Genomic DNA, 115,343 nt, shown 5'->3' with positions numbered 1-115,343 from the left:
AAACATGAAGATGCCGTCGCCAGTTGGAGCGAGCTAAATACACAGTTTCATACCTGTTTATACCAAGCCGCCAATCGCCCACATACGCTAGAGGTCGTACATGGCCTCAATACCAACTGCGATAGATATATTCGTTTGCAATTACTGCTCGCAGGAGGCATTCCCGCAGCAGAGCACGAGCACCGCGAACTGCTCAATTATTGTAAGCAAAGAGAAACAGAGAAAGCCACGGCGTTACTGCGACATCATATTTTGCATGCCGCAATGACAATTCGGGATCTGGTCGCCAAACAGGTGGTATAGATCACGGACTGTCATTCGTTATACCGATAAGCTTTGTTGTCGATTTGAGGCAGCACTAAAGGTTCTGCCTTTTTTATTTGAGAGAAAACACCATGCAGTACGCCACAATCACTGGCTGGGGAAAATGTGTTCCACCCGCCACTTTGACTAACGATGATCTTGCCACTTTTATCGAAACGTCCGATGAATGGATTAAATCACGCACAGGGATCAGTCAACGTCATATCAGCCATGTGAACACCTCGGAATTAGCCTCAGTTGCCGCCAAGCGTGCGCTTGCAGCGGCTGGGATTGAGGGCAGCGAAATTGATATGATCATTTTAGCCAGCGCTAGCCCAGATACTTTGATCCCCAATATAGCCTCAACAGTGCAGGCCAATATTGGTGCAAGCTGCGCAGCCTTTGATATCAACGCCGCCTGCAGTGGTTTTTTGTACGGCTTAGGTTTAGCTAGCTCACAGATCAAGAGTGGTCAATGCAAGAAAGTCCTCGTTGTGGGCGCCGAACGCTTATCTTTCTACCTCGATTGGTCTCGCCGTGAAACCGCCGTATTGTTTGGTGATGGCGCGGGCGCAGTTGTCGTGGAAGCGACCGATATCCCTGGTGGCGTATTAGGCTATGAGCTGAATAATGATCCCGATGGCCGAGACATCCTCAAAGCGGGTTTCGGTACCGCGATGGATCGATTCTCCGCCGAATCATTAGACTTTTACATCCAATTTGATGGCCAAGAAATTTTTAAACGCGCCATTAATGGTATGAATAAGCTAAGCACTCAAGTGCTTGAAAAATGCGGCGTCGATAAGGATGAAGTTGATTTAGTGATCCCACATCAAGCGAACGAGCGCATTATTGATACCCTCGTTAGCCGCATGAAGATCCCTAAAGAAAAAGCCTTTGTGAATATTGCTAACTATGGCAATACATCGGCGGCAACGATTCCAATCGCGATTTGTGATGCACTCGAAAAAGGGTTAATTAAACCGAACCAAACCATTCTTTCTTGCGCCTTTGGTGCGGGATTAACCTCTGCTGCATTGCTATTGCAATGGGGTGAACGTGTCACGCCAGTGCAAATCAGTGATGCCCAATTACCGCCTTGCGATCAAAGTGGAATCGAGTTGGTAAAACGCGCTGTAGACTATTTCTGTAAGTAAGTTTATGCATATAAAGGCCATCATTGGATGGCCTTTATATATCTGTAAGCGCTGATGCAAAATGCATTTCATCCCAGTAAATCCCCTGCCCAAAATAAGCTGCGAGTTTTTGATTTAACTCATTAAAGCTTTTAATCGCTCGTTCTTCACCGCACAGACATGACCACACAAATCGGTGGCAATTATTGTCAAACAGGTCATATTCACGGTACTGATAAATCGTCCGCTCGGCTCGATTAACAATGGTATTGGCGATAAGCGGTTGATGTTGATGATTACAGGCAATAAAAATTTGGCTACCTGTTCGGCCCGCTAAAAATCGCTTTACCGATACGGCTCGAACAAGCCCTGAGCCATGTAACTCCACGATGCAATCATCCGCTAACCAAATCCCAGTATGCTCAATCACCCCAAACACATAACAACAAACGATACTCCCAGGTTGTGGCGTGACTTGCTTAAAACCCTTTTGCCATTGGCTCGGCGCAGTAATCATCGCCTGCTTTGTGCTTACTTGGCGAGGAACGCTGCCTAATAGTCGGTTGCGTTCAAGCTGTTGTCGCTTTTCGCGTTCATCGGCGAGCATCAATGCGCCCATCGCTGCACCGCCAATCCATAGTAACGGTAGTGGCATGATCTTCTCCTATTCGCTTAACACTCTATACAACGCAGTAATACTCGCGTGCACCACTTGCTCAACACAACTTGGCAATAGCAACCAATCATCGTATAAGCTAAGCAATCGCAAATGCCTCACTCGTAGTGAGTGTAGTCAATGAGCCATTAATCAAATATGAAAAGCCTTCTGTTCCAGAAAAGATTGCGAATGAAGTGGCTTAACGTGATTAGGTCAGTAAATCCCCGACCGAAATATCTGCACCTCCCCCCATGGCCGCCACTTGTGCTAATAATAACTCCGCACAGGCTAATGCATCGGTTAATGCACTATGGGCACCGTAAATCGGTAAGTGATAACGCTCTCGACAGGCTCCAAGCCTTAGACTTCCTTCTTTAAGTACCGAATGCTCACGTAATAACCGCTGTTTCTCAAGTACTAAGGTATCTATAGCGGGGAGTAAAACGGCTTGATGGTAGATAGCCAATATATCTTGTTGTAAAAAACGACAATCCAGTGGGGAGTGATGGGCAACTAATACTCGGCCACGGGTTTGAGCAATAAACCATGCCATAGCCTCCTCAATGCTCACCGCTTGGATTAAATGGTTGTCGAGAATCCCATGAATCGTCGCACTTTGGCCGACACTGCCCTTAATTTGCACTAATTTTTGCTGCGCCTCACCAAGGGGGATCACTCCATTTTCAATGGGGACTAAGCCAATGCTTAAGATTTGATCCTGAAGGGGATCTAACCCTGTCATCTCCAAATCCATCGCCATCAAGGGAGCACGATTGATGGGCAGCGCCATCAGCGGGATTAAGGACTGATAATAATCCTTAAATAATTGATGCTGACAGCGCAGTGCTCGCCATTGCAACTTAGCATTAATCAACCAAGCGCCCATTAAAAGCTCCGCATAAATTTCATCTTCATGCCCGACTGGGCGTCATGAACCACCTTGAAGGCATCCCGTAATTGATGCCGAACTAAAGAAGATAAATGTGCGGGTAACAGATAGTTACTAATCTCAAGTCCCTGCGTATGTTGATAACCTTGGTTTGATAACCGCATATGGGCGATAAACTCATGGGCATCGGCTAAGTTAAGCGCATCCTTACGATTAAGAATATTAGCGTCCATCAGTGCCCGAATGCGTTTGGCGGTATTCACTTCTTTAATGCCCGCAGACAGGGCATATACGCGAGCAATATCATTGATCAAAGCATTCCCCTTATGCTTTAAATCAATGCCTTTTACCTCACTGCCATCGCGCTCTAACACAAATTTTCGAAAGAATCCTAAGGGCGGAGACTCGATTAAGGAATTGCCAGTCAAACCCGCGAGAAAAATATCGTTGTCTTTGGTCTGTGCCAACACCTTATCCTGCAATGCATCAAATAATGATAATGGGCCAAATACCGAACGCATATCGAAGAAAATACTTGCATGCATCAATGCCTTAGGCTCTGGCGTGACAACCCACTTTTCAAAAACCTGCTGCCATTCTTTGAGCGACATACGCCACTTGGGATTTTGCGCCATGATATTACCAGGGCAAAAGGCATAGCCACACTGATCAAGCCCTGCACAAACCGCATGGGTTAACGCATCAAAGTAGCCCTTTGCAAAATCATCCATTTCCTCGGCCACCAGCAAGCCGTTATCTTGATCCGAACAGGCGGCTTGGTCTTGCCGCCCCTGCGAGCCAAAGGCTAACCAACAAAACGCCATCGGTGCCTCACCGAGAATTTGCTGATTTAACACAATCAATCGCCGGGTTAAGGCATCGGTGACCGAGGTCAGCACGCGACCAATCTCCTCAGCCCGTGCATCAGCACTGATTAAATTTTGCAATAACAAGGGGATTTGTTTACTAACGCTAATGAGACTAGCGAGATCACGTTGGCGCTCGATTTCACCAATGAGGAGTAATGGCTGCGAACCTTGACCGCGTAAAATATCGGTACTAGTCACCATGCCAATGGCTTTCACTTCCTCGCTATTTTGCTCATCAATAATCGGCAGATGGTGAATATTATGTTCACTCATCAATAGCATAGCTTCAAAGATCAAGGCATTCGATGAAATCGAAATCGGTGAAGTCGTCATGGCTTGATGCACGGCAATTCGGCCATCAAGCCCAGCGGCGAGCACTCGATTGCGTAAATCTTTATCGGTTAAAATCCCCACCAGCTTACGATTATCGGTGACGAGTAAAGACGATACCCGCGAGTTACGCATCAAAAGGGCTGCTTGCGTTACACTTGCGTGGGCGTCGATCATAATCGGTGAAGATGACATTAAGGTACTAATACGACTGGTGGTCGTCAGATCTTTAGCCTTAAAACGCGCTTCATGGCGTAACCGTTTGGCAAAAGCACGGGTAAAAAATTTATCAAAGTGCCGACTCTCACTTCGTAGCTGATCGAATAATGCCTGTGGTAAGTGGTATACCAAACTGTCTTCAAGAATGGCGACCCGATTGACTACCTTTTCCCCTGACAATAGCGTCGAAAAACCAAAAAACTCCCCTTCGGCGACTCTATCCACTAATACCCCTTCGGGATCGCGCACCTCAAAGGCACCGCTGCGGACCAAATACAATTTCGGCGCATCGGCATCAAAGGTCACAAACCCTGAGGCTTTACTGTAATACCCGACGATGACTGACTTAGCACAATGACGAATGGTTTCGTCAGGCAAAGTATCAAAGGGAGCTGTAGACGTTAAAAACTGCACAACGGGTTGTAATTCGCTGGTGTTCATAGCAACACCTTATTTTAGGTGAATTTTATCCCACTATAACGCGCTCGATTGTTGGGCCATATACGACTAAAGTCAGGCTCAAACTCTGCACTGACACCACCAAAAACAAAAGGACGCAAACGCGTCCTTTTCTCTTAATCTAGGTGAAAGTTAGTGGCCGCTGGCCTCACCCGCCCCTTTAGGGAAACGGATAGACTCAACCATTTCCTGCACATGAGCTGGTGCCGCTGCGGTCAGTTTGCAGACAATAGCTGCTACCACAAAGTTCACTAGCATACCCACCATACCGATACCTTCAGGCGAAATACCAAGGAACCAGTTCGCAGGCACGTTTGCAGTCGGATCAACAAACTTGAAGTAGATGATATAACCAGCGGTGAAGAATAAGCCAAGCACCATACCTGAAATAGCACCTTCTTTATTCATGGTCTTAGAGAAGATCCCCATGATGATTGCAGGAAACAGAGATGACGCAGCCAAACCGAAGGCGAATGCCACCACCGCCGCCACGAATCCTGGAGGGTTAACCCCGAAGTAACCCGCAATTACAATACCGATACCAGCTGCAAGTCGAGCGTACATTAACTCTTTCTTGTCAGAAATATTTGGCATCAGGTTTTTCTTCATTAAATCGTGTGACACTGATGTAGAGATAACCAACAACAAACCCGCAGAGGTAGATAGCGCCGCAGCGAGACCACCCGCAGCCACCAGCGCAATCACCCAAGCTGGCAGATTCGCGATTTCTGGCGTTGCTAATACAATGATGTCGTTGTCGATTTTCATTTCGTTAGGGCTAGCAGCATCTTCCATTTTGCCTTTGGCATAGTAGATTTTGCCATCACCATTTTTGTCATCCCATTTGATCAGACCGGTTTTTTCCCAGTTTTTGATCCAATCAGGCGCAGTTTCATAGGCAACACCCTTTTGATCTGGGCCGTTAATGGTTTCGATCATATTGACGCGAGAGAATGCCGCTAATGCAGGAACTGTGGTGTACATGATGGCGATAAACACCAATGCCCAACCCGCTGATATACGTGCATCTTTCACTTTCGGTACGGTGAAGAAACGCACAATAACATGGGGTAAACCCGCTGTACCGACCATCAAAGCACCAGTAATACAGAACACGTCGATCATGCTCTTAGAACCATCGGTGTAAGGGGCCAAGCCTAAATCCACAGAGAGATTATTCAGTTTCTCTAACAGATAAACGCCAGAATTATTCCCCGCAGCATCGAGTAACTCAGCACCAAAACCAATTTGAGGAATGATATGACCCGTCATCATCACAGACAGGAAGATTGCAGGCACCATAAAGGCGAAGATCAGTACGCAATATTGGGCAACCTGAGTATAGGTAATCCCTTTCATACCACCGAGTACCGCATAGAAAAACACCACGGCCATACCAATATATACGCCGGTATCTACCTCTACCTCAAGGAAGCGCGAGAATACCACGCCCACTCCGCGCATTTGGCCAGCAATGTAAGTAAAGCAGATGAAGATGGCGCAAATAACTGCTACCGTGCGCGCCGCTTGGGAGTAATAACGCTCACCCACGAAATCAGGCACGGTAAACTTACCAAATTTACGTAAGTATGGTGCCATACACAGGGCTAATAAAACGTAACCGCCGGTCCACCCCATCAAGTACACACTGCCGTCATAACCGACGAAAGAAACAATACCCGCCAACGAAATGAAAGATGCCGCAGACATCCAGTCGGCGGCGGTTGCCATGCCGTTTACAACAGGATGAACACCACCACCCGCTACATAAAACTCTTTAGTTGAACCTGCACGGGACCAAATTGCAATCCCAATATAGAGGGCAAACGACAGCCCTACAATCAGATAAGTTAATCCTTGTACACCCATCTCTGTGCTCCTTAGTCTTCTTGTACGTTATATTTTTTATCTAAGGCGTTGGCTTTTGCCGCGTAGACAAAAATAAGCGCAACAAAGACATACATCGATCCCTGTTGAGCAAACCAGAAACCTAATTTGAATCCCATAAAATGGATTTCATTGAGTACATCAACCAATAGAATGCCGCATCCAAACGAAACTGCGGCCCAAATAGCTAATAGGCCCAAAACCAGACGTAAATTCTCGTTCCAGTAACCTTTTGCTTTATCATTATTTTCAAACGCCATAGCGACTCCCCTGTGCTGTTTTATTTTTAAGTCTCGTTAAATCTAGCAACAGCTGGAGTGACCACAATCAAGACCTTAGTCTAATTTGCGAAATACCTCACATAGCAAAAAATAAAATATCATTTAAAACCATAAACTTAACAATGATTTTACATTTTGTTGCAAAAGTCGTTTTTTGAGCAACTTAGACCAATGTCGAAGAACCTAAGACTAGAAAGAGACAAATTAGCGTGATAAGTGGAACAACTAGAAAGTAGTAATAGCCTGTCATATAAACAAAATATCGTATTACTTCGAGTGTAATACGAGAGCTATCATCTCAACCTATACCACTTAGATTTGTCAGCAGACAGGCAAAAAATAACCCAGCATGGCTGGGTTATGGGAAACTGGTAAATTGGCGCCAGCATAGACGCCAGTATCAACGTTATTATTTAGCGGCTAAGTACTTCACTAACTCAGCCAGTTCTTCAGGAGTATGAACCTGAGACGTGACTAAATAACGGCCATTTACCAATAATGATGGCACACCTTTAATCCCGGCCAATTCCGCTTGCGAATCGTAACTCATCAGTGAAAATTTAGCGTCAACAGAATTCATCGCCGCATCCACATCATCAGCTTTAGCACCTTGAGCCACAAAAAAGGCTTTCACTTGCTCAGGGCGGGTAAATTGCTCACCCTTGTCATGAATTTGTTTAAAAATCGCCTCATGGACTTGCTTGGTCATATTGAGCTTTTGCGCGATATAATAAGCCAATTGGCTCAGTTCCCAAGCAGGACGCCCCGCCCCCACAGGCGTACGCTCAAAGGCTACATCCTTGCCCAAGAGTTTTACCGTGGAAGCCACAAAGGGTTCCTGTTTGTAGCAATGTGGGCAGTTATAGGAAAAAAACTCTCGCAGCACAGGCTTTTGCGCCTCGCTCATACCTGCGACAGTGACATAATCCTTCCCTTCTTCAAAACTGGCCGCTTGCAGCGCAAAACTGGCGCTTAAGACCAATCCACAGGCCAAAGCAGCCAAAGGTCGAACAAGATTAGTTAGGGTTTTCATATATTCTCTTCTTATTAGTGAATGATTAACACGCATCATTGAATCGTAAGTCGTTTGCAACAGGCACAGGCCATTAAGATACCTCAAAATATGGCTATTGTTCTTAAACATTTGTTAACAATAGGTGGTAAATCCGCCGCTAACAGGCCGCTAGCATCGTAATTGGGGAGGTAAACTGATACATAAATCCCAGATCGCGGACGATTTTATCCCCCAGAATCACTTTGCTGGGTTGCAGCTGGGTATTAAATTGCGGTTCAGCCAATCCCAGTGACAGAGCCGCAGCACCGTAAAATTCGCTTCTCGATGGATGCTCTGGCGCGCATAGATTATAGATAGAGGCGATCTTCTCTCCCTTTAGCTTAGTGTCAATAATTAAACTCACTGCCGCGACGCAATCCTGTAAATGCACGAGATTGACTGCAACATTACCACCAGCCACATCGGTTTTGCCTGCAAAAAAACGCCCCGGATGACGCTTTGGTCCAACGAGTCCAGCAAAACGCACCACGCAAGTATTAGATTGGTGAGCAAATAAAGCTTCAGCATCCAGTAACACCTGCGCTGAAGGTGACTCGGCCTGGGCATCGGCTTCGGTCATGGATTTATCAAGAGAGGGATAAACGCCCGTGGTGCTAATAAACACTATGCCTTGATATTGCCAGCCTTGGGTTAAGTCGATGAGTTGTTTCAGTTCGTTAAGATAAGCTGTATTACCATGCTTTAGACGAGGAGGAATATTAACAACAAGAAAGTCTGTCTGAAATAAGTCTTGCAACAGCTGTGCATCGGGAACAATATCAGCCTCATCACCAAGTTGTAGTTGGAATGCCTCAATACCCGCGTGTGTTAACGCCGGAAGATCCTCACACTGGCGCTTAGCCCCAGTCACGCGATAACCGGCTTGAACAAGTTGTTTTGCGAGCGCAAAACCGAACCACCCACAGCCTACAACCGCAACACTCTTTTTCTCCACCACAGTGTGTTCCATTATCTCTGACCTACTTACTGCTAATAATATATTTTGGCCAATAGCATACGGAACTCTGGTAAAGGGATTCAAGCTTGTAAGGAACTAAAATAAAAACTAATCCCCTTATCGACCTGCAATGTTCGCCTTGCGCCCTCAGTTAAATCTTCAACTCGCAAAGACTTTTGCACTGTCACGCCCTCATCACTTAAAAAGCGTAACGAGGCTTCACTACCATCTTCTTTACAGGCCCACACCTGAGGCTGACTCACTTCTTTCGTGGTCATAATGACTTTTGCAACGCTATCATCCGATAGCTTAACTAAGGTCCCTGGTGGATAAATACCTAATATCTTGACTAAGACAGAAATCAACGATTCCGAATGTTTACTGGCTCTATTTTTAAATAAGTAACCGAGGGCAACTTGAGGAGAAGAAGCTTGCTGACCACTCAGTTGCTGATCGTAATCATTTGCTAGACTAACGATTTGAGTCACGATGGGAATTTTATGACCTGTGAGCCCATCAGGGAAACCCGAACCATCAACAAACTCATGGTGATGTAACACGATATTTAATACTTCTTTGGGGAACAGCCCTGAACGATTAAGCATGTCATAGCCAAAATTAGGATGCATCTGTAAGTAATTGGCTTCATGGGGAGTCAGAGCACCACGCTTTCGACGGATCACATCGGGCACTTTTAGCTTACCAATATCATGGAATAAACTGCCAAGGGCAATATCGCGCAAATCCCTCGCTGGTAAATCCAGTGCATGACCTATCATCATGGCGAGCACCGCCACTGATACACCATGCTGGGTCACACTCACATCCTTTTCGTCCATCCCAACTAAGGTCAAGAAGGGTTTTTCCACCTCTTGTAAATGACTGAGTAAATCTTCAACTAACGCTGCAGACAGGCGATATGCTCCTTCAGGATCGCTCACTATCTTGCCATACATATTCCGGCACTGATTAACACTCTCTAAAAAACGTTTTTGACTTAAACGCATCGATTTACGGGTATCTGCTTTTAAATCTCGCTCTGGTGGCGCGGCTTCAATATCTTCAATGTCTTCCTCTTCTTCAGCAGTATCAATCTCATCATTACTGCCAGAAATGAGGTAAACATAGGGAACACCAAGCCCCCGGATCATCTCAATCTGAGCCGCACTATTGATATCAACTCGGTTAAATAAGAATGGGTGATTTGTCCACGACAAAGGCAACTTAACCCGCATACCGGGCTGAAGTTCTGAGAGTAGTAATTTTTTATGAGCTGCTTTTGCCACGCAATATGACTCCTTTCATGCACGCAAGAATGCAATATGACTTCTTGGCGCGTACATTTAAGCTAAGTACATATAACTATAGATGATTCAGCAAAATCAGTAAGCTGTTGGTGAAAAAATGCTTATCAAACTGAGGGATAGAACACATAAATTATGCTAACTTCATCGAATAAGACATAAAAAACAGTAATAACAAAGAGATGTAGACTACTATGTTATTTAAGTTTTTATTTCCTTCGGCCAATCCGTGAGGTAATAACGCAGTCGTTTTGACTGATAGACATAAAGACAGGACCAAAACAACACCAAGGCATCGAGTGCCAAACTCCAATGGAATAAAAACTGTCCGTGAATTAACCGCTGAGACAGTAAAACCGCATCAACTAATAACAATAACCACAGTCCCCATTTGAGATGGACAAACAACGGCCGAATCCATGAGGGCGAGCGGCGCCGCTCCGCGAGTACGACAAAATAAAGCACTACAGCACCAAGACCTGCCGCAAGTGCAAGTAAAAAGTCTGATTTTTCAGGATAAAAGAGCCTTACCAATTCAGCTCTATCACTGGCTTGAGTCAAGGAGGCGATAAAAATACACCAGCCTCGCGCGAGGAATGCCAAAATCACATATAAAAAAATCGGCGGTTTAATATGGCCTTTATCATCAAGCCAAGTGATGTGACTAAAATTCAACGGCAATCCATTAAGTAAAAACTTAAGCAATAAATATTAAATGGTGCCTATTGGCGTAATTTCAATGGGAGGGATAAACAAATCAAGCACACTCAACGGTTAGGTCAACATTTCCGCCGTGTGCGCTACCCCATACTCCCCGCGATATGTAGATTTAACCATTTGAACTTAATAAGAATAAGGTCGAAGGATTAGCCCCATCGACCTGAACATGACAACCAGCCATAAAATTTCAAAAAGGCACATTAATTTACCGTCATATATGGCCAAATAATTGCCGCGGCGATGCTCCACATAGTCAACCAAATAAAGCGATCTAAGTATCGCCACGCCGCTGGACGACTAAATATCGGCGCCAATAAACGCGCACCAAAACTTAAGCTAAAGAACCAAATAAACGAAGCCAGTACCGCGCCCGCACCAAACCAAGGACGATGGGCATCTTCGAACTGAGTACTAATGCTCCCCAGCAGCACCACTGTATCTAAATAAAGGTGTGGATTAAGCAGGCTGATCCCAAGTGTGGTCAGCATGGCCTTACGCAAAGTGTCGGCATTTTGCGCATTATCCATCTCCATCCCTTTAGCGACAAACGAGGCTTTAAGTGCATTCGCACCATACCAAATCAAAAAGGCGGCACCACCAAAACTAGCCACATGTTTGATAGTCGGAAAGGCTTCAATAATATGCCCAAGCCCAGCAACCCCCGCAGTGATCATTAAGGCATCGATGATTGAACAAAGCAGCGCAATCGGCAAAGGATAAGCTCGCTTAATCCCCTGCTTTAGCACAAATGCATTTTGCGCCCCTACGGCAATGATCAAACTACCACCAATGCCCATACCTTGTATAAACGCCGTTTGCATAACTACCTCTCATGTCTGAAGAAGGCGCTAGCATAGACAAAACAACAAAATTAATATAACTAATGTTTTTTATGTATCATAAGTAAAATTAATAACCTTAAGGACGGCAATCATGTTGGAATACGCCAATCTTAAAGCGCTTGCGGTCGTCGTCTCCGAAGGCGGCTTCGAGCGCGCCGCAAAAGTGCTGCACATTACCCAATCAGCAGTGTCACAACGCGTTAGGCAATTAGAAGAACGAGTCGGCCAATCCTTACTTATCCGCTCAACACCTGTGGTGGCGACCCCAACAGGGAAGCGTTTATTGCGCCACTATTCACAGGTGCAACTACTCGAGAGTGAATTGAGAGCCGAGTTAGATGCCGATGACCCAAATCATCCAACGACGGTGCGAATTGCAGTCAATGCCGACAGTTTAGCGACATGGTTTTTGCCCGCATTGGCCGATATGTTCAGCCGACATGCTTGGCTGCTCGAATTGATTGTCGATGATGAGTCCTACACCCATCACCTACTGAAAAACGGTGAGGCCGTCGGTTGCGTGACCACGACAGTCAACCCCATGGCCGGTTGTAGCAGCGAGTTTTTAGGAACCATGGAATATATGTGCGTCGCCACCCCAGCATTTGCGGCGCGTTATTTCGAATGGGCAAAAAATAGCGATAATGTCGGCGCTCAAATAACCCAAGCGCAGCTTGCGAAAGCCCCGGCTGTGGTGTTTTCGACCAAAGATAAAATGCATGAAAAGTATCTCGCCCAGTATTTTCAAATGTTGCCAGGTCAATGGTGGCAACACAGCATTCCCTCATCGGAGAGTTTTTTAGAGGCGATTAACTTAAGTCTGGGTTACGGTTTAGTGGGTCACTTACAGGCAAAACCCTTGATAGACAAAGGCATATTAATTGAGCTCACCCCAGAAAAACGCATTCGGGTGCCCCTCTATTGGCAGCATTGGAATATCAAAGCGAAACAAACCACTTTGGTTTATCGGGCGCTTGCCGCCACCGCACAGCATCTATTACAGCAATAATGAATGCAGCAAGAGTGAGTAAAACAATTGTTAGTACAAATCATTAGCGTATAAAAAAACTGAGCACTCGTGCCCAGTTTTTATCTATTAGTTTTTAATCTATTGCCAGCGGCTTAGGCTTCTGCCGAATCCGCCTTCACCTGCGCTATCGCCACAGGTTCAATCTCGGTTTTAGGCCAAGCATTGATCACCGCTTTCACTAAGGAAGCTAATGGAATGGCAAAGAACACACCCCAAACGCCCCATAAACCACCGAAAACTAATACAGCAGCAATAATGATCACCGGATGCAAATCCACCGCATCGGAAAACAGGATAGGTACAAGTACGTTACCATCCAAGGCCTGAATAATGCCGTAACCTAGCATTAAATAACCAAACTCAGAGCTAAAACCCCACTGGAAAAAGGCCACCAGCATAATGGGTAGAGTCACTAAGGTCGCGCCCACATAGGGAATCAACACCGACAACCCGGTCAACACCCCCAGTAAGGCCGAGTATCTCAGCCCCATAAAGGCAAAGAAGATGTAGCTCGCCACCCCGACAATCACAATCTCAATCACTTTGCCGCGAATATAGTTAAAGATCTGTTGGTGCATTTCAAACCACACTTTTCGAGCCAACTGGCGATTGGTGGGGAAAAAACGCTTACTACCGCGGATCAGTTGATCTTTATCCTTAAGAAAAAAGAACACCAACAATGGCACTAAAATAGCGTACACCATCAGCACCAATAATGACGCAGAGTAACCAATCAGCTGTTTCGCAATGTCGAGCACATGTTGTGTATCAAGTAATTTCTTCAACTCGGAGACCATTAAATCGAGCTGTTCAGTACTTATAAATTTAGGATACTGGGTCGCTAACCCCTGCAAGGTCAGTAGCCCTTTATCTATCATATTCGGTAAATCCGTCATCAGACTTACCCCTTGACGCCACACGCTGGGGATTAGCCCAAAGGTCAGCAACACCACTATCCCTAAAAACAGCACTAGCACTAAGGAAGCCCCCGTCGTGCGATTAATCCCCAATTTCAGCATTTGCGCCACGGGCCATTCGAGTAAAAAAGCCAACACCAGAGCAACAAGTAGCGGGGCTAACAAACCACCAGCAAAATAAAGTACTAACGCTAAACCCACTAGAATGGCCAATAAGGTGACGGCCTGTGGATCACTAAATCGCTCTTGATACCAACGAGAAAAAAAACTAAACATGCATTCATTCCAATGGGGGTTGGCTTTCCCAACAGGCAGGAAAGTGACTTATGAGTTAACCTTATCGCAGTAGATTAACTGTGTATATGCTTGAAAATCAGTTAACTGCTAACTATGACTGACAAGCCTAGGTTAAGTTGCAGTCAGCTAGCTAACTCGCCATTTTGACTGCGGCATTGAATCATGCTTTGTGTATGATTATCCCTGCGATAAATCAACTTTTGTAATTAATAGGCCTAACTGGCTCGCATCATCGTGTAACGTCACGACCTGATGCCCCTGTTTTTTTAAAAAAGTGGGAACATCTCGGCGGGAACCTGGGTCTGAGAGTAGGATATGTAAGCTGTCACCAGCAGACACAGACTTCAACGCAAGTTTGACCTTAACCAAGGGAACGGGGCAGCGCAATGATGTTAAATCAATAAAAATCATAATGAACTTGCTATGAACGAACTTGGGCTATTATCCTAAGTTGCAATTCAAACTACAAGCTAAGGGCTACCTAAGCCTTAGTTGAGACACTTAAAAGAAATAAAGGATCCACTTGCGTAATTTGACGTTTTTGACCCGATGTAAACCCCTTGCGGCGAGTGTGCTTTCATTAATGTTACTCGGTGGAGCCGCAAAGAGTTTTGCCAACAACGACTTGCCCGATCTGGGTACCGCCGCCGTCAATACCTTCAGCCTAGAAAAAGAAATGGTCTATGGCGATGCCTATATGCGCGTTATTCGCTCATCGGCGCCCATGCTGAACGATCCGGTATTGAGCCAATATTTAACTGAACTGGGCAACAAATTGGTCGCCCACGCCACGGGAGTCAAAACGCCCTTTTATTTCTTCTTGCTGCAAAATGATGAAATCAACGCCTTTGCCTTCTTTGGCGGCCACGTTGCGGTGCACACAGGGCTATTTCTTAATGCTGATAACGAAAGTGAACTGGCCTCAGTATTAGGCCATGAAATAACCCACGTGACCCAGCGTCACTTAGCACGCTCCCTCGAAGCGCAGCAAAAAACCGGACCAGCGACCGTAGCTGGTTTACTCGGCGCCATTTTATTAACGATCGCAGTTCCTCAAGCAGGGATGGCCGCGTTGGCAACCACCCAAGCCATGGCGACACAATCAAAAATCAACTATACCCGCCTGCATGAAAAAGAAGCCGATCGTATCGGCATGCAAATTTTAGTCGATGCGGGATTTGATCCTAATGCCTCCGCCGATTTCTTTGGCAAACTCGCCAGTCGTTACCGTTTTACCACCACGCCGCCGCAAATGTTATTGACTCACCCTTTGCCTGAGTCACGGATCTCTGAAGCGCGGGATCGTGCCCAGCAATATCCCCACCGCTATGTACCGGATAATCTGAACTTCCAGCTCGCTAAAGCCCGTATTCAGGTGCGTTTTTCCAGTTACAGTGATGATGCCGTGTTAAGCATGTTTGAAAAACAACTTAACAAGCAAACCTATGGCTTTAAAGAGGCGGCCCTCTACGGCAAAGCATTAGCACTGTTTAGATTGAAGAAGTTTGATGAATCCGAAAAAATTGTCGATGAACTATTAAAAATCGATGATAACAACTTGTTTTATCTCGATACTAAGACGGATTTGCTTAACGAACGTAAGGATTATGCCCAGGCAACTCAGTTACTCGAAACTCAGCGGAAGATGAAACCCACTTCGCAGGTGATCAACGCTAACTTAGCCAATATCTATATCGAGGCTGGTGACCCCGCTAAAGCGATTCCGCTGCTCGAAGATATGATTTTCCTCGATAAGCAGAATCAACTGCCCTATCAGTTGTTAAATCTTGCCTACAAGAAACTTGGTAACCAAGGGATGGAGTATTTCTCCAATGCCGAGTTAATGGCGCTAGGCGCTAACTATAAGGGCGCTATCGATCAGCTTAACTTTGCTTACCGCGCCTCGGAAGGTAATCCATTACAACTGGCGCGAATCGAAGCACGTATCCGCCAATTTAAACAGGCAGATAAAGAAATGGATGCCCTAAAGTAAAATCAGCCATTTTATCTCTACAGCCTATAATCGCGCCCCGAACACCCTGACGGGGCGCTGTTTTTTCTGCTATCATCCGCGCCATTGTTTTAGCCGATTGAGCATGAGTACTATGACCCAAGCAACGATTTACCATAACCCACGTTGTTCAAAGAGCCGCGAAACCTTAGCCCTACTCGAGGAGCAAGGCTGCGAAATCACAATAGTGGAATACCTTAAGAATCCTCCAAGCGCCGCTGATATTCGTGGAATTTTAGCCACGCTCAAACTCAGCGCCCGTGAGTTAATGCGCACTAAGGAAGACGAGTATCAAGCACTAGGTCTTGCCAATCCGGCTTTAACCGAAGAACAACTTATCGACGCCATGGTCAAGACGCCAAAATTGATTGAACGCCCAATCGTACTGGCCAATCAACAGGCAGCCATTGGTCGTCCACCGGAAAATGTACTGAATATTCTCTAAGTTGTTCAGGCTATTTCACCACTGTTCCAGGATGTTTAGATTAGGAAAATCATGACCTCAAGCTCTCTACTGACACTTAGCCGCTTAGGCTACCTTGCCCTTGTTCTGCTGCTGGGCGGCTGGTTTATTGGTCAAGGCATAAATGGGGAATATACATTATTATTCAGCCTATTATGGATATTGCCTTTATTGCTTCCCATCAAAGGCATTTTAAAAGGTAATCCTTACACCTACGCATGGGCGAGCTTTATTTTATGCTTATATATGCTGCACGCCCTCACCTTGTTGTATGTCACGACCGATGCATTGGCCTTTGCCATTATTGAGGTCCTGCTCATTGGCGCGCTGTTAGTCGCGTTCCCGTTTTATGCTCGTATCCGTGGACGTGAACTCGGCCTAGGTCTGAAGAAAAAATCCGATAAGCAAGACTAATATTCCGAATATAGTAAAGCGCGGTTGATTTACACCGCGCTTTTTATTGCCCGACACACTCTCTGCGTCAGTCCATCCATTTTTAGTCAAAATGATCAATGCCCCGCCTATCTCCAATAATCACTACAAACAATCCATAACATTTAAGCTACCTTCGATCGCTTTTTGTAACTAAAAGAGCGTGCTATAGTCATTTTTTGTGCCAATAAATGACGGTGAATCGTGCCTGTCAAACAACAAAAACAAACAATAACAGCGAATTAATTGGAGTGAGTCATGATGGAAATATGGGGCCCAATTCGTCGATTCAGTATCATAGCCGCAGCAGCAACATTGAGCGCCTGTGGCGGCGGAGGTGATAGCAACAGCGATGGCGGCACAGTTACGCCTCCCACAACCAATGTGCCACGTTGTACCTCAGTCACACCATTAGTGACCACAGATACTGGTGCAATTCGGTTTAAGACGGAATCTCAATATGGTGTAGGACAATCCGGTGCCATTATTGCCAGCCTAGGTAATCGCGATTCGCAGGATCTCACCTTCCGTTGGCAACAACTCGAAGGCCCCAGCATTGAACTCGTTAGTCAAAATAGTCCTGTATTAGCGATGGAGCTCCCGGCCGTGGGCAGCTACCGCTTTCGCTTACAAATCACCGGCGCCAATACCAATGTGACGGGTGACATCAGCATTAATGCCGATAACAACACGGGCGGATTGCTGAATATTCGTCAAGACCATCAAGCCGTTGAGGGTAACGATGTAAGCTTGCGAATTGGTCAGCAAGCCGGCCTCAGTGCCGCCAATGTCAATTGGTGTATCGCCGAAGGCCCCGATGTCAGCCTTGACATAAGCGATCCCTTTAGACCCCTCTTTACCGCACCCGCTGTTGCTCAAGATACCTTAACCCGTCTTAGGGCATCAGCCACGATTAACGGTAATGTAGTGACAGATGAAGCCTTTGTATTAACCACGGCAGCGCCCACGATAAGCTCCAGTTACTTTGATACGCCACTTGCGCGTACTCATGCTTATCATCCAACCTCACCTTATGCCAGTGCGTTAACGAGCTGTGTGTACTCGAATCAGTTAAAAGAGGCTTGTACAATCAATCAATTGCCACTCATAGGCCAAGTTTCAGATAACCTTGATGTCGATACGATTCTTGATCGGGTATTAGTGTCCCACGATTGGATGGGGGACAATTTTGCCGCATTTTTACGGCAGATGGATCCTAATAGTGACTTTGCCCGCCTGCTACAATCGGTCACCGCAGTGGTGATTAGTTATGATGTGCGCCCATCTTTCTATTGGGTTGTTACAGGGGCGATTTATCTCGACCCCAACGACCTTTGGCTGACACCTATGCAGCGCGATACCATCAACGAAGCGCCAGATTATCGCAGTAGCTTTGGCAATGAGCTGAATTTCATCATGCCATGGCGTTACGTTAAAAATAATCAATATGCTTCACAGGGCTTCCCAATCACTACGCGCGCCACACGGACTCTGGCTCAAATTAACCCTGACCTCGCCTCACTCTTATACCATGAGCTCGCCCACGCTAATGACTTCTTCCCAAGAAGCGTGCACGCATCACTTACAGGTCCAAGACTATTGGATGACTATAGTCGCCGAAATGCCAGTAAGAGTTTGATTTCAGATCAAGTAAGCCGCAGTTATCCCCTCACGAGTACCGAAATGACTGGGCTTGCTGGAGTGAGCTTCTTGGGTGCGAAAGCCACTGCCACCCAAAAAGCCTACCAACCTTCGGATGTCAGTACGTTTTTCTCCAGTGATATCGCCAATGATTTTTACAATTATTCCAGCACCCGCGAAGACACTGCAATGCTATTTGAAGAAGCGATGATGAGCTATCGCTATCAGATCCTGCGGGATGTAGCAGTGACAAATGCACCCGATGTAATCACCGCGGATACGATTATCGTCAACTGGGGACAAAGAGGCCGCATTGGCGCCGATAATTTGCTCAACCGTGCCGCCTTAGTGATCGATGGTATGTTACCCGAGTTAGATGGTATTACCTTGCTAGCAAGCCTGCCCGAGCCCATCCCGATGACCCAAGGGCAAAGCTGGCGTCAAACATTAGGGATATCGCCCAATGCAGCCATTGTGAAAGGACAACAAAGTAGTACCGCAGCCAGTCGCGATAGCATAGCCGAGCCAGAGCTGCGCTTCAGTGGCGATCGTCATCGCCATCCGCAGCAGTAGTCACTTGATCTAAGCGAGCAGATAGACAAGATTTCAGTATTTCAGCTCATTTGAAGATATAAAAAAGCCCGTCGTAATTATGCGACGGGCTTTTTGCTAATACGGTATCAGCTCAGAGGTGCAGCATTTCTTTTGCAAAAGGAATGGTGAGTTTGCGCTGATGCACTAAAGATGCTTTATCAAGTTTATCTAACACATCAAACAGAGTACGAAGGTCTCTTGCCATTCGATTGAGCAAAAAACGCCCAACGTCTTCAGGTAATTGTAGCCCACGCATGGCAGCACGGCGTTGCAATGCTGCGAGTTTTTCATCATCAGCCATTGGCTGGAGTTGATAATTGAGTCCCCACTGCATTCTTGAGACTAAATCGGGTAATAAAAATCCGGCATCCGCAGGCGCAGACCGACCACTCACCACCAGCGCGCAATGTTTATTTTCAGCAACACGATTATACAGATCAAAAATCGCCTCTTCCCAAACTGGGTGGCCTGCGATGTCGTCCACATCATCAATGCAAATCAAATCAAGTTGTTCCAAACCTTCTAATAGCGCCGTCGAAATACTCGCATGGATCCCAAGTGGCAGATAAAAGCTGCGGCGGTCGAGTTCATTAGCATGGGCACAGGCGGCATGCATTAAGTGAGTACGTCCCGATTTTACGGGTCCCCAAACATAGATAGCCGCTTCACCATGCCCCTCAGCATTAGCGCGCAGCTTTTGAATAAGTTCATCATTACCCGCTGCAGGATAATAACTATTAAAAGTTTCATCGTCTGGCAGATAAACCGGCAATGAAAGTTGTAGCGGTGAGTTTAATGGCACTCGTACGTCTCAATATCAATAAATTATCAACCCCACGCGACTGGGTAGAGTATTTCCCAGCCTCTACGAGGGAAGTTTAAGGTAACCGCCATTGATAGACAGTTTTACCTGCAGGGCTCGCACTGGCGGAAAACTCTCCAGGAGCGACCACCGAAATTCTCGGCTCTAAACTTAATAAACGCTCAAAGTCTGTCTGTGAGCCAAATAGATCTAACGAAAAGGTCACAGTGTTACCTTGAATGCGCGACAAAGTCGCATTCTTAACCGCACTCAGTTGTTTTAAATACTTTTCTACCTCGACAACTTGTGCCATTTTATCAATGTTCACAAAGGTCACACTGGCGCCAACCTGCTCACCAGAATCTGCAATAGCATACTTAGTAAAATAGTAATCCCCTAGGGCAGCCATCATCGCTGTGATTGCCTGCGCACTATTTTCAGCACTGCCATTAAAACTAAACAATGGTGGCGTTAATGAATCAATCGTAGTTTTAGAATACAGATTTAAGCGATAACGCACCAGGTTCCCTGCTGGCTCAATGGCAACAAGCGCTAAGAAATCAGCTTGATAACGTCCAGAGACACTGGCCACGATATCTGCAAACATGCCTTTGACATCGTTCGGGTTAATCCCCATGAGTTCATCAAGATCGAGGATAGGCAATAGCACAGGTATCCCACGTTCATCAGAGAAGGAGCTAAACGCCTGACGCTCGGTCGATGTGGAAGAATCACTTAATAAAATGGTGTCACCTTCACCGGGCATCGCCACCCAAAACAGGGTCAATGGACGCTGGGTGCCCCATACAGGGAGTTGTGCTTGACGCAACAAGGACACAATTCGTCTATGCTCGAAATTTGCTTTCAGCAGCAATTGACCATTTTGTTCAACATAACCAAATTGACTTAGCAAGGCATCAGGATTGGCTAACTGCGATTGGATCACGCTATTGTCCAAAGAACGGGCCGTCCCCGTGTTTTTAATGATCACTTTTTCTAAAGCGGTTTTCAGCGCACTATTACGCTCTGGAACCGCACGGGAAGTGACCGGTACATCGGCCTCATCTAATTTACTCACTTCAACAGCTTGCAGGCTATTAACGGTAAACAGGCAGTATAAAAACGCGACTAAGCTTGGCTTTAATAGAAATTTCAGCATCTTTGGGTAGTTGAAGTAACATCAGATAGTGCAAATTGTACCATAGTTCGCGCCTTTAGCGAGTCTTAGCCTTATTCGATACTCTGAATAAGGATCGCTACTCTGACAAGCCATAAAACAGTGATCGCCACCCGCAAATACATCATTTAATAAAGATCATATTGCAACAAACTGTTATCATCTCGCGGTTTACCCTAAATTTACGAGAATAATAAATGAGACGACTTGCTATTCCATTGCAGGGCGCACAAATGCTGTTTGTCGCATTTGGCGCCCTAGTACTGATGCCACTGTTAACCGGGCTCGACACCAGTGTTGCACTCTTTACCGCAGGTATTGGTACCCTACTATTTCAATTAATCACTAAACGCCAAGTGCCTATTTTTCTGGCTTCCTCCTTCGCTTTTATCGCCCCGATTCTTTACGGAGTACAAACTTGGGGGATCCCATCAACCATGGGCGGTATCATGGCCGCAGGCGCGGTCTATGTATGCCTAGGCGCCTTAGTTAAAGTACGCGGCACTGACTTTATTCATCGGCTGTTACCACCTGTAGTTGTAGGACCCGTCATCATTATCATTGGCCTGGGCTTAGCACCTGTTGCCGTGAATATGGCGCTGGGCAAAAGTGGCGACGGCAGTCTAACCTTAGTCGCAACCAATACGGCATTAATCATTTCGCTTGTATCCCTTTGTACCACCATTGCCGTAGCGATTTTTGCTAAAGGGTTACTCAAGGTGATGCCCATTCTTGCTGGCATTATCGTTGGCTACAGCCTGAGTCTAGCATTTGGTATCGTCGATTTTGCGGTAGTCACTGCAGCAAGTTGGATCGCCATTCCAAAATTTGTAGCCCCCGAATTTAACTGGCATGCGATTGCGTTTATGATCCCTGTTGCCATTGCTCCTGCGGTTGAACATATCGGTGACATCTTGGCTATTTCCAATGTCACTGGTAAGGATTTTATGAAAAAACCTGGCCTGCACCGCACCTTAACGGGTGACGGCGTAGCAACAATCGCCGCAGCAGCCTTCGGTGGTCCACCAAACACCACCTATTCAGAAGTCACAGGTGCAGTCACCTTAACCCGTAACTTCGACCCAAGGATCATGACATGGACAGCCATCACTGCCATTACCTTAGCGTTTATAGGTAAATTAGGGGCACTGATGCAAACTATCCCCGTTCCAGTTATGGGCGGCATTATGTGTTTGTTATTTGGTTCAATTGCCGCTGTAGGATTAAATACCTTAATCCGTAATCACGTGGACTTATCCGAGCCGCGTAACTTAAGCATTGTCGGTGTCACCTTAGTCTTCGGTATTGGCGGTATGGCCTTTGGTATTGGTTCTTTTAGCCTTACAGGCATTAGTCTTTGCGGGATTGTCGCCATTACCATGAATCTGCTATTACCTGCGAGCAAACACCACGATAGAGATGCGGCATCACACTAAGTGTTGCCCTTCAATTCCTCATTCAGTAGGAATATGGCAATAAAAAAGCCGCTAAGTTATTCACTTAGCGGCTTTTTGTTATTCTTCATCGCTCTGTGACGAGTAATTACTCTGCGGTTTTGTACTTTTCTGCGGTCGCTTTGATTAATGGCTGTAATTCGCCTTTTTGGTACATATCAACCACGATATCACAGCCACCAATCAGCTCGCCTTCAATCCACAGTTGTGGGAAGGTTGGCCAGTTTGCATACTTAGGTAATTCAGCACGAATATCTGGGTGCTGGAGAATATCCACAAACGCAAACTGCTCGCCGCAGTTAATCATGATTTGGGCTACCTGAGATGAAAAACCACAGCTAGGTAATTTAGGAGAACCCTTCATGTATACAATGATTGGGTTTTCAGCGATCTGCTGTTTAATTTTCTCTACTGTTTCCATTTTAATTCCTAAGTATGATGACATTGACTCAATGCTGGCTATTGTACGACAGCTAAGCACAGAACAAAATCCCACAGTTTGTAAGGTTATGGCCTGCAATTAGTTTTTCGATGACGCCTATCTAATCAATTAGCCAAACAATGATTCACATCACAAATTTTATCGGTACAATAGTGTCCAGTGAGCACGTTTAAAAAACGATAACCTAAGACCATGGAGAGATACTAATGGCTTTCGAATTACCCGCATTACCATATGCAAAGAACGCACTAGAACCACACATTTCTCAAGAAACCATTGAATACCACTACGGCAAGCATCACAACACCTACGTTGTTAAGCTAAACGGTTTAATCGAAGGAACCGATTTCGCAGGCAAATCTTTAGAAGAAATCATCAAAACTTCTACTGGTGGCGTATTTAACAACGCAGCTCAAGTTTGGAACCACACTTTCTACTGGAACTGCTTAGCGCCTAACGCTGGCGGTGAGCCAACTGGCCCTGTGGCTGATGCCATCAACGCGGCTTTCGGCTCATTCGACGCATTCAAAGCCCAGTTTACCGATTCTGCGGTAAACAACTTTGGTAGTGCTTGGACTTGGTTAGTGAAAAAAGCCGATGGCACTGTTGCTATCGTCAACACTAGCAATGCTGCAACTCCTCTGACTGACAGCACTGTGACACCAATCCTGACTGTTGACGTGTGGGAACACGCTTACTACATCGATTACCGCAACGTACGTCCTGACTACTTGGCCCACTTCTGGCAATTAGTTAACTGGGACTTCGTGAACCAAAACTTCGCGGGTTAATCGTCTCTCAGCGATCCTTAAAAAGAGCCCAAGTGGCTCTTTTTTATTACCTCAAAAATCATTCATCTTCGACTTCCCGTTAAACTTCACCTGATAACTACAAGTGCAATAATTGCAATTGCAATCATTTGTTATTGTTTTTATTTGATATTTTTTTGACACAGCAAGCAAGTTTGTGTCTAAGATTAGTGTAGGAAGCTGAAAAATCAGTTATCCCTTCCATAACATCACTGGCGTTTCAGGGGGTTTATATGGGCATTTTCGAGCATTACCAAAAGCGCTACGAACAAAAACTCGATGAAGAATACACTTTGCAGGAATTTCTGGATATCTGTAAAGAAGATCGCAGTGCTTATATGTCAGCATCTGAGCGATTACTGCTCGCCATCGGTGATGCTGAAATTATCGATACAGCTAAAAATCCAACCCTAAGCCGTATCTTTTCGAATCGTCTCATCTCACGCTATCCCGCATTTAAAGACTTTTACGGTATGGAAGATGCGATTGAGCAAATCGTTGCCTACCTAAAACACTCAGCCCAAGGCTTAGAAGAATCTAAGCAAATTTTATACTTACTCGGCCCAGTGGGTGGCGGTAAGTCATCACTGGCAGAAAAACTTAAATCATTGATGCAAAAAGTGCCCATTTATATTCTGAGCGCTAATGGGGTAAGAAGCCCAGTGAATGATCATCCCTTCTGTCTCTTCGATGTGGACGAAGATGGTCAACTATTGCGGGATGAATTCAATATTCCCAGCCGTTATCTCAAAACCATCATGTCACCTTGGGCGGTGAAACGTCTGCACGAGTTTGGTGGCGATATTTCTAAATTCCGCGTGGTCAAAGTCTATCCCTCTATTCTCGATCAATTGGCGATTGCCAAAACCGAGCCTGGGGATGAGAACAACCAAGATATTTCCTCTTTGGTGGGTAAGGTTGACATTCGTCAACTGGAACATTACTCCCAAGATGATGCCGATGCCTATGCCTACTCCGGCGCATTATGTCGCGCTAACCAAGGGATAATGGAGTTTGTGGAAATGTTTAAGGCGCCGATTAAGGTGCTACATCCACTGCTGACCGCGACGCAAGAAGGTAACTATAACGGCACGGAAGGCTTGTCTGCCCTGCCCTATAGCGGGATTATTTTGGCACACTCTAACGAGTCAGAATGGTCAACCTTTAAAAATAACAAGAACAACGAAGCATTCCTCGACAGGGTTTATATTGTCAAAGTGCCTTATTGTTTACGGGTATCGGAAGAACTGCAGATTTACAAAAAGCTCATACAAAATTCTGAGCTATCTCAAGCACCTTGCGCCCCCGGAACCATAGAAACCCTAGCGCAATTTAGCGTACTATCAAGGCTCAAAGTCCCAGAAAACTCTTCTATCTACTCGAAAATGCGAGTTTATGATGGTGAGAGCTTAAAAGATACTGATCCTAAAGCAAAATCCTACCAAGAATATCGCGATTATGCAGGCGTCGATGAGGGAATGAACGGCCTTTCTACTCGTTTTGCCTTTAAGATCCTGTCACGGGTATTTAACTTTGACCATTCCGAAATTGCCGCTAATCCAGTGCATTTATTCTATGTGCTTGAACGGCAAATTGAGCAGGAGCAATTTCCTAGCGATACCGCAGAACGTTATCTGGAGTTTTTAAAAGGCTACTTAATTCCTAAATATGTCGAATTTATCGGTAAAGAAATCCAAACCGCCTATTTAGAGTCCTACTCTGAATACGGCCAAAATATCTTCGACCGTTATGTCACCTATGCCGATTTTTGGATTCAGGATCAAGAATATCGCGATCCAGAAACGGGCCAGTTGTTTGACCGCGCCGCACTGAATGCCGAACTTGAAAAAATCGAAAAACCTGCGGGCATCAGTAATCCAAAAGATTTCCGTAACGAAATTGTCAACTTTGTCCTGCGCGCTCGCGCAAGTCATGAGGGCCATAACCCACTGTGGACCAGCTATGAAAAACTACGCACTGTGATCGAGAAGAAAATGTTCTCGAATACAGAGGACTTACTGCCAGTTATTTCCTTTAACGCCAAAACCTCGACTGACGATCAACGTAAACACGATGATTTTGTCAATCGAATGATGGAGAAAGGCTATACCAAAAAACAAGTCAGACTCCTGTCTGAGTGGTATTTACGGGTTCGTAAATCCTCTTAACTTGCGCTCACTAAAAACGAGGCTTTGGTGTTGCCAAAGCCTTCGCTGGGGTTTGGGAGGTGCGTATGGCGAACTTTATCGATAGACGGTTGAATGCGAAAGGAAAAAGCACAGTCAACCGCCAACGCTTTATCAACCGATATAAGCAACAAATCAAAAAAGCCGTCAGCGATGCCGTCACGCGTCGCAGTGTAACGGATGTAGATAAAGGTGAAAAAATCAGTATTCCAACACGGGATATCAGTGAACCTATGTTCCATCAAGGTAAAGGAGGCGTAAGAGACAGAGTTCACCCAGGGAATGACCAATTTACCCGTGGCGATAAAATTGACAGACCACCGGGAGGTGCTGGCGGCGGAGCGGGTAAAGGTGATGCCTCCGATTCAGGTGAAGGTAATGATGACTTTGCATTTGAAATCTCAAAGGATGAATACCTTGAGTTGTTATTTGAAGATTTAGAGCTCCCGAATCTACAAAAAAATCGTCTCAACAAGCTCGTTGAGTATCAAATCTACCGTGCGGGATTCACCAATGATGGGGTGCCTGCCAATATCAATATTGTGCGCTCACTGCGTTCATCCTTGGCGCGCCGTATTGCCATGTCGGCGAGTAAAAAGAAATTGCTCAAAGAGTTGGAACAGGAACTGGCAGAGCTTGAAAATATACCTGGAACAAAAGCTGAGCTGATTTTGGATTTAAAAGCACAAATTGAGGAGTTAAAGCAGAAGATTGCTAAAGTGCCGTTTATCGATACCTTTGACTTACGCTTCAACAACTTTGCAAGGCGCGAGGTGCCCTCAAGCCAAGCGGTCATGTTCTGCTTAATGGATGTGTCGGGCTCGATGGATCAAGCGACAAAAGATATGGCGAAACGTTTCTATATCTTGCTGTACTTGTTCCTCACTCGTACCTACAAAAACCTCGAGGTGGTCTATATCCGTCACCATACCCAAGCGAAGGAAGTAGACGAACATGAATTCTTCTATTCCCAGGAAACTGGCGGCACCATAGTGTCGAGCGCCTTGAAATTAATGCACGAAATTCAACAGGCGCGTTACCCTGCCAATGAGTGGAATATTTACGCCGCGCAAGCATCCGACGGCGACAATTGGGCCGACGATTCACCAACCTGTAGGCAATGGTTAGAACAAAAAATATTGCCACTGGTGCGCTATTACAGCTACATCGAAATCACCAATCGTGCCCATCAAACCCTGTGGCGTGAATACGAATCCCTAAAACAACACTACGACAACATAGCGGTACAACATATTCGTCAAGCCGAAGATATCTACCCTGTCTTTAGAGAATTATTTAAAAAACAGGCGGTTTAAGGGGGCTCTATGGGGATTAAAGAAGCAAAAACACGTACAGCCTTAAGCGATGGTCCAGACTGGAGCTTTGAGCTGCTACAAAGTTATTTAAAGGAAATTGAACGGGTGGCAGCAATTTACAAATTAAACGCCTATCCGAATCAAATCGAAATCATCACCGCAGAGCAGATGATGGATGCCTATGCCGGTATTGGGATGCCCATAGGCTATACCCATTGGTCTTTCGGCAAACGCTTTATCGAGACCGAACAAGGCTACAAACGTGGGCAAATGGGGCTCGCCTATGAAATAGTGATCAACTCCAACCCTTGCATCGCCTATCTCATGGAAGAAAACACCATCACAATGCAAGCATTAGTCATGGCGCACGCCTGTTTTGGACATAATAGTTTTTTTAAAAACAATTACCTATTTAAAACCTGGACCGATGCGAGTTCGATTATCGACTATTTGGTGTTCGCTAAAAACTATATCAGCGATTGCGAGCAAAAATACGGTGTCGAGCAAGTTGAAAGCGTGATTGACTCCTGCCACGCCTTAATGAACTATGGCGTTGATAGATATAAACGCCCTGCTGAAATCTCTTTTAGGGAAGAACAAGCGAGGCAAAAAGACCGCGAAGCCTATCTGCAAAGCCAAGTGAACGATTTGTGGCGCACTATTCCCACCCATCAACAGCAGCAACCGTCGACCACTAAGCGCCGTTTTCCCGCCGAGCCGCAGGAAAACATTCTGTATTTTATTGAAAAAAATGCGCCATTGCTGGAGTCATGGCAGCGGGAAATTATCCGGATCGTACGCAAAATGGCGCAGTATTTTTATCCGCAAAAACAAACACAAGTCATGAATGAGGGGTGGGCAACCTTTTGGCACTACACCATTTTGAATCATTTATACGATGATGGTGTTGTCACTGACCGCTTTATGATGGAGTTTTTGCAAAGCCATACGGGCGTCGTAGCGCAGCCTGAATATAACAGCCGATACTACAGCGGTATCAATCCCTATGCCCTAGGGTTTGCGATGTTTACCGATATTCGGCGCATCTGTGAGGCTCCGACTGATGAAGACAAAGCCTGGTTTCCGGATATTGCGGGGAGTGATTGGCTCGAAACCCTACACTTTGCGATGCAGAACTTTAAGGATGAGAGTTTTATCAGCCAATACCTGTCACCAAGAGTGATCCGTCAATTCAAACTGTTTGGCATCCATGATGATGAAAAACGTAACTATTTATCCGTATCCGCCATCCACGATGAACAGGGCTATCAAGATATTCGTAATTTATTATCGCAGCAGTACAATTTGTCTAATATTGAACCCAATATTCAAGTGCATAATGTTGAAATAAACGGCGACAGATCCCTTACGCTAAGGTACGTTCCCAACAAAGATATCCCGCTTGCTAATAGCTACAAAGAAGTGCTCAAGCATCTACACCGTCTTTGGGGTTTTAGTGTTAGCCTTGAACAAGCCAACGCTGATAATAGTATTACATTATTAGCTACATGCCCTGAGCAGCCCAAAGCGGACTGATAATCCGTGGTAAGACAACATACAAAAAAGCCGTTTTAGCGAAAACGGCTTTCATATTTTATTTGACCTGATGTTAACAAGCACCCAGATAGTGAATGCTCAGCGTCAGCTACGAATGCGAATCCTGTTGAGCAATTGAAGACGGCATATCATCACGCAATTGCAGCCACATTTTGCCACTATTGATCCCATAGGTACGCATTAATGCAGGCACATCGAGATAGTTTTTCGCTTTCGCTAACAGTTCTAACTCTTTATAAAAATTAAGTGCCAACTGACGAGCCTCTGGACTACTAAAATAGTAACGCCCAACTCGACTATATAGTCCCTTAAAGCCATTCAAGATTAATACATAAAGCGGATTACCCGATGAGAAAGCTAAGGTATGATGTAACAGATAATCATACTCAGCAAAGGATTCAGCGGTATCCTCTAACTGATGGATTTTAGCCAATACTTCCATCGCAGTATCAGGGCTGTTGCGCAGTGCGCCACGGAAATAAATTGCACTCACATTGGTACGAGCAGAGAGTAATTGGTCCACTAGTACAGGGAAGCCCTCAGGGTTGAGATCTGCAATCGTCTCGAGAATATTCAGACCCGAAGTTTCCCAAAAATTATTGACACGAGTCGGCTTGCCATGTTGAATTTTCAACCAACCATCACGTGCTAAACGCTGTAACACCTCACGCAACGTCGTCCGGGTCACGCCGATCAATTCAGAAAGCTCACGTTCAGCCGGTAAAATGGACCCTGGAGGAAACTTATTTTCCCAAATCGATCTTACAATATACTTCTCTGCAAAACTTGCAGGTCCTTTGGCATTGATAATCATCAGCCCACTTATCCAGTTGTTGTGCTTTAATAATGGTCACTGATCATACCAGAGCGGTAAAAAATGGAAACCATTGACTGAAACTCCCCGCTTCATCAGCGTACAATTGTCACAAAAATGTTTAATAAATCGACACAAATCAATAGCAATTGTACCAATTTTGCCGATTAGCTCCGCTTTTTGAAATCTGGGTTTGAGTAACTCGTTACATTAGCATTCTCTTTAGGCTAGACTGAATCCTAAAACATATGTCACTAACAATAACTTGTGAAATTTAAAACATAATTAGAAGAGAGGATGCCATGCCGATGACAATGAGTCAGGCGTTTATTGGAAACTTCTTAGGTAACTCACCTAAGTGGTACAAGATCGCAATACTGTCGTTTTTAATAATCAATCCAATACTCTTTTTCTATGTCAGTCCCTTTGTGGCTGGTTGGGTATTAGTGCTTGAATTTATTTTCACCCTAGCAATGGCGTTAAAATGCTATCCATTACAACCCGGCGGTTTGTTAGCCATCGAAGCGGTTGCAATTGGCATGACTTCAGCCAGTCAAGTGCTACACGAAATTGAAGCTAACCTTGAAGTGTTATTATTGCTAGTGTTCATGGTGGCTGGCATTTACTTCATGAAGCAACTGCTGCTATTCGTGTTTACTAAGATGATCACCAAAGTCCGATCTAAAATCTTAGTGTCTTTAATGTTTTGTTTAGCTTCAGCATTCCTATCCGCCTTTTTAGATGCTTTAACCGTTATTGCAGTAATTATTACCGTTGCAGTGGGCTTTTACTCTATTTACCACAAAGTTGCCTCGGGTAAAGATTTCTCTGCCGATCATGACCATACTTCAGAAGATAAAAACGAGGAAGGTGATGCCCAACTCAACGAAGCTGAGCTGGAGTCCTTCCGTGGCTTCTTACGTAACCTATTGATGCACGCAGGCGTCGGTACCGCATTAGGTGGCGTGTGTACTATGGTTGGCGAACCACAAAACTTAATTATTGCCGCCCAAGCTAACTGGCAGTTTGGTGAGTTTGCAATTCGTATGTCACCAGTTACCGTGCCGGTCCTGATTGCTGGTATCTTAACCTGCTACTTAGTCGAAAAATTCCGTATCTTTGGATACGGTGCGCAATTACCTGATGCTGTTCATAAAATCCTCTGTGACTATGCAGCCTATGAAGATGCACGTCGTACCAATAAAGATAAAATGAAGCTTATTGTTCAAGCCATTATTGGGGTTTGGTTGATTGCAGGTCTTGCGTTACATTTAGCCTCTGTCGGCTTGATTGGTTTATCCGTGATTATTTTAGCCACTGCGTTTAACGGTATTACCGATGAACATGCCCTAGGAAAAGCCTTCGAAGAAGCTCTCCCCTTTACGGCGCTGTTAGCGGTATTCTTTGCCGTGGTCGCAGTGATTATTGATCAACAACTATTTGCTCCCGTGATCCAATGGGCGCTGAACCACGAAGGCAATACCCAATTAGTGATTTTCTATATTGCTAACGGTTTACTCTCTATGGTCAGTGATAACGTGTTTGTGGGGACGGTCTACATTAACGAAGTCAAAGCGGCTTTGATTAATGGTCAAATTACCCGCGATCAATTCGACCTGTTGGCTGTGGCAATTAACACTGGAACTAACTTGCCTTCAGTTGCAACACCCAATGGTCAAGCTGCATTCCTGTTCTTACTGACATCAGCACTTGCACCACTCATCCGCTTGTCCTACGGCAGAATGGTATGGATGGCATTGCCTTACACGATCGTCCTATCGGTTGTGGGTGTAATGGCGATTCAAATGGGTTTCTTAGAGCAAATGACGCAGTATTTCTATGATTCCCATGCAATTTTGCACCACAGTGTTAAGGAAGCCTTAGCGCCTGCGGCAGCTCACTAACATAAATATCAGAGTTGACTGAACTTTATGAGTTCAGTACAGTCAAACAAACGCCCTATCTTCAAGGGCGTTTTTTGTTGATATGGAGTTCACTTTTGACAGCATTCACTCGCTTTGCCCATTCCCGTGCATCTTGGTTTATTCTGACAGGCTCTGCGATTGTCCTTGAAGCGGCCGCTTTATATTTTCAATACGTGATGAAATTAGATCCCTGTGTGATGTGTATCTACCAAAGACTCGCTGTATTCGGTATTTTGGCTGCAGGACTTGTGGGAATGACGGTGCCAAAGTACCGTATCGTTCGAATTTTGGGTGCACTGGGTTGGGCAATAAGCGCAACATGGGGCCTAAAGCTAGCATTAGCCTTAGTGGATATGCAAAACAATCCCTCACCATTTTCTACCTGCTCGTTTTTACCCGAATTTCCAGCCTGGATGCCACTGCATGAATGGTTTCCTGCCATCATGATGCCGACGGGTATGTGTACCGATGTGCCATGGCAATTTATGGGAGTGACAATGGCCGAATGGATGGTCGTTGCCTTTAGTGGTTATCTAGTGATGTTATTACTGTTTATTGTGCCAATTCTCAGCGGCTCAGATAAACCGTCACTCTATAAATAAGTTTCAATAGGCAGACTTAAGGTCTGCCTTATTTTTATGCCTCTCCATTTATAACTTTAGTCAGTGTTATGACTTAACTTTGATTTAAGCCAATGGCAATTAGATCAAAAAAAGCTAAACTGGCTCAATGATCGCGGCATTTGGACCCCGTATAACATGGATAAACGGCCTATCTTTGCGCCACAAGCCTCGTTAACCCAATGGCAAAAAAGCCTGCCGTTTAAGCTCAGCTTGCTCCAACTCATCATCGCCAGCATACTGATTTTCAGTACTGCTTGGGTCATCCTTAATATCCAGACCCAACAAATCAGTGAGCAACAGACGTTGCTTAATCAGAATCACGGTCAAATAATTATTGCTAAACTGCAGGAGATGACCTCACAAGTCGAAAATCAAGTGAATGCGATTAGTCAAATCGCCATGCTCTACCGCCATGAACCTGAACAGCTCAGTAAAAGTATTCCCGTTTTACTTTCGATAGAAAGTCAAAAAGACATCATCTCTGGTGGAGGTATTTGGCCTGAGCCAGGCGCATTTAATCGGCAAAAGTTCCGTGACAGCTTGTTTTGGGCGCACAATATTCGCGGTGAGTTGGTAGCGATAGACAGCTACAACAGTGATAACTTCCCAAGTTATCATACTGAAGAATGGTATCGACCAACCCGTTTTTTCCCCGCGGGTAAAGTCTTTTGGTCTAAATCCTATGTCGATCCCACAACCCATGAACCTATGGTTACCGCATCAAGCGCCATGTGGGTAGATCATCAATTTATCGGTGCAGCTACCACGGATATTAGTCTAGAAAAACTCAACCAGCTGTTACGCAATGCCATGTTGGATGTCAGTGGCTATGTCGTGGCTATTGACCATCAAAATCAAATACTGGCTTTTCCTAATCGTGATAATACACGCCAATCTCAGTCTGATACGACACACCATTTAATGAGCTTTGATGCATTAGCTAAAGTAGAGCACGCTTTTACTCCTATAGCATCAGCGCTTCAGTTGGCAGATCGCAGTTTTATCGACCAAGCAATTGCTGAGCGCGTTTTTACTCAAGAGCAAATGGATAATCTCACTCGATTAAGCAGCGATAATGAGCGAGAAATGCTCTCTGCAATTGTGAATGACAACGCGAAAAACCATTTCACAACACCCCGACGTATCGCTTCAATCGCATTGACAATGGATCCTGTCCTAAAGGCGCCTTCACTCGTTTCTGTTTTTCTTATGCCCCATACTTATTGGAAAATTTTAGTCGTCACACCAGTCGCGCCGTTACAAGACACCGCTAAAAAACTGATTGAAAAGGTGGGGCTTTCTTTAGTCGCAATCCAAATGCTAGGCCTTATATCCTTGTTCATACTGCAACATAGGCTAATCATGGCTCCTATAATGGAAATGGTCAGAGCGCTTAAACGCAATGACTCTGCCTCCATCGAACTCAAAGCCAAAGAGCGCCATGACGAAGTCGGATTACTCGCAAAGACTTTTTTATCGCGTACTCAACAGCTTGAAATCGCTATGGCGAGTTTAGATGCCAGCAATCTCGCACTGGAACAACAGTTACTTAGTCAACAACATGTTCAACAGGAATTGAATCGACATAAGGAACAATTAAGATCTTTATTAGACTTTGCATCTACCATCATTTATATCAAAGACTTAAATGGCAGATACACCTTGGTCAATCATAAATATTGTGAAGTACTCGGTATCGAACGGCGAAAAATTATCGGTGCCATGGATTTTGAACTCTTCCCAGCTCCTCTTGCTCAACTCTACCAACAGAACGATCAACGGGTAAACCATCGCCACGATGCTCTGCATTTTGAAGAGCCAATACCAACTCCCCGTGGTGAAATTATTTACCAGATGACAAAGTTTGATATCCGAGATGATGAAGATAATTCTATCGGCGTTGGTGCAATTGGCTTTAATATGGATCTCAAAAAGCGCCAAGAGAAAGCACAAGAAAAACTGCTAGAACAACAACAGCAACAAATGAAGGAACAGCAACATCAAACTCAGTTAGCCCAGCAAGAACTCGCCTTAATGAGGGAGCAGATAGGTGAGCTCAATCATGAAATTACACAGCAAATCCAACTCAACCTCAATAAACAGCAAAGTCTAAAACTCATGCAGCACTTCCTCGCCGAAGTGATTAATCAAATGATGCAAGAGCAGGATCGCCTCCTCGCTCAAGTATGTCAGATTCGTCAAGATGAATATGTCGACCAGTCTGCTAAAGCGGTGCATCTCATGAGTCAACAGGCCGTAAGATTAAGACAAATATCGCAGCTATTTACTGATCAACATAGTGAAATACGCCCGCTCCATTTAGCGCAGTTTCTCCAGCATTTGCTCAGCCTATTACAGCCACAATTACTCAAAGCACAGGTGAAAGTAAATCTTAACTGCGATGAACTATTAATTATCGATGGTAATGCTTGGCAATATTTGCAGTTTTTCTATCGATTGCTTAATAACACTCTACAACACGCATTTAAAGAGCATCATCAACACCGCGAAATACTGTTGCAACTCGATAAACGAGGTAATGAATTACATATACTGCTACAGGATAATGGTGTGGGGATCTCGACAGCTCATCTTGAGCAACTCAGGCATGACATACATCAAAGACAATGTACAGGAACGCTATCCTGCCTCAATTTGTGGATAAAATATGAGTTAAATGGCGAGCTAATCGTAAACAGCGAACTCAATCTAGGCACTCAAATCGAGTGCTATTGGCCGTTGGCTACGGTGTAACAGCTCTTTGCCGCCCTGCTGTATGCTTTACAAATTAAGCATCAACAATCCGAGCAGTTACTCTCTGTTACAGTGCAATCACTTTGTCGTCTAGCCATTCCTTAGCCAGTACACGCTCATTTTCGCCAAAGACTTTAACCGGACAAGGCAACATAAAAGCTAACGTATTGACCATAGTCCCAAGCATTTGCGTGTCCGCAATCATCACTACCCGCGCGAAATCACTGAAATGGAACACACTGAGTAAAGCATCGTCCCAAAGTGCTCCAACTGTAACACCCATAAAATCAGCACTAAATTCATACCATAAACGAATACAAGCATGATCCAATAACTTGGCTTCAATGGCCGGAAACAAAATGGTTTCAATATCCTGATGCGTTACCTGACCGGAAACAGCAATGGTTAATAAATCATCGGCATAGCTAGGACATATGGTTAGCATCATGCATCTCCCTTCGTATATCACCCAAAAATATCGTTATAGAGTAAAGATATACCCTGTAAGCAAAGATGCTTAAACAACTGGTGATTTTTCTACGACTCGGAAAGCAAAATAAGCAGAGTGATAGCTTATCTCCCCTAACCACATAGGCTTTTGTGCGAATATCGACAGAAAACAGAAAAATGAGCACAAAGGGTTGTTACTAACAACGGCAATCAATCCAGTGTGAAGAGACAAGCCATGATGGAAAAACCAATATGCAATTGCTGAAGGCAAGGAACGGGATTAAAACACGACTCCAATTCCCAAGAGCTAACGACAAGCAATGGGAGTAACCCGATGACTAGACTCAAACATTAAGCATGGGATTGAAATTTTGCGATCTCTTGATCGAATAAATTTTTGATGAGTCCTGAAAATTCAGTGATAAACAGCGTTTGCTCAGGTGTTGCCCTATGATTGGCTACAGAGGCGAGAATTTCCTCGAGATCATACACAATGGCATCGACCTCACGGATAATGGTATTACGCTCACTAAAGGAGAGTGACGGATTTTGACCACAGACCATAATAATCTGCGCGGATAATTGTTCCTCAAACAATTCCATCACAGTATCGTCGGACACATTTTGGGTATCAGGCGTTTCGAACAAGCCAAGATGCTCAGTCAAATACTGGATTAAATGCATGTAACCGTCTTTATCTGTGACCATTTTTAACCCTTAAAACAACTAAATCGAGCGCCATTAAGGACACTGTTAACATCTAAAAAGCCTCAACATCCACCCATTAAGTGGTCAGTATGAGCATTATACGTCAGCCACCTCATAACCTTATCTTAAATACAACAGCTGACGTATTGATCTAAACCAATCTTATTGTTGTTACTGAGTTAAGGTTAGTACAAACGACACCGGAACGGCTTGGCTAATACTAGATAAACCTGCAATATCACGCAACTTATCAACCCCTGCAACCAAGCCAAATTCATTGGCATTGATAATTATCGGCTGAAAACTACTAACCATCAGTTTATTATCAGATACTTTGGTCAAAATTACCGAAAAAGTTTTTGTTTGCTGTTTTCCATGCAGGGCAATTTTGCCCTCGATGTCAACAACCTTTGACTCATCCACTGCAAGCGCTTTGAGCATTTGACTATCGACTTGGGCACTCAAGTTAAGTTCAGGATACAATGACACTTCAAACAATAAGTGCTGCATACGCTCATCACGCACATCAATACCCGTTGCTACGCTTATCAGCGGAATTGTTAGCTCAAATTGGCCAGTATCCTTCAGAGTACCTTTTAGCTGCTTAAAATGATGAACCTCAGCAATATCCCCCTTTTTTACCGACACGAAACTGACCCTAGAATCCTGCTCAATCACTTGCCATTGGGCAACGGAGCTGAAGCTGATCAACGTCGATAATGCCGCGATTCCTATCCATTTATTCATCGTATCCATCCTCAATTGTGAGTTGTAAGACCCAGCAGCAGCTCCTTGTTATGAAGTACAAAGCTGCTCAGCACTTAGCAAACCGTGACAAAGATCACCTAAGCTTCACTAAAGATACTCTTTTTATTGATTAGCGACCAGTGAACTATCATTTTACCCGCACAAGCCATTTGTCTAAACTATTGGCAAAAGCCTGCTTATCGGCCGCAGACAAAGTATCAGGTCCACCTGTATGTACACCCGATGAACGTAAATCTTCCATAAAATCACGCATCGTAAGCTTTTGGCGAATATTGTCAGTGGTGTAGAGTTCACCGCGGGGGTTGAGCGCCAGCGCGCCCTTTTCGATCACTTGCGCCGCCAACGGGATATCGGCAGTGATGACTAAATGTGTGGCCTCAACATGGTCGACAATGTATTGATCCGCCACATCAAAGCCTGAGCCAACACGCACTTGACTGATATACGGTGACGGTGGCACCCGTAGCATTTGGTTCGCCACCAGCACTAGCGGCAGCGCCTTTCGCTCAGCTGCGCGAAATAAAATCTCTTTAATTGGGTTTGGGCAAGCATCGGCATCCACCCAAATCTTATACTGTTCCACATTAAGCTCCTAAAGCCATTAGGGTGCTAAACGGTCAATCATCCATTCATCCGCTTGGCGAGTGTAGAGAAAGCGGTCATGCAAGCGATGCTCTCCACCTTGCCAAAACTCAATACTTGACGGCTTAACTAAGTAACCGCCCCAAAAGCTCGGCAATGGTACATCGCCCTTAGCAAATTTCGCTTTCATTTCAAAGAACTTACCTTCGAGCACTTGTCTGGCACTCAGTTTGCTCGACTGCTGCGAAACCCAAGCGGCAATCTGGCTATCCTTGGGGCGGGTCATAAAGTATTTCAGCACTTCGGCGGTAGAAAGCGGCTGCGCCTCACCGAGAATCGACACTTGGCGTTCAATCGGATGCCAAGGAAAATGTAGACTCACTTTATTATTGGCCGCAATCTGCTGTGCCTTGCGACTGCCCAAGTTAGTGAAGAACACAAAACCTGTTTCATCAAAACGCTTTAACAGTACAATTCGTTGAAAAGGTTGGCCATGTTCATCCACTGTGGCAACACACATCGCGGTAGGATCACTCAGCTGCGCATCTCTGGCTTGTGTCATCCACAATTCAAATAACTGCATCGGGTTTTGGGGTAAATCGGCGCGTCTTAAGCCACCTTTGGTGTATTCACGGCGAATATCACTGAGATCTGTCATAGGTTTTCCTTTTTATAAGCGCACAATGATTGCTATCGGTGCAATCCGCTGATAGATCAAGTTTATCATGGCTCCGCCAGAAAACCGCGCCCAATCAAGATGAACCCTCAACAAAAACGCCTTGCTAAGCAAGGCGTTTTACTCATCAAATCAAACTTAGGTATTGGCAGCGAGCAGCGCGAGCAATTCGTCTTCGCCAATCACCTTCACGCCTAGCTCCTGCGCTTTGGCAAGCTTGGAGCCTGCAGCTTCACCCGCCACTAAGCAATCGGTATTTTTCGACACACTGCCCGCGACTTTGGCGCCTAAGGCCTGTAACTGCGCCTTAGCATCGTTACGGTTGAGTTGATTTAAGGTACCCGTTAACACCCAAGTCTGCCCCTTCAATGGTTGTTCATCGGCACTTGGCGCTGCAATCGCAGGCCAGTTGACACCAGCCGCAATCAAAGCATCGATCACCTCTAGGTTATGGGGCTGAGCAAAGAAATGCGCTACGTGCTGGGCAACCACTTCACCAATATCTTCAACTTGAATGAGTTGCTCAATGGTAGCTACGCGCAGTGCCTCTAGACTACCAAAGTGAGTCGCAAGGTTCGCCGCTGTGGCCTCCCCCACCTCTCGAATGCCTAAGGCATAGAGGAAACGAGGCAAAGTCGTGGTTTTAGCCGCTTCAATCGCCAGCGCGAGATTGGTGGCAGACTTCATTCCCATACGGTCGAGCATGGTCATCATAGAGGCGGTGAGTTTAAATAAGTCCGCCGGGCTTTGAACCAACTCCTTATCAATCAACTGCTCGACGATTTTATCGCCCATGCCGTCGATATCTAATGCCTTACGGGAGGCAAAATGTTTGATCGCCTCTTTACGCTGGGCCTCACAGAATAAGCCGCCGCTACAACGGGCAACGGCCTCACCTTCTAATCGCTCAACCAAACTGCCGCAAACGGGGCAATGTTGCGGGAAGGCAATCGCCTTAGCATCTTCAGGGCGACGCTCTGGCACTATGGCCACAATTTGCGGGATCACATCGCCGGCGCGGCGGATAATCACGGTGTCGCCCATCATCACACCTAAACGCTCGATTTCATCGGCATTGTGCAAAGTGGCGTTCGATACGGTCACGCCGCCAACGAACACAGGTTTTAGGCGCGCAACTGGAGTCACCGCGCCAGTGCGGCCCACTTGAAAATCTACGCCTTCGAGTAGGGTCATTTCTTCCTGCGCGGGGAACTTATAGGCAATCGCCCAACGGGGTGATTTAGCCACAAACCCTAAGGTTTGCTGCTGGGCGATATCGTTCACCTTCATCACCACGCCATCGATCTCAAAGGGTAAATCGCTGCGGCGAGTCAATATATCTTGATAGTAGGCAAACACTTGGCTGAGTTCGTCGCAGACTTTAATCTCGCTACTGACTGGTAGCCCCCAAGATTTAAGTTGCTGTAATTGCTCGTAATGCGTCTTAGCTAACTCGTGGGAAGTCGGCTCCACCACACCTAAGGCGTAGGCATAAAAAGACAGCGCCCGTGACGCGGTAATTTTACTGTCGAGCTGACGTAAGCTGCCCGCTGCCGCATTACGCGGATTCACAAACAGTTTTTCATCCTTTAAGCGTGCACGCTCATTTAGCGCCTCAAATGCCGCCTTGGGCATAAAGGCTTCGCCGCGCACTTCAACCAATTCGGGATAGTTGTCACCACGCAGTTTGAGCGGAATCGACTTAATGGTTTTAACGTTTTCGGTAATATCTTCGCCCACAGTGCCATCGCCCCGGGTCGCGGCGCGCTCAAGCACCCCATTGCGATACAAAATACTCACCGCTAGACCATCGAGCTTAGGCTCACAGCAAAAACTCACTTGCCCCACTCTGTCGCTGACACGCTTATGAAATGCACTAAAGTCCGCCTCATCGAAGGCATTATCAAGACTTAACATAGGTTTAAGGTGAGTAATTTGTTCAAACTTTGCCAGCGCCATGCCGCCCACTCTTTGGGTAGGCGAATCGGCAGCAACAAACTGAGGATACTCGGCCTCAAGCTGTTTCAGCCGCTGCATTAATCTGTCGTATTCTGAGTCAGTAATGCTTGGCGCATCGTCGACATAGTAACGAATATTGTGTTCATTCAGAGATTGGCAGAGCGCCTGCATCAATGGCTGCGCATTTTCCGACGTAACAGCTTGTGAAAGCAGTTCAGATAGGCGTTTATCGAGTTGAATGTCTTGCATATTCATTATCCAGAATTCTTAAGCATCAAAAAGTTGCAAAAAATGAGGCCGCATTTAGCGGCCCCATCTGTCCATCACCGCGGTCTCGCGGCGGTGCATTAAGCGTTTGCGCGAATGCGGTGTAAATAATCTTGCTTAGTAAACTCGCCCCAAGGTTGACGCTGACCATCGAGCACAACCGCGTCGATATCATCCGCCAATTGGCGCGCCGAGTTAAGCATGATAGAGAAATTCATTAGCGCATCACCGTAGCAAGGTAAAGTCATAAAGAATACGACGCCTTGGGTGCTGAATTGCTCCATATTGTCTGGGTCAAAAACACCAGGTTTTACCATATTAGCAATGGAGAACAACACCTTACCATTACCGGCATTATCCACATGACGATGGAAAATATTCATATCGCCATATTTAAAATTAAGGGTTAAAAAGCAAGGTAATAATTCGGCACCATTAAGTTGCTGGCCTTCTTTCGCCACCACGTGCAGTACGAGTACATCACGTGGTTCACCTAAATCATCATCGGCCTGTTCAACGGCTTTAGGTTGCTCTTCTTCATACGCCTCTTCATCATCAAACAACGCGGTTTGGGTAGGCATTTGCACTTGGGAACGTTGCTCTTCAGCCGCCTTTTGCGCCACTATCGCCGCATGGGATTGGCCAACGTGAGCTTGATTTAAATGCGCTGTATGGCTTTGCAATACTGGCTCTTGGCGCGATGCTTTAGGGCCGCGGTGTTGCTCTTTCACACTCGGTGATTGCAAATTAAAGTCGGGCTGCGCCATGCTTGGTTCTTGCTTAAACAGTGGTTTAGGTTCAACTTGAACGGGTTCCACTGGTTGCGGTTGTACTTTGGCTTCTTGCTTTAAATAAGGGTTAAACGCAGGTGCCTCTGGGGTATGAGCTTCATTCGCTTTACGAACTCTGACGGCGCCAATACCATCGGCGTCGAAACCATCGGCATCGATACGCTTGGGGGCAGCCTCGCCACGCTCTGCCTGCTTTTTATAGAAATTGCCCATCGGACTATCTTTCAATGACTTAGGCTGTTGTCTTCTGATAGACCAAAATCCATGCACCAGCACAGCAACTATGGCTATGGCGCCTAAAACGAACAAAACTAGTTGCAAATCTTCCATTGGTTACCCTGTCTTTCTTCTAGTTATCACGCGTCGGCCATCGCCACCGCTTGCTCTAAATCTACTGCGACTATACGGGATACACCCGGCTCATGCATAGTCACACCGATAAGTTGATCAGCCATCTCCATCGTAATTTTGTTATGGCTGATATAGATAAACTGTACGCTCTGCGACATCTCCTTCAATAATCGGCAGAAACGTTCTACGTTGGCATCGTCTAAGGGCGCATCCACTTCGTCTAACATACAGAAGGGAGCTGGATTCAACCTGAAAATCGCGAATACCAATGATAAAGCCGTTAGGGCTTTTTCACCACCGGAAAGAAGATGGATTGTGCTGTTCTTCTTACCTGGCGGCTGGGCCATGATGGTCACGCCCGTTTCTAATAAATCGTCTTCCGTTAGCGCAAGGTAGGCACGCCCGCCACCAAACACCTTGGGGAACAATCGCCCTAAATCCTCGTTGACCGCATCAAATGTGGCTTTAAAGCGGGTGCGGGTCTCCTTATCGATTTTACGAATGGCTTCTTCTAGTGTTGCAAGCCCTTTATTAAGATCTTCATCTTGATGATCCAAATAGGATTTTCGCTCACTTTGTTGCTCAAATTCTTCGATCGCCGCGAGGTTTATCGCACCTAAACGGATAATTTTTTGCCGGATCTGATCCAAATCACGCTGCCACTTATCTGGCTGACCATCGCTAGGCAGCGAATCAATCACCTGAGCAAGCACAATTTGCTGTTCCGCCAGGGCTGCCAACTGGCTGTCAGCCTGCCCTTTTAATCCCTCACGACGTAACTTTAACGTGCTGAGGCTTTGAGTCAAGCCCTCAAGCTTACCAAGCTCTTGTTTTTGCTTTAATCCTATACTGTTTAGCGTTTCAGTGAGCGAACTTTGTTGTGCCCTGAGCGTTTTAAGTGCCTGTTGCTGACTCTGTTGCTGATTGAGTAGCTGCGCCAGTTGTTCACTCAGCTTTGCCGTTTGCTGATCACCCTGCTGTGCGACAACACTGGCAAGCTGGGCTGACAGTGTTTCCTGTGAGTGGACTAATTCACTGACACGGACCCGCTGTAATTCAATTTGTTCTGTACTCACCGCCATCCGAGTGGTGACCGATTGCAGACTGGCATTGAGGCTCGCTAAGCGGCGCTCGGCATCGCTAATTTGTGCCTTTAGCGCTTGGTGACGGGCTAAATCCCCTTGGGCTTCAAGGCTTTGTTGTTGCTGTTTCTCAAGGCTTAACGCTAGCGCCTCCGCCAATTCATCCTCTTGTTCCGAAAGCAGCATTAACTGCTCAGCCAGCTCGGCTAACTCATTGCGCGTTCGCGCAACGGTTTCTGCTAGTTGTCCCCGTTTAACTTCGCGCTGCTTGGCCTGGGCCTCTGCGTTATTAAGCTGGGTAGATTTGGTGGCTTTATCGAGCTGTAATTGGTGTAAGCGTTTGATACCTTGGCTTAAGCTGTCACGCACTTGGGTTAATTGCTGCGCCAACGCATCGAGCTTTGACTGCTGTATTACCCGCGCCTGCTCACACTCATTAATCGCTTCGCTTAATTGAGTTTGTTCTTTACTCAGTTGCACTAACGATTGGCTATTGTCTTGTTTGGCAATCAAAAAACCTTTGCCAAGCATATAACCATCAGCGGTCACAATTCGCTCATCGGCCGCCAAGCTCGCCACTTGTGCTTGTGCGCTGGCCAGATTATCGGCCCATTTAAGTCCCTTAAGCCAAGGGGCAAGGTTCAATTTTGTCCCTAAGATGGGAGAACCATCGAGATGCGCATCCGCCGCCAAGGCAGCATCGGCATAAAACCCTATCTCATTGGCGTCAACGCCCACGGGCAGCGTCATTAATCCCTGCAGCGCCAGCTCTGCCGCGGCTTCCCAGCCGTTTTCCACTTGAATGCTTTGCCACAGCTGCGGCTTATCACTTAACTCTTCTTGTTTTGCCAGCCATTGTTCAACCAGTTCGAAGCGCGCCCGCATCGAAGTTAAACGCTGCGATAACTGCTCAAACTCACCTCGCGCAACATCTAACGCGTGAGTATCGATAGCCAGAGTGGATTCAAACTCTTGATTAATTTCAACTTGTTCAGCTAATGCTTGCTCTAACTGGGTAATCTCGTCATTGAGTGATGCGCTGTTATCTTCAAGGGCATGCTCATTGAGTGAGGCTAACTCTTGCTGTTGTTCTTGGTGTAACTGGGTTTTATGGGCATTTATTTGCTGCTGATGCGCCAGTTTGCTGCGGTGTAACTCTAATTGCAGCTTATGCTGAGCGGCGGCTGCCGCCAGCACTCTGGCGCTTTCACTTTGCGCCTCACTGCGCGAAACACTCATCTCCCACTGGGCTTGCAGCTCATCGAGCATTTCTTGCTGCAACTCATGTTGCGGCGCAAGTTGGCTAAGCTCTAGCTCAAGCGCTTGAAAACTAGCTTGATAAGCGGCTAATTTGGCTTGGTTTTGGGTGATTTGCTCGCTCAATTGCTCGAGCTGAGTATGTAGCTGGGCGTCGCGCTGCTTTTGGCTCTGCAACTGTTGCTCAAGCTTTGCGATTTCAGTACCCGTTAGATAATAGGCTTCGACCGCCTGCTGCTCTTGCTCGGCTAACTGTGAAAGCGTAACTTGCAGCTCAGTGCTTTCTAACTCACTCGTTTGCGCTAAGGATTGCGCTGCCGCTTGTTGCAGCTCAAGCGAGCTAATCTGCTCCGATAAACTCGCCATCTGGCTTTGCAGCTCTTGGTAGCGCATCACCAGCAATTCAGCATGGGTTTTACGCTCAGCCTGCTTTAGCTCGCGATATTGTGTTGCGGCTTTAGCCTGCTGACTGAGCTTTTCCAGTTGTTTAGCTAACTCACTGCGAATATCCCCTAAACGCTCTAAGTTTTCACGGGTGTGACGAATACGATTTTCCGTTTCACGCCGCCGTTCTTTATAGCGAGAAATCCCCGCTGCCTCTTCGATAAAAGTACGTAAGTCTTGGGGTTTAGATTCGATTAAACGTGAAATCGTGCCCTGTTCGATAATGGCATAGCTGCGCGGTCCAAGCCCGGTGCCCATAAATAGATCGGTGATGTCTTTGCGGCGACACTTTTGGCCGTTGAGAAAATACCAAGATTCACCGTCACGGCTCACCTGACGCTTGACCGAGATTTCTTCATAACTGGCATATTGGCCCGCAAGGCGGCCCTCTTTATTTTCAAACACCAGTTCAACGCCCGCCACTGATACTGGTTTACGGGCGCTGGAGCCGTTAAAAATCACGTCACTCATGGAGTCGCCGCGCAAATGTTTGGCCGAGCTTTCGCCAAGCACCCAACGCACGGCGTCAATCACGTTCGATTTACCGCAGCCATTAGGGCCAATAATGGCGCTTAATGCCTGTAAAAACGGAATTTTGGTGGGATCGACAAACGACTTAAAGCCGGCAAGTTTTATTTGTTTTAATCTCATAGTGCCAGTTAGCGCGTCTCAGTTTAAAAAGCCATCAGGGCGATGGCAGATATCGGTGCAGGCCAATATTAGCCCGAGTCGTGTCATAGAATTCTGAGGCCAACTTTAGCAAAGCAAGCTGCATTTTGTAACGCTTTTTATTGAATTCATGCGGCTTTTAGCTTGTCATCTCGCGACGAGTTGATCACAATCGCAGTTATCTGTCTCCCGCGCTGTATCTCAACTTTTTGGAATGACGATATGACACAGAAATTTCCCTCGCCCTCACAGGCTAAAAGTGGTGTGAATTATTTTCTCGATGGCTTTGGTTTGATCACACGTAAAGGTCTTCGTACTTTTGTATTTATTCCTTTAATGATTAACCTGTTACTTTTTGCCGCCGTAATTTATGTGGCTGTCGGTCAGCTCGATCTGCTCTTTACTTGGATGAATGCCCAACTGCCTGAGTATTTAAGCTGGCTTAACTTTCTGCTCTGGCCACTGGCGGTTGTCACTATGTTGGTGATGCTAGCCTTTGTGTTTAGCTCAGTGATGAACTGGCTAGCCGCGCCTTTTAATGGCTTACTGGCCGAAAAGGTTGAACAACTATTAACCGGCAAACCCATGCATACCGGTTCAGGCATGGACTTAGTCAAAGACTTACCGCGCATTCTTGGCCGTGAATGGATCAAGCTGAAATACTATCTGCCCCGTGCATTGGTATTTTTACTGCTATTTTTAGTGCCAATGGTCGGGCAAACCTTGGCGCCTATTCTGTGGTTTTTATTCAGCGCTTGGATGATGGCGATTCAATACTGCGACTATCCCTTCGATAACCACAAGGTGAGCTTCAAGGATATGCGCTTTGCACTGAATCAAACCCGCGGCACCAGTTTCAGCTTTGGCGCAACAGTGACACTGTTTTCGATGATCCCTGTGGTGAACTTTATTGTGATGCCTGTGGCTATTTGTGGCGCCACCGCCATGTGGGTCGATAAGTACCGTGAAGCCTACCGTAATCCTGTGGTCGCACCTGAATAATCCTCCTTATCGCACTGGATGCATGCCATCCAGTGCGCTTTGGCTCTAACTCAATCCAATTTAAATACAATCCTTGTAACAATTACTCATTCTTGTTAACTCAAAACTTCTGGCACACTGCGCGTAATTTACGGATTATTTTGGGCCCAGTTGTTGAAGACGTTTCTCCCCTTTCTGCTATCGAGCATGATGTTTCTGAGCTTACCGAGTCAGGCCGGCTCAGTTAGCCAATTTCAGTTAACGATTCCAACCTTAACGGATACCGCCGAGATTGATGGTGAATTTGATGAGGCAGTGTGGCAGCAGGCGGCGCTGGCCGAGTTACGCTATGAGACTCAGCCCGGAGAAAACACTGCCGCTCCGGTTTATACCGAGGCCAGAATCTACGCCACCCAAACCAGCCTATTTGTGGCCTTTATCGCCAAAGACAGTCAGCCTCAACGCATTCGTGCCACTCTCAAGGACAGGGATAATCTCTGGGGTGATGATCTGGTGGGGATCAAACTCGATACCCTCAATAACGCACGCTTGGCCTATCAGTTTTTTATCAACCCGCTGGGCGTGCAACTAGACTCGATAGAGAATGAACTCACGGGCGAAGAGAGCGAAGCGTGGGATGGCATTTGGAAAACCGCCGGTAAAATCACCGCAGATGGCTATCAGGTGGAAGTCGAACTGCCATTACGGCTATTCAACTTTGACGATAAAAAGCCCATTCAAGACTGGGGATTTGAGCTTATTCGCTACTATCCACGTAATGAAAACCATCGTCTCTCCACCCATAAAATTGACCGCAACATCAGTTGCCAGCTCTGTCAGCTCGGCGTCGCCACGGGCTTAGCCTCCGCCAAGCAAGGGCAAGATCTGCAAATTACTCCCGCTTTTGTAGCAACTCGCAATGAACATAAAACTGCACATGGTTGGCAAACAGATACGGACTATGAACCGGGGTTTGATTTACGCTGGGGAATGAATGCCCGCACCTTGTTGAATGCAACCATTAACCCCGATTTCTCTCAAGTCGAATCCGATGCGGGTCAGCTCGATATTAACAGTACTTTCGCATTGTTTTACGACGAAAAACGCCCCTTCTTCCTCGATAATAAAGACTACTTCGATACCCAAGTGAATCTGCTACATACCCGCAATATCGTATCACCGGATTACGGACTCAAACTCACCAGCCAAACCGAGCAACACACCTGGGCACTGCTGGCCGCCAATGACAGTCAAGCCACCTTTTTAATGCCGGGTAATTTAAGTTCTGAGGTCGCCTCATTAACAGAGGAAAGCCTCAATCTGGCTGCGCGTTACCGCTTCGATATGGATAAAACCTTTTCCTTTGGGGGTCTTATCACGGCAAAGAGCAGTGCCGACAATCAACTGACTGAATTTGCTGCACAAACCGATGATAATAATGATTACCACAATTATGTGATAAGTTTAGATGCCAAATACCAGCCTACTGAGCAAGATATACTTACTGCTCAGGTCGCCCATTCCCAGACACGTTACCCCACAGCCCTGTACCAACAATTTTGTGGCAATGTGGAGGGAGAACTCACAGAAGGGCTACTCTGCGGTCAAACACCCTTAAACTGTGAATTTGGCCTATGCCAAGTGAATGAACAAGTATTACGTAGCCAATCAGATGAAGATTTTAGTGGCGCCTTGTATCAACTTACCTATGAACACAATGCCCGCGATTGGTTTGCCTACAGCGAATATCACGATGTTTCCCCTCATTTTCGTGCCGATTTGGGCTTTGTAGAGAAAATTGACTATCGCACCTTTATGGCTGGCGGTGGCTTAATTTGGTATCCGCAAGTGGTGTTTAACAAGATAAAATTTGGCGGTGACTGGGATATCACCCACAATCAAGCGGGAGAACAGCTCGAGCAAGAATTTGAGATCTTTTGGGAAATGTATGGCGCACTACAAAGTGAATTGTCCTTTGGGGTAGAAACCCGTGAGCGGGTCGGACCACGCCATAATACAGCGCAACTCGCCGTAATAGGTAACAGCAATCAATATGAGGAAACTCAAGGCTGGCTTTACGGAGCCATTACGCCGATTTCAGCCCTCAGCCTTGAGCTGGAGATCCATTACGGCGATGAGATTGATTTTCTCAATGATAGATTAGGCACAAAGACCTTAATCAATCCAATATTGAACTGGAAAATCGCCAACGGTTTATCGGTGGAGATTTCTCATCTTTATCAACATATGGAGGTCGAGCAGGATAAACTCTTTACCGCAAACCTTTCGGATGTGCGCCTACACTGGCAACTGAGTCTGCACAGCTTTATTCGCCTATCGAGCATTTACACCCAAATCGAGCGTAATCTTACGCAGTATTTGTATTCGTCGCCCGATAGCGAAGCGGCGCACTTAGGCAATGAAATCCTCTACGGCTACAAACTCAATCCCCAGAGCGTGTTCTATTTGGGCTATTCCGACAGTTTAACCTCGGATGATGAACTCACGCGGCTCACTCGGGACGAGAAGACCTATTTTATGAAGCTAAGCTACGCCTGGTTGCTCTAGGCTGAAAGGTTTAGCATAAAGCCCACAACAAGGCTTGTGGGCTTAAATCGGGATTCTAACTAAGACTCATGGATACCCAATAAGCTTGGGCTGGGAAGCGCAATCCCCATTGCGGTGAGATCTGCGCTCCAATGCCGCAGCAGCGCAAGATACGCCTGTTCAAAGGGATAGCGTGGCCGCGGGAATGCCCACGCTGAAGGAAAACACCATTCCTCCTCGCTCTCATGAATCGCTAAATAGGCGGCAAAATCATGCTTTGTCTCGCTCAGCGCAGCGATTAAATTCGTCGCCATCGCGACCCTGTGGACGGAGGTAAATCCCAACTGTTCACCAAACTCATCAAATACATAAGCATCGTACAGCGCTTGCAGCTGCGCGGGATCTAAAGGATCGTAGCGATTGAGTATTTCCCCGAGCGTTTCCTCGCGGTCATAACAATTAAAGGCGCCAAGAAACCAGCCAGGATTGGGATGGAACGGAATATCCGAATCGGGATAAAAAAGCGTCATCGTTATTGGCTCTGGTATCTGAATTGAGGCTATAAAGAAAGTGCTATCAAGACTGCAAACGGTCTAGTACTGATTAAAGGCATTTTCGGTTAAGGTACGGCATCAAGCCGTTTAACCAATGTGCTGATATAAAAGCAAAAGCCCCATTGCTGGCAATGGGGCTTTTGTCGATTTAGCGTTTTTGCAAAATCACACTACCGATGGAGTAACCCGCACCAAAAGAGCTTAATAGCCCTAAATCGCCCGCATTAAAGTCAGCGGAATATTTATGGAAAGCAATCACAGACCCGGCGGAAGCGGTATTGGCATACTCATCGAGCACCACGGGCGCCTGATCGGGCGTCACCTCATCCCCTAGCAGTTTTTTCACCACAAACAGGTTCATATTGATGTTGGCTTGATGCAACCACAAACGCTTAAAGGACTGCGGCGTGAGGGATTGCTCGGCCAGATGCTCATCTAAATGCTGATAAATCATCGGCAACAGTTCTTTAAAGACTTTGCGTCCTTGTTGGTGGAATAGCTTATCTGCCTGATGCGCCGAACTTGGATCGCAGCGATTGAGAAAGCCAAAATTACTGCGAATATTGTTCGAGTAGTCGGTAAAACAACGGCTTGAAACAATGTTAAAGCCTTTACTCGCGGCCACTAGGCTTTGCTCTTCAAGCACCATAGCGGTCGCGACATCCCCGAAGATAAAGTGACTGTCACGGTCACGGTAATTCACTTGCGCCGAACAAATTTCGGGATTAATCACTAACACCCGTGAAGCCGAGCCCGTCGCAATCGCATTGGCAGCGGCCACAATGGCAAAGGTGGCCGAAGAACAGGCAACCTGCATATCGTAACCATAGCCACGGGTACCGAGTGCCCGCTGGATTTCAATCGCCATCGCCGGGTAAGCGCGCTGCGTATAAGCACAGGCAACAATCACTAAATCGATTTGCTCGGCCTTCACGTCCGCTTGTTTCAGTGCCATCAATGCCGCCTCAACCCCAATTTCGGCCTGCATGGATAACTCGTCACTGCTGCGCTCAGGGATAAGCGGCATCATGATTTCAGGATCGAGAATACCGTCTTTAACCATCACATATCTGTGCTTGATGCCCGAGGCTTTCTCGATAAACTCACTGGAAGAATAAGACAGCGGCGCGACATGGCCCTGCTCAATTAATCCAGCATTTTCAAGGTTAAACATATCGACATAGGCGTTGAAGCTCTCCACCAAAGCTTCATTTGAAATACTGTGTGGCGGCGTAAATAAACCGCTGCCAGAAATAACGACCTGTTTCATAGGTGCTCCGAACGGGTGCTTGTTGTAAGGTGAGCAGACGTCGCATTATTCTGTGTTGGCACGGCGGCTAATGCGTGTTCAGCCTGCGCCTGTTGCTGCTCTAATTGTTGCTTTTTATGCATTTGCGCTAAGTCTATCACGACTGTGGAAGATATTTTATCTTGGATCCCCTGCCGATTGGCATCCCAAAAAATCTGGATAAAGCCAAGTAAGCCTGTCGTAAAGCCCGCCGCATAGCCACCATAACGGCCAAAAGCGGTCCAAAGGCTGATTTTAGCGCCATCAAGTTGAATAACGCGAATACCTAATAGTTTTTTACCTAAGGTCTGACCATCAAATTTGGCGGTAAACACGGTAAAGTAAAATGCCGCCCAACCAAACCCTAAGCCCATATCGCTCATAAAGCCTTTAATCCACGCCAGCACACTGCGGGTATCACTTTCCTCCTCATCGGCGTTTTCGGTGTTGTTACTTTCCGTTTGACGCACGGAATTAAGATCTTCATCTGCGGCTTGTTTATCGGTATGCGCGTTAGCTAATCCATCGGCTTGTGGTTCAGACACTGGGTTCGCCCTACGTTCAAGCTTGTCATCAAGCAAATGACTTGGCTTTGGTGATTGTGATGGTGTTGTTGAATCCGTGGCTGAATCGAGAGTGACTTCAAACACTTTCACCTCGGGCCAGAGAGTGCCCGCCATGATTTCATCACGTAACTGCGTTTTATCAGCCTCGGATAAATCCGTGCTAGCTAAAGTATCTAATACCATATCGCGGCGCTCAGGTGCCGACATGCCCTCAATGGGTACATTTTCCAGCGTCTGAGTTTCGAGCGTCTGTTGCAAAGAACGGATTTGTTCACGGGCACAATCCGTATTTTCACAGAGTCCGAGGGAGACAAGGCCAGGAATCGCCTTAACAACAGTCTTACTATCCTGGGGCGCGGAGACCTTGTCGCGGGTGGATTGATTGGATTGATGCAAATCCCACAAATTCCCCGCCGAGCTAAAGAGCATTAACCCTAGCATGGCGGCATAGAGGCCCCATTTGAGAAAGCGGCCAAACTGGCGGCTACGTTTTTCAATATAAATAATCCCCACCACCAGCAGAACAAACAGCCAATCCATTTGTTCGGCTAAAATAGTGATAAATAAACCATCGATTAACATCGCCAGCGCACGCTTAAATGGCGTCGCTAATGGGGTGTAAAGTACCGATTCGGCAATAGTGAATGCCTTAGGGGTGACCATAGTTCTTGGATCTTTGCCCAAGTCCGTTTGTTGTTGCTTCATGTGGGTAGCAATCCGATTCCGATAGAAGTTTTATAAGTGACACATCAAGTGGTTATTCTGATTTACAGGTTATTTTTATTGATGTTAGCAAGAGGTTAACACAGTTAACGTCAGTGCCAATCCGGCTTTGCGAAATAACAGAATTACCTTTAATAACCAAATCGAATAAAGAAGAACAAACAATCACTTCTAAATGCGCCACAGGTGATTATGATTCAGTAGTGCAAACATAGGAGCAAGCAATCCATGAGCAAAATTTTCGAAGACAATTCATATACTATTGGCAACACCCCGTTAGTGCGTTTAAACCGCGTAAGCCAAGGTAAAGTGCTGGCAAAGGTCGAAGCACGTAATCCAAGTTTCAGTGTCAAATGCCGTATCGGTGCCAATATGATTTGGGATGCCGAGAAAAAAGGCCTGCTCACCAAAGATCACGAACTGATTGAGCCTACCTCAGGTAACACTGGGATTGCCTTAGCCTATGTGGCGGCCGCCCGTGGTTACAAGCTGACATTAACTATGCCAAACACTATGAGCCTAGAGCGTCGTAAACTGCTTAAAGCCTTAGGTGCAAACCTAGTGCTGACCGAAGGCGCAAAAGGCATGAAAGGTGCTATCGATAAAGCGGAAGAAATCCGTCAATCAGCGCCTGAAAAATACATTATGCTGCAGCAGTTTAATAACCCTGCAAACCCTGAAATCCACGAAAAAACCACAGGTCCAGAGATCTGGAACGATACCGATGGTGCTGTGGATGTGTTTGTTGCGGGCGTGGGTACAGGTGGTACCATCACTGGCGTGAGCCGTTACCTGAAAAAAGTCGCAGGCAAAGCCATTACTTCTGTTGCGGTAGAGCCCGCTGACTCGCCAGTTATCACCCAGACTCTGGCGGGATTACCTGTGCAACCGGGTCCACACAAAATTCAAGGTATTGGCGCAGGTTTTATCCCTGGCAACTTAGATCTTGAGTTGATCGATCGCGTAGAAACCGTCACCAACGATGAAGCCATCGACATGGCGCGCCGCTTAATGCAAGAAGAAGGCATTTTAGTCGGTATTTCTTCTGGTGCTGCTGTGGTTGCGGCGAACCGCATCGCGGCTCTGCCAGAGTTTGCGGATAAAAACATTGTGGTTATCCTACCTTCAGCTGCAGAGCGTTACTTATCGTCTGTACTGTTCCAAGGCCAATTTGGCGACGAAGAAAATATTCAGTAATCTCATCGCTTGTTGATAAAGATACCCAGCTCCGTCTGGGTATTTTTATGCCTGCCAGTTAATTCTTGCCATGCATATCTCTTTCGAACGAATATTGTTTCTATCAAGAGCCTGATTTATTGGTGAAATTGGACACAGTTCATAGTTTTTCCGTGCAATGCTAGCTTTAACAATTCAGTCCGCTATAAATAGCCCTCTCCAAGATTAACGTCAGTCTTTTATGTCTTTCTACCAAAATCCAAAAGCGTTAAGCGCCTTTGATGCTAAGTTTGAGGCACAGAAAATTGCCTTTGGACCCGTGAGTTTTCAGGTCGCGCATTGTTTACTCAAATTTGAAGTGCTAGCCACTATTGATAAGGCTGGTGAGCAAGGGGTGACCTTAGCGAAATTAGCCCAAACTAACCTGTTGAGTGAATACGCCCTTGGGGTGTTATTGGATATGGGACTAAGCATGGGGCTGGTGTGGCTTAACGAAGACGCCTATGTTCTCGATAAAACAGGTCATTTTTTACTGCATGATGATATGGCAGCAATCAACCTCAACTTTGTGCAGGATGTATGTTATCAGGGATTATTTACGCTGGATAAGGCGCTACTCACTGGTAAACCCGCGGGGCTGAGTGTATTTGGTGACTGGCAAACTATCTATCCCGCATTGAAAGATCTGCCTCACGCCGCAAAAGAGAGTTGGTTTGCATTTGATCATTATTATTCTGATCATGCTTTTCCGCAGCTTTTACCCTTAGTCTTTGCCCATAGTCCAAAACACTTAGTCGATATTGGTGGTAACACCGGAAAGTGGGCTCTAAGCTGCTGCAAATTCGATCCTAAGGTTGAAGTGACCCTGATGGACTTTCCAGGGCAATTAGCCATTGCCAAAGAAAATGCTGCAAAACATGGCGTTACCGATAGAGTCCATACCTTTGCCACCGACTTACTCGATGAGTCGCGCCCTTTTATTGAAGGTGCTGATACCTATTGGATGAGTCAGTTTCTTGACTGCTTCTCTAAGGCGCAAATCTTAAGCATTTTGCAACGCACCGCAAATGCGATGACAGCCAATAGTCAGTTGTTTATTGTCGAAACCTTCTGGGATAGACAGCCTTCTGCCGCCTCGGCCTATTGTGTTAACGCCACGAGCTTGTACTTCACCGCAATGGCCAATGGCAATAGTCGAATGTACCACTCTAAGGACTTGATGGCCTTGCTGCATCAAGCAGGTTTATATGTCGATGAGGATACTGACAATATTGGGCTTGGGCATACTTTGCTTCGTTGTAAACGAAAACCTTGCTAGTTAATAAAAACTGAATCAATGAGTAAAATTAATCAATTTTATTTATTTATACCTTAGTCATACACTGACATTAACAAATAGATACATCGAATTAATGTCAGTGTTGAGAGGTAAGTAATATGACTTCAAAGCGTAAACGTTGGACCGCACAGGCCGCAAAATTACCTAGCCCTATGGGCGGACTCGCACTCGCAATCGCAAGCTTAGGGTGGACTTGGGAAAGTGTAATGCCTTCACTGAATGGCTGGGGTCAATTAATTGGTGCAATTATTGCCTCAGCACTGTTACTAATGCTAGCCGGTAAGTTTTTGCTGCATCCTACAGTGCTCAAAAATGAACTTAGCCATCCCGTCGTCGGCAGCGTAATACCGACTTTTGCCATGGCATTAATGGTAGTGTCTAACCTGCTCGGTCACTATTTTCCCCATGCGGGATTAGCCCTTTGGTTAGCCGCCATTGCGATTCATATCGTATTTTTAGGCGCCTTTATCTACTATCGTGCTATCGACTTCAAACTCGAACATATGGTGCCTAGCTGGTTTGTGCCACCCATTGGCATCATAGTGGCTGCTGTGTCTTTCCCCAGCAATGGTGAACCTTGGTTAGTTAACACCATTTTAGCCTTCGGTATGATCGCCTATTTAGTCATGCTGCCACTGATGCTCTATCGCTTGATCTTTTGTCAAGCGATTCCTGACGCAGCTAAGCCCACTATTGCCATCCTTGCTGCTCCCGCAAGTTTATCCCTTGCAGGCTATTTAACGGTTTGTGAGCAACCATCAATCGCCTTAGTCGCCTTATTGGCAAGTATTGCCATCTTAATGACAGCGGTTATCTACCTTGCTTTTTTCCATTTACTTAAATTGCCCTTTAGCCCTGGTTATGCAGCCTTTACTTTCCCCATGGTGATCGGTGCTACTGCACTCTTTAAAACCGCTCACTGGCTTGAGCAATTTAGTCAAATGACCGATCTCACTCAATGGGTAAGGTTGTTGGCAGATTTTGAACTCGGTGTAGCCACTGTCGTCGTTGCCTACGTCGCTCTTCGGTATTTGACTCATTATCTACCCAACCCAATGGCCAATATTGACACAACTATAGTTGAACTTAAGTAATAGGCATAAAATACGGTAAGTGTATTTGACTACTTAACGTACTAAATAAAAATTTAATAACACTACATACAGAATAAAATAAGGAGTGAATTTATATTCACTCCTTTTCAAATTAAAATCCACACCATCAATTCACTCACAAAACTTTAGACTGACAAAGTAAAAAGAACTCTCAAAAATTTAATAAAGGCTATAACAGCTTTATAAAACCATTCTTAAATCCTTTCGTTAAGATATTTTCAACATTAAACATTCAAAAATACCGCATAAAAATCTGTATATTTAATATTGCTTAAATTTAAATCTACACATACTGAAAAAGTATGATTATTTTTTTATTACAAATGCTTTCAATTTTTACAAATAAAAAACAAATTAACAAACAAAAATAAACAAAAGCCATGTTTTCATTAGCAAAAAAGATTAAACGCACCCTAAGCCAGTAATCAACCAATAAAAAACAACTCAAGAGAAACATTTTTGCAACAAAACACCTTTACACATCGTAACCAACATCAATATCAACTGTTGCACTTGTTATTTTCTTGTGGTTATATCTGGAGCCTAATTAAATAGGCACTTATTTCCTATAACGTTCCGTATTTAATTAAAATAACAACTAAACAAATAACAAGTGTTAAGGGAGAATGATATGCGCGCTAATTCAACATTAGCCAAAGCGGTTCGCTTTGCGTTAATTGGTGGTGCTACAACAGTTGCTTTATCTAGTATGGCTGTTTACGCTGAAGAAGGAGATAACGCTAAGGTAGAACGCATTGAAGTAACAGGTTCACGTATCCAAAGAACGGATATGGAATCAGCGTTACCAGTAACAGTTTTATCTGCTGAAGATATTGCAAAAACAGGTTTAAGTGATGTTTCTGCTGTTTTAGCACAAATGCCATTTAACACTGCCGGTAGCTTCATTAGCGATGCAGGTAGTTCTGCAAGTAACCATGCTAGCTCAGGTATGCGTGGTTTAGGCTCAAACCGTACGCTAACCTTGATCAACGGTCGCCGTATTGCGCCATCTGCTACATTTGGTGGTGATGCCACTAACCTCAATTTAATTCCAATGGATGCAATTGAACGTATTGAAATTTTACGTGACGGTGCATCAGCAATTTATGGTTCAGATGCTATCGGTGGTGTAATCAACATCATCCTGAAGAAGACTTTCGACGGTTTAGCATTTGATGCCAAATTTGGTAGCCCAACTCAAGGTGGAAGAGATGAAAAGTCGGCTTCTATCACTTTTGGTAATACCAGTGATAAAAGCAGCAGCTTAGTAATCATCGAACACAAGCAATTTGATCCACTGCAAGGTGGCCAACGTCCTCACTTAACCGCTAACTGGGATAAGAAATACGGCCGTAGCGGCTTATATGCGCCAGAAGGCACATATCGTCCAGTTGAATCTCGTCCAGTGAAAGGCGCAGATGGCACATTCGGCACACCTGTCTATACAGGCTTACAGGTTCCAGGTAAAGATTGTCCAGCCGATCGCATTGTAACCACCAAAGACGGTTCAGCTTGTGGTTTTAACCAGTTTGACGGTACTGACTATCTCCCAGATCAAACAAAAGACTCTGTATTCTCAAATATGACTTACCGTATTACTGATGAATTAGAGTGGTTTGGTCAAGCTATCGTAATGCGTGATAAATCCATCACATCTTCTACTGCGCTGTGGACTCCTAACCTATACATAGCAGCCGATAACCCATTAAACCCAACGTTCGGCACAGCTAATGCGTCAGAAGTTCAAGCTTATCATCGCTTGAAAGGCGTAGCAGACCGTTCAACGGAATTCGACTCAAATGTAGTTGACATAGTAACAGGTTTAAACCTTGAGTTAGATGCAGGCTCTCTGAGCTGGTACGTTCAATACTCAGATCAAATTGTAAACATTGAAACTGACTCTTATGTCTTCGAAGATAAGCTGCAAGAAGCGGTTGATAAAGGTTTGTATAACCCATTCGTTGAAGGTGGCAACGCAACTCAAGCCACTTTAGATACTTTCTTACACACAGCTACTCGTAAAGCAACCTCAAATACAACCGGCACCGGATTGTCATGGGCGGCACTTGCTCCAATTTCCTTACCTGGCGGTGACTTAGGTTATGCTGTTGGTATGGAATACCAAAAAATTGAATACAAAGATTCCCGTGACGCTCAACAAGCAGCAGGTAACGTATTAGGGACTTATGGTGGTGATTCTGCTGGCGATAGAAGCTACAAAGCGGCATTCGTTGAGTTAGAGTTACCAGTTTTAGATCACTTGAACGTGAAGCTCGCAAGCCGTTACGACCAATATAGCTTACCAGATGTTGGTCAGCTTTCTAGCTCTGTAAACGTACGTTACGAAGCCTTAGATAACTTAGTGCTACGTGCATCTTATGGCCAAGGCTTTAGAGCACCGTCACTAGATGACCTGTTAGGCAAACCAGCAACCAGTTACGACAGAGTCACAGATACTACTCTGTGCCAAAGTCTACCACCTGATCAACAAAACGGTAATCCTGCTTGTGAAGATAACCAATATCTGCGTAAGAGTTCAGGTAATAAAGACCTAGATCCAGAGAAATCTGCTCAATACTCTTTCGGCGCAGTGTGGAATATTACTGAGAATATCGATTTTGTTGTTGATTACTACAACATTGAAATCACTGATCAAGTAAGCTACATCGGTGCACAAACTATCGTTGACTTAGAAGCAATTGGTGGCTTAGGTGCCTATGACCCTAAATACATCTATGTTAAACGTAAAGCTGATGGCACTATCGATGAGATTGGTGCAGGCAACATCAACATGGACGGCGTACAAACTTCGGGTCTTGACGTATCTTTCACGTCAAACTTCGATTTAGGGGAAATTGGTACATTTAAGTTTGCAGTTGAAGGTACTTATGCCCTGGAATACACCGAACAAGCAAGCCCAATTGCTAAACGTTATGATGTGTTAGGGACTAAAGGTTATCCGCCACTACGCTTCAACACGACATTTAGCTATGCAATTGATGACTTCTCTGCATCTTTGATTGCTAAGTACATTGATTCTTACGATGGTGAAACGCCACAACAACAAGAAGTTGGCACGAATAAACAAGACTTCTCATCTTTCACCACGTGGGATCTGACACTGAACTACGACTTCGACAGCTACGGTAAAGTCACTGTAGGTGCTCGTAACCTGTTTGATGCAATGCCAACTGTTAACTACAGCTTAGGCTATCCAGGATACGATACAGATACTCATAATATCTTAGGTCGTGTCGTATTTGCAGGATACAAAGTGAAATTCTAATTTCCCTTTAGGAAGATAGGAAACCACAACAAAAACGGCATCCTCGGATGCCGTTTTTTTATCTGCTGTTTAACCAATTAACTGAGTTAACCTTAGCGCCTATTTACCCCGCTGCTTCAGGTTACCCCTAGCGCCTAGCTAAATTCTCGCACCTAGTTAAATCCAAGATAATGCGCGCCAATCACCAGTACGCTTGAGACCAGCATCAGCAGCAGCATAAAGCGCCATACAAATTTCAGCCAGTTACCCCAATCGACGCGGCATACGCCAAGAGTGGCCATCAAAGACGCTGAAGTGGGCACTATGATATTGGTGAGGCCATCGCCTAATTGAAAGGCCAATACCGCCACTTGGCGCGTCACACCAACAATGTCAGAAAGAGGTGCCATCAGTGGCATAGTCAAGGCAGCCTGCCCTGACCCTGAAGTCACAAAAAAGTTGAATACAGATTGAAACAGCAACATAAACCACGCCGAGAGCGCATCAGGCAGATGGCCAATCACCCCGCCAGCACTGTTAAGTACCGTATTTAACACACTCGGTTCAGTCGGTGCACCGCCGCCAAGGAGCAGTAAAATCCCCGAGGCACATCCCACTAAAAGAGCTGGCTCTAACATGGTTTTAGCGCCGTCCTTAAAACTCTGCGCCACCTTGTTAAGCGTCAATCCATTAAGTTTAAACACACAGCCAATGACGCCAGCTACCATACCCATGGTAAAAAACTGACTGGCAATCTCAGGGATAAACCAAGCTTTTACCACTACGCCCCAAATCACCCATACCATAGTGAGCACTAACAATGCTAAAACCAGTATATCGCCAAGATTAAAGCGACTCTCTAATGTCGTATTGGCATGATGCTCTCGAAAATAAGCATCGGACTGAAAACTATGGGATAAACTGGGTTGCTGCTGAATGCGATGGGCGTAACGCATGGTAAAAACAATCCCGATCAAGGTGAATCCAAGCCACATAGGAAAGCGAAACTCACTGCCTGAAAGAACCGGTATTCCCGCAATACCCTGGGCAATCGCCACACTGAAGGGATTCATCCAAGAACTGGCAAAACCAATTTGAGTCGCCACATAGGTCACCATCACAGTGGTGATGCCGTCATAGCCCAAACGGATCATTAATGGGCAGATGATAATGGCAAAAGCTATGGCCTCTTCTCCCATGCCAAACACGGCGCCACCAAGGGAAAACAGCGTAAATATCACCGGAATAAATAACTTTTCATTGCCACGGGTTTTATCGATTAACTTTAAGATGCCGTTATCTATGGTGCCTGTGGCCATCACCACCCCAAAAGAGCCGCCAATCACCAGCATAAACATGATCACGCCAATCGCACTGCCCCATTTAGATCCTGAAGTTAGGCCCTCAAAGGCGAAGTTAAAAAAGCCAACCCCGCCCTCGCCTTTAAACAATGCCACGGGTTGTAACCTAGGCTCGCCCGCAGCATCCAATTGATAGGCAAAAGAAGTAGGGTCGACCACCGTCCGCGCTTTATCGACACCATCAGCCAGATAATGCACCTCTTGGGTTTGAAACGACCCGATGGGGATAAAGTAAGTCATTAATCCCGCAAGCAATGCCACAAAAAAGATGATCACTAAGGTATCGGGCATTTGAAATGGTGAGGAAGTGTGTGAAGCGGATGATGCCGGAGCAGTCTGAGCTGCCTCTGTTGGCTGATTCGTCGAAGGTGGAGTCGTCATAGATGCGCCATTTTATGTCAAACGGAAAAGGCCGCACTATAAACTAAAGCGCTTTAAATCAGTATATAAAATCTTCATTCACTTGCATGAATATGCAAAATGGTCACATCTATCACAAACAAGTAATCTGCATAAAAAAGCCTTTGCGGTGAAAAAACAAAAAAATGCCCAGTAAAACTGGGCATTTTTTATGAGCCTAAGGCAAATATCACTCAAAGAGAGACTCATAAACCTAAGTGACTTACTCTCTTGATTACTTTCTCTTGATTACTTTCTCTTAATTACTTAGTCCCTTAATGACTTAGTCTCTTGGCTATTTTTCGCCTTTTCAGTGTGCAATGGTGACGCGAAAAAATGAGCCTGATGGGATTTTTGTGGATCGGGTAAGGCAAGTTGTCCTTGCTCAATCCACCAATAGCCGAGGCCAACAATCACGCCGCCGCCGACGATGTTGCCTAAGGTCACAGGAATTAAGTTATTGAATACAAAATTTGTTACGGTTAAATCGGCAAATTGTTCTTGGGTAATACCTAAGGAAGCAAAAAACTCAGGACTTGCCACAGCTTGAATTGTTATCCCAAACGGCACCATAAACAGGTTTGCAATGCTGTGCTCAAAACCGCTACTAACAAACATGGCTACAGGTAGGACCAATAAAATGGCTTTGGTTAGCGATTCTCGGCTGGCGAAGGTCATCCAAATACCAAGACATACCAGCATATTACATAAAATACCTAAGCTAAATGCTTGAATCCATGTATGGTGCAGCTTATGTTGTGAAACCTTTAAAGCATTTAGTCCCCAATTTCCGCCATCAAGCTCATATAAGCCCGCCGCCATAATCAAGCCGACCATCAACATGGCGCCGACAAAGTTGCCTAGGTAAACTCGCGTCCAGCATTTGAGTAACTCACTGGTAGTCACTTGTTTTTGCGCCCAAGCCACACTGCTTAAGACTGAACTAGTGAACAACTCGCCGCCGCAAATCACGACCAAAATTAACCCTAAGCTAAAGGCGATACCGCCCACAAGACGTACTAAGCCCCATGCACTATCGCCCGCGCCCGTGGTGACGGTCAGGTAAAACACAAAGGCTAAAGCAATAAAGGCTCCCGCAAACACAGCTAAACCAAAGGATTGCCAAGGCGCCTTAACCACTTTACTTTTGCCATAGATTTCGGCTTGGTGATAACAACTAAAATGCGAAGAAACCTGCACAGGCTCATAGCCATTTGATGATGTCTGTGGAGCGTTAGCATGTGAGTCTTTCATAACCTTACTCCCAAACCCGATAAACAAACGCGAACTTGCAACATAGGTCTCTCCTACAGCGCCGAGGCGCAGATCAAACCAATCAAAATTTACATTAAGACTTGCTTAAATGATGACTCACTAAAGTCACGCTTTGTAACATACAAATCGTGTTCGCCGTGAAGCAGAGTTTGCCAAAGCGTGATGTTATTCACAGGTAAAATGTAAAATTTTTGAAGAGGCAAACACAAAAGGTTAATTGGTCATACCAATTTTGTTTGCGTTTTGCCAATTTATCATCGCCCACCAGAGCATTATTCACTGACTAGATTAAGCAGATTTAACCTTATACAGAGTGAATGAAGCATAAGTATCCTTCACTGAGATGGCAGCTTGTTGACTAAGTGCTGTAATCTTTTAAATAGCGGCTCAACAAGAAATCACAGTATTCGAAGCCCGACACAACAATATTCCGCATCAACATCCTTATCTTTAAATGCTTTAGCACCGCCAAGCATTCCGTATAATCAGGCCTTTTTCATCGCAGCTTTACCTGCCAATTGGAGATTAAATCGTAACCATTAAAAATCAATCGATACGGTGATAGCTTTCGCCGGTTAAAAGCGCGACAGTCTGTTAAATAAGCGATAGCTTCAGCCCGCAATGGGCCAACAAAAGCGTGCTTTAATCCTTATTGTGCTAAAAAAATGCTACCTCGCTAGCAAATTTAAGATTAACAGAGGACAAACTCGCCCGTTTAAGATGCGAGACAGTAAGAGCTATGTTAATATGCTTATGGATAATTGGTCTTACCAATTTATAAAAAGAGTTATCGATAGCCGATAATCCACGTTAAACGTATATTTGTCATCTTATCGGGTATCAATAGACAGACACTTGGCGCGATAAACATCCCCAAGTTCCAGTTCCCATCATAGGGCGTCATCTTGAAGGGAGCTTTAATCAGGAAATAGCAATTGGCCTATACTCAACATGGCTTGCCCCATGAGCGCCAATGACCTTTATCTCAACCAAAAGGTATTAGTACGATGACCGACAAAACTGAACTGTTTGCCAACGCATGGGAAGGTTTTACCCCTGGCGATTGGAAATCTGAAGTCAATGTACGTGACTTTATTCAACAAAACTATGCTCCCTATGAAGGTGACGAGTCATTCCTAGCCGGTGCCACCGAAGCCACAACCAAGTTGTGGGACAAAGTGATGGAAGGCATCAAGCAAGAAAACCGTACCCATGCGCCAGTTGATTTCGACACAAAGATGGTTTCAACCATCACTTCCCACGACGCGGGTTATATCAATAAAGATTTAGAAACTATCGTTGGTTTACAAACTGATGCGCCGCTCAAACGCGCTATGTTGCCTAACGGTGGTATTCGTATGGTGGAAAGCTCATGCGCCGCCTACGATCGCGTACTAGATGAAGATGTTAAATACATTTATTCAGAACTGCGTAAAACCCACAACCAAGGCGTATTCGACGTCTATACCCCAGAAATCATGGCGTGCCGTAAATCAGGTGTATTAACTGGTTTACCCGACGCCTATGGCCGTGGCCGTATCATCGGTGACTATCGCCGTGTTGCACTTTACGGTATCGATTTCTTAATGAAGGATAAATTCGCCCAGTTCAGCTCACTGCAAGCGCAGTTCGAAGCAGGTGAAGATTTATCTAACGTTATCCAACTACGTGAAGAAATTGCTGAGCAGCACCGCGCACTGGGTCAAATGAAGAAAATGGCCGCGAAATACGGTTTCGATATTTCTCGCCCAGCAACCAATGCTAAAGAAGCGATCCAATGGACTTACTTCGGCTACTTAGCTGCGGTTAAGAGCCAAAACGGCGCAGCCATGTCTTTAGGCCGTACTTCAACGTTCCTAGATATCTATATCGAACGCGATCTGAAAAACGGCGTTATCACTGAGCAACAAGCTCAAGAAATGATTGACCATTTCGTAATGAAACTGCGTATGGTGCGCTTCCTACGTACTCCTGAATACGATGAATTATTCTCAGGTGACCCTATTTGGGCAACCGAATCTATCGGCGGTATGGGCTTAGATGGCCGTACACTGGTGACCAAATCAAGCTTCCGCTTCTTGAACACGCTATACACCATGGGCCCAAGCCCTGAGCCAAATATCACTGTGCTCTGGTCTGAAAAACTGCCTGTTGGCTTTAAAAAGTACTGCGCAAAAGTGTCTATCGACACCAGCTCAATTCAGTACGAAAACGATGACTTAATGCGTCCAGATTTCCAATCTGACGATTATGCGATCGCTTGCTGCGTGAGCCCAATGGTTGTGGGTAAACACATGCAGTTCTTCGGTGCCCGTGCAAACCTCGCCAAAACCATGTTGTACGCAATTAACGGTGGCGTTGACGAAAAACTGAAAATCCAAATCGCGCCAAAAGCCGACCCAATCACTGACGAAGTGCTGAACTTTGATGATGTGATGAATCGCTTAGACGGTTTAATGGATTGGTTAGCAACGCAATATGTCACAGCACTGAACGCCATTCACTACATGCACGACAAGTACTCCTACGAAGCTGCGCTAATGGCGCTGCACGACAGAGATGTACGTCGCACAATGGCCTGTGGTATCGCAGGGCTTTCAATCGCAGCCGACTCACTGTCAGCCATCAAGTACGCTCAAGTTAAACCTGTGCGTGATGAAAATGGCATTGCCGTTGACTTTGAGATCAGTGGTGACTATCCAAAATTTGGTAACAACGACCCACGTGTTGACGATATCGCCTGTGACTTAGTTGAACGTTTTATGGCGAAAATTCGCGACCGTAAAATGTACCGCAACGCGATCCCAACTCAGTCAATTCTGACCATCACCTCGAACGTGGTTTATGGTAAGAAAACTGGTAACACACCAGACGGTCGTCGTTCAGGTGCGCCATTTGCACCGGGTGCAAACCCAATGCATGGCCGTGATGAAAAAGGCGCAATCGCCTCGTTAACCTCAGTGGCTAAACTGCCTTTCGCCCACGCTCAGGACGGTATCTCTTACACCTTCTCTATCGTACCTAATGCTCTAGGTAAAGATGAAGATGGTCGTCGTACCAACTTAGCAGCGTTGATGGACGGATATTTTGCCCACAACGAAGGACACGAAGGCGGTCAACACTTGAACGTGAACGTGATGAACCGTGAAATGCTCGAGGATGCGGTTGTCAACCCAGACAAGTATCCACAACTGACCATTCGTGTTTCTGGTTATGCAGTTCGCTTCAACTCACTGACTCCAGAACAGCAACAAGATGTGATCACGCGTACGTTCACAAAAGGTCTGTAAGCTAAATTAGGTAAGGCTGTAGTACAATGTGCTACAGCCTCACTTATTTCAACAGGAGTCACAATGGCAGTTACCGGTCGGATCCACTCAGTGGAATCCTTTGGCACAGTGGATGGTCCAGGCATACGGTTTATCACCTTTATGCAGGGCTGTTTAATGCGCTGCCAATATTGCCACAACCGTGATACTTGGGATCTCGATGGCGGTAAGGAAGTGCAAGTCGACGAGTTAATGAGCCAAATCATTAGCTACCGCCCCTTCCTCGATGCCAGCAACGGCGGCGTCACCGCTAGCGGCGGCGAAGCCATATTACAAGCGGAGTTTGTCGCCGAACTCTTTAAAGCCTGTAAAAAAGAAGGCATTCATACCTGTTTAGATACTAATGGCTTTGTGCGTAAGTACACGCCAGTGATTGATGAGCTACTCGATAATACCGATCTGGTTTTGCTCGATATCAAACAGATGAATGACGATAAACACATTGAACTGACCAAGGTTAGCAACCACAGAACGCTGCAATTTGCCGAGTACCTCGCCAAACGCAATCAGCCAACTTGGATACGTTATGTGGTCGTGGGTGGATTTACTGATGATGAAGCCTCGGCATTACAACTGGCCGAATTTATCAAACCCATGAAGAATATTGAAAAAGTAGAACTCCTACCCTACCACGAGCTTGGTAAACACAAGTGGGAAGCGATGGGAGAAAGCTATCAACTTGATGGTGTCGCACCACCTAGTCGCGAAACCATGGAAAAAATTAAAGCCGTGTTTAGCTCACAGGGGATTAACGCGGCATATTAAGCGTCAAGGGAGGCTTAAAGCTCCTCCCAATAACTGGCATCTAAGCGCTCAAAGGCTATTTTTAAGATGAGCGCCATATCAAGGTAACACGCCTTAGCGCCCAAGGATTGGCAATGAATGCCCATGGCAGACAATTTCGCACTCAACTGATTACTCCAGTCGAACAGCGATAACGGTAATGGATGGCGCGCACGCCAGCCTAGCCATAATAAGCCCTGCAATGGCAGGCTGATAAAAAACAACGCGATAGTGAGTGCTTGGGGTAAAAATCCCCAACCATAGGTATAGAGCTGACTCACACTCGCTAAAACTGCCAATACTGGCATCACCAGAATGGCAAGCTGAGTGGCGCGTACCACCCGATACTCAGGAAAATACAAACCCAGTTGTCTAACCATAGGCCACGTCTTCATATAGCGACGACCGTCACCTAAGGTTTTGAGAATATTGAGACTCAATTTTAGACACCTACTACAGAGGAATACTGCTTTTACCATAGCACAATCTGGCACTACGCCCCAAGACTGTGATGGCAAATTACTCGCGTGTTCCCAAGATTTTGAATCGTTAACTTAAACACAATGGCAAAAGGTTTACACATGTCTAATAAACTGGTTTTAGTACTCAATTGCGGTAGCTCCTCACTCAAATTTGCCGTCATTGACGCGCAAACAGGTGACGATCAGATCTCTGGCCTCGCCGAGTGTTTTGGCTTAGAAGACTCACGCATCAAATGGAAAATCAACGGTGAAAAACATGAGTCCTCTTTAGGTGCATTCACCGCTCACCGTGAAGCCGTTGAATTTATCGTCAATAAAATCCTCGCGGGTCAACCTGAATTAGCCGCACAAATTCAAGCCGTAGGTCACCGTATCGTACACGGTGGAGAAAAGTTCACCCGCTCTGTGATCATCGACGAGCATGTGATCAAAGGTATTGAAGAGTGTTCTTCACTGGCACCGCTGCATAACCCTGCGCACCTTATCGGCATTCGCGCCGCCATTGCGTCTTTCCCTAAACTGCCCCAAGTGGCAGTGTTCGATACTGCGTTCCACCAAAGCATGCCAGAGCGCGCTTTCATCTACGCCCTGCCATACAAATTGTACCGTGAGCACGGTATCCGTCGTTATGGCATGCACGGCACTAGCCACCTGTTTGTCAGCCGTGAAGCCGCTAAAGTGTTGAACAAGCCTTTAGAAGAAACCAATGTGATCTGCGCGCACTTAGGTAACGGTGCCTCTGTGACAGCGGTTAAAGGCGGTAAGAGCGTTGATACCTCAATGGGACTGACGCCGCTTGAAGGCTTAGTCATGGGCACACGCTGTGGCGATCTCGACCCATCGATCATCTACCACTTAGTGCACCAACTCGGTTACACGCTGGAAGAAGTCAACAACCTGATGAACAAGCAAAGTGGTCTGCTGGGGATTTCTGAACTGACTAACGACTGCCGTGGCATCGAAGAAGGTTATGCCGATGGCCATAAAGGTGCAACCTTAGCACTGGAGATTTTCTGCTACCGTCTAGCGAAATACATTGCTTCTTATACTGTTCCACTTGGTCGTTTAGATGCCGTAGTCTTTACTGGCGGTATCGGCGAAAACTCCGACATCATCCGCGAGAAAGTACTCAACATGCTGCAAATATTTAATTTCCATGTTGATAGCGAGCGCAACAAAGCGGCACGCTTCGGTAAGAAAGGCATTATCACCGCCGACAACAGTACTGTCGCCATGGTCATCCCAACCAACGAAGAGTGGGTTATCGCCGAAGATTCAATTAAACTCATTAGTAAATAATAAGACTCATTAAGCCGTTTGCGTCGTCAAACGGCTTTATTATTAGTGACCTACAACTAACAAACACAAGCAAATCCGCAGAGACTACTCTGCCAAAAACCATCGAACTTAGAGGTTTTTATGTCTCGAAATATTATGTTAATCCCCATAGGTACAGGAGTCGGCCTGACCTCCTTAAGCCTTGGTATGGTGCGCGCATTAGAGCGCCACGGGGTAAAAGTCCAATTCTTTAAGCCTATTTCACAGCTTCGTCCGAATGATAACGGTCCAGAACGCTCAACCACGATTTTAAGCAAATCGCCAACGGTTAATCCGTTAGAGCCCTTCGATATGGCCCATGCTGAAGCGTTGATCCGCGCCGATCAAACCGATGTGCTGATGGAGCAAATCATTGCCCGCGCCGCAGAATGCGCCAGCAACACCGAAACCCTGATTGTTGAAGGTCTGGTACCTACCCGCAACCATCCCTTTGCCGATGACGTTAACTACGCTATCGCTAAAGCCATGGATGCTGACGTGATTTTCATTGCCACTCCTGGCAGTGATACTCCAACAGGGTTAATGAATCGCCTCGAAATTGCCTACAACTCTTGGGGTGGCAAAAACAACAAACGTCTGATTGGTGCCGTGATCAACAAGATTGGTGCACCGGTGGACGATGAAGGTCGTGCACGCCCTGACTTATCAGAAGTGTTTGATCATCAAGGTGTACAACGCTCTGATGCCTCTATCATGTTCCAACTGCCGGGTAAGAGCCCACTGCGCATTTTAGGTAGCGTGCCTTACAACCTAGACTTAGTCGCACCACGCGCCTCTGATTTAGCTAAACACTTACGCGCACGGATTCTTAATGCCGGTGAGATGAATATTCGCCGTCTACGTAAAGTCACCTTCTGTGCTCGCAGCTTACCTAATATGGTCAACCATATTAAGACAGACTCTTTACTGGTGACTTCTGGCGATCGCTCCGATGTGATCGTATCTGCGTGTCTTGCAGCCATGAACGGCGTGAAGATTGGTGCCCTGCTGCTGACAGGTAGCTACGAGCCTGAGCCAGAGATCCTTAAACTCTGTGAACAAGCTTTTGAGACAGGTTTACCGGTTTTCCTGATTGATACCAATACTTGGCAAACCTCATTAAATATCCAACGCTTCGACCATGAAGTGCCAGTGGATGATGCCGTTCGTATCGACTTAGTGCAGGAATATGTCGCTAGCCATATCGACCAAACGTGGATTGAGAGCGTCACGAAAAACTCTCCGCGGGAACATCGCCTGTCACCACCAGCGTTCCGTTACAAGCTTACCGAGCTTGCCCGTGCCGCCCACAAAACCGTGGTGCTACCTGAAGGTGATGAACCTCGTACGATCAAAGCCGCGGCCATTTGTGCTGAACGTGGTATCGCGCGTTGCGTGCTATTAGGTAAAAAAGATGAAATTCTGCGTATAGCGGCTCAGCAAGATGTCGTGCTGGGTGAAGGCGTTGTTATTGTCGACCCCGATGAAGTACGTGATCGCTATGTAGAGCCAATGTTGGATCTACGCCGTAGTAAAGGCTTAACCGAAGTCGTTGCCAAAGAGCAGTTAGAAGACAACATGGTGCTCGGCACTATGATGCTGGCACAAGACGAAGTCGATGGCATTGTCTCTGGCGCGGTTAACACCACCGCCAACACCATCCGTCCACCGCTACAATTGATAAAAACAGCCCCAGGCTCGAGCCTTGTTTCTTCCATCTTCTTTATGTTGATGCCAGATCAAGTGCTGGTTTACGGTGACTGCGCGATTAACCCCGATCCTAATGCTGAACAACTGGCCGATATCGCGATTCAATCGGCAGAATCTGCTAAAGCCTTCGGTATCGAGCCTAGAGTAGCGATGATCAGCTACTCAACGGGTAACTCAGGTACTGGTTCAGATGTGGATAAAGTACGTGAAGCCACTCGTATCGCCAAAGAAAAACGTCCTGATCTGGTTATTGACGGTCCACTTCAATATGACGCGGCCGTTATGCCAAACGTGGCTCGCTCTAAGGCACCTAACAGCCCTGTAGCAGGTCAAGCCACTGTGTTTGTATTCCCCGACCTCAACACGGGTAACACCACCTACAAAGCAGTACAACGTAGTGCTGACCTCATCAGCATTGGCCCAATGCTACAAGGTATGCGTAAACCTGTGAACGACTTATCCCGCGGTGCGTTAGTGGATGACATTGTCTACACTATCGCCCTCACGGCAATTCAAGCGTCACAAAACGATGCTAAAAAATCGTAAATTGAGCTAACAACACGCTCAACCTAAAAGCACTGACTTGTTCAGTGCTTTTTTATTTCCAGAGGCAAATGGTCGCAAAATAGACAGCATTAAACGCTTAAATTAAAGCCAAAATACGGTGAAAATGTTGCTGATGAAAAACAAATGCTGTGAATAGACTGGAAAGTTTTATAAAAATATCCACAAGGAAAGGCCAGAAATAAGGCTTAACAGAAAGGCGTCACTTTTTAACCAGCCAATAAAGCGCTAGAGTATCAGACACTTATAAAGTATCCATCTAGTCTTCAACATACTTTTCCACAGATTCTGTGGATAACCTAAAAAGCGAATCCTTTAAGGTATGCCACAACCATTAGACAGGAGTCAAGACATTCTCGCCAAAGATGCCCATTATTACAAAACTTGAACATAGCCGCTAAAATCGCGATACTCGTGACAAATTCCTATAACTAAAAGCCATGAGAACCTTATTTTTCCTTTCATTACTGTTTTTGTTTGGCTGTGGCGAACCCACAGACAAAGAACAACACGTGCTCACGCCCGAAGAAGTCAGCCTAGGCTTTTTTAGCGCCATTTATGTTGACCGAGATGTAGAAAAAGCCAAGCTGTATGTCAATGAGCAGCTCAAAGAGGTACTTACCCACTACTATATCGCTGCCGCAGTACAACGTAATGTGCTTAGCCTGTCTATGACTAATGTCGAAATGGAAATTGATGATATTGATATCGACTTTTTCCGTAAGTTCACCAAAGACGTTATGGTGGTCGTCAAGATGAAGGGCTTAAAGGGAGGGCAACCTTGGATTGATGACAGAACCATTCGCCTACATAAAATTAATGGTAAATGGATTATCGTTGAGATTATGCCTGAAAAACGTAAGGTCAATGGCTAATATCTTGATAACTCATCAATCTAATATCCAAACTCAGATAAAAAAATAGCAACCTTAAGGTTGCTATTTTCATGTGCTTGTATTTGTTACTTCAGACTCAGAATTGTACTGTAAGCGAATGGCTTACAGAACTTAGACCGCTTCTTCTTCGTTCTGCGCAGGTAAAGACGTCATCACATCGTCTTTAACTTGGTAGTAAGCGTTTTCGTATTCATGAACTTCCATAACAACTCCTGCTCGATTTTGTAAGGTCGCAAAGGCATGTCGTTCTATGCAGACATTTTGCCCATGAGGAAAGGGAATTTCCGTGGCGCTGAGTATACCAAAGCAAAATCAACAATTACAGAAAACTTTCAGTTTTGTTTCCAACTTAAAGATGAAACCGGTGCTTTATCGTCGGAAATTCCAAAAAGCAGTATTAAATCATGAAAGACTTTCAGTCGATGTAGAATGATGTGCTAAAGAATTGTGGTTGATAAATAAAGCATATAAGAAGATGAGTGCAAACTGGGAGCAATTGCGTAGAAAGATAATATCGATGCTATAAAAGTAGTCATCAAGGCCACTTAACCCTGATGACTACTGTAGTTTACGCTTTTAAACGATACCGCAGCACCTTTAATGATTTCTCCTCAGAGATGTCTGCAAAGGATGCAGGGTTAGGTAAACGTTCAAGGTATTCAAGCTCAGGAGCCGCCTCCTCAACCTGCTGACGCAAAAATTGAGTGTCAAGCTCTGGCGCATTTAAGCAAAGCAAGACTTCAGCATTATCGGCTAACAACTCGGGTAAATGCCTGAGCAAACGCACATAATCCTTAGTTGCTACAAAACTGCCCTTTTGATTACTCGGCGGATCAGCAACCACGATGTCATAGGGGCCTAACTTACGCAATTTACCCCACGATTTAAAAATATCGTGCCCTAAAAAACGCGCGCCAGCGGTAAAGCCATTCAGCAGATGATTCTGCTTACCTATCGCAAGAGCCCCCTTACTCATGTCCATATTCACCACTTCATCGGCGCCGCCCTGCAGTGCTGCCACCGAGAATCCACAGGTGTAAGCAAACAAATTCAGCACTTTCTTGTGGCGTGCATTGGCTCTCACCCATTCGCGGCCATTGGCCATGTCGAGGAACAAACCGTGGTTTTGACCACGCAGTAAATGTACCTGAAACCTCGCACCATTTTCAGTCACGATATGAGGCTCTGGCACGTCACCCGCCAGTAATTGACTAAAGGTTTCGCCACCACTGCGGTATTGATACACCAAATTTAATGGCTGATTGGGTTGTATCACTTGCCAACGTGCCGTAATGGCCTGTTGGCAAAGGGCGAGCTCAGCTGCTTCAAGGGCCGAAAAACTGGTCAATAACAATACGGGCGCAAACCAATCTAAACAAAGATGCTCGCAACCTGGATAATGTCCACCGCGGCCGTGGAATAAGCGCGTGGCATCTTCACTGACTTTTATTGTCGCCAGTGCATCTATAAAACCTTGCATTATCTACTACTTCTTATCAGTTGGATGAGTATCGACAGGTTCAAAAACCGGAGTAGTGCTTGTCGATTGGCTCACCAGTTTATCATCCACATCATCGGACAATAAAATGGCTAACCAGCTACCACTCTTACTGGATTCAAGGGCAATTTTAACCACCATGGTTAAGGGAACCGACAACAACATGCCAACAGAACCCAACAACCAGCCCCAAAAAATTAACGATAGAAATACCACTAAAGTGGAAAGCCCGAGACCGCGGCCCATAAATTTAGGCTCGACCACATTGCCCATCACCATATTCGCGCCGATGTAAAGCAGCGCGGTTCCGCCTGCTGCGGCAGGGCCTAATTGGATAAAGGCCAGCAATACAGCAGGAATAGCAGCAATAATTGAACCGATATTGGGAATATAGTTGAATAAAAAGGCGATAACCGCCCAAAGCAGCGCGTAATCCACACCGATAAAGGCCAGTCCAATACCGACTATCAAGCCCGTCGCTAAACTAACGAGGGTTTTAATCACCATATATTGATTTACCGATTGCAGGAAACGGTCAATCTGTTGCAGGCGCATATCGGGATCATCCAAGGCCAAGTGCAGTTTTTTCGGTAAAGACTGCGCTTCAAATAGCATAAAGACGATGGTCAGGATGATAAGGAACAAATTCGCCATCACATTACCCACACCCGACAACATATTGGTGGTCATAGATAGCGCCATGCCAGGGTCAAAATAGGCTAACACTTGCTCCTTAGAGATTTGAATATTGAGTGCCTGTAACTTATGTAGCACCCAAGAAAACTGCTCCACCAGCTGATCGCGATATTGCGGTAACTGCTTAGAAAACTCATTGATTGAACTGCCCACTAAAGAGGCGAGCCACAAGCCCATCAACACGATAAACCCCATTAGCAGGATCACGGCAAGCCATTTAGGCAACCGATATTTAGTCATCAAGACAATCGCTGGATTACAAATCACCGCAATAAAACAGGATAAAACAAAGGGAACAACAATCGGGCTGGCGGCCTTTATCCCTGCCAAAATAATCACTACAAAAGCCATAACAGCAAAACCTTTATAGGCGGCAGTCGGCGAATTGGATCGTGTCATGGAGTAAAAATCCTTCTTGATCTTCGATAAAGTTGTTAGGCTAGCCTAAGAAATGTCTCAAACTCAATCACCTAAGCATTAGATACTAGATTGTTATTATGAAACCAGAAACCGCGATTATACGCATTAAAAACTTAAGACTGCGCACTTTTATCGGCATAAAAGAAGATGAAATCCAAAATAGGCAGGATGTAATCATTAATGTCGTTATCCATTACTGCGCCGCCAAAGCTCGCAACAGCGATAATGTCGATGATGCGCTTAATTATCGTACTATCACAAAAAAGATCATTGAGTTGATTGAAAACAATCGCTTCTCACTACTTGAAAACCTTACCAGCCAAACCTTAGCCATTGCCAGCGAACATCCTTGGGTTGAATTTGCCAGTGTCGAAATCGATAAGCCCCATGCCCTGCGCTTTGCTGATTCGGTATCGATGGAACTGTGTTACCAAAAAAATCAATAAAGTGATCCCCACTTGTCCGTTGTCGTATATTGCTTATAAGGTTTGAAATAAAAGATAGCCACCCTCACCTAAGGATTTGACGATGAAGATTTTGATAACGGGAGCAAGTGGGTTTATTGGTCAGCAATTAGTGGCCCATTTAGCCAACCATCACCAACTGTTATTGCTGACTCGCCATCCTGCCAATAGTCGGCAATTATTGGGCCCACAGCATCAATATCTAAGCTCCTTAGACGAAATTGATGATTTGAATCATATCAATGCCGTGATCAATCTCGCCGGAGAACCGATTGTTGCTAAACGTTGGAGTGCGCAGCAAAAACAACGCATCTGCGATAGTCGCTGGAATATCACCGCAAGACTAAGCCAACTGATTTTGCAAAGCAGCAATCCACCTCAGGTGATGATAAGCGGCTCTGCAATTGGCTTTTACGGCCGTCAAGGCGCGAATACGATTGACGAACACGCAGCCCCCCACCCTGAATTCAGCCATGACATTTGTAAAGAATGGGAGCGACTCGCGCTAGAGGCTGCAACTAAAACCCGTGTTTGTATCCTACGCACGGGTATAGTGCTTGGGCATGGCGGTGCGCTAGCTAAAATGCTCCCGCCCTTTAAACTCGGCCTTGGTGGGCCTATAGGCCATGGTCGTCAAGGGATGAGTTGGATACATATCCACGATATAGTGGCCCTGATCGACTTTCTACTTTGTCATGAAACTTGCCAAGGCATATTTAATGCCACAGCCCCCCATCCTGTCAGTAATGCTGAATTTTCTAAAACTCTTGGTAGAGTATTAAACCGTCCAGCCTTTATGACAGCACCTGCACCAGTTTTACGACTCGCAATGGGTGAAATGGCAGATCTGCTGATCGAAGGCCAATTTGTTCTCCCCAAACATGCGCTCGACGCAGGCTTTAGTTTCCGTTTTACTCAACTTGAGCCAGCACTTAAAGACCTACTCACAAGTTAATCTGTTATATGGCGTCATTCATACCCCGTAACTGGCTTGGCAATAAAATGTTATCAAGCCAATCGGCAAGCGTTAATATGATACTGAAGAATGACTTAGAAATCAGAGATAAAAAACCAAGTATAGAATTTGTTTATCAGCCTAGTGCAACAAGGCTGATTAGACCGATTTGGCAACAGCATCAAAACATAAATACAACACAATGATTCTAAAGACTATTTAGCGACATGAACCCATTTTTCTGTTACACTTTCGCCTCTTGCTTATCGATATTGTCGTGTTAGCACCCGCACTGAAGCACAGTTAACGCCCCAAGCAAGACCATTATCTTCAGTATTCGCCCACTCAGTGGCGATGCTGATCAACTATACCAATACGGTTCATATTCGCGCTTAATATTTCTTCTCCAACCTTGGGGATTGACAAGAATCGGTCCTTAGATCGCGCGTTTAACACTTAGCATTAGCGAGAGCTAAACAATGAGATGGGTCACCCTAACTCACCTTGAGTCTAGCGGTATTCCCACACAAACCATTTGTAAGGAACTATCATGCACACCACTTACACAATTGGCGAACTCGAGTCGTTCTTAATTGCTATCTTCGTGCTGTTTATTGGCCATTCCATCAATCGCCATGTGCGTGTTTTTAAACAATACAATATTCCAGAGCCTATCGTAGGTGGACTGGTCATCGCCGCAGTCGTTGCCTTTTTACATTTCCAAGACATCACTCTCATCTTTAGTTTACCCATGCAAAATACCTTAATGCTGATGTTTTTCAGCACCATAGGTTTATCAGCTAACTATAAGCTACTGCTTAGTGGCGGCAAGAAAGTGTTTATCTTTCTCGGCGTGGCCTCGGTCTATATTATTATTCAAAATGCGGTTGGCGTGAGTCTCGCGAGCCTCCTTGGTTTAGACCCTATCTTAGGACTTATCGCAGGCTCGATTACCCTCTCTGGCGGCCATGGAACAGGTGTTGCTTGGTCACAAACCTTTGCCGAAAACTACGGCATCAACACCTTAGAACTTGCCATGGCGGCGGCCACCTTTGGCTTGGTCATGGGCGGTATTATCGGCGGCCCTGTCGCGCAGCGTCTCATTGGCAAGCACAATCTGATATCTAGTTACGGCATGGGCCGTAAGCACCACGCCACGCATCCACAACTGGTGACCTATGATCAGCTCGAAGAGGACCAAGTCACCGCCAAGACAATCATCGAAACCCTGTTTGTACTGCTGATCTGCGTTGCGGGGGCAAAATGGTTTACTGTGTTTGTCAGCGAATATCAGCTGAATTGGCTCAAGATGCCAGACTTTGTCTATGCCCTGTTTCTTGGCGTTATCATCGCCAACATCACCGAAGTCACCCGTGGTTATAAACCGCATACCGAGAGTATCGATGTAATAGGCACAGTGGCACTGTCGTTATTCCTCTCTATGGCATTGATGAATCTCAAGTTGTGGGAAATTTTAGATCTAGCGATCCCACTACTTATTATCCTGTTGGTGCAAACCGTCGTGCTGGCGCTGTTCGCCTATTTTGTAACCTTTAAAGTGATGGGCAGCAATTACGATGCAGCAGTGATCACTGGCGGTCACTGTGGCTTTGGTATGGGCGCCACCCCAACCGCAGTGATGAACATGGGCGCACTGGTATCGCGCACTGGCCCTTCTCCTCAGGCCTTTATGGTGGTACCGATTGTCGGCGCCTTCTTTATCGATATCGTCAATTTGATTGTATTGCAGGGCTACCTCAGTTTTATAATGTAACCCTACAAGGCTTTGTAATGAAATGAACGGTAAAGTCATCATCGTTGTCATCCAATGATAGAAACGATTTCACCGCCAATAAAAAAGCACTGGGTTATGCCAGTGCTTTTCATTTTACAAATGGGGTGTTACAGCGTTTGCCTCAGCTCCAAACTGACCTCATCTTAAGTGCCCACTTTTAATAATTCAGCGCAGGATTGATTGAGTAATTGGCGGCAGCGCCATACCCCCAGCAGCGCGACCAATAAGGCGCCGCAGACTGGGGCAATCCCCCACCAGGGCCAGTGCATATACACGTTCAGCTCAAACACTTGGGTCTTTAACAGATACAGCGCAAATTCCGCCACTATCACTGCAAGCACACCAGCAATGCCCCCCAGTAAGGCAAATTCAAGCCCAGTGGCACTACGCAGTAACCAGCCCGAGGCGCCAAAGGTACGCAGCACCGCGAGTTCACGCTGGCGCGTCGCCATTCCCGCCTCGGTTTGGGCGATAAGCACTAAGGAACTCGCTAGTAAGACGAGGACCAAGACTAACGTCAGCGACAGTGACACCTGCTCAATGATCTGCCGCAATTGCCCCACCATGGCGCCAACATCGATAATTGATACCGTAGGAAACTGCTGAATAAGTTCGAGGATCACTGTGTTCTTTGGTGCATCATTCCCTTGCACATCCGGTTTTTTGTCATCGAGGTAAAAGCTTGCCATCGAGGTATAGGCAAAGGGCGCCAACGCTTCTTGGGTGAAGATCATAAAGAAGTTTGGCTGTAATGTTTCCCAGTGCACGGCACGAATACTGGCAACCTTAACCCTTAGCTCTTGGTTATCAATCATATAAGTCAGCGTATCACCCAGTTTTAGCCCTAAACGATCGGCAACACCGGATTCCACCGACACCTCATCAGCAGCTTGATTAAAATGCCCTTCAATCAACTCGTTGTTGGCAGGCAAGCTATTGCGCCAAGTGAGATTAAGCTCGCGGGAAATTCCTACTCGTCCCTTCTCTCCGGCCTCGGCCTGCTCATTAGAGATCAAGGTCTCACCATTAATTTGCGTCAGCCGGCCACGAATGACGGGGTAGATATCCGTGGCTGCTATGCCCTTTTGTGCCATAAAGTCGTTTAATGGTTTAGCATCATCGGGGGCGATATTGACCAAGAAATAGTTAGGTGCATTCTCGGGCAGCTGTTTTTGCCACTCGTTGAGTAAATCCTGTCTAAGCGCCAAAATCGTCAGTAACAATACCAAAGCCGCACTAAAGCCCACCAATTGCACCGCATTTTGCCGCGCACGGCGGCGTAACCCCGCAAGTGCCAGTTGCAATGGGTTGGTGGTTTTCATGCCGACACTGTGGCCAAGGCGGATCATCACAAAACCTAAAATACTGAGCAATACGCCGAGTAGCAGCACAGCCGCGACTACCGTCAGTGTCAGCGCCCAGCTTTGGGAATACAAATATCCCAACAGGGCCATCGCCCCTAAACTTAAGAGTAAATGCAGCCACATGCCGAGCTGCAAGCCTTCGAGTTGCCTTTGTAAGACTCGCAGTGGCGGAATCGCCAGTAAACGCATTAAAGGATAGGCCGAAAACATAAAGGCGCTGATAAGCCCAGTGCTGATCCCAAGCAGTAGCGGCCGCGTCAACGGCGGCGAATAGGCAGCGATTTCAGGGGGTAACAGTTGATTAATGCCTAAATCCAGCAGTGCCCCGCCGATTAACCCCAGCACAATGCCAAACAGCGTCACTAGTAGTAAATGGATGCCGAATAGTCGACGGATTTGAGTTGATGAGGCGCCAAAGGTTTTAAGCATAGCCACCACATCATAATGACGTTGGCAGTAACGCTGGGCGGCAATCCCAATCGCGGCGCAAGCAAGGGCAATACCGAGCAAGCTTGCCAGCAGTAAAAAACGCTCCGCCCGCTTCACCGCGCCCGCTATCGGTGAATCGCCAGACTGCACATCGACCCAGCGCTGGGAATTATTCAGCAGCGGTTTAACGCTATTTTCAAAGGCGCTTAAGGCACTTTCTTCACCCACAAATTGATACAGATACGTCACTCGGCTGCCGGGTTGGATAACCCCAGTCTTGGCGACATCTTCTATCCGCATTAATACCACGGGGGAAGAAGCGAACGGATTAAAGCCAGCATCGGGTAAGCGGCTGATTTCTTGACTTAAACGAAACTCACTGTTGCCTAATTCCAGTGTTTGCGGGTATCCCAAGAGTCCCCCTAAGCGACTCTCGAACCACACCTCATCGGCGTGGGGCAAGTCTTGGGCTTTTACATCTTGGCCATTGACCGCTTTAAGTTCGATGTCTCCCTTAAGTGGATAACCGGACTCAACCGCACGCACTGTGACTAACTGAAACTTATCCCCCGCATATACCATGGAATTAAATTGCATATTGGTGACATGCTTAAGGCCAAGCTCATCGGCCTTGGCCAGAATGCTGGCGTCAATTTGAACGGGAGAGTCGATAATACGATCGGCGGCGATAAACTGAGTCGCTTGTCCGTTGATAGCAACTTGCAAACGCTCACTGACCCGCGCAAGACCGCTAACCGACAGCACCGCCAAGGTAATGGCGAGGATAATCAATAACAACTGCCCCTGTTGCAACTCGCGCTTAAACAGGCGCCATGCCAAATTAAGCTCCATGGGTTAGGCCTCCTTGGCGCTTAATTCAAGGTTGTCATTCACATTGTGCGATTGGGCCGAATCCAACTCTTCCTGCAAGTGGCCGTTGTCCATAACCAGTTGCCTTTGGCAACGCTTCGCCAGTTGTAAGTCATGGGTGACTAGGATGAGTGTGGTGTGGCTCTCTTGGTTCAGTTCAAACAACATATCGGCAATTTTATGGCCGTTAACACTGTCCAAATTGCCGGTTGGCTCGTCGGCAAATAGCACTTTAGGTTCACAAATAAAGGCCCTCGCAATCGCAACCCTTTGCTGCTCACCGCCGGATAACTGTTTAGGTAAATGAGTCAAACGGTGGGATAACCCCACGCGCCCCAGCATGGCCTCGGCCTTCTCCTTGGCATTTTTAACCCCGGCAAGCTCGGCCGGTAGCATCACATTTTCAAGGGCGGTTAAGGTATCAACTAACATAAAAGATTGAAAAATAAAGCTCACTTTTTGCTTACGCAGCGCGGCTTTCTGTTCTTCATTGAGCGGTGATAGGGCCTGGCCATCGAGCCAAATCTCCCCCGCCGTTGGGGTGTCGAGCGCGGCGAGTAAGCCAAGTAGCGTCGATTTACCCGAGCCGGAGGGTCCTAATATCGCAACACTTTCGCCCTGCTTGACATCTAAGTTAATGCCCTTGAGGATAGTGAGCGAACCTTCCTGAGTAGTCACCGATTTTTCGAGGTTAACCACATTAATGGCACTATTTTTTGAAACGACGTTAGACATAGGATCCTTCTTATACAAATCGTTCTTGCGTCAATTGCTAAGATGCAAGCCTATGGCAAAGGCCGTGAGCGCCTGCATCCTGTTAAGTCTATTTATAACCACGCCAGTTCAGGCGGCGAAAGTGTTGATCCTCGGCGATAGCTTAGGTGCCAGCTATGGCATGTCGGAACAAGTAGGCTGGGTGGCACTGCTGCAAAAAAACTTACCCGAGCATGAATTTACCAACGGTTCGGTGAGCGGTGAAACGACAGCGGGCGGTTTGCGTCGTTTGCCTGCGCTGCTCGATTCCGTTGCCCCCGATTTGGTAGTAGTCGAACTCGGTGGTAACGATGGTCTACGTGGATTCCCCCCGACGCAACTCAAAAATAACCTAACCCAAATCATTACCCTAGCCAAAAATAGCGGTGCTAAAGTGCTACTGACCGAAATCATGGTACCGCCTAACTATGGCCCTCGCTATAGCCAAAAGTTCACCCAAGTGTATCAAGAGATTGCAAAAGATGAGGATATTGACCTTATCCCCTTCTTTATGCAGGAGGTCGCTCCCCATCCAGAGTTGATGCAAAGAGACGGTATTCATCCCAATGAAAAGGCCCAAGAGAAGATCGCCACTTGGATGCAACCTTGGATTGAAAAAGCCTTAACTCAATAAAATCGCTGCAATTTTAAGCTAATAAACAGCTTGCTGATGTAAACTTGTATTTAAGCGATAAAAACATGCTCCAACGCAACATTAACGCCTGAGATAAACAGTAAAATTCGTGTTAGCAAATGGTTAACCCAACAAGGAGTCAATATGTCCCTTAGCCATCAGCAAAAAGTGTACATACCCAAGGAAGCTCGTACCAATCAGTACATCACCGCCGAAATTAAAGTCACGGATGAATTACTGGCGCAATACCCCGATTACCATAGCTGTTATCAAACCTTAAGCCGCATTATTTTTAACTTGGCAGAACAACACGATCTCCGTAACGTCCATGTGATCACTAACGATAAACTGCCAGTCGTGCGTTACCATACCGAAGCGTATTGTTTCCAAACCGCTGAACAAATTCTGTTTTTTTACAATCCCGCCTATCACGAGGCACAAAATCTGTTCACTGCGGACAACTACCGCGCCCGCAAACTGCGTATTGTTTTCTTAGCGACTGGCGATGAAATCCGCAGCAACTCAGCTAATTTCCATACCCGTGTACGGGAGCTATTAAACGAATTAATGCCTAAGCTGCCGATTAACGATCTTAAGGTAAAGATCCGCGACCACCAGCATTTATCCTATGATTTATTCGCCAAATCAAAAGGTAATAAAGAAACCTACGGCTATAAACTCAGAGCCATTGCACCAAGATACAAGGCCAGAAAATGTGACCTGCCGGAAAATGTCAGTTCACTCACCTATGTCACCGTCAGCCTGCCGCTGAGTCGCAGACTCAAACAAGGTTTACTACCAGAGTCAGCAACTGACTTTAGCCCGTTATATCAACACCTTGAGGATAATTTCATCAAGGCGGCGACCAATAAGCAATTAACGCGCTTGGCTATGATCGCCAACGGCTTAACTCCCTTAGTGCGTAACAGTAAGTTTGAAAAACTCGACAGCAAGGCCGAAGTGCAGATGATTGGTTTTGACCCGAACGCAACAGAGCAGCAAGTAATTCGCCGCTGGGATGCTGATAACTTAGTCGAAGCCGCGCATTTTACTATTGTCGCGGGTGCGAAGGACTGTGATGACTCAGGCTATGGCCGTTTTATGAATAACGTTGAAGCCGCATTGAAAACCTTTGCCGCCGAGATTGGGCTAGACCCTGAGCGTGAAGATCTCGTCGTGCGCTTCCATCAGCACATTAGCTACCAGCTCTAATTATTCGCTGTAGCACGACCGATAACAAAGGGCGCATTTGCGCCCTTTTTATGTTTTATTCCAAAGCATTAGGCTCATACGATGCCATGCACTAAAGCCCTCTAACTTAGCTTCAGCCAACCTTTTATCAGCTTGACTACTTTATCGTAATCGTCATCAAAACTGTGGCCACCGCTTAATTCCATCACAGTGACATTGGGCTGCTTGACCTCTGGGCATAAATGCAGCGGCGCATCGTCCTCTTTACCGTAGAGACAAAGCATAGGCACAGTGGTTTGTTTGTTGACTTCGGGCAAGGTTAAGTAACGAGCCGATTGGTTATCCGAGGTGACAATCTCACTCACATGGATTTCAAAATCCGAAGATTGTGAAGGAGAAAGCAGCACAGCGCCCAAGACATTCTGCCGATATTGAGCGGGCATATCATTTAACACAAAGGGAATCACTTCGGCCCCAAAGGAATAACCAATCAAAATCACTTTTTGCGTGCCAAATTCCGCCTGGTACTTATCAATAATCGCTAAGGTATCTTGGGTGACCTCTTTAGGATCTTTTTGTTTCCAATAATATTTCAGCGAACTCCAGCCAACGACAGGCCAGCCCTGCTGCTGCAAAATGCCCCCTACGGCTTTATCAAGCGTTGCCCAGCCACCGTCACCACTTAAAAAAATCACCAACGGTGGTTTGGCATGGGATGACGCAGCTTTTACCTGAGTTGATGATTCGACAGGCAATAGGGTCAGCCCCAAATTATCGGCAAACTCATCAGCAAAGACGTTAGCAGTAGAACATAAAAGTAAAACGCTAAGTAGCTTGATTAAGGATTTCGTCATCTCGCACCTACTTTTTAAACACGCCAGTTGTACCACGACTCGTTAAGGTCACCAGACTGCCCACCACTACAGGTAAAGAGAGCCCTCCATAACAAATCAAATACTTAGCCTCCCACCTTGGATTAAACTTATCCTTATACCTTCTAAGCCCCTGAAAGTTGTAAAATTTATTCCCCTTCTTATAAACTGTTTTGGCAAGCTTAGTCCAAAATGGCACCAAGGCTCTATCAGTCAATCCAGACATGGGCGCCATGCCAAGATTAAACTGCTGATATCCTTGCTGTTTGCCCCATAGCAAGAGTTCTGTAAACAAAAAATCCATAATATTACTGCCCGATAAACTAGGCTCATAGCGCATCAAATCAACCGAAAACTCTATTTTGGCCGCACTGGCCCACACATTGGAAAAAGCTACAAGCTCGTCGTTTAAATACACTAAGGCCATCGGCGTGGCGCACAGGTAAGCAGCAGAAAAATACCCAACTGAAAATCCCTTTTCTCGACCTTGCTTCGCCTTAAGCCAGCTCGAAGAAATAACCTCTAACGTTGGCAATAGGGCCTTCACTTCACTGGCCTCGATAATTTTAAAACGTAACCCTTCCCTTAAAGCCTTCGCATGACTTTGACGCAAGCTACGATACTTACTCGACTGTAAATCAAATTCCGCTAAGGGCACTATGGCCTCCTCGCCGAGTTTATATAGGCTCAACCCTTGTTCTAAAAAGTGGGGTAAATACCTTTGCGTGACTTGATAAAATACTGGCCAACCATCGTAAGCATCGCATAACTCCCTAAACTGCCAGAGTAAATCATCAAATTTATCTGGATTTCCAATCGGATCGCCCATCACAACCCAGCAATGTCCTGCGCGGGCATACATTAAAAATGCATCGTTATCTTCATTAAATAACAATGACTTATCTTGAACTAAAGCAAGAAATCCGTGGCTACTTGGAGCGTTAGCGACGATATCCATAGCGCAGCTTAAAGTATGCTCATCCAATAGACGGGTTTGCGGCCTTCTCATCGCTAACACGTAGCGAAAGCCAAAAATCAACAAGATCACTAGGGCAACCGCCCCACCCCGCAATGCACGGGACACATGGCTATCTTGAGAAAAAGTAAACCAAAGTGAATGATCGTAATCCACATCCTGATAGGCAAAAAATAGCACCCACATCATCAAAAATAATGCCGCCGCCAGCGATAAGGCCCAACCAAAAGAATATTTAATTCCCACAATAGAACCTTGGCGATAAAAAACCTGCTCGCAGGGCAGCATTAATAAATAGATAAGACCAAGTGCGAGGGAAATCTGCCACTGACCGCCCTTTAGTACAATAAACACCATGGCTACCAATAAGAGTTTTTGCGTTAACTCAAACGCTTTTTGATAACGTTTAAATAAACCGTGTGATAATAGCAAGAGTAAAATAGCACTCGCACTCAATATCAAACTTGATAGTTCCACAATTGGTAGCGGCACTATCTCACCTAGCCAATGATATTTATGAATAATGGAAGGGTTAACAACCGATAGCAACAACACTAAGCCAACGCCAAAAACACTAATGCTTAATAATGGTGGCAATAATTGCCTGACAATCTGTAAATTAACATTTAACTTAGAAAACTTATCCTTATTAGTTAATACTAAGGTTGCCACAAAATACATCAGCGCTAAAATAAATGGCACTATGTAATACATTAATCGATAAATAATCACTGAACTTAAAATTTGTTCGGCAGGTAAATATTGCGATAAGGTAACAGTAACTACCGTTTCAAATACGCCAATCCCTCCAGGCACATGGGCAAGCACCCCGATTGCATTGGCTACAAAAAAGATGCTAAGGACCTGTAAATAACTTAATCCATCCACCTCAGGTAGTAGAGAGTAAAATAATGTCCCCACAACGATCCAATCAATACTCGATACTAGAAACTGCTTTAGAGATAAGGAAAAAATCGGTGGTGCCAATTCGAACCCACGAAAATGAATAGACCTTTTCCAGATCAGGCTAAATACGAAATAGCTAATGACACCCAGCAACATCAAGATACCAATCACTCGATTAAGAGAGAAAAACCAAGTTGGCAACGGTAAGTCGGAAAGTTGCTCCGCAGGAAAATTAATCAGCGCAAGCCCGCAGATAAAGAAAAGTCCAAGGAAAAATGTTACTGAGCAAGCGAGTACAACCTGGGTAATATTATTACCACTCAAACCTAATTCAGAATAAAATTTGTAGCGTATAGAAGTGCCGGTCAATAATGAAAAACCTATCGTATTAGAGAAGGTAAATGCCAGGAATGAAACAGGAGCTACCTGTTGATAACTTAAGGGCGACTTTAGTTCTCTAATGGCAAGATAATCATATAATGTTAATAGTAGATAACTGACCAACGTCAATAAAACCGCTAATAAAATTTTTGATGGTGCAAATTGTTTAATCTCTAAAAAAATATCATTTAACTGATAATCCTGCTCTAAGTTATATAGCAGAAACAACGAGACTGTGAATATTATCAGACTAATAATCACACGGATCCGCCTACCCATTTTACTCTCCAAGCGCTGTTTAATCTGCAAATAAAATCAACAATAAGCATTGATAGGACATTAAAATAAAATTAACTTTATTTTATTATTCAACCCTATTTAATCGAACGATTTTTAACATAGTGATTTTGGAGAGGCAATCTAATTAATCATTCGCTTCATGATGTTTTATTCATCTTGTAAACACTTTGTTCTAATCTGGCTTAAATATCACCCGAATAGTTTAAAACAGCCATTAAGTGGTCAGCTTTTTTGGCTTAACCATTCTAAAAAAATGAATAGGTTGCATGTCCTATCCTTCACTGTACACGGCATGATTTTGGCCATATTTCACATTGCCTTTTCCTGCTCCTAGCGCATCCTGTTAACGAAATTATAACAAAAGCAGGAGCACCTATGTTCAACAAGACAATCCACTCACTCTCAGGCAAAGAATCGACAGCCAAACAGCGTCATTTTTTGCCGAGCAACCCCAATCGTAAGGCGAATTGGCTAATGCCTACAGGCATAGCTCTATTAATGGCATTCAATCTAACAGGTTGTTTTTCTGACGATGATCCCGCCCCAGTGGTAACGCCACCCGTGGTGCAGCCACCTGAAACTGGACCCACCTTTCCCGAAGGTGCAATCAAAATCCCCGCTGGCGATAACCTCACGATGCGTATTCAAGAAGCCTTAATTAACGCACAAAGTGGTGCAGTGATCGTGCTTCCTAAAGGAACCTTTAATATCGACTCAACTTTGCTGTTCGATGGCGATGTAGATGGGGATGGCAGTTATGCCAAAAACGTCACTATCATGGGCTACGGGATGAAGGACACTATCCTTAATTTCGCCCAAGCTAACTCGGGAGATGGGATTTTCGTCCAAAACGCTCTCAACATTACCATTCAAGATCTGTCGGTTAATGAGGCAAAAAACAATGGTATCAAACTTAAAAACACTAACGGCATTATCCTGCGCCGCGTTGGTGCAGTATGGGAAGGCGAACTCGATAAAGATAATGGTGCCTATGGTTTGTATCCGGTTGAATGTGAAAACATTCTGATTGAAGACAGTTATGTTCGCGGCAGTGCCGATGCGGGGATTTATGTTGGGCAGTCCCAATATATTGTGGTGCGTCGCAATATCGCCAAAGAAAACGTGGCGGGGATTGAAATCGAAAACTCCAAATATGCCGACGTGTATAACAATGAAGCGATGGGCAATACGGGTGGGATTTTAGTGTTCGACTTACCCATCAACAACCATAGATACGGCTCTAGTGTGCGGATTTTCAACAACAAAGTGTATGACAACAACACGCCTAACTTCGCCAATGCTTCTGCTAACCCAGCAGGTGTGCATATTGTGCCGCCAGGCACTGGAGTGATCATTTTATCCACCGCAGATGTGGAAATTTTCAATAACCAAATTACCCGTCACGACACCCTAGGAGTGACTGTGAGTAGCTTTTTTATTGCAGAACCCGATATGACCTCCTTTGTCGGCAACTATGGTCAACCTGGTCAAGCGATTGAGGATGGTTGGCGTCCTGTACCACGTAATATTTATTTACACGACAACGTAATTACCGATTATGGTAGCAAGCCAAAAGGTTATTTAATTCAAGATATTATTCGAGCCTATATCATAAATCATGGCACGTTACCTGGCGTACTCTACGACGGCTTAGGGGAAATGCTTGCCAATAACGGCACCGCCGCTTACCTCGGTTTGAAAGAGACGCCCTTTGCCACTGACGGTAGCGATAACGTCTGCGCCAGTGATAATGGCAACGTATCCTATGGCCGGCTCTATGCCAACAGCAATACGGATATCAGCATCGCCGATGTGCAATATGAAAAGACCCAAAACGCCCTACTGAAATGTACTCAAGTGAGTCTGCCTGTGCATACAGTCACCTTCGCTGGCCAAGTATTTGGCTGCGGGGTTGACGATAATACCGCAGGTTGTGATGGCGGCGTATTGGTCGGTGGCGGTGGTACTATCGGTGAAGGCGAAGGGGGTTTAGTCGGCGATGGAGATCAAAGTCTGTGTAAAGCGACTGGCTCAAATGTTAGTTGGGATGCACTGCTGAAAGCAAACTGTCCTAAACTGTCGGATTACAACCTGTTTAGTGATGCCAAAAACCCCACCACAGGCCCGAATTCAGGTGGTGTCCCTTACGATCTCAACACGCAGCTCTTTACTGACTACGCCAGTAAATATCGCTTTGTGTATTTACCTTCGGGACAAAAAGCCAGCTACTCCGAAAAAGAAGCGTTTGATTTCCCTGTGGGGAGCGTTATCGTCAAATCCTTTGCCTTGCCAAGCGATACCAGTAAGCGCGGTATTAGCAACGAGAGCTTGATTGAAACCCGCTTACTCATCCATCGTCCAACGGGCTGGAGCGCACTGCCCTATGTGTGGAATGCAGATAAAACCGATGCCACGTTGGCGAAAGCGGGAGCGATTAGCAGCCAAACGTTGAGCCATAAAGGGGAAAGTCTGACCTTTAACTACATGGTTCCGAGCATGAACCAATGTAAGCAGTGTCACCAGTTTAAAGCTGATAACAATAGCAACGCCGTGTTTGTGCCTATTGGTCCTAAGGCGCGCCATTTGAACCGCAATTTCAGCTATCAAGACGGCAGTATGAACCAACTGCTGAAATGGGAAAGCCTTGGTATTTTGCAAGGATTGCCCAACCTAAGCCAAGTACCACAAGTGCCCGCCTACCACGATGGTGACGAAGCGACCGTCGCAAGCTTAAGCGATACAGCATTAATGCAAACGGCTAAGGGTTATCTCGACATCAACTGCGCCCATTGCCATAGACCCGAGGGCAACGCCTCTAATACTGGCCTAAAACTCGAGTACTGGCGTGGCTACAGCGATGATGCAGGTTTCTCCCATGGCACCTGTAAATCACCGGTTGCCTATGGCGGTGGAAACTTAGGTTTCGATATAGTCCCAGGCAATGCCGCTGAGTCCATCCTGCACTTTAGAATGCAAAGCACGACTCCGGGCGATCGTATGCCTGAAATTGGCCGAAGCTTAGCCCATGATGAAGGCGTCGCGTTGATCAGCGAATGGATTAAACGTCTACCTGCAGCAAGCTGCTCACGCTAGCGTTAACGTAACAGTGGGTGAAAGCATGCTTGTAATCACCCACTTGCTTACCACTTCAAGACAGAGCGACATCCTGACAGAGAAGACCAACTTAGGTCTTCTTATTTCAAGCAACAGCTTAAAGAGCGGATAATCCATGAAAAATCGCCAAACACTTTCGTTGGTATTGATTATCACTGTGCTGCTCACAGCCTGCGGCGGTAGTGACAGCCAAAGCAGCGATAGCGGCCAAACACCGCCGCCCACGACCCCAACCAATCCAACGATACCAACTAGCCTTTGTGTGAATACTTCAGGGCAAGTTAACTGGCCCGCCTTGATGGCAGAAGACTGCCCAGTGTTAAGTCAATATGGTCTCTTTATCGACCCAACTAACCCAACCATACAGCCACAAACTCCGGGGTTTAGCTATCAGCTCGCTACGCAGCTGTTTTCTAACTATGCCAGCAAATACCGCTTTATCTATTTACCCGCGGGCAGCAGCATACAGTACCAAGCGCAGGAGGCATTTGAGTTTCCAACTGGCGCCGTGCTGGTTAAAACCTTTGCTCTTCCACAGGATACGGCTATCACAGGCATAGCCAACGAAACGCTAATCGAAACGCGGCTATTGATAAAACGCCCTCAAGGTTGGACAAGTCTGGTTTATCAATGGCAACAAGGTGAGGCAAAGCTGCTTACCGCCGGCGCAAGCGTGCATCATACCCTGATTAACCAAGGCCAAAGCCAAAGCTTCGATTACAACATACCGAGCCGCGCCGAGTGCAAAATTTGTCACCAAACCAACCAAGATAACAGCAGCCAAATCATTCCGATTGGCCTTAAAGCCCACTTATTGAATCGCGACATCGTCGACCAAGGACAAATCGTCAATCAACTCAGCCTGTGGGCCAAACAAGGCAAGCTTGAGCAGTTACCCGAGTTAAGCCAAGTGGCCAAAACCTATGCAATTGACAACCCTCAAGCCGATTTAACCGCCCGCGCTAAGGGCTATTTAGATGTAAACTGCGCCCACTGCCATAGCGCTAAAGGCTTTGCCAGTATCTCTGGATTACGCCTCGGTTTTTATATTGATCACACCAGTTATCAATATGGGATCTGCAAGCAGCCTCCGGGATGGGATGGCGGTGCGAAAGGACTTGATTACGATATTGTCCCCGGCAATGCTGAACATTCGATTTTGCTGTATCGCCAAACGCTCTCTGAACCGAAAGATCGCATGCCGCCTATCGGTCGCAATCTTGAGCACCAAGAAGGCGTTGAATTAATTCGTCAATGGATAGATTCACTGGCACCGAGTTTAGGGAATTGTATTTAGGAAAGTGCTGAGTAGTACTAGGGCGTGTTGACGTTTCAGGGTTATTTTTGCAGCAATGTGGCTGGCTTTTATGCAAGGCAAAGTCCGTGCAGTGTAGTTATTCTACATAAACGGACGATAACGCGGCAGAAAAGCCAGCCAAATGCTGCCCTAAGGGTTCGTCTGGCAAGCCCTTGCTCTTACTTTCTGTCATAAGAGCCGCTCGTCATTTGAGTAGAATAACTACACATCATTCCTCGTTTCGCGAGCACGTGCTTTCCAGAACGAACAAAATCTAATCTCGAAACGTCAACACGCCCTAATGTCACTCACATTGCATAGCAATGGAGTGACGTTAAACAAAAAATAAAAGGGATAAACAAGGATGAAATTGAATATAGGATAGCGCCGTTTCCCTTAAAGTATCGCTTCCGTTTTTAACCAATTAAGCTAGTTCACTATCCTTTAGCCGCAGTTAAGCCGACTAAAATACCCTGGCGGGTGGCCAATCCAATGCTTAAAGGATTGACGGAAATGGCTCACATCACTGTAGCCTAAGGTCTCGGCAATCGCCTCAATATCTAGCTTGTTGGCTAAAATCAACTCGACCGCCCTTTGACAACGCACCTGATCAACGAGACGCTGATAACTCGATCCAAGCTGTGCCAGCTTACGCCGAAAACTGCGGTCGCTCATATGCAGCTGCGCCGCCATTTCATCTAAATGAAGTACATGGGGAAAATGTGCGCGGATCGCTATCAACACGGTTTCGATAAAGGAGGTGGTAAAAGCTGAAGGCGTTACCTCTGCAAATTTAGGGAAAGGATAGTTTATTGCAAGAGCAAGATAATCAAGGGAAATACTCCATTCGTAATATTCGCAATTAAACTGCACTTTCGCACCCGTTGCCTCCTCTAAAAAATGGCAGTCTCGACCTGACCCAACCAAATTAATTTGACTTAGCGTTATCGCCTCCCCAGTCAGCTCTCTGGCGAGCCCCAATAGTGACCCAATACTGTGTAAAAACTGAAATCCGTATTGTGCTTTATCAATACGACCCGTATTAAGCCAACGAATGCAAACACTGTCATCTGTTAGACGTACCAAAGAATCAGTAAAACTACCAACTAAACTCGGGTGATTAATCACAAACTGTAAGCAGGCCTGCAATGAGCTAAGTTGAGCAAGATGGGGCAACAATACATCTAAGCTACTCACCCGATAACTCAGCCCTAATTTAGTACCAATATCGGGATCTCCACCCTGTAAGCGTAAAAACTCCATCGCATATTCCACCTGCCAGACAAAGACAAACTGGCAATGATTAAGCTCAGTCCGGCCAACACCAATATGACCACAGACTTGCTGTAAGGCTTTTTCGCCTAACTGTGAGGCAATAAAGTCGAGAATATTACGCAGCTCAAATGCGGGATAGGTTTGATCGCCTACCATCAGGTTCGTCTTGTAATCGACGCGCTGTAACATGGAATATCCTTAATGTGATTTGTTCAGCTTTTAATTCCCTAGGTGATTAGTTGTATAAGATCTCGCTTATTTTGAATAGTCTTAAACCAAACTTAATGTTAAAAAAATGTATTATTTCATTTCGCGCTCAAACAAAACAAAAACGCCTGCATATTCGCAGGCGTTTTCATCTGTATTAAGTCAATGCGTCGGCTTACATGGGACGATTTTTCTCAACTAATCGATTAAAAATCGCATTTACCGACAGGGACGCACCATGGGCGATTTTATCGGCTAGTTTCTTGCGCACCTGATAACGCAGCTTATACACGGTACGTTCGCCCGCTAACTGCATTAACACATCATCACTGGTTGAAATCGCATCGATAAGGCCTAATTCAATCGCCTGTTGACCGTACCAATGTTCACCAGTGGCCACCTTTGCCAAATCGAGCTGAGGACGATATTTGGTTACAAAAGCTTTAAACAGCTCATGGGTTTCTTCGAGCTCCTGTTGGAACTTCTGTCTGCCCTCGTCAGTATTTTCGCCAAAGACGGTTAAGGTGCGCTTAAAGTCACCGGCTGTGTGTTGCTCATAATCAATTTCGTGCTTTTTCAGCAAACGGTTGAAGTTAGGCAACTGAGCAACTACCCCGATAGAACCCACGATGGCGAATGGCGCGGCATATATTTTATTGGCGACACAGGCCATCATATAACCACCGCTGGCGGCAACTTTATCCACGCAAATCGTTAATGGGATCTCGGCCTGACGCAGACGATCGAGCTGGCTCGATGCCAATCCATAACCATGCACCATGCCACCGCCACTTTCGACATTGACAATAACTTCATCACCCTTTTCGGCGATGGTTAAAATTGCGCTGATTTCTTCGCGCAAAGATGCTACTTCGGCGGCATCAATACTACCTTTAAAATCAATGACAAAGACCTTGCCTTTGTGGTCTTTTTCGGCCGCGTTTTCCTTCGCCTTTTCGTCTGCTTTCAGCTGTTTTTCGTAGGCTTTAAACTGCTTCTTCGTCAGCAGTTCCTCCTTCAAACTGTGCTTTAGTTCTTCCAGTTCTTCTGAAAGGTTAGTGATCCTCAGTTCACCTTTATCCGATTTGTGCTTCACAGTGGACGCGAGGACGACAATAATCACAGCAACAATCGCAACAACGATAGTCACAGCTTTGGCCAAAAACATGCCATATTCGTATAGAAATTCCAAAGTACTCTCCGTTGGGACCTAAGGTGATCCGGTTTAATGCGCGCTATTCTAACAGCCTAAAGCGCCATAAAAAAACCCAGCAAAGGCTGGGTTTTTAGGATTTAACTCGGATTAGTTAGGACAAGTCGCGATCACACTTGGATCGGTGACGTAAATAGTGGCCTCACCTTTACCCGCAGTCGATGCATAGGTGGCTACTTGGGTTTGCATTTCTACCGTTGCCGCAGCTGCCATACCATCTGTAGAACTCTTCTCGCTTGGGTCAACAATAGAACTGTGATGGCCCTTGGAAAAACGCACCACACCAAGCCCTTTCGTCGTAGCATCGACACAAGGTAAACCCATTGCAGAGATCAGCGGTTCAGTACCTGATAATGGGAAGTTATCGACACTATTAGGTAACACTTGATCCGCTAAGTTACCATTACCATCACCGGCGACTTCAATTAAGTGCACAGGTAATCCTGTTGCTTTTAACATGCCAGCATGGTTAACCGGATCTGCTGAGTCCACCGCCGTTTGCACAGCAAAGGCAAAAGTAGGAATAAATTGTGCGTAAACCGCCTGAACTAATGCCGCATATTCTGGACTGCCTGGCTCGTATCCGGCGGTATTCGCTTTATCCACTAAGGCTTGGAACGTTGATGAGGCAGTAACATTGCTGAACAGCACTGGCCCAAAAGTGGCTGAACCCGCGAAAGAACCTGCTAAACCACCCGCAGGGGCAACCAAAGAGGCCGCATTAATCGCATATGGATTAAGTAACGCTTCGCCCGTACTTGGGTTTCGCATTCCTGTACTCGCGTAAGTCGCAAAGTCAGTTCCGACAATACCACCTAAGCTCAAGCCCTGCGCGCTAATCTTAGTGACATCAAAAATTTGTGGTTTACTAGCCTGTGTAAGCCCCAGTGATAATCCTGTTAGGGCTAAGCGCACGCCAAGGTGATCCATCGTCGCTTGACGGAAGTTATCGCGCACGGACAGCGTACTTGAGATATTGACAAAGACTAACGGATTACCATTTTTAAAGGCATCGGGTGTACCAATAACCTCGCCGAAGGAAGGATCGGTTGCCGAAACTTCATAAATACCATCACCATTGGCATCAAATGAACGTGCACCATGTAAAGGCATATCGATAGCCACAGTAGCAACACCCATCGCGGCATAGGAACCCGCATAGGCTAAAGACATTTCCTTACCACCACCTAAACCATGCAACGCAATCGTCGTTGGCCAGCCAGAGGTCGGCGGTATAAAAGACATATTCTGTTGCTGATAGAAGGCTGCTAATTTGGCGGCGTTTGGCATTGAAATCAGCACAGAGACTGTTTCATAGCCTTTAATCGCCGGAATAGGATTGAACTTAGTCAGATGTTTGGTTTTATCAACCGCAGTACCGTCGTCTAACAACCAAGTTTTACCCGCCATTAGCGTGGGATTAGCTAACGCATCGGCTGGGTTAGCAATACCATTGGCGACCGCTTGCATACCAAAATTAGTTTGACTCAAAGTACCCGCTTGCAGTGCTAATAACACTGACACAGGGCTATCGCCTTGGGCCTTCCAGCGACCATTGATTAATGGTTTACCTTCAGCAGATAAACAACTGACAGAAGAACAATCACCGTAAATCGGCAGTTTAATTTTGGCGGTATAAACGTCAGCTAAATTTGAAACCACATAGACAGGGTCACTTGGATTAGGTGGTAACTTTAACATCTCTGCCACTGTGTAGCCCGTTGGAGTCGGCATTTGCGCAAAACTAGGCGCATAAGGAGCCCCCTGCGCCATCAATAGTTTTGTGATTTCATAGACGTTTGCTACCGATTGAGTGGTAAACAAGCCTGAATAGGAAATAGTTGAAGTATCAACATTGTGGGCCGCAGCAATGCCCTTTTCATAACTGTTGATTAAGGTTTGCAACATCAGCTGATCTGGCGTTTCTAGGGGTAACGTATTGATATCCATCTTCAACGTATTATAAGTGGTTGAAGGGGCAATGCCGCGTCCCTCTGAATCCTGAATTAACTTAGTGGTCGCATAAATATAAGACTGACCCGCTTTAAGCGGTTTTAGTGGAATAATGACGACTTTATTGCCTGAGGCAGTAGAAACAAAGTCCACACCAAATTGTAATTCAGCCCCTACTTTACAAGCTGATACTGACGGTTTGGCTTTACACTCAGGATCAGAGGACAAAGCGCCCCCCACGGTAGCCTCAAACATTCTTACCGCGCCAGGCTGGGCAACAGATGCCGCCATCAGGGTGAGCTGGGTGCCATCATGATCTTTTGCTAAATCGATATCAATTGAAATGGGCGACGTAGTTGACCATCCATCTAATGCACCGAGTGCAATCTGAGGATCGGTATAATTACCAGAACTTTCACCCGGTATAGATAAAGTACCATCCTTAGTGCCGCTGAACAGGAGGTCATTTGGCAAAGGAACTTTAGAGTTAGCAGGGTCGAATACCATACGGGATTCAGGGATGAGCGGCTCCGTCTTATCCTTGAGTTCGTTATAACTGTCCTCGCCACATCCTGTGAGGCCCAGTGCTGATGCAATCGCAACACACAAAATGAGTCTTTTCATTTTTTTTCCCCAAATCTTGTTGTAATAGTTTTGTTTTCCCCAAGAAATTAGTCACAATAGCGCAAAAGCTATGACTAATAGGGCTTATGTTAGCCCCTAACTCATTTCAAGTTAACGTAAAAATATTGAGTTAGCCACAAGTTTGTCACAAAGATTTTAGCTATTTATAACAAAGTTTCATTCATTTGTTTGAAACATGCGTTTAGCAGTTCAGCGACTCTAGAAGTGGCGGGCATTTTCGCCAAGAGGAATAAAAGGCTCATGTTGGAATATCAAGCAGCAAAAGATTTACTTAAAGGTAAAACTATTTTAGTCACTGGTGCAGGAGCAGGCATTGGTCGCGCGGCGGCTATCGAATTTGCCAAGCATGGCGCCACGGTGATTTTACTCGGTAAAACCGTTAAAAAACTCGAAGCCGTTTACGATGTTATCGAGCAAGCGGGTTATCCGATGCCAGCCATTGTGCCACTGGATTTAAAAGGTGCGACCGAACAAAACTACCGTGATATGGCCGACACGATCAGCGAACAGTTCGGCCATTTAGATGGTTTACTGCATAATGCCAGTTTACTCGGCGCCCTAGGTCCGTTTGAACACATCGATATTCCTTCACTTGAAGATGTACTTAAAGTCAATGTCACCGCACAAGTGATGCTAACCAAGGCATTACTGCCAGTGCTACGCCAAGCACCAAGTGCCTCGATTATTTTCACCTCCAGCAGTGTTGGTCGTCAGGGCCGCGCCTACTGGGGGCCCTATGCCTTCTCGAAATTTGCCACCGAAGGCATGATGCAGGTACTCGCCCACGAATGTGATGGCACTTCAGTCCGCGTGAACAGCATTAACCCAGGCGCAACGCGCACCGAAATGCGTGCTAAAGCATACCCTGCCGAAAATCCATTCGATTTAAAAACGGCCGAAGAAATCATGCCGACTTACTTGTATTTAATGGGACAGGACTCTAGCGATATTAACGGTCAGCAATTCAATGCCCAGTAAGTAAGGCTCACTAAACGCTGTGGTATAAAAGTAAAGGGAACCGAATGGTTCCCTTTACTTTTACTCAGTCGCTGAGTCTAATTTTAGCAAAGTAAATCATTGTTTTAGACTTCTCTTGCAAGTTATCACTTTGGACTTGAATATTATCGGGAACCGATACCTGCTCGTGACTTGAATAATAACTCACCCAAAGATGATCACCTTTCAGAACAATGCCAGCATAACTAGTATCGCCCTGCGAAGGTAACGTGAGCCTCTCATGAATAGCGCCCGTATCTTGATTTATTTCAATAAGTGCAGTGCGAATGTTCCCTTCATAAAGACGTACAACCGCCATCAAACGGGATTGATAGACAAACAGCACTGGCCCACCGATGCGTTTATCGAGTGTTTGCCAAGTCCATTGCTTGAAAGGTGGCAAGCTGTGACCCAGTAAAGCTAAAAACTCATCACTCCACACGGGATCGCGCCTTAATAAACAAAAACAACTCCCTTGGTGAAATACAAGCGAACTTTCATTTACATAACCTTGGTCATTAAAAACAGGCATCCAAGGCGTAAATTCGATACCATCATTACTTTTATACAGGCGAGTGTCTCCATCAGGCCCCGCTCGATACCCGACGCCATAAAGTGCATCTTGATACTCAGTTAAACGCCATAACCAGTAACCTTTATCAGCTACCGCCTGCGGCTCGGACCAATTTACGCCATCCTTTGAGCGCCAAAGATAGGATTGTAAACCTGATTTATCGTGCTGAGTACCACCACCCAATAGCAACAACTCACCTCGAAATTCAATTAATTTGCCATCCCGTAAATCAGCATGAGCCGAAGTCAGCAGCGCCACACTTTGCCAATTTTCCCCGGCATCATGGGAGCAAAGAATACGTAAAGCGCCATCAGGAGATACGTGAGCTGAGCCTTCTCGAAATACACAAAATAATGCCCCTTGGTATAACACCAGATCGGTAAAAGCATTATGCTCACCTTGCGCCCAAATTCGCTTGACCGATATTAATTCCATGGTTCATCTCCTCGTCATCTTTAGGCTTGTTATAGCATAACCATAGGCTACAGAAAGCAAAAAAGGCCGCAAGCGGCCTTTTAACTGGGTAACATAAACCGATTAACTACGTTGACGCGTTGGCTTCGGTTTACCCGTTGAGGTGACTTTATGCTTACGTACAGCGCGACGAATTTTGGCACTCTTCACCTGCGCACGGGCCACACTGTGTTTATCTGCAGCCAGCATAGTGCGAGTTTCAGGTTCAAGACCCGCTAATTGGCGCAGGTAGTTAACTTGCTCAATGGGCAATTCAATCCAACCACCACGGGGTAAGGATTTAGGTAATTCCACCATACCATAGCGCACACGGATAAGACGGCTAACTTGCACCTCTTGGGATTCCCATAAACGGCGCACTTCACGGTTACGGCCTTCACGTAAACACACGTGCCACCATTGGTTCATACCCTCACCACCCGCGGCTTTAATGGCATCAAACTGCGCCATACCGTCTTCTAACATCACGCCGGTACGCAGACGTTGTACCGCAGCCTCTGGCACTTCACCAAAGGTACGAACCGCGTATTCGCGTTCAACTTCGTTAGAGGGATGCATCAAACGGTTTGCCAATTCACCATCAGAGGTAAACAGCAATAGGCCTGAAGTGTTGATATCCAGACGGCCTACCGCAACCCAGCGCGAATCACGCACTTTAGGCAAGCGGTCAAACACGGTTGGACGACCTTCAGGGTCTTTACGGCTACAAATCTCACCTTCGGGTTTGTGATAGGCCAGCACGCGGCAAATCACATCATCGGCGGACTTGAGCGATATGGCTCGACCATCGATACGTACTTTTGCATCAGCTTCGATACGATCGCCAAGATTGGCAATCACGCCATCAATACTAACTCGGCCTGCAGCAATCCATGCCTCCATCTCACGACGGGAGCCATGGCCTGCACGGGCCAAGACTTTCTGCAATTTTTCACTCATTAGTATCTTGCTCTTCTGACTGTTCAGGCGTTACTTTCAAACCCGAAAATACCGCCTGCAATGACTCAGTATCCGTAAGCGCGGGTAAATCCGCGAGGGTATCTAAGCCAAAATAGGCTAAAAATTCTAAGGTCGTGGCGTAGAGTGCGGGTCGCCCCGGGACTTCTTTATGGCCAACGACTTTAATCCAATGTCTATCTGACAAACTTTTGATGATGTGGCTACTAATGGCCACACCACGCACCTGTTCAATATCGCCACGGGTCACAGGTTGACGATAGGCGATCACCGCCAGCGTCTCTAATGTTGCCCGCGAATACTTGGGTGCTTTTTCCTGCCACAGGGGCTGCAAAAACGGGCTCAGGACTTCCAAGGTCTGGAAGCGATAACCTCCAGCCACTTTCACAAGTTGAACACCCCGTTCCTGATAATCTTGCTGCAGCTCTTCCAATGCGGCTTTGATTTTGTCTCTGGAAACGCTGAAATCCGCCAACACGGTTTCTTTCAACATTTTCACCGACAAGGGTTTCCCCAATACAAACAGACTCGCTTCAATAAGCTGTTTTAATTGAATTGGATTTATCTGCATCAATTAATAGGCCTTTACATAAATAGTTGAAAACGGCTCTGTTTGGTACAATTCCACTAATAATTCTTTGACCAATTCCATTAGCGCTAAAAAGGTCACCACCACACCGGCGCGGCCTTCTTCGACACTAAATAAACGCTCAAAGGGCGTAAACGTCTCGCTATTAAGCATGGCTAAAATTTGGCTCATGCGCTCGCGGGTCGATAACTGTTCACGCTTAACATGATGATCTTCATTGGCATCGATACGTTTAAGCACCTCGCCAAAGGCGCGGGCGATTTCAAATAACGATACATCAGGCGGAATCACCAAAGGTTTGATATTCGGTGAAGGTGCCGCGATTGCTTGAAACACATCGCGTTCAAGCCGAGGTAAATCATCAATTTTTTGCGAGGCTTCCTTGATTACCTCATAGGCCTTCAATTGACGGATCAACTGGGCCCGTGGATCTTCTTCCACCTCATCTTCCGCCACCATACGCGGCAGCAGCAGACGGGATTTAATCTCGGCCAGTGTAGCCGCCATGACTAAATAATCCGAGGCCAGTTCAATACGCGCCTGAGTGAGCATCGCGATATATTCTAAATATTGCGCGGTGATCTGAGAAATGGGTAAATCGACAACATCTAATTTTTGCTTACGGATCAGATACAAAAGTAAGTCTAGCGGCCCTTCAAAGGACTCCAAGAACACTTCCAACGCCTCAGGTGGAATAAACAAATCCTGCGGCATTTCGGTCATCGCCTGACCACGAACAACGGCTAAGGGTAAACTTTGTTGCGTGCCCTGCATCCGCTATCCCCATGTAAAACAATCACCTTGAAACCGTCATTCCCAAGCAAACAGTATCAGCCTCATTAAGTCGAGTTGACTCGCTTCTTCGCAAACGCGCGATTATACCCGTAATTTAGTGGCGATAAAACTGCCAAATGATGGTTTTATCGGGCTAACATACGCTGCCACACACTATCGCTGAGACAAACCTGATTTTACAGAAACGGAGTCACATCCCCAGCACCTTCACGCAGGACTTCGAACCCATCTTCCGACATATCGATGACAGTGGTTGGCTTTTCACCTAAATAACCACCATGAATAATCACATCCACTTGATGCTCTAACAGGTCGCGAATATGTTCAGGGTCCGACTCGGCAAATTCTGCGTTTGGCATCACCAAACTGGTCGACATCAACGGCGCATCTAACGCCTCGAGCAGTGCTAAGGCAATCACATTGTCTGGCACGCGGATACCAATGGTCTTTTTCTTGTCATTTTGCAGACGACGGGGGACTTCCTTACTCGCCTTAAAAATGAAAGTGTACGGCCCTGGCGTGCAACTTTTTAGGATGCGATAGGCCTGATTATCCACCTTGGCGTAGGTCGCTAATTCAGATAAGTCGCGGCACATTAACGAGAAATTATGATCATGCTCGATTTGACGAATGCGAGTAATGCGCGTCATTGCGTCTTTCTCACCGATCATGCAACCGAGGGCATAACCCGAATCGGTTGGATACACAATTACGCCGCCGGACTTCAGCACAGCCACGGCTTGACTAATCAAACGTGTCTGTGGATTTACTTCGTGTACATAAAAAAATTGACTCATGGTCGTTCCACCCAAGATCCCGACTGCCAGACCCAATCAATACCTTGAGGCTGGTAGAGATTTTTACCTAATTCAATCCAATTGCTTGGAAAGTGAAAATCACTTCCTATCGATGCAAGCAACTGATTTTGGACACTCAGCGCCACTAAATTGGCCCTATCATCCACCGTTTGCTGGCCGAGCACCACTTCCATGGCATCCCCACCAGCTTCTTTAAATTCTCGCACTAAACGCTTTAACCACTTGGCAGACAGCTTATAACCACTAGGATGGGCCAATACCGCGAGCCCGCCCGCGTTGTGGATCACCTTAATTGCGCTGGCCATATCGCCCCAATTATTGGGCACATAACCCGTCTTACCACGGGCTAAGTAACGCTTAAATACACTGGGCATATCCACCGCATAACCGTGATCGGCAAGCCAACGAGCATAGTGACCACGGCTTAACGCTGCGCCTGCCGCAATTGCTTTTGCGCCTTCATAGGCGCCTTCGATCCCGGCTTTAGCCAATCGATGGCCGATTTCTTCGGCGCGAAGCTCACGTAACTCACGCTGGTTTTCTAAAAACGTTAATAACTCTGTGTGGGTTTCATCGAAGTTGAGCGCCACAATGTGAATATCGTAACTATTCCAGCGGGTTGAAATCTCAACCCCAGAAATCAGCTTTAACGGTTCGGTCTGCGCTTGATTGAAGGCGCGGGCTTCACTTAAGCCTGCAACCGTATCGTGATCCGTTATCGCAAATAACTGCACGCCCTTTTCAAGGGCTCTGGCGACCAGCTCGGACGGCGTGAGATGACCGTCAGATGCGGTCGTGTGGCTGTGCAAGTCAGCCAAGATGCTTTGAGTATTCATGCCGTTATTGTACGTTAATTTAAGATGAAATGTGCATTTATCTCACACTTTATCCAGCAGGAACCGCATTTGACACAGTGAGTTAGCCACATGAGTCCATCATTTTGAAAAATATTCAATTGACTTTCGCCTCAGGCTCATGTTTTCTATAGCTCAACTAACGAATTATTGAGACCCTTTTGAATGACTCAGATTAACGCTTCTTTCAACATCATTTGGTGGTGGCACTTCCCAACGTAGCGGGTGGTGTGAAGCTCTGTGCTCATTTGAAAGTAACAGAATCAACAAAAAAGCCCGCAGAAATGCGGGCTTTTTTGTTGGTGCGAAAAATGTCTGCAACGCGGTAAACGGATAAAAAGCGAGATAAGCATGACCCTAAAGACATTTAATCAGGTTACCCAAGTTGATGGCGCGCATTTTGCCTCGTCTCAACACACATTCGCACGTTCACATACGCTCAAGGCAACGCTGGCATACCATAGCGACCCACTGCGTCTATACCAGCACATCACCCAAGATGCGCCCCATACCATGTTGTTAGAATCGGCAGAAATCGACAGCAAGGAAAATCTTAAGAGCATGGTGATGACCCATGCGGCGCTGATGATCCGCTGCGACGGCTATCGTTTACGCTTTAGCGCACTGAGTGACAATGGAGCCAGTTTACTCGCCCCCATCGAGCAATTTTTTACTGCTCGTTCAAGCCAAACTCAATGCCAACACGATGGTCACAACTTAGTGGTCACGCTGCAAAAGGACACTGAGCTTAAGGATGAAGATGCGCGCTTAAAATCCACCTCGCCACTCGATGGTTTGCGCTTGTTTGTAAAGCATATCGACTGTGGTCAGACACCGGCATTCGAAGACTTATTTTTAGGTGGCGTTCTCTCCTACGATTTGATTGATACCGTCGAGCCACTGCCTGAAGCGCCAAATGGTGCAAATGATTGTCCTGATTATTTATTTTATCTCGCCGAAACTTTAATTCTTATCGATCACAAACAAAAACAAGCAGAAATTATCACCCACAACTTCAGTGACGGCACAGAACAACATTCCGAGGTGACCCAAGCCTTAGCCGAGCGAGCAGAGAATATCCGCGCCCAATGTGAAGCCCTAGCAAAGAGTGCAACGCCTGCGCCCGCCCTCGTTGGCATAACGGCCACGGAGCAAGTGAATGTTAGTGATGAGGACTTCAAGCAAACCGTTATCGATTTAAAAGAACACATTATTGCTGGCGATATCTTCCAAGTGGTGCCCTCACGCAGTTTTAGCCTGCCCTGCCCAAATACTTTAGGGGCTTACCGCGCGCTGCGATTAACCAACCCCAGCCCCTATATGTTTTATTTCAGGGGACATGACTTTACCCTGTTTGGTGCCTCGCCAGAGAGCGCGCTGAAATTTGATTCCAGCAATAATCAGGTCGAAGTCTACCCGATTGCAGGCACCCGTAAGCGCGGCAAAACCGCCAGCGGCGAGATTGATTTCGACCTCGATAGCCGTATCGAACTCGAATTGCGCTTAGATAAAAAAGAGCTCTCCGAGCACTTAATGTTGGTTGATTTAGCCCGTAATGATATCGCTCGAATCAGCCAAAGTGGCAGTCGTAAAGTGGCCGAGTTACTTAAAGTCGACCGTTATTCCCACGTAATGCACTTAGTCAGCCGCGTTACTGGCCAATTACGTCGAGACTTAGATGCGCTCCACGCCTACCAAGCCTGTATGAACATGGGCACTTTAGTTGGCGCGCCCAAAGTACGAGCCTCGCAATTAGTGCGTCAGGCAGAAAAGACCCGCCGAGGTAGCTATGGTGGTGCAGTGGGTTACCTCAACGCCCTTGGAGATATGGACACCTGTATCGTTATCCGCTCCGCCTTTGTGAAAGACGGTGTTGCTCATATCCAAGCGGGTGCTGGCGTGGTATTTGACTCAGATCCTCAAAGTGAAGCCGATGAAACCCGCCAAAAGGCGCAGGCAGTGATTTCAGCCATCAAAATGGGCGCAGGCTTGGATGAAAGCCATCAAGCAACTGCGACCACTACGACTGAACAACCAAGAAAAGGAGCCTAAGATGAAACTCTATTTACTCGATAACTTTGACTCCTTCACCTACAACTTAGTCGACCAATTTAGAAGCCTTGGCTGTGAAGTAGTGATCTACCGTAATGATGTTGCCGCCGACTATATTGCCGACAAGCTATTAGCGGAAACCGAGCCTAGCGCCTTAGTCTTATCGCCAGGCCCAGGTGCGCCCCATGAAGCGGGCTCCATGATGGCGCTGATCGACAAAGTCGCGGGCAAAGTGCCTATGCTGGGGATCTGCTTAGGCCATCAAGCCATGGTGGAATATTACGGCGGTAAAGTAGAGCGCGCGCCTTTTGTGGTTCATGGTAAAGCCAGCCCCACCTTCCATAATGGTGAAGGCGTGTTTGCTAACTTACCTTCGCCCTTACCTGTCGCCCGCTACCACAGCTTAGTCGCCACAAAAGTACCTGATTGTCTTGATGTTATTGCCACTACCGATGATATGCCAATGGCGATTTTGCATGCTGAGCACAGGGCGGTCGGTTTTCAGTTTCATCCAGAATCCATCTTAACGACCTTGGGCAGCACCTTGTTAACCCAAACCCTACGCTTTTTGACTCAAGACATCGCCCACAATACCGCAGGAGCCCAATAATGAGCGCAACATCGATTCAGCCCCTGCTCGATATCTTGTTTCAGGGTAAGGCATTAACGCGCGAGCAAACCGCCAGCCTCTTTAGCACCCTTATCCAAGGTGAAATGAATGAAGCCGTGATGGCGGGCATGTTAATGGCGCTTAAAATTCGCGGCGAAACCATTGCCGAAATCAGTGGCGCCGCCGATGCGATGCGCGCTGCGGCAAAGCCTTTCCCTTATCCCGCATCTAAGCGGACTGAAGGGATTATCGATATCGTTGGCACCGGTGGCGATGGTTTTAATACCATCAATATTTCCACCACAGCAGCCTTTGTCGCCGCCGCTGCTGGTGCCAAGGTTGCAAAACACGGTAATCGCTCGGTCTCGAGCAAATCGGGCTCTTCGGATTTACTCGCCCAATTTGGCATCGATTTAACCATGTCACCCGAGCTGGCGAGCCGTTGCTTAGAATCACTCAACCTGTGTTTCCTGTTTGCGCCCCACTACCATGGCGGTGTCAAACATGCGGTGCCCGTGCGCCAAGCGCTGAAAACTCGCACCTTATTCAATGTGTTAGGGCCATTAATTAACCCAGCGCGCCCAGAATTTATGTTGCTTGGGGTCTATAGCCCTGAACTGGTGACGCCCATCGCCCGCGTACTGCAAGCCCTCGGCACGCAAAGAGCCATGGTGGTACACGGCAGTGGTTTAGATGAAGTGGCGCTCCATGGCAGCACGCAGGTCGCCGAACTCAAAGACGGTGAGATTATTGAGTATCAACTAACGCCTGCGGATTTTGGCGTGCCTCAAGCCCAAATTAGCGAGCTTGAAGGCGGAGAGCCTGCACAAAACGCCCAAATCACTCAATCTATTTTGCAAGGACAAGGCAGCGACGCCCACACCCATGCGGTTGCCATCAATGCCGGTTGTGCCTTATATCTGTGTGGCCTATCGGACTCAGTCAAAGCTGGCACCACCCTTGCGCTCAATACCATTAAAAGCGGCAAAGCCTTTGAATTACTGAATCAACTCGCTAAAGTCAGCAGCGAAGCACAGGAATAATGACCATGGCACAGGTTCAACAACCCGACGCGCATCGCTCGGAAGATAATCAAGCATCGCAGGATGTAAGGGGTAGCATGCAAACCAGTACCGCAAAAGCCAACGTTTTAACCCGTATCGTCGATACTAAGGCCGCCCATATCGCCGCCCTTAAGTTGCGTTTTCCTGAAGACAGCTTAACCCCAAAAATCTCGGACCGTAGTCTATTTGCCGCCTTAAAAGCCCCGAAGGCGGGTTATATTTTAGAGTGCAAAAAAGCCAGTCCATCCAAAGGCTTAATCCGTAGAGACTTTGATGTCGAAGCCATCGCCTCGATTTATGCCAAGTATGCTGCGGGGATTTCGGTCTTAACCGATGAGCAATTTTTCCAAGGGGACATGGGCTATATCCCGAAAGTGCGGGCCAAAGTGAGCCAACCGATTCTGTGTAAAGACTTTTTTGTTGATGAATATCAAATCAAGTTGGCCGCACATCAGGGCGCCGATGCGATTCTACTGATGCTTTCTGTGCTCGATGATAAGCGATATCAGCAACTTGCCAGCGAAGCGGCCAAGTATCAACTCGATGTATTGACCGAAGTCAGTAATGAGGAAGAACTAAGACGAGCCATCGCCTTAAATGCACCAATTATTGGCATAAATAACCGTAACTTGCGAGATTTAAGTACCGATTTAGCCACTACAGAAGCCCTTGCGCCACACATCGGCAGCGATCGCGTGGTGATCAGCGAATCGGGCATTTACACTAACGATCAAGTGCGCCGCTTAAGTCCATTGGTCGATGGCTTCTTGGTCGGTAGCTCGATTATGGCCGAAGAAGACATTGATTTAGCCTGTCGTAAATTGATCTTCGGTCACAATAAAGTCTGCGGTCTCACCCGACTTGAGGATATTCAAGCAGCAGCCACTGCGGGCGCAGTTTATGCTGGACTCATTTTTGCTGAAAAATCACCACGAGCACTCACAAAAGATGCCGCTAAACAGTTAGTCGAGCAATACCGTGCCGCCAACTTGCCCGCCATTGAGTTTATAGGGGTGTTCGTTAACAGCGAGCCAGAGCTAATCGCAAGTATCGCCAAAGCATGTGATTTAGCCGCAGTGCAACTGCACGGCAATGAAACCGAGTTAGACATTACTGAGCTAAGCCAATTGTTACAACAGGCAGGACTGAACACCCAAATTTGGAAGGCGATCAGTGTTGATGCCCAAAGCAGCGAACTTGCTGCTATGCCAAGAGGTGTGCAGCGTTATCTCTTCGATAGCAAGAATGACACAGGTTTTGGTGGTACTGGGCAAGCCTTTGATTGGCAATTACCTATTGTCCATAAAGCCGAGGCCATGCTCGCGGGTGGCCTCAATGCGGACAATGCTGCCCGTGCCAATACTCAAGGGTTTTACGGTTTAGATTTTAACTCTGGCCTCGAAACCGCCCCTGGTATTAAGTCGGCAGAGAAGATCCAAGCGGCATTTAGTCAATTACGACTCTAGACCCACTTTTATAAAAAACTGTGCAAAGCACAGGCTAGCAAGAATTGAAACTCGATGGCGTTAACCTAAACCGCCATCGAAACAAATAAATAGGATAAGGAACAAGGTATGTCACAGTTAAAGCTTAACCCTTATTTCGGCGAATACGGTGGTATGTATGTACCGCAGATTTTAGTCCCCGCCCTCAAGCAACTTGAGAGTGCTTTTGTCGACGCACAAACCGATGAGTCCTTCCAAGCCGAGTTTACCGACTTACTGAAAAACTACGCGGGTCGCCCCACGGCGCTCACCTTAACCCGAAATTTAAGCCCCAATCCCATGGTTAAAATCTACCTCAAGCGGGAAGATTTACTCCACGGCGGCGCCCATAAAACCAACCAGGTATTAGGCCAAGCGTTACTGGCTAAGCGTATGGGTAAAAAAGAAATCATTGCCGAAACCGGCGCAGGCCAACACGGTGTTGCCACCGCCCTTGCCTGTGCACTGCTGGGATTAAAATGCAAAGTGTATATGGGCGCGAAAGACGTTGCCCGCCAATCACCCAACGTATTTAGAATGCGGCTGATGGGCGCCGAGGTTATCCCTGTAACCTCTGGTTCTGCCACCTAAGCCCACTATCTGCTCGGCACAGCTGCTGGACCACATCCGTTCCCGACCATAGTGCGTGAATTCCAACGTATTATTGGTGAAGAAACCAAAAAACAAATACTTGAGCGCGAAGGTCGCCTGCCCGATGCGGTCATCGCCTGTGTCGGCGGCGGCTCCAATGCTATCGGGATGTTTGCCGACTTTATTGATGAAGCCAATGTTGAGCTGATTGGCGTCGAGCCTGCGGGTAAAGGTATTGATACCCATATGCACGGCGCGCCGCTAAAACATGGTAAAACCGGGATTTTCTTTGGTATGAAAGCCCCATTGATGCAGGACAACGAAGGCCAAATTGAAGAGTCTTACTCGATTTCAGCAGGATTAGACTTTCCCTCGGTCGGCCCACAGCATGCCCATTTGAACGCCATCGGCCGTGCCCGCTATGAATCGGCCACCGATGATGAAGCCCTAGAAGCCTTCCAATTACTGGCTCGCAGCGAAGGGATTATTCCGGCGCTCGAATCGGCCCACGCCCTAGCCTATGCAATGCGTCTGGCGAAAGAGTGCACCAAAGAGACCATTTTGGTTGTCAACCTCTCAGGCCGAGGCGATAAGGATATTTTCACTGTGTCAGACATTTTAAACGGTAAAGAGGAATAACTAAGATGAGCAGCATTTCAAACCAAACTATCCCTCATCAAGCCGGCCGTTATCACGCCGCTTTTAGCCGTTTAAAAACCGAAGGCCGCGGCGCCTTTGTGCCCTTTGTCACCTTAGGCGACCCAAGCCCTGAGCTGTCAATGAAAATTATCGACACCTTAGTGCAAAACGGTGCCGATGCGCTGGAGTTAGGCTTTCCTTTCTCCGATCCGCTCGCCGATGGCCCAGTGATCCAAGGCGCAAATCTCAGAGCCTTAGCCGCGGGTACAACACCAACAGCCTGCTTTGAATTGCTGGCCAAGATCCGCGCTAAATACCCTGAACTTCCAATTGGGTTATTGCTGTATGCGAACCTCGTATTCGCCAATGGCATAGATGCTTTTTATGCCAAAGCGCAGCAAGCGGGCGTGGATTCAGTGTTAATTGCCGATGTGCCAGTTGAAGAAGCTGCACCATTTATTCAAGCGGCCAAAGCCCATGGCATTGCGCCAATTTTTATTGCGCCGCCCAATGCCGACAGTGACACCCTTGCGAAGGTCAGCCAAAGTGGTGAAGGCTATACCTATCTATTGTCCCGCGCCGGTGTAACAGGCACAGATACTAAGGCTGGTACGCCCGTTGAAGACATTTTAGCTAAGCTGCAAGCATTTAATGCGCCGCCACCGCTATTAGGCTTTGGGATTGCAGAGCCTGCTCAAGTGAGCGCCGCCATTCAAGCAGGCGCCGCGGGTGCGATTTCTGGCTCAGCCGTAGTTAAAATTATCGAAACCTATCAACAGGATGAAGTGAAACTACTAGCAGCATTAGGCGATTTTACCCGCGCAATGAAAGCAGCAACCTAATCTATTCATCTGAATAACATTCCGATTTAGGGCCAAATCAGCAGAGTTGGCCCTTTTTTATATATTCCCCATAGCAGTAACAACCATAACTAGCACAAAATCAACAGCATCTTAAAACTGTCAAACCCAAGGCTTATATTAGGATCTGTGTCTCATGCGTTTACGAGATAAATGTTAATATAGCGCAAATAATATCGACGCTTTTGTTATGGTAAATGGACTTTATATGCAGTATCGGATCTATATTCTCGACGTCACACCATGGGGCTGTGGTTTTCAAGGTGAAGTCGCTGCCCAATGGGATAATGGCGCTCCAGTGTGGTTTTACTATCAAGGCAATGATCAACAAGCTAAGCAACGTTTCCCCGTCAATCAATGGGTGACGGTTGAACTGTTTGGCCGTTTAGCCAAGGCAAATTTGCAAACCGACATTATTGAACATCGCCAAAGTCTGCAATTCCCCAAACATAATTGTCACTTTGAGGCCTCGGGACAAATTGTTGAAATCACCCAAACGCCTGATGATACTGTGTATTTACTGCAATCAAGTTTCACCCTACCCTTTGATAATGAACTCGGTACCTCACCAATTTCTCGCGGTCATTGGGTCAACGTTACTGGGGAATTATGGGCAACCAATTGGCAAGCCTAGGCGATAAAACGATTAGTTCTGATTATTCACCCAACGCAAAACGACCAGTATCGGTCTGTATCACCATAGCTTTTGCCGTGTTTTGCTCCTAAAATGGCGAACGGATTGCGCTTTGGGTTTACATAAATACATGTAAATCTTAAGCACTAATCAGCAAGCTCTTTCGCCTAAGTCACACCCTGTTGAGGTTTCCATGTCCAGCTTACACTCTGTACCAACAAATAAAAGCCGCACTATTTTTGGTACACCAAAGTTACCCGCAAAATACGCCACAGTTGTGATGCCATTTTTTCTTTCTATTTTAATGAGTTGTATCGTTTCTGGGATCAGTACTTTTAATGGTGTCGGCGCATCAGCACAATTTGTTGAGCTCTGGTTGAGCGCATGGTTTATCTCTTGGGTGGTGGCATTCCCGACTCTGCTGATGGTATTGCCCCTAGTGCGTAAACTTACCGCCGCTTTTGTGCAATTACCTTAGGCCTTTGCTTCTCCCCCTGCTTTTGACTCCACAAAAAGCCATTTTTAAGATGGCTTTTACGTTTGCTTATCCACTCTTTTATGGCTGACTAGCAGTGTTAATTGACGAACTAATTCGGATTTACAGTCGATTTACACTCAGCAGTTATTCACACTTTCGTTGCCTCCTCAAAAGCCACTAAAAGCAATTAGAGCAAAATCTCTCCAACCAAAAAAACAACTTAATCAACTGTTTTTAAATAAATATTATTTTTGTTGATATATTTAGACACCTCTTAAACCTTCCTTCTTCCCCATTGATCAACTCACTGACAAACCGTATTTCAGCCTTTTATTTGACAGTCAAAAGTACGACTCATCCGACAAGCGGCAAATGAGAATGATTTGCATTTGTAATTTTTATAATGCTAATTTATTCCTCGTTGCACTGAGCGAGTAATAGCAAAACAAGCGGTAAAGCTCCTGTTCGGCAGCACAAAAGAATGATTCATAAAGCAACAGTAGAGAGGTCCACTCATCTACTCATCCATCAGTCGATGGTGGCTGCAACCGTTTTAATAGGAATTCAAGGAGGCGTAAGTGACTACCCCAAAAAAGGAAACTGATCGTACGATTTACGATCTACTCGGCATTGGCATAGGCCCATTTAATCTAGGACTGGCGGCTCTATGTGAACCTCTTAATAACTTCAGCTGTTTATTTTTAGATACTAAAACCGAGTTTGATTGGCACCCGGGTATGCTGATCAACTCCTCTCGATTACAAACACCTTTTATGTCCGATTTGGTCACTATGGCCGATCCGACAAGTCGTTTTAGTTATCTTAACTTTGCCAAACAAACAGGCCGACTCTATTCCTTTTATATCCGTGAAAACTTCTTTCTCCCAAGGCATGAATATAACCAATATTGCCAATGGGTTAGTACACAACTATCCAATCTGAGATTCAGTTTTAAGGTCACACAATTAGATTACAACGCCGGTGAAGGCATCTACCATGTTACGGGAGTAGATAGACGCAGTGGTAAACCCCACACTTATCTCTGCCGCAAACTGGTATTAGGTACTGGCACGACTCCCTATCTACCCGATAATTGCCCAATTCAAGACCCGCGTGTCATGCACAGCGCCAGCTATATCCGGCAAAAAGCCTACTTGCAAAGCCAAAGTGCTATCACAGTGATTGGCAGTGGCCAAAGTGCTGCGGAAATCTTTTACGATCTTCTACAAGATATTGAAATATATGGTTATCAATTAAATTGGATGACCCGCTCGCCACGCTTTTATCCGCTGGAATACACCAAACTCACCCTAGAGATGACCTCGCCAGATTATGTAGATTATTTCCACGAACTGTCGCCGGAAAAACGCCATCGCTTAATCGCAGAGCAAAAGTCCCTCTACAAGGGGATCAATGCCGAGCTAATCAACGATATTTATGACCTGCTTTACCAAAAGCGTTTAGTCAGCGATATCCCTTGCCAACTGTTGACTAACGTGGCACTGACAGCAATCGATACCTCGGGTGACAAGCTGACACTCAAGTTCAACCACCTCGAGCAAGAATATGCCTTCGAGCAACTGACAGGTGCCGTCGTCTTAGGCACTGGCTATCAATATCGTTTACCTGATTTTATTCAAGGAATTAAATCACAAATCGAATTTGATGATCGTGGCCAACTCGCCATCCAGCGTGATTATGGCATCGATGTCAGAGGCGATATTTTTATCCAAAATGCGGGCCTTCATACCCATGGCATTAGTTCACCCGATTTGGGCATGGGCTGCTATCGCAATGCCATCATTCTGCAAGCGGTTTTAGGTTACGCCCCCTATCCGATTGAAACGCGGATCGCCTTCCAAACCTTTGACCCCAACAACATCACCGACGCAAAAAGACAACCCGTCGAAAGCAACACTCACTCAGCGGTTACGTCTTCTAAATCTTGTCAGGAGTTAAATCCGTCAGCCAAGCCCACGCAACAACCCAGTATTAAGCCACAAACCGTGCTACGGATAAGCCCTTCTGGTGGCAGTGCCTCGGCCTTAATGGCACCGAATAAGGAGGCGCAGTAATGACCAGCCAATGGAGTCGCCACTGTGTGGCCTCACTCTCAAAACCCATTGTGATTGATGAGTTTGTGTTTAAACCGCTCAATCTCCCCCAACACCTCGCTATGTTGCAGAGCTGGTTTAACCAAGACTATGCCCGCTTTTGGGGGATGCAGGGGATGAGTCTCGATGCACTTGCTCAGGCGTTGGCGCCGAGCGAGCACAAGCTTGCGCTGATAGGTGAATGGCAAGCCAAACCGCTGTTTATGGTGGAGTTGTACGATCCAGCCCAGGATGAAGTGGGTGAGCATTATGTCGTGGAGCGGCTCGATTGCGGTATGCATTTAATCCTTGCGCCGATTGAAGGCAAACCGATTCATGGCTTATCCCGCAAAGTGATGGAGGCTATCGCCCAACTTGTTCTTGAAACCCTTGCTTTTACGCGACTCGTGGTCGAGCCGGATCAGCAAAACCACAAAATCCACCGCTTAAATTGCCAGATTGGGATCCGCTACCAAAAAGCCATCCAACTCAGTACCAAAGCTGCGTTTTTAGGTTTTTGCAGTGCCCAAAGCCGCCAGACGGCAACTCAAGCCGCCCCCCAATTGCCGAGTAAAAATCGTCCTGTTACCCAGTCACTTTTAACCTTATCACTTTGTAGGTGAACCGATGAACTTAGCCACTAACGCCTTATTACTCAAACGATGCGCCCAAACCGAGTTGCCGAATATCGAGGCCTTACCCTCTTACGCCCATGTGCCCGTCCATTTAACGCCCCAACATTGGCAGGCAGCCAATCGCCATTTAGTGAAAAAAATCCTCTGTGAGTTTACCCATGAGAAGCTCATCACCCCACAGATTTACGCCCAAGGCGCAAAGGTAAATCACTATGAGCTCAGGTTAAATGACTGCACGTATTACTTTAGCGCGCGCCATTATCAGCTCGACCACCTTGATATCGCGACAGATTCTATCCGAGTCACCAGTGCGGGCACTGAAAGACCCCTCGATGCCATGAGGCTGATAATCAGCTTAAAAAATGTGCTTGGCATCAGTGAAACCCTGTTGCCCACTTATCTTGAAGAAATCACCAGCACCCTCTACAGCAAGGCCTACAAGTTGGCCCATCAAGCCATCCCCGCCGCTACACTCGCTAAGGCCGATTATCAAACTATTGAGGCGGGCATGACCGAGGGGCATCCGGTGTTTATTGCCAACAATGGCCGCATTGGTTTTGATATGCAGGACTATTACCAATTTGCCCCCGAGAGTGCCAGCGCGCTTCAGCTAGTGTGGATTGCGGTGCGTAAGGACAAAACCACCTTCTCCTCCCTCGAAGGATTAGACCATGATACCTTGCTAAAACAGGAGCTTGGTGAACAGTTCACCGAGTTTCAACAACACTTAAGCGCACTGGGGCAAGCGGCCAATAGCTTTTATTTTATGCCCGTTCATCCGTGGCAATGGCGCGAAAAGATTGCCCGCACCTTTGCCGGCGAAATCGCCCGCGGCGACATTATTTACCTTGGCCAAAGCCAAGATTGCTACCAAGTTCAGCAATCGATCCGCACCTTCTTTAACTTAAGTGCGCCGCAAAAATGCTACGTCAAAACCGCGCTTTCTATCTTAAACATGGGCTTTATGCGCGGGCTTTCGCCGCTGTATATGAGCTGCACCCCGCAGATCAACGCTTGGGTAGCCAACCTTATCGAAAGCGACAGCTATTTTGCCGAGCAAGGTTTTGTGATCCTCAAAGAAATCGCCGCGATTGGTTATCACCACAGGTATTACGAAGAGGCACTCACCCAAGATAGCGCCTATAAGAAAATGCTGTCGGCGCTATGGCGTGAGAGCCCACTACCGCATATTGAGCCGCAGCAAACCCTGATGACCATGGCAGCGCTATTACACATAGATCATCAAGAACAGGCACTGATTACTACGCTAATTGAGCACTCAGGCTTAAGCGCCAAGGAGTGGGTCAAGCGCTATCTCAAGCTCTACTTATCGCCGCTACTGCACGCCTTCTTTGCCTATGATCTGGTGTTTATGCCCCATGGCGAGAACCTGATTTTAGTGCTCGATGCCGGTATCCCAGTCAAAATATTGATGAAGGATATCGGCGAAGAAGTCGCAGTACTCAACGGTAGCGAGCCACTACCTAAAGAGGTGCAACGCCTTGCGGTCGAGCTTGAAGAAGATATGAAGCTCAACTATATCTTACTCGATATTTTTGACTGTATTTTCCGTTACTTAGCGCCAATTCTGGATAAGCAAACCGCAGTGAGCGAAGCGCTATTTTGGGAGTTGGTGGCAGACAATGTACGCGACTATCAAGCCCAGCATCCGCACTTGGCGGACAAATTTGCACAATACGATCTCTTTAAAGACAGCTTCGTCCGCACTTGCTTGAATCGCATTCAGCTCAATAACAACCAGCAGATGATTGACCTTGCCGACAGGGAAAAAAATCTGCGCTTTGCGGGTGGACTTGATAATCCGCTAGCCGCCTTCAGGCAAAGCCATGCCTTTGGCTCAGCAAATAAGAAGCTAAAACCCTAAAGCATTTTTAACCTTGAGTGGGCCTGCGCCCACCCTGGGCATTCATCTGTGCCCAAAAACAACCTAGTCAATCAAACCGCCAAAATGGAATTTAAGATCATTATTATGAAAACCTTCGCCCTCAACCGACTCGCTGCTCACTGCCAACTCGCCATCACACGCCCAGAGCTTATCCTCTGCTCAGCCATACTCAGCATGCCCTATGCTTATGCAGATACTAGCGATATCCAGAAAAAATCCACCAAAGACATTGAAATCATTAATGTCGTTGGTGCTAAGGATCTCCACGATAAGCGCTACAAAACCCCAGCGATGAACACGGCAACAGGCCTAGATTTGTCTTATTTAGATACGCCGCAATCCGTCACCTCGGTCACTCGCCAAATGATGCAAGATCAGCAGTTAAACAGTGTGATTGAAGCCATGACCAGCGTGGCTGGTATCAATGCCCGGCCAATGGACAACGACAGATACAGCATCAGTTCGCGGGGGATTGCGGTCACTAGCATTCTTTACGATGGCGTGCCCACCACCTATGACACTCGTTTTAACTACGGCGATAACCTTATCGATACCGCCATCTACGAGCGGGTGGAGATTGTCCGTGGCGCCACAGGGTTGATGACAGGTGCGGGTAACCCCTCGGCCGCGATTAACCTTATTCGTAAACGCCCAACGCAAGAATTTATGGGCAGCACCTCAGTGAGTGTCGGCTCATGGAACAATCTGCGTGGCATGGTCGATTTGTCCAGCGGCTTAAATGACAGTGGCAGTATTCGTGGCCGTGTTGTCGCAGCCTATCAGGATAAAGAATCCTTCCAAGACAGATACCAGCAGCAACGCACCACCCTCTATGGCATTGTTGAAACCGATATTACCGACAGCACACTGCTGACCTTAGGCGTGGATTATCAAGACACCACGCCCGAAGGCACTATGTCCGGCGGTCTGCCGCTGTTCCACAGTGATGGCAGCCGAACAAATTACGATCGCGCCACCTCCACGGCCCCCGATTGGGCCTCGGCGCATACCCAAGGGCTTAATACCTTCGCCAGCCTTGAACATCGTTTTGATAACGGTTGGGAGCTAAAAGGCACCTACAGTTATGGCGATAACTTACTGGAATATAATGTGCTGTGGGCTACGGGTTATCCAGATCCTGTGACCAATCTTGGTGCAACCGCAGGTTCCATCGCCTATATTGACGGTAGCCGAACCCAACATAA

At 46.3% G+C, this 115,343-nt stretch carries 90 protein-coding genes, 1 pseudogene and 1 other annotated feature (2 of these 92 cut by a window edge); of the genes and pseudogenes, 46 read left to right on the top strand and 45 right to left on the bottom strand.

The features are described from left to right. Together IEY09_RS10560 and IEY09_RS10555 are read left to right on the top strand one after the other, a co-directional pair. A protein-coding gene (locus IEY09_RS10560) for a GntR family transcriptional regulator (RefSeq protein WP_037419935.1) crosses the window boundary here: on the top strand, positions 1-303 show its 3' portion. 369 nt of this gene lie to the left of the window's left edge; the window shows 303 of its 672 coding nt (coding positions 370-672); its start codon lies beyond the left edge, outside the window; the stop codon is at positions 301-303. A gap of 92 nt (positions 304-395) precedes the next feature. Further along, the gene (locus IEY09_RS10555; RefSeq protein ID WP_037419932.1) at positions 396-1,460 is read left to right on the top strand and encodes a ketoacyl-ACP synthase III; all 1,065 of its coding nucleotides are present in this window, start codon (positions 396-398) and stop codon (positions 1,458-1,460) included. A gap of 34 nt (positions 1,461-1,494) precedes the next feature. On the opposite strand, the gene IEY09_RS10550 is transcribed toward IEY09_RS10555, so the two are convergent. The 10 genes from IEY09_RS10550 to IEY09_RS10505 all read right to left on the bottom strand — a co-directional run bounded on the left by IEY09_RS10550 (position 1,495) and on the right by IEY09_RS10505 (position 11,888). After that, positions 1,495-2,094, bottom strand: a complete 600-nt coding sequence (locus tag IEY09_RS10550) for a lecithin retinol acyltransferase family protein (RefSeq protein ID WP_188870979.1) — start codon at positions 2,092-2,094, stop codon at positions 1,495-1,497. A gap of 211 nt (positions 2,095-2,305) precedes the next feature. Then, the gene (locus IEY09_RS10545; protein ID WP_047533629.1) at positions 2,306-2,983 is read right to left on the bottom strand and encodes an exonuclease domain-containing protein; all 678 of its coding nucleotides are present in this window, start codon (positions 2,981-2,983) and stop codon (positions 2,306-2,308) included. Continuing rightward, a complete protein-coding gene (locus tag IEY09_RS10540) occupies positions 2,983-4,845 on the bottom strand; it encodes a DUF294 nucleotidyltransferase-like domain-containing protein (RefSeq protein ID WP_188870977.1) in 1,863 nt (620 codons plus the stop codon). Before IEY09_RS10540 ends, IEY09_RS10545 begins: the two co-directional genes overlap by 1 nt. 150 nt (positions 4,846-4,995) lie before the next feature. Beyond that, a complete protein-coding gene (locus tag IEY09_RS10535) occupies positions 4,996-6,732 on the bottom strand; it encodes a sodium:solute symporter family protein (RefSeq protein ID WP_037426792.1) in 1,737 nt (578 codons plus the stop codon). 11 nt (positions 6,733-6,743) lie between these two features. Then, on the bottom strand, positions 6,744-7,010 hold the full coding sequence (locus tag IEY09_RS10530) for a DUF4212 domain-containing protein (protein WP_011622295.1): 267 nt from the start codon (positions 7,008-7,010) through the stop codon (positions 6,744-6,746). Positions 7,011-7,440: 430 nt separating this feature from the next. After that, complete coding sequence (locus tag IEY09_RS10525) at positions 7,441-8,064, bottom strand: thiol:disulfide interchange protein DsbA/DsbL (protein WP_055646939.1); 624 nt, start codon at positions 8,062-8,064, stop codon at positions 7,441-7,443. Positions 8,065-8,203: 139 nt separating this feature from the next. Continuing rightward, positions 8,204-9,055: an NAD(P)-binding domain-containing protein gene (locus tag IEY09_RS10520; RefSeq protein WP_188870975.1), complete on the bottom strand. Its 852-nt coding sequence runs from the start codon at positions 9,053-9,055 to the stop codon at positions 8,204-8,206. Between the two features lie 68 nt (positions 9,056-9,123). Beyond that, positions 9,124-10,329 (bottom strand): HD-GYP domain-containing protein, encoded by a 1,206-nt coding sequence (locus tag IEY09_RS10515; RefSeq protein ID WP_055646941.1) that lies wholly within the window; start codon positions 10,327-10,329, stop codon positions 9,124-9,126. Positions 10,330-10,548: 219 nt separating this feature from the next. Then, a complete protein-coding gene (locus IEY09_RS10510) occupies positions 10,549-11,022 on the bottom strand; it encodes a DUF2919 domain-containing protein (RefSeq protein WP_037426787.1) in 474 nt (157 codons plus the stop codon). A 245-nt stretch (positions 11,023-11,267) separates the two neighbouring features. Continuing rightward, positions 11,268-11,888 (bottom strand): LysE/ArgO family amino acid transporter, encoded by a 621-nt coding sequence (locus IEY09_RS10505; RefSeq protein WP_023266289.1) that lies wholly within the window; start codon positions 11,886-11,888, stop codon positions 11,268-11,270. A gap of 112 nt (positions 11,889-12,000) precedes the next feature. Here IEY09_RS10505 and IEY09_RS10500 point away from each other — a divergent pair, with 112 nt between their 5' ends. Continuing rightward, complete coding sequence (locus tag IEY09_RS10500) at positions 12,001-12,918, top strand: LysR family transcriptional regulator ArgP (protein WP_086904489.1); 918 nt, start codon at positions 12,001-12,003, stop codon at positions 12,916-12,918. A 113-nt stretch (positions 12,919-13,031) separates the two neighbouring features. On the opposite strand, the gene IEY09_RS10495 is transcribed toward IEY09_RS10500, so the two are convergent. Both IEY09_RS10495 and IEY09_RS10490 read right to left on the bottom strand, forming a co-directional pair. After that, complete coding sequence (locus tag IEY09_RS10495) at positions 13,032-14,132, bottom strand: AI-2E family transporter (protein WP_037419898.1); 1,101 nt, start codon at positions 14,130-14,132, stop codon at positions 13,032-13,034. A 198-nt stretch (positions 14,133-14,330) separates the two neighbouring features. Next, positions 14,331-14,564, bottom strand: a complete 234-nt coding sequence (locus IEY09_RS10490) for a sulfurtransferase TusA family protein (RefSeq protein WP_037419895.1) — start codon at positions 14,562-14,564, stop codon at positions 14,331-14,333. A 112-nt stretch (positions 14,565-14,676) separates the two neighbouring features. Here IEY09_RS10490 and bepA point away from each other — a divergent pair, with 112 nt between their 5' ends. The 4 genes from bepA (at position 14,677) to IEY09_RS10470 (ending at position 19,273) form a co-directional block, all read left to right on the top strand. Further along, a complete protein-coding gene (gene bepA / locus IEY09_RS10485) occupies positions 14,677-16,146 on the top strand; it encodes a beta-barrel assembly-enhancing protease (protein ID WP_188870973.1) in 1,470 nt (489 codons plus the stop codon). Positions 16,147-16,258: 112 nt separating this feature from the next. Beyond that, positions 16,259-16,609 (top strand): arsenate reductase (glutaredoxin), encoded by a 351-nt coding sequence (gene arsC, locus IEY09_RS10480; protein ID WP_188870985.1) that lies wholly within the window; start codon positions 16,259-16,261, stop codon positions 16,607-16,609. Positions 16,610-16,660: 51 nt separating this feature from the next. After that, positions 16,661-17,041 (top strand): DUF2069 domain-containing protein, encoded by a 381-nt coding sequence (locus IEY09_RS10475; RefSeq protein WP_140906629.1) that lies wholly within the window; start codon positions 16,661-16,663, stop codon positions 17,039-17,041. 279 nt (positions 17,042-17,320) lie between these two features. Next, on the top strand, positions 17,321-19,273 hold the full coding sequence (locus tag IEY09_RS10470; protein ID WP_055646944.1) for a hypothetical protein: 1,953 nt from the start codon (positions 17,321-17,323) through the stop codon (positions 19,271-19,273). A gap of 112 nt (positions 19,274-19,385) precedes the next feature. On the opposite strand, the gene hda is transcribed toward IEY09_RS10470, so the two are convergent. Beyond that, positions 19,386-20,096: a DnaA inactivator Hda gene (gene hda, locus IEY09_RS10465; RefSeq protein ID WP_037419883.1), complete on the bottom strand. Its 711-nt coding sequence runs from the start codon at positions 20,094-20,096 to the stop codon at positions 19,386-19,388. Positions 20,097-20,172: 76 nt separating this feature from the next. After that, complete coding sequence (locus tag IEY09_RS10460; protein ID WP_172587725.1) at positions 20,173-21,255, bottom strand: DUF2066 domain-containing protein; 1,083 nt, start codon at positions 21,253-21,255, stop codon at positions 20,173-20,175. Positions 21,256-21,470: 215 nt separating this feature from the next. Here IEY09_RS10460 and IEY09_RS10455 point away from each other — a divergent pair, with 215 nt between their 5' ends. Beyond that, complete coding sequence (locus IEY09_RS10455) at positions 21,471-22,709, top strand: uracil-xanthine permease family protein (protein WP_188870971.1); 1,239 nt, start codon at positions 21,471-21,473, stop codon at positions 22,707-22,709. 106 nt (positions 22,710-22,815) lie between these two features. Here the strand turns inward: IEY09_RS10455 and IEY09_RS10450 are convergent, their stop codons facing one another. Beyond that, on the bottom strand, positions 22,816-23,148 hold the full coding sequence (locus tag IEY09_RS10450; RefSeq protein ID WP_007649079.1) for a Grx4 family monothiol glutaredoxin: 333 nt from the start codon (positions 23,146-23,148) through the stop codon (positions 22,816-22,818). A 227-nt stretch (positions 23,149-23,375) separates the two neighbouring features. Between IEY09_RS10450 and sodB the strand changes: the two genes are divergently transcribed. The 4 genes from sodB (at position 23,376) to IEY09_RS10430 (ending at position 29,016) form a co-directional block, all read left to right on the top strand. Further along, positions 23,376-23,960, top strand: a complete 585-nt coding sequence (gene sodB / locus IEY09_RS10445; protein WP_011622352.1) for a superoxide dismutase [Fe] — start codon at positions 23,376-23,378, stop codon at positions 23,958-23,960. Positions 23,961-24,211: 251 nt separating this feature from the next. Further along, positions 24,212-26,146, top strand: coding sequence for a PrkA family serine protein kinase (locus IEY09_RS10440; RefSeq protein ID WP_037419872.1), 1,935 nt, complete (start codon positions 24,212-24,214; stop codon positions 26,144-26,146). Positions 26,147-26,211: 65 nt separating this feature from the next. Next, entirely contained in the window at positions 26,212-27,480 is a 1,269-nt protein-coding gene (locus tag IEY09_RS10435; protein WP_037419869.1) for a YeaH/YhbH family protein, read from the top strand. 9 nt (positions 27,481-27,489) lie between these two features. Next, entirely contained in the window at positions 27,490-29,016 is a 1,527-nt protein-coding gene (locus IEY09_RS10430; protein WP_188870969.1) for a SpoVR family protein, read from the top strand. 109 nt (positions 29,017-29,125) lie between these two features. Here the strand turns inward: IEY09_RS10430 and fadR are convergent, their stop codons facing one another. Then, positions 29,126-29,851 (bottom strand): fatty acid metabolism transcriptional regulator FadR, encoded by a 726-nt coding sequence (gene fadR, locus IEY09_RS10425; RefSeq protein ID WP_037419862.1) that lies wholly within the window; start codon positions 29,849-29,851, stop codon positions 29,126-29,128. 302 nt (positions 29,852-30,153) lie between these two features. On the opposite strand from fadR, the gene nhaB reads away from it, so the two are divergent. The 3 genes from nhaB (at position 30,154) to IEY09_RS10410 (ending at position 35,153) form a co-directional block, all read left to right on the top strand. Continuing rightward, positions 30,154-31,755 carry a sodium/proton antiporter NhaB gene (gene nhaB, locus IEY09_RS10420; protein WP_037419860.1) on the top strand — a complete coding sequence of 534 codons (1,602 nt, stop codon included), beginning with the start codon at positions 30,154-30,156 and terminating at the stop codon, positions 31,753-31,755. Positions 31,756-31,850: 95 nt separating this feature from the next. After that, positions 31,851-32,378 (top strand): disulfide bond formation protein DsbB, encoded by a 528-nt coding sequence (gene dsbB, locus IEY09_RS10415; protein ID WP_055646943.1) that lies wholly within the window; start codon positions 31,851-31,853, stop codon positions 32,376-32,378. Positions 32,379-32,534: 156 nt separating this feature from the next. Beyond that, complete coding sequence (locus tag IEY09_RS10410) at positions 32,535-35,153, top strand: PAS domain-containing protein (RefSeq protein ID WP_069455202.1); 2,619 nt, start codon at positions 32,535-32,537, stop codon at positions 35,151-35,153. Between the two features lie 67 nt (positions 35,154-35,220). On the opposite strand, the gene IEY09_RS10405 is transcribed toward IEY09_RS10410, so the two are convergent. The 8 genes from IEY09_RS10405 to smc all read right to left on the bottom strand — a co-directional run bounded on the left by IEY09_RS10405 (position 35,221) and on the right by smc (position 45,139). Then, positions 35,221-35,598: a SpoIIAA family protein gene (locus IEY09_RS10405; RefSeq protein ID WP_169547937.1), complete on the bottom strand. Its 378-nt coding sequence runs from the start codon at positions 35,596-35,598 to the stop codon at positions 35,221-35,223. A 356-nt stretch (positions 35,599-35,954) separates the two neighbouring features. Next, positions 35,955-36,311 carry a DUF3802 family protein gene (locus IEY09_RS10400; protein WP_037419846.1) on the bottom strand — a complete coding sequence of 119 codons (357 nt, stop codon included), beginning with the start codon at positions 36,309-36,311 and terminating at the stop codon, positions 35,955-35,957. Between the two features lie 171 nt (positions 36,312-36,482). Beyond that, the gene (locus IEY09_RS10395; RefSeq protein WP_037419949.1) at positions 36,483-37,058 is read right to left on the bottom strand and encodes a YceI family protein; all 576 of its coding nucleotides are present in this window, start codon (positions 37,056-37,058) and stop codon (positions 36,483-36,485) included. Positions 37,059-37,206: 148 nt separating this feature from the next. Beyond that, positions 37,207-37,662, bottom strand: coding sequence for a YaiI/YqxD family protein (locus IEY09_RS10390; protein WP_055648128.1), 456 nt, complete (start codon positions 37,660-37,662; stop codon positions 37,207-37,209). 18 nt (positions 37,663-37,680) lie between these two features. Next, entirely contained in the window at positions 37,681-38,319 is a 639-nt protein-coding gene (gene pdxH / locus IEY09_RS10385; RefSeq protein ID WP_055648129.1) for a pyridoxamine 5'-phosphate oxidase, read from the bottom strand. A gap of 156 nt (positions 38,320-38,475) precedes the next feature. Further along, the gene (gene ligA / locus IEY09_RS10380) at positions 38,476-40,545 is read right to left on the bottom strand and encodes an NAD-dependent DNA ligase LigA (RefSeq protein WP_188870968.1); all 2,070 of its coding nucleotides are present in this window, start codon (positions 40,543-40,545) and stop codon (positions 38,476-38,478) included. A gap of 98 nt (positions 40,546-40,643) precedes the next feature. Further along, positions 40,644-41,684, bottom strand: coding sequence for a cell division protein ZipA (gene zipA, locus IEY09_RS10375; RefSeq protein WP_140906623.1), 1,041 nt, complete (start codon positions 41,682-41,684; stop codon positions 40,644-40,646). A 26-nt stretch (positions 41,685-41,710) separates the two neighbouring features. Continuing rightward, the gene (gene smc, locus IEY09_RS10370) at positions 41,711-45,139 is read right to left on the bottom strand and encodes a chromosome segregation protein SMC (protein WP_188870966.1); all 3,429 of its coding nucleotides are present in this window, start codon (positions 45,137-45,139) and stop codon (positions 41,711-41,713) included. A gap of 240 nt (positions 45,140-45,379) precedes the next feature. Between smc and cysZ the strand changes: the two genes are divergently transcribed. Further along, the gene (gene cysZ / locus IEY09_RS10365) at positions 45,380-46,159 is read left to right on the top strand and encodes a sulfate transporter CysZ (protein ID WP_037426752.1); all 780 of its coding nucleotides are present in this window, start codon (positions 45,380-45,382) and stop codon (positions 46,157-46,159) included. Positions 46,160-46,345: 186 nt separating this feature from the next. Next, complete coding sequence (locus tag IEY09_RS10360; RefSeq protein WP_188870983.1) at positions 46,346-48,706, top strand: carbohydrate binding family 9 domain-containing protein; 2,361 nt, start codon at positions 46,346-46,348, stop codon at positions 48,704-48,706. Between the two features lie 59 nt (positions 48,707-48,765). Here IEY09_RS10360 and IEY09_RS10355 read toward each other — a convergent pair whose 3' ends face one another. The 3 genes from IEY09_RS10355 to IEY09_RS10345 all read right to left on the bottom strand — a co-directional run bounded on the left by IEY09_RS10355 (position 48,766) and on the right by IEY09_RS10345 (position 51,798). Next, entirely contained in the window at positions 48,766-49,215 is a 450-nt protein-coding gene (locus IEY09_RS10355; RefSeq protein WP_069455207.1) for a hypothetical protein, read from the bottom strand. A 172-nt stretch (positions 49,216-49,387) separates the two neighbouring features. Next, positions 49,388-50,509: a beta-ketoacyl-ACP synthase III gene (locus IEY09_RS10350; protein WP_069455208.1), complete on the bottom strand. Its 1,122-nt coding sequence runs from the start codon at positions 50,507-50,509 to the stop codon at positions 49,388-49,390. Continuing rightward, positions 50,506-51,798 (bottom strand): RDD family protein, encoded by a 1,293-nt coding sequence (locus IEY09_RS10345; RefSeq protein ID WP_188870964.1) that lies wholly within the window; start codon positions 51,796-51,798, stop codon positions 50,506-50,508. The genes IEY09_RS10350 and IEY09_RS10345 overlap by 4 nt, the downstream gene beginning before the upstream one ends. Before the next feature lie 246 nt (positions 51,799-52,044). Between IEY09_RS10345 and cysK the strand changes: the two genes are divergently transcribed. From cysK to IEY09_RS10325, 4 genes are all read left to right on the top strand, one after another. Then, the gene (cysK, locus tag IEY09_RS10340) at positions 52,045-53,013 is read left to right on the top strand and encodes a cysteine synthase A (RefSeq protein ID WP_011622282.1); all 969 of its coding nucleotides are present in this window, start codon (positions 52,045-52,047) and stop codon (positions 53,011-53,013) included. Between the two features lie 220 nt (positions 53,014-53,233). Next, positions 53,234-54,310 carry a methyltransferase gene (locus IEY09_RS10335; RefSeq protein ID WP_069455210.1) on the top strand — a complete coding sequence of 359 codons (1,077 nt, stop codon included), beginning with the start codon at positions 53,234-53,236 and terminating at the stop codon, positions 54,308-54,310. 119 nt (positions 54,311-54,429) lie between these two features. After that, complete coding sequence (locus IEY09_RS10330) at positions 54,430-55,425, top strand: TDT family transporter (protein ID WP_037419806.1); 996 nt, start codon at positions 54,430-54,432, stop codon at positions 55,423-55,425. Positions 55,426-56,077: 652 nt separating this feature from the next. Further along, positions 56,078-58,732, top strand: coding sequence for a TonB-dependent receptor plug domain-containing protein (locus IEY09_RS10325; protein WP_069455211.1), 2,655 nt, complete (start codon positions 56,078-56,080; stop codon positions 58,730-58,732). A 152-nt stretch (positions 58,733-58,884) separates the two neighbouring features. Here IEY09_RS10325 and yfcC read toward each other — a convergent pair whose 3' ends face one another. Then, positions 58,885-60,453, bottom strand: coding sequence for a putative basic amino acid antiporter YfcC (yfcC, locus tag IEY09_RS10320; RefSeq protein WP_188870962.1), 1,569 nt, complete (start codon positions 60,451-60,453; stop codon positions 58,885-58,887). Positions 60,454-60,738: 285 nt separating this feature from the next. Continuing rightward, entirely contained in the window at positions 60,739-61,725 is a 987-nt protein-coding gene (gene focA / locus IEY09_RS10315; protein WP_172587728.1) for a formate transporter FocA, read from the bottom strand. Positions 61,726-62,753: 1,028 nt separating this feature from the next. Here focA and pflB point away from each other — a divergent pair. Together pflB and pflA are read left to right on the top strand one after the other, a co-directional pair. Continuing rightward, positions 62,754-65,036 (top strand): formate C-acetyltransferase, encoded by a 2,283-nt coding sequence (gene pflB / locus IEY09_RS10310; protein WP_037419792.1) that lies wholly within the window; start codon positions 62,754-62,756, stop codon positions 65,034-65,036. Between the two features lie 63 nt (positions 65,037-65,099). Continuing rightward, the gene (pflA, locus tag IEY09_RS10305) at positions 65,100-65,840 is read left to right on the top strand and encodes a pyruvate formate lyase 1-activating protein (RefSeq protein ID WP_037419790.1); all 741 of its coding nucleotides are present in this window, start codon (positions 65,100-65,102) and stop codon (positions 65,838-65,840) included. Positions 65,841-65,854: 14 nt separating this feature from the next. Here the strand turns inward: pflA and yfbV are convergent, their stop codons facing one another. After that, positions 65,855-66,298 (bottom strand): terminus macrodomain insulation protein YfbV, encoded by a 444-nt coding sequence (yfbV, locus tag IEY09_RS10300; protein ID WP_218738800.1) that lies wholly within the window; start codon positions 66,296-66,298, stop codon positions 65,855-65,857. A 141-nt stretch (positions 66,299-66,439) separates the two neighbouring features. On the opposite strand from yfbV, the gene ackA reads away from it, so the two are divergent. The 3 genes from ackA to IEY09_RS10285 all read left to right on the top strand — a co-directional run bounded on the left by ackA (position 66,440) and on the right by IEY09_RS10285 (position 70,806). Then, entirely contained in the window at positions 66,440-67,639 is a 1,200-nt protein-coding gene (ackA, locus tag IEY09_RS10295) for an acetate kinase (RefSeq protein ID WP_037419788.1), read from the top strand. Between the two features lie 120 nt (positions 67,640-67,759). Next, positions 67,760-69,913 (top strand): phosphate acetyltransferase, encoded by a 2,154-nt coding sequence (gene pta, locus IEY09_RS10290; protein ID WP_037419786.1) that lies wholly within the window; start codon positions 67,760-67,762, stop codon positions 69,911-69,913. Positions 69,914-70,371: 458 nt separating this feature from the next. Further along, positions 70,372-70,806, top strand: coding sequence for a hypothetical protein (locus tag IEY09_RS10285; RefSeq protein ID WP_037419778.1), 435 nt, complete (start codon positions 70,372-70,374; stop codon positions 70,804-70,806). Between the two features lie 589 nt (positions 70,807-71,395). On the opposite strand, the gene IEY09_RS10280 is transcribed toward IEY09_RS10285, so the two are convergent. Together IEY09_RS10280 and IEY09_RS10275 are read right to left on the bottom strand one after the other, a co-directional pair. Then, positions 71,396-72,307, bottom strand: coding sequence for a class I SAM-dependent methyltransferase (locus IEY09_RS10280; RefSeq protein ID WP_037426733.1), 912 nt, complete (start codon positions 72,305-72,307; stop codon positions 71,396-71,398). A gap of 6 nt (positions 72,308-72,313) precedes the next feature. Beyond that, positions 72,314-73,420 (bottom strand): AI-2E family transporter, encoded by a 1,107-nt coding sequence (locus IEY09_RS10275; RefSeq protein WP_037426731.1) that lies wholly within the window; start codon positions 73,418-73,420, stop codon positions 72,314-72,316. A gap of 98 nt (positions 73,421-73,518) precedes the next feature. On the opposite strand from IEY09_RS10275, the gene folX reads away from it, so the two are divergent. The 3 genes from folX (at position 73,519) to gltS (ending at position 76,634) form a co-directional block, all read left to right on the top strand. Beyond that, on the top strand, positions 73,519-73,887 hold the full coding sequence (gene folX / locus IEY09_RS10270) for a dihydroneopterin triphosphate 2'-epimerase (RefSeq protein ID WP_037419769.1): 369 nt from the start codon (positions 73,519-73,521) through the stop codon (positions 73,885-73,887). An 82-nt stretch (positions 73,888-73,969) separates the two neighbouring features. Beyond that, positions 73,970-74,860 carry a TIGR01777 family oxidoreductase gene (locus tag IEY09_RS10265; RefSeq protein WP_188870958.1) on the top strand — a complete coding sequence of 297 codons (891 nt, stop codon included), beginning with the start codon at positions 73,970-73,972 and terminating at the stop codon, positions 74,858-74,860. A gap of 550 nt (positions 74,861-75,410) precedes the next feature. Beyond that, positions 75,411-76,634: a sodium/glutamate symporter gene (gene gltS / locus IEY09_RS10260; RefSeq protein WP_037426727.1), complete on the top strand. Its 1,224-nt coding sequence runs from the start codon at positions 75,411-75,413 to the stop codon at positions 76,632-76,634. 164 nt (positions 76,635-76,798) lie between these two features. Here the strand turns inward: gltS and IEY09_RS10255 are convergent, their stop codons facing one another. Both IEY09_RS10255 and IEY09_RS10250 read right to left on the bottom strand, forming a co-directional pair. Then, complete coding sequence (locus tag IEY09_RS10255) at positions 76,799-79,300, bottom strand: ABC transporter permease (protein ID WP_188870956.1); 2,502 nt, start codon at positions 79,298-79,300, stop codon at positions 76,799-76,801. 3 nt (positions 79,301-79,303) lie between these two features. Then, on the bottom strand, positions 79,304-80,053 hold the full coding sequence (locus tag IEY09_RS10250) for an ABC transporter ATP-binding protein (RefSeq protein WP_144346153.1): 750 nt from the start codon (positions 80,051-80,053) through the stop codon (positions 79,304-79,306). Positions 80,054-80,105: 52 nt separating this feature from the next. Between IEY09_RS10250 and IEY09_RS10245 the strand changes: the two genes are divergently transcribed. Next, positions 80,106-80,705 (top strand): arylesterase, encoded by a 600-nt coding sequence (locus tag IEY09_RS10245; RefSeq protein ID WP_169547874.1) that lies wholly within the window; start codon positions 80,106-80,108, stop codon positions 80,703-80,705. A gap of 144 nt (positions 80,706-80,849) precedes the next feature. Next, positions 80,850-81,917, top strand: a complete 1,068-nt coding sequence (locus IEY09_RS10240) for a DUF3083 family protein (protein WP_188870954.1) — start codon at positions 80,850-80,852, stop codon at positions 81,915-81,917. Positions 81,918-82,018: 101 nt separating this feature from the next. Here IEY09_RS10240 and IEY09_RS10235 read toward each other — a convergent pair whose 3' ends face one another. Beyond that, positions 82,019-82,750, bottom strand: coding sequence for an AcvB/VirJ family lysyl-phosphatidylglycerol hydrolase (locus tag IEY09_RS10235; RefSeq protein WP_140907281.1), 732 nt, complete (start codon positions 82,748-82,750; stop codon positions 82,019-82,021). A gap of 7 nt (positions 82,751-82,757) precedes the next feature. Then, positions 82,758-85,310, bottom strand: a complete 2,553-nt coding sequence (gene mprF, locus IEY09_RS10230; protein WP_188870952.1) for a bifunctional lysylphosphatidylglycerol flippase/synthetase MprF — start codon at positions 85,308-85,310, stop codon at positions 82,758-82,760. Between the two features lie 396 nt (positions 85,311-85,706). Here mprF and IEY09_RS10225 point away from each other — a divergent pair, with 396 nt between their 5' ends. Both IEY09_RS10225 and IEY09_RS10220 read left to right on the top strand, forming a co-directional pair. Further along, on the top strand, positions 85,707-88,424 hold the full coding sequence (locus IEY09_RS10225) for an SO2930 family diheme c-type cytochrome (RefSeq protein ID WP_188870950.1): 2,718 nt from the start codon (positions 85,707-85,709) through the stop codon (positions 88,422-88,424). 136 nt (positions 88,425-88,560) lie between these two features. Further along, positions 88,561-89,742, top strand: coding sequence for an SO2930 family diheme c-type cytochrome (locus tag IEY09_RS10220; RefSeq protein WP_169547877.1), 1,182 nt, complete (start codon positions 88,561-88,563; stop codon positions 89,740-89,742). Between the two features lie 444 nt (positions 89,743-90,186). Here IEY09_RS10220 and IEY09_RS10215 read toward each other — a convergent pair whose 3' ends face one another. From IEY09_RS10215 to IEY09_RS10205, 3 genes are all read right to left on the bottom strand, one after another. Further along, entirely contained in the window at positions 90,187-91,206 is a 1,020-nt protein-coding gene (locus IEY09_RS10215) for an AraC family transcriptional regulator (protein WP_169547878.1), read from the bottom strand. Positions 91,207-91,399: 193 nt separating this feature from the next. Then, positions 91,400-92,416, bottom strand: coding sequence for a protease SohB (gene sohB, locus IEY09_RS10210; protein ID WP_140907278.1), 1,017 nt, complete (start codon positions 92,414-92,416; stop codon positions 91,400-91,402). Positions 92,417-92,527: 111 nt separating this feature from the next. Then, a complete protein-coding gene (locus IEY09_RS10205; protein WP_188870948.1) occupies positions 92,528-95,014 on the bottom strand; it encodes a VolA/Pla-1 family phospholipase in 2,487 nt (828 codons plus the stop codon). 261 nt (positions 95,015-95,275) lie between these two features. Between IEY09_RS10205 and IEY09_RS10200 the strand changes: the two genes are divergently transcribed. Further along, positions 95,276-96,013, top strand: a complete 738-nt coding sequence (locus tag IEY09_RS10200; protein WP_037428600.1) for a YciK family oxidoreductase — start codon at positions 95,276-95,278, stop codon at positions 96,011-96,013. Between the two features lie 64 nt (positions 96,014-96,077). Here the strand turns inward: IEY09_RS10200 and IEY09_RS10195 are convergent, their stop codons facing one another. The 6 genes from IEY09_RS10195 to rnm all read right to left on the bottom strand — a co-directional run bounded on the left by IEY09_RS10195 (position 96,078) and on the right by rnm (position 101,074). Beyond that, on the bottom strand, positions 96,078-97,040 hold the full coding sequence (locus IEY09_RS10195) for an exo-alpha-sialidase (RefSeq protein WP_188870946.1): 963 nt from the start codon (positions 97,038-97,040) through the stop codon (positions 96,078-96,080). A 102-nt stretch (positions 97,041-97,142) separates the two neighbouring features. Further along, complete coding sequence (gene rluB, locus IEY09_RS10190; protein ID WP_037419997.1) at positions 97,143-98,018, bottom strand: 23S rRNA pseudouridine(2605) synthase RluB; 876 nt, start codon at positions 98,016-98,018, stop codon at positions 97,143-97,145. Next, positions 98,011-98,607 carry an SMC-Scp complex subunit ScpB gene (gene scpB / locus IEY09_RS10185; protein WP_011622248.1) on the bottom strand — a complete coding sequence of 199 codons (597 nt, stop codon included), beginning with the start codon at positions 98,605-98,607 and terminating at the stop codon, positions 98,011-98,013. The genes rluB and scpB overlap by 8 nt, the downstream gene beginning before the upstream one ends. Before the next feature lie 3 nt (positions 98,608-98,610). After that, the gene (locus IEY09_RS10180; protein ID WP_037420001.1) at positions 98,611-99,399 is read right to left on the bottom strand and encodes a segregation and condensation protein A; all 789 of its coding nucleotides are present in this window, start codon (positions 99,397-99,399) and stop codon (positions 98,611-98,613) included. Between the two features lie 197 nt (positions 99,400-99,596). Next, positions 99,597-100,217 carry an L-threonylcarbamoyladenylate synthase gene (locus tag IEY09_RS10175; RefSeq protein WP_037420004.1) on the bottom strand — a complete coding sequence of 207 codons (621 nt, stop codon included), beginning with the start codon at positions 100,215-100,217 and terminating at the stop codon, positions 99,597-99,599. Continuing rightward, a complete protein-coding gene (rnm, locus tag IEY09_RS10170; protein ID WP_037420012.1) occupies positions 100,214-101,074 on the bottom strand; it encodes an RNase RNM in 861 nt (286 codons plus the stop codon). The genes IEY09_RS10175 and rnm overlap by 4 nt, the downstream gene beginning before the upstream one ends. A gap of 210 nt (positions 101,075-101,284) precedes the next feature. After that, positions 101,285-101,392, top strand: a sequence feature (Trp leader region). Between the two features lie 51 nt (positions 101,393-101,443). Here rnm and IEY09_RS10165 point away from each other — a divergent pair. The 12 genes and pseudogenes from IEY09_RS10165 to IEY09_RS10110 all read left to right on the top strand — a co-directional run. Further along, complete coding sequence (locus IEY09_RS10165) at positions 101,444-103,144, top strand: anthranilate synthase component 1 (protein ID WP_188870944.1); 1,701 nt, start codon at positions 101,444-101,446, stop codon at positions 103,142-103,144. Between the two features lies 1 nt (position 103,145). Continuing rightward, positions 103,146-103,754, top strand: a complete 609-nt coding sequence (locus IEY09_RS10160) for an aminodeoxychorismate/anthranilate synthase component II (protein ID WP_172591083.1) — start codon at positions 103,146-103,148, stop codon at positions 103,752-103,754. Beyond that, positions 103,754-104,797 carry an anthranilate phosphoribosyltransferase gene (gene trpD / locus IEY09_RS10155; protein ID WP_188870942.1) on the top strand — a complete coding sequence of 348 codons (1,044 nt, stop codon included), beginning with the start codon at positions 103,754-103,756 and terminating at the stop codon, positions 104,795-104,797. The genes IEY09_RS10160 and trpD overlap by 1 nt, the downstream gene beginning before the upstream one ends. Positions 104,798-104,874: 77 nt before the next feature. Continuing rightward, a complete protein-coding gene (gene trpCF / locus IEY09_RS10150; RefSeq protein WP_229777848.1) occupies positions 104,875-106,284 on the top strand; it encodes a bifunctional indole-3-glycerol-phosphate synthase TrpC/phosphoribosylanthranilate isomerase TrpF in 1,410 nt (469 codons plus the stop codon). Positions 106,285-106,392: 108 nt separating this feature from the next. After that, positions 106,393-107,532: pseudogene (gene trpB / locus IEY09_RS10145) on the top strand (tryptophan synthase subunit beta). A gap of 5 nt (positions 107,533-107,537) precedes the next feature. Then, complete coding sequence (trpA, locus tag IEY09_RS10140; protein ID WP_144375805.1) at positions 107,538-108,374, top strand: tryptophan synthase subunit alpha; 837 nt, start codon at positions 107,538-107,540, stop codon at positions 108,372-108,374. Positions 108,375-108,600: 226 nt separating this feature from the next. Beyond that, entirely contained in the window at positions 108,601-109,026 is a 426-nt protein-coding gene (locus tag IEY09_RS10135; protein ID WP_037420023.1) for a hypothetical protein, read from the top strand. A 193-nt stretch (positions 109,027-109,219) separates the two neighbouring features. Continuing rightward, entirely contained in the window at positions 109,220-109,504 is a 285-nt protein-coding gene (locus IEY09_RS10130) for a DUF2798 domain-containing protein (protein ID WP_037428620.1), read from the top strand. A 578-nt stretch (positions 109,505-110,082) separates the two neighbouring features. Beyond that, positions 110,083-111,579 (top strand): lysine N(6)-hydroxylase/L-ornithine N(5)-oxygenase family protein, encoded by a 1,497-nt coding sequence (locus IEY09_RS10125; protein ID WP_188870938.1) that lies wholly within the window; start codon positions 110,083-110,085, stop codon positions 111,577-111,579. After that, entirely contained in the window at positions 111,579-112,220 is a 642-nt protein-coding gene (locus IEY09_RS10120) for a GNAT family N-acetyltransferase (protein ID WP_188870937.1), read from the top strand. The genes IEY09_RS10125 and IEY09_RS10120 overlap by 1 nt, the downstream gene beginning before the upstream one ends. 4 nt (positions 112,221-112,224) lie before the next feature. After that, positions 112,225-114,117, top strand: a complete 1,893-nt coding sequence (locus IEY09_RS10115) for an IucA/IucC family protein (RefSeq protein WP_188870936.1) — start codon at positions 112,225-112,227, stop codon at positions 114,115-114,117. 84 nt (positions 114,118-114,201) lie between these two features. Continuing rightward, positions 114,202-115,343 carry the 5' portion of a TonB-dependent siderophore receptor gene (locus tag IEY09_RS10110; RefSeq protein WP_188870981.1) on the top strand. Its footprint extends 1,072 nt past the window's final position, so only the first 1,142 of its 2,214 coding nucleotides appear in the window; its start codon is at positions 114,202-114,204; the stop codon falls past the right edge of the window.

The organism is Shewanella xiamenensis (assembly GCF_014647135.1).
Lineage (GTDB): Bacteria > Pseudomonadota > Gammaproteobacteria > Enterobacterales > Shewanellaceae > Shewanella > Shewanella xiamenensis.
Note: the sequence above shows the minus strand (reverse complement) of the source record. Positions and strands in the feature narration are given on the sequence as shown.

Bases quoted from the DNA above. Each gene is read 5' to 3' on its own strand.
- IEY09_RS10225 (WP_188870950.1), top strand. From the start codon at position 85,707: ATGTTCAACAAGACAATCCACTCACTCTCAGGCAAAGAATCGACAGCC.
- cysK (WP_011622282.1), top strand. From the start codon at position 52,045: ATGAGCAAAATTTTCGAAGACAATTCATATACTATTGGCAACACCCCG.
- IEY09_RS10525 (WP_055646939.1), bottom strand. From the start codon at position 8,064: ATGAAAACCCTAACTAATCTTGTTCGACCTTTGGCTGCTTTGGCCTGT.
- IEY09_RS10440 (WP_037419872.1), top strand. From the start codon at position 24,212: ATGGGCATTTTCGAGCATTACCAAAAGCGCTACGAACAAAAACTCGAT.
- IEY09_RS10550 (WP_188870979.1), bottom strand. From the start codon at position 2,094: ATGCCACTACCGTTACTATGGATTGGCGGTGCAGCGATGGGCGCATTG.
- IEY09_RS10505 (WP_023266289.1), bottom strand. From the start codon at position 11,888: ATGCAAACGGCGTTTATACAAGGTATGGGCATTGGTGGTAGTTTGATC.
- ackA (WP_037419788.1), top strand. From the start codon at position 66,440: ATGTCTAATAAACTGGTTTTAGTACTCAATTGCGGTAGCTCCTCACTC.
- IEY09_RS10135 (WP_037420023.1), top strand. From the start codon at position 108,601: ATGCAGTATCGGATCTATATTCTCGACGTCACACCATGGGGCTGTGGT.
- rnm (WP_037420012.1), bottom strand. From the start codon at position 101,074: ATGAATACTCAAAGCATCTTGGCTGACTTGCACAGCCACACGACCGCA.
- yfcC (WP_188870962.1), bottom strand. From the start codon at position 60,453: ATGACGACTCCACCTTCGACGAATCAGCCAACAGAGGCAGCTCAGACT.
- arsC (WP_188870985.1), top strand. From the start codon at position 16,259: ATGACCCAAGCAACGATTTACCATAACCCACGTTGTTCAAAGAGCCGC.
- IEY09_RS10530 (WP_011622295.1), bottom strand. From the start codon at position 7,010: ATGGCGTTTGAAAATAATGATAAAGCAAAAGGTTACTGGAACGAGAAT.
- IEY09_RS10435 (WP_037419869.1), top strand. From the start codon at position 26,212: ATGGCGAACTTTATCGATAGACGGTTGAATGCGAAAGGAAAAAGCACA.
- pta (WP_037419786.1), top strand. From the start codon at position 67,760: ATGTCTCGAAATATTATGTTAATCCCCATAGGTACAGGAGTCGGCCTG.
- IEY09_RS10535 (WP_037426792.1), bottom strand. From the start codon at position 6,732: ATGGGTGTACAAGGATTAACTTATCTGATTGTAGGGCTGTCGTTTGCC.
- mprF (WP_188870952.1), bottom strand. From the start codon at position 85,310: ATGGGTAGGCGGATCCGTGTGATTATTAGTCTGATAATATTCACAGTC.
- IEY09_RS10175 (WP_037420004.1), bottom strand. From the start codon at position 100,217: ATGAGTCAATTTTTTTATGTACACGAAGTAAATCCACAGACACGTTTG.
- IEY09_RS10235 (WP_140907281.1), bottom strand. From the start codon at position 82,750: ATGACGAAATCCTTAATCAAGCTACTTAGCGTTTTACTTTTATGTTCT.
- IEY09_RS10500 (WP_086904489.1), top strand. From the start codon at position 12,001: ATGTTGGAATACGCCAATCTTAAAGCGCTTGCGGTCGTCGTCTCCGAA.
- IEY09_RS10205 (WP_188870948.1), bottom strand. From the start codon at position 95,014: ATGAAAAGACTCATTTTGTGTGTTGCGATTGCATCAGCACTGGGCCTC.
- IEY09_RS10395 (WP_037419949.1), bottom strand. From the start codon at position 37,058: ATGAATAAATGGATAGGAATCGCGGCATTATCGACGTTGATCAGCTTC.
- trpCF (WP_229777848.1), top strand. From the start codon at position 104,875: ATGCAAACCAGTACCGCAAAAGCCAACGTTTTAACCCGTATCGTCGAT.
- IEY09_RS10470 (WP_055646944.1), top strand. From the start codon at position 17,321: ATGGAAATATGGGGCCCAATTCGTCGATTCAGTATCATAGCCGCAGCA.
- IEY09_RS10285 (WP_037419778.1), top strand. From the start codon at position 70,372: ATGAGAACCTTATTTTTCCTTTCATTACTGTTTTTGTTTGGCTGTGGC.
- smc (WP_188870966.1), bottom strand. From the start codon at position 45,139: ATGAGATTAAAACAAATAAAACTTGCCGGCTTTAAGTCGTTTGTCGAT.
- IEY09_RS10325 (WP_069455211.1), top strand. From the start codon at position 56,078: ATGCGCGCTAATTCAACATTAGCCAAAGCGGTTCGCTTTGCGTTAATT.
- IEY09_RS10280 (WP_037426733.1), bottom strand. From the start codon at position 72,307: ATGCAAGGTTTTATAGATGCACTGGCGACAATAAAAGTCAGTGAAGAT.
- IEY09_RS10545 (WP_047533629.1), bottom strand. From the start codon at position 2,983: ATGGGCGCTTGGTTGATTAATGCTAAGTTGCAATGGCGAGCACTGCGC.
- IEY09_RS10460 (WP_172587725.1), bottom strand. From the start codon at position 21,255: ATGCTGAAATTTCTATTAAAGCCAAGCTTAGTCGCGTTTTTATACTGC.
- nhaB (WP_037419860.1), top strand. From the start codon at position 30,154: ATGCCGATGACAATGAGTCAGGCGTTTATTGGAAACTTCTTAGGTAAC.
- IEY09_RS10345 (WP_188870964.1), bottom strand. From the start codon at position 51,798: ATGAAGCAACAACAAACGGACTTGGGCAAAGATCCAAGAACTATGGTC.
- IEY09_RS10160 (WP_172591083.1), top strand. From the start codon at position 103,146: ATGAAACTCTATTTACTCGATAACTTTGACTCCTTCACCTACAACTTA.
- cysZ (WP_037426752.1), top strand. From the start codon at position 45,380: ATGACACAGAAATTTCCCTCGCCCTCACAGGCTAAAAGTGGTGTGAAT.
- folX (WP_037419769.1), top strand. From the start codon at position 73,519: ATGAAACCAGAAACCGCGATTATACGCATTAAAAACTTAAGACTGCGC.
- IEY09_RS10410 (WP_069455202.1), top strand. From the start codon at position 32,535: ATGGATAAACGGCCTATCTTTGCGCCACAAGCCTCGTTAACCCAATGG.
- IEY09_RS10475 (WP_140906629.1), top strand. From the start codon at position 16,661: ATGACCTCAAGCTCTCTACTGACACTTAGCCGCTTAGGCTACCTTGCC.
- IEY09_RS10355 (WP_069455207.1), bottom strand. From the start codon at position 49,215: ATGACGCTTTTTTATCCCGATTCGGATATTCCGTTCCATCCCAATCCT.
- pflB (WP_037419792.1), top strand. From the start codon at position 62,754: ATGACCGACAAAACTGAACTGTTTGCCAACGCATGGGAAGGTTTTACC.
- focA (WP_172587728.1), bottom strand. From the start codon at position 61,725: ATGAAAGACTCACATGCTAACGCTCCACAGACATCATCAAATGGCTAT.
- IEY09_RS10490 (WP_037419895.1), bottom strand. From the start codon at position 14,564: ATGATTTTTATTGATTTAACATCATTGCGCTGCCCCGTTCCCTTGGTT.
- IEY09_RS10115 (WP_188870936.1), top strand. From the start codon at position 112,225: ATGAACTTAGCCACTAACGCCTTATTACTCAAACGATGCGCCCAAACC.
- pdxH (WP_055648129.1), bottom strand. From the start codon at position 38,319: ATGACAGATCTCAGTGATATTCGCCGTGAATACACCAAAGGTGGCTTA.
- IEY09_RS10330 (WP_037419806.1), top strand. From the start codon at position 54,430: ATGACTTCAAAGCGTAAACGTTGGACCGCACAGGCCGCAAAATTACCT.
- IEY09_RS10430 (WP_188870969.1), top strand. From the start codon at position 27,490: ATGGGGATTAAAGAAGCAAAAACACGTACAGCCTTAAGCGATGGTCCA.
- ligA (WP_188870968.1), bottom strand. From the start codon at position 40,545: ATGCAAGACATTCAACTCGATAAACGCCTATCTGAACTGCTTTCACAA.
- trpD (WP_188870942.1), top strand. From the start codon at position 103,754: ATGAGCGCAACATCGATTCAGCCCCTGCTCGATATCTTGTTTCAGGGT.
- IEY09_RS10555 (WP_037419932.1), top strand. From the start codon at position 396: ATGCAGTACGCCACAATCACTGGCTGGGGAAAATGTGTTCCACCCGCC.
- IEY09_RS10180 (WP_037420001.1), bottom strand. From the start codon at position 99,399: ATGCAGGGCACGCAACAAAGTTTACCCTTAGCCGTTGTTCGTGGTCAG.
- IEY09_RS10400 (WP_037419846.1), bottom strand. From the start codon at position 36,311: ATGGTCACAGATAAAGACGGTTACATGCATTTAATCCAGTATTTGACT.
- IEY09_RS10540 (WP_188870977.1), bottom strand. From the start codon at position 4,845: ATGAACACCAGCGAATTACAACCCGTTGTGCAGTTTTTAACGTCTACA.
- scpB (WP_011622248.1), bottom strand. From the start codon at position 98,607: ATGCAGATAAATCCAATTCAATTAAAACAGCTTATTGAAGCGAGTCTG.
- IEY09_RS10455 (WP_188870971.1), top strand. From the start codon at position 21,471: ATGAGACGACTTGCTATTCCATTGCAGGGCGCACAAATGCTGTTTGTC.
- IEY09_RS10195 (WP_188870946.1), bottom strand. From the start codon at position 97,040: ATGGAATTAATATCGGTCAAGCGAATTTGGGCGCAAGGTGAGCATAAT.
- IEY09_RS10240 (WP_188870954.1), top strand. From the start codon at position 80,850: ATGTCCCTTAGCCATCAGCAAAAAGTGTACATACCCAAGGAAGCTCGT.
- IEY09_RS10130 (WP_037428620.1), top strand. From the start codon at position 109,220: ATGTCCAGCTTACACTCTGTACCAACAAATAAAAGCCGCACTATTTTT.
- IEY09_RS10275 (WP_037426731.1), bottom strand. From the start codon at position 73,420: ATGACACGATCCAATTCGCCGACTGCCGCCTATAAAGGTTTTGCTGTT.
- rluB (WP_037419997.1), bottom strand. From the start codon at position 98,018: ATGAGTGAAAAATTGCAGAAAGTCTTGGCCCGTGCAGGCCATGGCTCC.
- IEY09_RS10265 (WP_188870958.1), top strand. From the start codon at position 73,970: ATGAAGATTTTGATAACGGGAGCAAGTGGGTTTATTGGTCAGCAATTA.
- IEY09_RS10450 (WP_007649079.1), bottom strand. From the start codon at position 23,148: ATGGAAACAGTAGAGAAAATTAAACAGCAGATCGCTGAAAACCCAATC.
- IEY09_RS10120 (WP_188870937.1), top strand. From the start codon at position 111,579: ATGACCAGCCAATGGAGTCGCCACTGTGTGGCCTCACTCTCAAAACCC.
- IEY09_RS10520 (WP_188870975.1), bottom strand. From the start codon at position 9,055: ATGGAACACACTGTGGTGGAGAAAAAGAGTGTTGCGGTTGTAGGCTGT.
- IEY09_RS10165 (WP_188870944.1), top strand. From the start codon at position 101,444: ATGACCCTAAAGACATTTAATCAGGTTACCCAAGTTGATGGCGCGCAT.
- IEY09_RS10250 (WP_144346153.1), bottom strand. From the start codon at position 80,053: ATGTCTAACGTCGTTTCAAAAAATAGTGCCATTAATGTGGTTAACCTC.
- sodB (WP_011622352.1), top strand. From the start codon at position 23,376: ATGGCTTTCGAATTACCCGCATTACCATATGCAAAGAACGCACTAGAA.
- IEY09_RS10495 (WP_037419898.1), bottom strand. From the start codon at position 14,132: ATGTTTAGTTTTTTTTCTCGTTGGTATCAAGAGCGATTTAGTGATCCA.
- IEY09_RS10350 (WP_069455208.1), bottom strand. From the start codon at position 50,509: ATGAAACAGGTCGTTATTTCTGGCAGCGGTTTATTTACGCCGCCACAC.
- trpA (WP_144375805.1), top strand. From the start codon at position 107,538: ATGAGCAGCATTTCAAACCAAACTATCCCTCATCAAGCCGGCCGTTAT.
- pflA (WP_037419790.1), top strand. From the start codon at position 65,100: ATGGCAGTTACCGGTCGGATCCACTCAGTGGAATCCTTTGGCACAGTG.
- IEY09_RS10255 (WP_188870956.1), bottom strand. From the start codon at position 79,300: ATGGAGCTTAATTTGGCATGGCGCCTGTTTAAGCGCGAGTTGCAACAG.
- IEY09_RS10360 (WP_188870983.1), top strand. From the start codon at position 46,346: ATGATGTTTCTGAGCTTACCGAGTCAGGCCGGCTCAGTTAGCCAATTT.
- IEY09_RS10245 (WP_169547874.1), top strand. From the start codon at position 80,106: ATGGCAAAGGCCGTGAGCGCCTGCATCCTGTTAAGTCTATTTATAACC.
- IEY09_RS10215 (WP_169547878.1), bottom strand. From the start codon at position 91,206: ATGTTACAGCGCGTCGATTACAAGACGAACCTGATGGTAGGCGATCAA.
- IEY09_RS10335 (WP_069455210.1), top strand. From the start codon at position 53,234: ATGTCTTTCTACCAAAATCCAAAAGCGTTAAGCGCCTTTGATGCTAAG.
- gltS (WP_037426727.1), top strand. From the start codon at position 75,411: ATGCACACCACTTACACAATTGGCGAACTCGAGTCGTTCTTAATTGCT.
- IEY09_RS10200 (WP_037428600.1), top strand. From the start codon at position 95,276: ATGTTGGAATATCAAGCAGCAAAAGATTTACTTAAAGGTAAAACTATT.
- fadR (WP_037419862.1), bottom strand. From the start codon at position 29,851: ATGATTATCAATGCCAAAGGACCTGCAAGTTTTGCAGAGAAGTATATT.
- IEY09_RS10405 (WP_169547937.1), bottom strand. From the start codon at position 35,598: ATGCTAACCATATGTCCTAGCTATGCCGATGATTTATTAACCATTGCT.
- IEY09_RS10220 (WP_169547877.1), top strand. From the start codon at position 88,561: ATGAAAAATCGCCAAACACTTTCGTTGGTATTGATTATCACTGTGCTG.
- zipA (WP_140906623.1), bottom strand. From the start codon at position 41,684: ATGGAAGATTTGCAACTAGTTTTGTTCGTTTTAGGCGCCATAGCCATA.